This window comes from Sphingomonas sp. PEI4 (assembly GCF_056679955.1).
Window position 1 is genome coordinate 2,526,282 of sequence record NZ_CM155258.1, and the last position, 110,978, is coordinate 2,637,259.

General features: G+C 66.3%; 111 protein-coding genes and 2 tRNA genes (2 of these 113 cut by a window edge). 58 read left to right on the forward strand and 55 right to left on the reverse strand.

The features are described 5' to 3' along the window. The 7 genes from ribD to AC1MLZ_RS11675 all read left to right on the forward strand — a co-directional run. On the forward strand, positions 1–615 hold the 3' portion of the coding sequence (ribD, locus tag AC1MLZ_RS11645) for a bifunctional diaminohydroxyphosphoribosylaminopyrimidine deaminase/5-amino-6-(5-phosphoribosylamino)uracil reductase RibD (protein ID WP_480958601.1). It extends 345 nt beyond the left edge of the window; 615 of the gene's 960 nt are visible here — the last part of the coding sequence; its start codon lies off the left edge, out of view; its stop codon occupies positions 613–615. Then, a complete protein-coding gene (locus AC1MLZ_RS11650; protein ID WP_480958602.1) occupies positions 615–1,226 on the forward strand; it encodes a riboflavin synthase in 612 nt (203 codons plus the stop codon). The genes ribD and AC1MLZ_RS11650 overlap by 1 nt, the downstream gene beginning before the upstream one ends. Continuing rightward, positions 1,210–2,379: a 3,4-dihydroxy-2-butanone-4-phosphate synthase gene (gene ribB, locus AC1MLZ_RS11655; RefSeq protein ID WP_480958603.1), complete on the forward strand. Its 1,170-nt coding sequence runs from the start codon at positions 1,210–1,212 to the stop codon at positions 2,377–2,379. The genes AC1MLZ_RS11650 and ribB overlap by 17 nt, the downstream gene beginning before the upstream one ends. After that, on the forward strand, positions 2,379–2,801 hold the full coding sequence (gene ribH / locus AC1MLZ_RS11660) for a 6,7-dimethyl-8-ribityllumazine synthase (RefSeq protein ID WP_426283299.1): 423 nt from the start codon (positions 2,379–2,381) through the stop codon (positions 2,799–2,801). The genes ribB and ribH overlap by 1 nt, the downstream gene beginning before the upstream one ends. Before the next feature lie 13 nt (positions 2,802–2,814). Next, a complete protein-coding gene (locus AC1MLZ_RS11665; RefSeq protein WP_480958604.1) occupies positions 2,815–3,360 on the forward strand; it encodes a GNAT family N-acetyltransferase in 546 nt (181 codons plus the stop codon). Further along, positions 3,353–3,550 (forward strand): DUF4169 family protein, encoded by a 198-nt coding sequence (locus AC1MLZ_RS11670; protein WP_480958605.1) that lies wholly within the window; start codon positions 3,353–3,355, stop codon positions 3,548–3,550. The genes AC1MLZ_RS11665 and AC1MLZ_RS11670 overlap by 8 nt, the downstream gene beginning before the upstream one ends. A gap of 425 nt (positions 3,551–3,975) precedes the next feature. Further along, on the forward strand, positions 3,976–4,791 hold the full coding sequence (locus tag AC1MLZ_RS11675; protein WP_480958606.1) for a DUF1206 domain-containing protein: 816 nt from the start codon (positions 3,976–3,978) through the stop codon (positions 4,789–4,791). A gap of 268 nt (positions 4,792–5,059) precedes the next feature. On the opposite strand, the gene AC1MLZ_RS11680 is transcribed toward AC1MLZ_RS11675, so the two are convergent. Together AC1MLZ_RS11680 and AC1MLZ_RS11685 are read right to left on the reverse strand one after the other, a co-directional pair. Further along, complete coding sequence (locus AC1MLZ_RS11680; RefSeq protein ID WP_480958607.1) at positions 5,060–5,554, reverse strand: hypothetical protein; 495 nt, start codon at positions 5,552–5,554, stop codon at positions 5,060–5,062. A gap of 244 nt (positions 5,555–5,798) precedes the next feature. After that, complete coding sequence (locus AC1MLZ_RS11685) at positions 5,799–6,887, reverse strand: alkene reductase (protein ID WP_480958608.1); 1,089 nt, start codon at positions 6,885–6,887, stop codon at positions 5,799–5,801. 117 nt (positions 6,888–7,004) lie between these two features. Here AC1MLZ_RS11685 and AC1MLZ_RS11690 point away from each other — a divergent pair, with 117 nt between their 5' ends. From AC1MLZ_RS11690 to AC1MLZ_RS11715, 6 genes are all read left to right on the forward strand, one after another. Continuing rightward, positions 7,005–7,946, forward strand: a complete 942-nt coding sequence (locus tag AC1MLZ_RS11690) for a DMT family transporter (protein ID WP_480958609.1) — start codon at positions 7,005–7,007, stop codon at positions 7,944–7,946. Then, positions 7,943–8,596, forward strand: coding sequence for a COQ9 family protein (locus AC1MLZ_RS11695; protein WP_480958610.1), 654 nt, complete (start codon positions 7,943–7,945; stop codon positions 8,594–8,596). Before AC1MLZ_RS11690 ends, AC1MLZ_RS11695 begins: the two co-directional genes overlap by 4 nt. Positions 8,597–8,778: 182 nt before the next feature. Beyond that, positions 8,779–9,054, forward strand: coding sequence for a FeoA family protein (locus AC1MLZ_RS11700; RefSeq protein ID WP_056053729.1), 276 nt, complete (start codon positions 8,779–8,781; stop codon positions 9,052–9,054). Positions 9,055–9,063: 9 nt separating this feature from the next. Beyond that, complete coding sequence (feoB, locus tag AC1MLZ_RS11705; protein WP_480958611.1) at positions 9,064–10,938, forward strand: ferrous iron transporter B; 1,875 nt, start codon at positions 9,064–9,066, stop codon at positions 10,936–10,938. An 8-nt stretch (positions 10,939–10,946) separates the two neighbouring features. Beyond that, positions 10,947–11,558, forward strand: coding sequence for a single-stranded DNA-binding protein (gene ssb, locus AC1MLZ_RS11710; protein WP_480958612.1), 612 nt, complete (start codon positions 10,947–10,949; stop codon positions 11,556–11,558). A gap of 5 nt (positions 11,559–11,563) precedes the next feature. Beyond that, a complete protein-coding gene (locus AC1MLZ_RS11715; protein WP_480958613.1) occupies positions 11,564–13,096 on the forward strand; it encodes a sensor histidine kinase in 1,533 nt (510 codons plus the stop codon). Here AC1MLZ_RS11715 and AC1MLZ_RS11720 read toward each other — a convergent pair. The 4 genes from AC1MLZ_RS11720 to metX all read right to left on the reverse strand — a co-directional run bounded on the left by AC1MLZ_RS11720 (position 13,086) and on the right by metX (position 15,733). Continuing rightward, on the reverse strand, positions 13,086–13,472 hold the full coding sequence (locus tag AC1MLZ_RS11720; protein ID WP_480958614.1) for a response regulator: 387 nt from the start codon (positions 13,470–13,472) through the stop codon (positions 13,086–13,088). The genes AC1MLZ_RS11715 and AC1MLZ_RS11720 overlap by 11 nt on opposite strands. Positions 13,473–13,566: 94 nt before the next feature. Beyond that, the gene (gene metW, locus AC1MLZ_RS11725) at positions 13,567–14,154 is read right to left on the reverse strand and encodes a methionine biosynthesis protein MetW (protein WP_480958615.1); all 588 of its coding nucleotides are present in this window, start codon (positions 14,152–14,154) and stop codon (positions 13,567–13,569) included. Beyond that, a complete protein-coding gene (locus tag AC1MLZ_RS11730; RefSeq protein WP_480958616.1) occupies positions 14,151–14,585 on the reverse strand; it encodes a GNAT family N-acetyltransferase in 435 nt (144 codons plus the stop codon). Before AC1MLZ_RS11730 ends, metW begins: the two co-directional genes overlap by 4 nt. Continuing rightward, positions 14,582–15,733, reverse strand: a complete 1,152-nt coding sequence (metX, locus tag AC1MLZ_RS11735) for a homoserine O-acetyltransferase MetX (protein ID WP_480958617.1) — start codon at positions 15,731–15,733, stop codon at positions 14,582–14,584. Before metX ends, AC1MLZ_RS11730 begins: the two co-directional genes overlap by 4 nt. 372 nt (positions 15,734–16,105) lie before the next feature. Between metX and hisC the strand changes: the two genes are divergently transcribed. Together hisC and AC1MLZ_RS11745 are read left to right on the forward strand one after the other, a co-directional pair. Continuing rightward, on the forward strand, positions 16,106–17,215 hold the full coding sequence (gene hisC, locus AC1MLZ_RS11740) for a histidinol-phosphate transaminase (protein ID WP_480958618.1): 1,110 nt from the start codon (positions 16,106–16,108) through the stop codon (positions 17,213–17,215). Further along, the gene (locus AC1MLZ_RS11745) at positions 17,215–18,123 is read left to right on the forward strand and encodes a prephenate/arogenate dehydrogenase family protein (protein ID WP_480958619.1); all 909 of its coding nucleotides are present in this window, start codon (positions 17,215–17,217) and stop codon (positions 18,121–18,123) included. Before hisC ends, AC1MLZ_RS11745 begins: the two co-directional genes overlap by 1 nt. 151 nt (positions 18,124–18,274) lie before the next feature. Here the strand turns inward: AC1MLZ_RS11745 and AC1MLZ_RS11750 are convergent, their stop codons facing one another. Genes AC1MLZ_RS11750 through ftsE form a run of 4 tightly spaced genes read right to left on the reverse strand, consistent with a single transcriptional unit; the run spans position 18,275 to position 21,097 of the window. Beyond that, positions 18,275–18,955, reverse strand: a complete 681-nt coding sequence (locus tag AC1MLZ_RS11750; RefSeq protein WP_480958620.1) for a lysophospholipid acyltransferase family protein — start codon at positions 18,953–18,955, stop codon at positions 18,275–18,277. Next, positions 18,952–19,488, reverse strand: a complete 537-nt coding sequence (locus AC1MLZ_RS11755) for a YdcF family protein (RefSeq protein WP_480958621.1) — start codon at positions 19,486–19,488, stop codon at positions 18,952–18,954. The genes AC1MLZ_RS11750 and AC1MLZ_RS11755 overlap by 4 nt, the downstream gene beginning before the upstream one ends. Beyond that, the gene (locus AC1MLZ_RS11760; protein WP_480958622.1) at positions 19,485–20,384 is read right to left on the reverse strand and encodes a cell division protein FtsX; all 900 of its coding nucleotides are present in this window, start codon (positions 20,382–20,384) and stop codon (positions 19,485–19,487) included. Before AC1MLZ_RS11760 ends, AC1MLZ_RS11755 begins: the two co-directional genes overlap by 4 nt. Then, entirely contained in the window at positions 20,381–21,097 is a 717-nt protein-coding gene (gene ftsE / locus AC1MLZ_RS11765) for a cell division ATP-binding protein FtsE (RefSeq protein WP_480961533.1), read from the reverse strand. Before ftsE ends, AC1MLZ_RS11760 begins: the two co-directional genes overlap by 4 nt. 164 nt (positions 21,098–21,261) lie before the next feature. Here ftsE and AC1MLZ_RS11770 point away from each other — a divergent pair, with 164 nt between their 5' ends. Beyond that, complete coding sequence (locus AC1MLZ_RS11770) at positions 21,262–22,065, forward strand: MJ0042-type zinc finger domain-containing protein (protein ID WP_480958623.1); 804 nt, start codon at positions 21,262–21,264, stop codon at positions 22,063–22,065. Between the two features lie 34 nt (positions 22,066–22,099). On the opposite strand, the gene AC1MLZ_RS11775 is transcribed toward AC1MLZ_RS11770, so the two are convergent. Then, positions 22,100–23,473 carry an MATE family efflux transporter gene (locus AC1MLZ_RS11775; RefSeq protein WP_480958624.1) on the reverse strand — a complete coding sequence of 458 codons (1,374 nt, stop codon included), beginning with the start codon at positions 23,471–23,473 and terminating at the stop codon, positions 22,100–22,102. Between the two features lie 112 nt (positions 23,474–23,585). Here AC1MLZ_RS11775 and AC1MLZ_RS11780 point away from each other — a divergent pair. Then, positions 23,586–23,672 (forward strand) — tRNA-Leu (locus AC1MLZ_RS11780). An 86-nt stretch (positions 23,673–23,758) separates the two neighbouring features. Continuing rightward, the gene (locus AC1MLZ_RS11785; RefSeq protein WP_175518116.1) at positions 23,759–23,911 is read left to right on the forward strand and encodes a hypothetical protein; all 153 of its coding nucleotides are present in this window, start codon (positions 23,759–23,761) and stop codon (positions 23,909–23,911) included. A gap of 148 nt (positions 23,912–24,059) precedes the next feature. Here AC1MLZ_RS11785 and AC1MLZ_RS11790 read toward each other — a convergent pair whose 3' ends face one another. The 6 genes from AC1MLZ_RS11790 to AC1MLZ_RS11815 all read right to left on the reverse strand — a co-directional run bounded on the left by AC1MLZ_RS11790 (position 24,060) and on the right by AC1MLZ_RS11815 (position 32,855). Continuing rightward, a complete protein-coding gene (locus AC1MLZ_RS11790) occupies positions 24,060–24,308 on the reverse strand; it encodes a hypothetical protein (protein ID WP_480958625.1) in 249 nt (82 codons plus the stop codon). A gap of 20 nt (positions 24,309–24,328) precedes the next feature. Continuing rightward, positions 24,329–29,377, reverse strand: a complete 5,049-nt coding sequence (locus AC1MLZ_RS11795; protein WP_480958626.1) for a hypothetical protein — start codon at positions 29,375–29,377, stop codon at positions 24,329–24,331. A 68-nt stretch (positions 29,378–29,445) separates the two neighbouring features. Continuing rightward, complete coding sequence (locus AC1MLZ_RS11800; protein ID WP_480958627.1) at positions 29,446–30,576, reverse strand: hypothetical protein; 1,131 nt, start codon at positions 30,574–30,576, stop codon at positions 29,446–29,448. Between the two features lie 63 nt (positions 30,577–30,639). Continuing rightward, entirely contained in the window at positions 30,640–31,113 is a 474-nt protein-coding gene (locus tag AC1MLZ_RS11805; RefSeq protein WP_480958628.1) for a hypothetical protein, read from the reverse strand. A 26-nt stretch (positions 31,114–31,139) separates the two neighbouring features. Next, the gene (locus tag AC1MLZ_RS11810; protein WP_480958629.1) at positions 31,140–32,105 is read right to left on the reverse strand and encodes a hypothetical protein; all 966 of its coding nucleotides are present in this window, start codon (positions 32,103–32,105) and stop codon (positions 31,140–31,142) included. A gap of 288 nt (positions 32,106–32,393) precedes the next feature. Continuing rightward, positions 32,394–32,855: a hypothetical protein gene (locus tag AC1MLZ_RS11815; protein ID WP_480958630.1), complete on the reverse strand. Its 462-nt coding sequence runs from the start codon at positions 32,853–32,855 to the stop codon at positions 32,394–32,396. A gap of 498 nt (positions 32,856–33,353) precedes the next feature. Here AC1MLZ_RS11815 and AC1MLZ_RS11820 point away from each other — a divergent pair, with 498 nt between their 5' ends. The 5 genes from AC1MLZ_RS11820 to AC1MLZ_RS11840 are packed head-to-tail and all read left to right on the forward strand — an operon-like array spanning position 33,354 to position 38,881. Then, complete coding sequence (locus AC1MLZ_RS11820) at positions 33,354–34,433, forward strand: type III polyketide synthase (RefSeq protein ID WP_480958631.1); 1,080 nt, start codon at positions 33,354–33,356, stop codon at positions 34,431–34,433. Next, positions 34,430–35,110, forward strand: a complete 681-nt coding sequence (locus AC1MLZ_RS11825) for a methyltransferase domain-containing protein (RefSeq protein WP_480958632.1) — start codon at positions 34,430–34,432, stop codon at positions 35,108–35,110. The genes AC1MLZ_RS11820 and AC1MLZ_RS11825 overlap by 4 nt, the downstream gene beginning before the upstream one ends. Continuing rightward, the gene (locus AC1MLZ_RS11830; RefSeq protein WP_480958633.1) at positions 35,089–36,177 is read left to right on the forward strand and encodes an NAD(P)/FAD-dependent oxidoreductase; all 1,089 of its coding nucleotides are present in this window, start codon (positions 35,089–35,091) and stop codon (positions 36,175–36,177) included. The genes AC1MLZ_RS11825 and AC1MLZ_RS11830 overlap by 22 nt, the downstream gene beginning before the upstream one ends. Before the next feature lie 56 nt (positions 36,178–36,233). Continuing rightward, positions 36,234–36,644, forward strand: coding sequence for a peptide-methionine (R)-S-oxide reductase MsrB (gene msrB / locus AC1MLZ_RS11835; protein WP_480961534.1), 411 nt, complete (start codon positions 36,234–36,236; stop codon positions 36,642–36,644). A gap of 44 nt (positions 36,645–36,688) precedes the next feature. Then, positions 36,689–38,881 carry a transglycosylase domain-containing protein gene (locus AC1MLZ_RS11840; protein WP_480958634.1) on the forward strand — a complete coding sequence of 731 codons (2,193 nt, stop codon included), beginning with the start codon at positions 36,689–36,691 and terminating at the stop codon, positions 38,879–38,881. Here the strand turns inward: AC1MLZ_RS11840 and AC1MLZ_RS11845 are convergent. Genes AC1MLZ_RS11845 through AC1MLZ_RS11855 form a run of 3 tightly spaced genes read right to left on the reverse strand, consistent with a single transcriptional unit; the run spans position 38,857 to position 40,558 of the window. Then, positions 38,857–39,531: a M48 family metallopeptidase gene (locus AC1MLZ_RS11845; protein WP_480958635.1), complete on the reverse strand. Its 675-nt coding sequence runs from the start codon at positions 39,529–39,531 to the stop codon at positions 38,857–38,859. The genes AC1MLZ_RS11840 and AC1MLZ_RS11845 overlap by 25 nt on opposite strands. A 14-nt stretch (positions 39,532–39,545) precedes the next feature. After that, positions 39,546–39,980: a YcgN family cysteine cluster protein gene (locus AC1MLZ_RS11850; RefSeq protein ID WP_480958636.1), complete on the reverse strand. Its 435-nt coding sequence runs from the start codon at positions 39,978–39,980 to the stop codon at positions 39,546–39,548. Continuing rightward, the gene (locus tag AC1MLZ_RS11855; protein WP_480961535.1) at positions 39,977–40,558 is read right to left on the reverse strand and encodes an SCO family protein; all 582 of its coding nucleotides are present in this window, start codon (positions 40,556–40,558) and stop codon (positions 39,977–39,979) included. Before AC1MLZ_RS11855 ends, AC1MLZ_RS11850 begins: the two co-directional genes overlap by 4 nt. Positions 40,559–40,637: 79 nt before the next feature. Between AC1MLZ_RS11855 and AC1MLZ_RS11860 the strand changes: the two genes are divergently transcribed. Continuing rightward, the gene (locus tag AC1MLZ_RS11860) at positions 40,638–41,246 is read left to right on the forward strand and encodes an ankyrin repeat domain-containing protein (protein ID WP_480958637.1); all 609 of its coding nucleotides are present in this window, start codon (positions 40,638–40,640) and stop codon (positions 41,244–41,246) included. A 143-nt stretch (positions 41,247–41,389) separates the two neighbouring features. On the opposite strand, the gene AC1MLZ_RS11865 is transcribed toward AC1MLZ_RS11860, so the two are convergent. From AC1MLZ_RS11865 to tsaD, 3 genes are read right to left on the reverse strand one after another with little or no spacing between them, the layout of a single operon-like run. After that, positions 41,390–41,899 (reverse strand): MmcB family DNA repair protein, encoded by a 510-nt coding sequence (locus AC1MLZ_RS11865; RefSeq protein WP_480958638.1) that lies wholly within the window; start codon positions 41,897–41,899, stop codon positions 41,390–41,392. 60 nt (positions 41,900–41,959) lie between these two features. Further along, positions 41,960–42,937, reverse strand: a complete 978-nt coding sequence (locus tag AC1MLZ_RS11870) for an NAD(P)H-dependent glycerol-3-phosphate dehydrogenase (RefSeq protein ID WP_480958639.1) — start codon at positions 42,935–42,937, stop codon at positions 41,960–41,962. Next, positions 42,934–43,959 (reverse strand): tRNA (adenosine(37)-N6)-threonylcarbamoyltransferase complex transferase subunit TsaD, encoded by a 1,026-nt coding sequence (gene tsaD / locus AC1MLZ_RS11875; RefSeq protein WP_480958640.1) that lies wholly within the window; start codon positions 43,957–43,959, stop codon positions 42,934–42,936. Before tsaD ends, AC1MLZ_RS11870 begins: the two co-directional genes overlap by 4 nt. A gap of 63 nt (positions 43,960–44,022) precedes the next feature. On the opposite strand from tsaD, the gene hemC reads away from it, so the two are divergent. Together hemC and AC1MLZ_RS11885 are read left to right on the forward strand one after the other, a co-directional pair. Beyond that, a complete protein-coding gene (gene hemC, locus AC1MLZ_RS11880; RefSeq protein WP_480958641.1) occupies positions 44,023–44,931 on the forward strand; it encodes a hydroxymethylbilane synthase in 909 nt (302 codons plus the stop codon). Beyond that, complete coding sequence (locus tag AC1MLZ_RS11885) at positions 44,928–46,589, forward strand: uroporphyrinogen-III synthase (RefSeq protein ID WP_480958642.1); 1,662 nt, start codon at positions 44,928–44,930, stop codon at positions 46,587–46,589. Before hemC ends, AC1MLZ_RS11885 begins: the two co-directional genes overlap by 4 nt. 229 nt (positions 46,590–46,818) lie before the next feature. Here the strand turns inward: AC1MLZ_RS11885 and AC1MLZ_RS11890 are convergent, their stop codons facing one another. Together AC1MLZ_RS11890 and AC1MLZ_RS11895 are read right to left on the reverse strand one after the other, a co-directional pair. Then, complete coding sequence (locus AC1MLZ_RS11890; RefSeq protein ID WP_480958643.1) at positions 46,819–47,610, reverse strand: DUF72 domain-containing protein; 792 nt, start codon at positions 47,608–47,610, stop codon at positions 46,819–46,821. Between the two features lie 41 nt (positions 47,611–47,651). Continuing rightward, positions 47,652–48,317, reverse strand: a complete 666-nt coding sequence (locus tag AC1MLZ_RS11895) for a Crp/Fnr family transcriptional regulator (RefSeq protein ID WP_480958644.1) — start codon at positions 48,315–48,317, stop codon at positions 47,652–47,654. Between the two features lie 95 nt (positions 48,318–48,412). Between AC1MLZ_RS11895 and AC1MLZ_RS11900 the strand changes: the two genes are divergently transcribed. Further along, positions 48,413–49,210, forward strand: coding sequence for a class II aldolase/adducin family protein (locus AC1MLZ_RS11900; protein WP_480958645.1), 798 nt, complete (start codon positions 48,413–48,415; stop codon positions 49,208–49,210). A 26-nt stretch (positions 49,211–49,236) separates the two neighbouring features. Further along, positions 49,237–50,403 (forward strand): alpha-hydroxy-acid oxidizing protein, encoded by a 1,167-nt coding sequence (locus tag AC1MLZ_RS11905; protein ID WP_480958646.1) that lies wholly within the window; start codon positions 49,237–49,239, stop codon positions 50,401–50,403. Between the two features lie 10 nt (positions 50,404–50,413). Here AC1MLZ_RS11905 and AC1MLZ_RS11910 read toward each other — a convergent pair whose 3' ends face one another. The 6 genes from AC1MLZ_RS11910 to AC1MLZ_RS11935 form a co-directional block, all read right to left on the reverse strand. Continuing rightward, on the reverse strand, positions 50,414–50,599 hold the full coding sequence (locus tag AC1MLZ_RS11910) for a Trm112 family protein (RefSeq protein ID WP_480958647.1): 186 nt from the start codon (positions 50,597–50,599) through the stop codon (positions 50,414–50,416). Between the two features lie 112 nt (positions 50,600–50,711). Continuing rightward, complete coding sequence (locus AC1MLZ_RS11915) at positions 50,712–51,368, reverse strand: LON peptidase substrate-binding domain-containing protein (protein ID WP_480958648.1); 657 nt, start codon at positions 51,366–51,368, stop codon at positions 50,712–50,714. Continuing rightward, positions 51,365–52,261 carry a tetratricopeptide repeat protein gene (locus tag AC1MLZ_RS11920; RefSeq protein ID WP_480961536.1) on the reverse strand — a complete coding sequence of 299 codons (897 nt, stop codon included), beginning with the start codon at positions 52,259–52,261 and terminating at the stop codon, positions 51,365–51,367. Before AC1MLZ_RS11920 ends, AC1MLZ_RS11915 begins: the two co-directional genes overlap by 4 nt. A 274-nt stretch (positions 52,262–52,535) precedes the next feature. Continuing rightward, positions 52,536–56,048: an error-prone DNA polymerase gene (locus AC1MLZ_RS11925; protein WP_480958649.1), complete on the reverse strand. Its 3,513-nt coding sequence runs from the start codon at positions 56,046–56,048 to the stop codon at positions 52,536–52,538. 10 nt (positions 56,049–56,058) lie between these two features. Further along, a complete protein-coding gene (locus tag AC1MLZ_RS11930; protein ID WP_480961537.1) occupies positions 56,059–57,528 on the reverse strand; it encodes a Y-family DNA polymerase in 1,470 nt (489 codons plus the stop codon). Next, positions 57,497–58,279 (reverse strand): ImuA family protein, encoded by a 783-nt coding sequence (locus tag AC1MLZ_RS11935; protein WP_480958650.1) that lies wholly within the window; start codon positions 58,277–58,279, stop codon positions 57,497–57,499. The genes AC1MLZ_RS11930 and AC1MLZ_RS11935 overlap by 32 nt, the downstream gene beginning before the upstream one ends. 165 nt (positions 58,280–58,444) lie before the next feature. On the opposite strand from AC1MLZ_RS11935, the gene AC1MLZ_RS11940 reads away from it, so the two are divergent. Then, positions 58,445–58,519 (forward strand) — tRNA-Gly (locus AC1MLZ_RS11940). 139 nt (positions 58,520–58,658) lie between these two features. On the opposite strand, the gene AC1MLZ_RS11945 is transcribed toward AC1MLZ_RS11940, so the two are convergent. Together AC1MLZ_RS11945 and AC1MLZ_RS11950 are read right to left on the reverse strand one after the other, a co-directional pair. Then, on the reverse strand, positions 58,659–60,053 hold the full coding sequence (locus AC1MLZ_RS11945; RefSeq protein WP_480958651.1) for a sensor histidine kinase: 1,395 nt from the start codon (positions 60,051–60,053) through the stop codon (positions 58,659–58,661). Continuing rightward, complete coding sequence (locus AC1MLZ_RS11950; RefSeq protein ID WP_480958652.1) at positions 60,043–60,708, reverse strand: response regulator transcription factor; 666 nt, start codon at positions 60,706–60,708, stop codon at positions 60,043–60,045. Before AC1MLZ_RS11950 ends, AC1MLZ_RS11945 begins: the two co-directional genes overlap by 11 nt. A gap of 109 nt (positions 60,709–60,817) precedes the next feature. Between AC1MLZ_RS11950 and AC1MLZ_RS11955 the strand changes: the two genes are divergently transcribed. From AC1MLZ_RS11955 to AC1MLZ_RS11975, 5 genes are all read left to right on the forward strand, one after another. Next, positions 60,818–61,900 carry an ABC transporter substrate-binding protein gene (locus AC1MLZ_RS11955; protein WP_480958653.1) on the forward strand — a complete coding sequence of 361 codons (1,083 nt, stop codon included), beginning with the start codon at positions 60,818–60,820 and terminating at the stop codon, positions 61,898–61,900. Continuing rightward, positions 61,897–63,378: an OprO/OprP family phosphate-selective porin gene (locus AC1MLZ_RS11960; protein WP_480958654.1), complete on the forward strand. Its 1,482-nt coding sequence runs from the start codon at positions 61,897–61,899 to the stop codon at positions 63,376–63,378. Before AC1MLZ_RS11955 ends, AC1MLZ_RS11960 begins: the two co-directional genes overlap by 4 nt. A gap of 219 nt (positions 63,379–63,597) precedes the next feature. Then, on the forward strand, positions 63,598–64,899 hold the full coding sequence (locus AC1MLZ_RS11965; RefSeq protein ID WP_480958655.1) for a CitMHS family transporter: 1,302 nt from the start codon (positions 63,598–63,600) through the stop codon (positions 64,897–64,899). 40 nt (positions 64,900–64,939) lie between these two features. After that, positions 64,940–65,599: an alpha/beta fold hydrolase gene (locus AC1MLZ_RS11970; protein ID WP_480958656.1), complete on the forward strand. Its 660-nt coding sequence runs from the start codon at positions 64,940–64,942 to the stop codon at positions 65,597–65,599. An 87-nt stretch (positions 65,600–65,686) separates the two neighbouring features. Further along, positions 65,687–66,319 (forward strand): DUF2238 domain-containing protein, encoded by a 633-nt coding sequence (locus AC1MLZ_RS11975; protein WP_480958657.1) that lies wholly within the window; start codon positions 65,687–65,689, stop codon positions 66,317–66,319. On the opposite strand, the gene AC1MLZ_RS11980 is transcribed toward AC1MLZ_RS11975, so the two are convergent. Then, positions 66,291–67,505: a UbiH/UbiF/VisC/COQ6 family ubiquinone biosynthesis hydroxylase gene (locus AC1MLZ_RS11980; RefSeq protein WP_480958658.1), complete on the reverse strand. Its 1,215-nt coding sequence runs from the start codon at positions 67,503–67,505 to the stop codon at positions 66,291–66,293. The genes AC1MLZ_RS11975 and AC1MLZ_RS11980 overlap by 29 nt on opposite strands. Before the next feature lie 144 nt (positions 67,506–67,649). Between AC1MLZ_RS11980 and AC1MLZ_RS11985 the strand changes: the two genes are divergently transcribed. The 6 genes from AC1MLZ_RS11985 (at position 67,650) to AC1MLZ_RS12010 (ending at position 74,989) form a co-directional block, all read left to right on the forward strand. Then, complete coding sequence (locus AC1MLZ_RS11985; RefSeq protein WP_480958659.1) at positions 67,650–69,962, forward strand: DNA translocase FtsK; 2,313 nt, start codon at positions 67,650–67,652, stop codon at positions 69,960–69,962. 247 nt (positions 69,963–70,209) lie between these two features. Beyond that, entirely contained in the window at positions 70,210–71,595 is a 1,386-nt protein-coding gene (locus tag AC1MLZ_RS11990; RefSeq protein WP_480958660.1) for a carbohydrate porin, read from the forward strand. Between the two features lie 81 nt (positions 71,596–71,676). Then, positions 71,677–72,306: a LolA family protein gene (locus tag AC1MLZ_RS11995; RefSeq protein WP_480958661.1), complete on the forward strand. Its 630-nt coding sequence runs from the start codon at positions 71,677–71,679 to the stop codon at positions 72,304–72,306. A 336-nt stretch (positions 72,307–72,642) separates the two neighbouring features. After that, positions 72,643–73,425: an exodeoxyribonuclease III gene (locus AC1MLZ_RS12000; RefSeq protein WP_480958662.1), complete on the forward strand. Its 783-nt coding sequence runs from the start codon at positions 72,643–72,645 to the stop codon at positions 73,423–73,425. Continuing rightward, the gene (ribA, locus tag AC1MLZ_RS12005; protein ID WP_480958663.1) at positions 73,422–74,468 is read left to right on the forward strand and encodes a GTP cyclohydrolase II; all 1,047 of its coding nucleotides are present in this window, start codon (positions 73,422–73,424) and stop codon (positions 74,466–74,468) included. Before AC1MLZ_RS12000 ends, ribA begins: the two co-directional genes overlap by 4 nt. Positions 74,469–74,509: 41 nt before the next feature. Then, the gene (locus AC1MLZ_RS12010) at positions 74,510–74,989 is read left to right on the forward strand and encodes a YdcF family protein (RefSeq protein ID WP_480958664.1); all 480 of its coding nucleotides are present in this window, start codon (positions 74,510–74,512) and stop codon (positions 74,987–74,989) included. 144 nt (positions 74,990–75,133) lie between these two features. Here the strand turns inward: AC1MLZ_RS12010 and AC1MLZ_RS12015 are convergent, their stop codons facing one another. Both AC1MLZ_RS12015 and AC1MLZ_RS12020 read right to left on the reverse strand, forming a co-directional pair. Next, positions 75,134–75,814, reverse strand: coding sequence for an HAD family hydrolase (locus AC1MLZ_RS12015; RefSeq protein WP_480958665.1), 681 nt, complete (start codon positions 75,812–75,814; stop codon positions 75,134–75,136). Beyond that, positions 75,811–76,485, reverse strand: coding sequence for a YggS family pyridoxal phosphate-dependent enzyme (locus AC1MLZ_RS12020; protein ID WP_480958666.1), 675 nt, complete (start codon positions 76,483–76,485; stop codon positions 75,811–75,813). Before AC1MLZ_RS12020 ends, AC1MLZ_RS12015 begins: the two co-directional genes overlap by 4 nt. Before the next feature lie 22 nt (positions 76,486–76,507). Here AC1MLZ_RS12020 and AC1MLZ_RS12025 point away from each other — a divergent pair, with 22 nt between their 5' ends. Beyond that, complete coding sequence (locus AC1MLZ_RS12025; protein WP_480958667.1) at positions 76,508–77,098, forward strand: thiamine phosphate synthase; 591 nt, start codon at positions 76,508–76,510, stop codon at positions 77,096–77,098. Positions 77,099–77,190: 92 nt separating this feature from the next. Here the strand turns inward: AC1MLZ_RS12025 and AC1MLZ_RS12030 are convergent, their stop codons facing one another. Beyond that, positions 77,191–77,898: a hypothetical protein gene (locus AC1MLZ_RS12030; RefSeq protein WP_480958668.1), complete on the reverse strand. Its 708-nt coding sequence runs from the start codon at positions 77,896–77,898 to the stop codon at positions 77,191–77,193. A 288-nt stretch (positions 77,899–78,186) separates the two neighbouring features. Here AC1MLZ_RS12030 and AC1MLZ_RS12035 point away from each other — a divergent pair, with 288 nt between their 5' ends. From AC1MLZ_RS12035 to holA, 4 genes are read left to right on the forward strand one after another with little or no spacing between them, the layout of a single operon-like run. After that, a complete protein-coding gene (locus AC1MLZ_RS12035; protein WP_480958669.1) occupies positions 78,187–78,618 on the forward strand; it encodes a DUF3576 domain-containing protein in 432 nt (143 codons plus the stop codon). A gap of 10 nt (positions 78,619–78,628) precedes the next feature. Further along, positions 78,629–81,310 carry a leucine--tRNA ligase gene (gene leuS / locus AC1MLZ_RS12040; RefSeq protein WP_480958670.1) on the forward strand — a complete coding sequence of 894 codons (2,682 nt, stop codon included), beginning with the start codon at positions 78,629–78,631 and terminating at the stop codon, positions 81,308–81,310. Then, on the forward strand, positions 81,307–81,837 hold the full coding sequence (lptE, locus tag AC1MLZ_RS12045) for an LPS assembly lipoprotein LptE (RefSeq protein ID WP_480958671.1): 531 nt from the start codon (positions 81,307–81,309) through the stop codon (positions 81,835–81,837). The genes leuS and lptE overlap by 4 nt, the downstream gene beginning before the upstream one ends. After that, positions 81,834–82,853: a DNA polymerase III subunit delta gene (gene holA / locus AC1MLZ_RS12050; protein WP_480958672.1), complete on the forward strand. Its 1,020-nt coding sequence runs from the start codon at positions 81,834–81,836 to the stop codon at positions 82,851–82,853. Before lptE ends, holA begins: the two co-directional genes overlap by 4 nt. 196 nt (positions 82,854–83,049) lie before the next feature. On the opposite strand, the gene AC1MLZ_RS12055 is transcribed toward holA, so the two are convergent. From AC1MLZ_RS12055 to AC1MLZ_RS12080, 6 genes are read right to left on the reverse strand one after another with little or no spacing between them, the layout of a single operon-like run. After that, positions 83,050–83,946, reverse strand: a complete 897-nt coding sequence (locus tag AC1MLZ_RS12055; RefSeq protein WP_480958673.1) for a ParB/RepB/Spo0J family partition protein — start codon at positions 83,944–83,946, stop codon at positions 83,050–83,052. Continuing rightward, positions 83,943–84,725, reverse strand: a complete 783-nt coding sequence (locus AC1MLZ_RS12060) for a ParA family protein (RefSeq protein ID WP_055874932.1) — start codon at positions 84,723–84,725, stop codon at positions 83,943–83,945. Before AC1MLZ_RS12060 ends, AC1MLZ_RS12055 begins: the two co-directional genes overlap by 4 nt. Continuing rightward, positions 84,722–85,342 (reverse strand): 16S rRNA (guanine(527)-N(7))-methyltransferase RsmG, encoded by a 621-nt coding sequence (gene rsmG, locus AC1MLZ_RS12065; RefSeq protein WP_480958674.1) that lies wholly within the window; start codon positions 85,340–85,342, stop codon positions 84,722–84,724. The genes AC1MLZ_RS12060 and rsmG overlap by 4 nt, the downstream gene beginning before the upstream one ends. Then, entirely contained in the window at positions 85,339–87,174 is a 1,836-nt protein-coding gene (gene mnmG / locus AC1MLZ_RS12070; RefSeq protein ID WP_480958675.1) for a tRNA uridine-5-carboxymethylaminomethyl(34) synthesis enzyme MnmG, read from the reverse strand. Before mnmG ends, rsmG begins: the two co-directional genes overlap by 4 nt. 54 nt (positions 87,175–87,228) lie before the next feature. Continuing rightward, positions 87,229–88,506, reverse strand: coding sequence for a tRNA uridine-5-carboxymethylaminomethyl(34) synthesis GTPase MnmE (mnmE, locus tag AC1MLZ_RS12075; RefSeq protein ID WP_480958676.1), 1,278 nt, complete (start codon positions 88,504–88,506; stop codon positions 87,229–87,231). Positions 88,507–88,513: 7 nt separating this feature from the next. After that, on the reverse strand, positions 88,514–88,750 hold the full coding sequence (locus AC1MLZ_RS12080) for a DUF6489 family protein (protein ID WP_480958677.1): 237 nt from the start codon (positions 88,748–88,750) through the stop codon (positions 88,514–88,516). A gap of 56 nt (positions 88,751–88,806) precedes the next feature. Between AC1MLZ_RS12080 and AC1MLZ_RS12085 the strand changes: the two genes are divergently transcribed. Next, entirely contained in the window at positions 88,807–89,280 is a 474-nt protein-coding gene (locus AC1MLZ_RS12085; RefSeq protein WP_480958678.1) for a methylated-DNA--[protein]-cysteine S-methyltransferase, read from the forward strand. Then, complete coding sequence (locus tag AC1MLZ_RS12090) at positions 89,277–89,978, forward strand: dienelactone hydrolase family protein (protein WP_480958679.1); 702 nt, start codon at positions 89,277–89,279, stop codon at positions 89,976–89,978. Before AC1MLZ_RS12085 ends, AC1MLZ_RS12090 begins: the two co-directional genes overlap by 4 nt. Positions 89,979–90,181: 203 nt before the next feature. Here AC1MLZ_RS12090 and AC1MLZ_RS12095 read toward each other — a convergent pair whose 3' ends face one another. From AC1MLZ_RS12095 to hemE, 4 genes are all read right to left on the reverse strand, one after another. Then, positions 90,182–90,901 (reverse strand): TerC family protein, encoded by a 720-nt coding sequence (locus tag AC1MLZ_RS12095; protein ID WP_480961538.1) that lies wholly within the window; start codon positions 90,899–90,901, stop codon positions 90,182–90,184. A gap of 202 nt (positions 90,902–91,103) precedes the next feature. After that, complete coding sequence (gene rho / locus AC1MLZ_RS12100; protein WP_031395107.1) at positions 91,104–92,360, reverse strand: transcription termination factor Rho; 1,257 nt, start codon at positions 92,358–92,360, stop codon at positions 91,104–91,106. Positions 92,361–92,665: 305 nt separating this feature from the next. After that, complete coding sequence (locus tag AC1MLZ_RS12105) at positions 92,666–93,127, reverse strand: CopD family protein (protein ID WP_480958680.1); 462 nt, start codon at positions 93,125–93,127, stop codon at positions 92,666–92,668. Then, positions 93,124–94,083, reverse strand: a complete 960-nt coding sequence (hemE, locus tag AC1MLZ_RS12110) for a uroporphyrinogen decarboxylase (RefSeq protein WP_480958681.1) — start codon at positions 94,081–94,083, stop codon at positions 93,124–93,126. Before hemE ends, AC1MLZ_RS12105 begins: the two co-directional genes overlap by 4 nt. Positions 94,084–94,501: 418 nt before the next feature. Here hemE and AC1MLZ_RS12115 point away from each other — a divergent pair, with 418 nt between their 5' ends. The 10 genes from AC1MLZ_RS12115 to AC1MLZ_RS12160 all read left to right on the forward strand — a co-directional run bounded on the left by AC1MLZ_RS12115 (position 94,502) and on the right by AC1MLZ_RS12160 (position 101,104). Further along, a complete protein-coding gene (locus tag AC1MLZ_RS12115) occupies positions 94,502–95,335 on the forward strand; it encodes a pyruvate, water dikinase regulatory protein (RefSeq protein WP_480958682.1) in 834 nt (277 codons plus the stop codon). After that, positions 95,332–95,922, forward strand: a complete 591-nt coding sequence (locus tag AC1MLZ_RS12120; RefSeq protein WP_480958683.1) for a Maf family protein — start codon at positions 95,332–95,334, stop codon at positions 95,920–95,922. Before AC1MLZ_RS12115 ends, AC1MLZ_RS12120 begins: the two co-directional genes overlap by 4 nt. A 230-nt stretch (positions 95,923–96,152) precedes the next feature. Beyond that, positions 96,153–96,965, forward strand: coding sequence for a shikimate dehydrogenase family protein (locus AC1MLZ_RS12125; RefSeq protein WP_480958684.1), 813 nt, complete (start codon positions 96,153–96,155; stop codon positions 96,963–96,965). Continuing rightward, entirely contained in the window at positions 96,962–97,537 is a 576-nt protein-coding gene (gene coaE / locus AC1MLZ_RS12130; protein WP_480958685.1) for a dephospho-CoA kinase, read from the forward strand. Before AC1MLZ_RS12125 ends, coaE begins: the two co-directional genes overlap by 4 nt. Positions 97,538–97,552: 15 nt before the next feature. Next, positions 97,553–98,251 carry a DNA polymerase III subunit epsilon gene (dnaQ, locus tag AC1MLZ_RS12135; RefSeq protein ID WP_480958686.1) on the forward strand — a complete coding sequence of 233 codons (699 nt, stop codon included), beginning with the start codon at positions 97,553–97,555 and terminating at the stop codon, positions 98,249–98,251. Between the two features lie 61 nt (positions 98,252–98,312). After that, complete coding sequence (gene hpf, locus AC1MLZ_RS12140) at positions 98,313–98,912, forward strand: ribosome hibernation-promoting factor, HPF/YfiA family (protein ID WP_480958687.1); 600 nt, start codon at positions 98,313–98,315, stop codon at positions 98,910–98,912. 101 nt (positions 98,913–99,013) lie between these two features. After that, positions 99,014–99,481 carry a PTS sugar transporter subunit IIA gene (locus tag AC1MLZ_RS12145; RefSeq protein ID WP_480958688.1) on the forward strand — a complete coding sequence of 156 codons (468 nt, stop codon included), beginning with the start codon at positions 99,014–99,016 and terminating at the stop codon, positions 99,479–99,481. 44 nt (positions 99,482–99,525) lie between these two features. Beyond that, positions 99,526–99,993, forward strand: coding sequence for a PaaI family thioesterase (locus tag AC1MLZ_RS12150; RefSeq protein ID WP_480958689.1), 468 nt, complete (start codon positions 99,526–99,528; stop codon positions 99,991–99,993). After that, positions 99,990–100,316 carry a DUF1491 family protein gene (locus AC1MLZ_RS12155; protein WP_480958690.1) on the forward strand — a complete coding sequence of 109 codons (327 nt, stop codon included), beginning with the start codon at positions 99,990–99,992 and terminating at the stop codon, positions 100,314–100,316. Before AC1MLZ_RS12150 ends, AC1MLZ_RS12155 begins: the two co-directional genes overlap by 4 nt. A gap of 152 nt (positions 100,317–100,468) precedes the next feature. Next, positions 100,469–101,104: a cell wall hydrolase gene (locus AC1MLZ_RS12160; protein WP_480958691.1), complete on the forward strand. Its 636-nt coding sequence runs from the start codon at positions 100,469–100,471 to the stop codon at positions 101,102–101,104. Between the two features lie 80 nt (positions 101,105–101,184). Here AC1MLZ_RS12160 and AC1MLZ_RS12165 read toward each other — a convergent pair whose 3' ends face one another. From AC1MLZ_RS12165 to AC1MLZ_RS12190, 6 genes are all read right to left on the reverse strand, one after another. Beyond that, the gene (locus AC1MLZ_RS12165) at positions 101,185–103,038 is read right to left on the reverse strand and encodes an AsmA family protein (RefSeq protein WP_480958692.1); all 1,854 of its coding nucleotides are present in this window, start codon (positions 103,036–103,038) and stop codon (positions 101,185–101,187) included. Positions 103,039–103,125: 87 nt separating this feature from the next. After that, positions 103,126–103,524: a hypothetical protein gene (locus AC1MLZ_RS12170; RefSeq protein WP_480958693.1), complete on the reverse strand. Its 399-nt coding sequence runs from the start codon at positions 103,522–103,524 to the stop codon at positions 103,126–103,128. After that, positions 103,521–103,949 carry a protein tyrosine phosphatase family protein gene (locus AC1MLZ_RS12175; RefSeq protein ID WP_480958694.1) on the reverse strand — a complete coding sequence of 143 codons (429 nt, stop codon included), beginning with the start codon at positions 103,947–103,949 and terminating at the stop codon, positions 103,521–103,523. Before AC1MLZ_RS12175 ends, AC1MLZ_RS12170 begins: the two co-directional genes overlap by 4 nt. Continuing rightward, positions 103,946–105,715 carry a DNA helicase RecQ gene (recQ, locus tag AC1MLZ_RS12180; RefSeq protein WP_480958695.1) on the reverse strand — a complete coding sequence of 590 codons (1,770 nt, stop codon included), beginning with the start codon at positions 105,713–105,715 and terminating at the stop codon, positions 103,946–103,948. The genes AC1MLZ_RS12175 and recQ overlap by 4 nt, the downstream gene beginning before the upstream one ends. A 177-nt stretch (positions 105,716–105,892) precedes the next feature. Further along, positions 105,893–107,176: a ParB N-terminal domain-containing protein gene (locus tag AC1MLZ_RS12185; RefSeq protein ID WP_480958696.1), complete on the reverse strand. Its 1,284-nt coding sequence runs from the start codon at positions 107,174–107,176 to the stop codon at positions 105,893–105,895. Positions 107,177–107,272: 96 nt separating this feature from the next. After that, positions 107,273–109,099, reverse strand: coding sequence for an ABCB family ABC transporter ATP-binding protein/permease (locus AC1MLZ_RS12190; RefSeq protein WP_480958697.1), 1,827 nt, complete (start codon positions 109,097–109,099; stop codon positions 107,273–107,275). Between AC1MLZ_RS12190 and AC1MLZ_RS12195 the strand changes: the two genes are divergently transcribed. Continuing rightward, positions 109,098–109,463: a hypothetical protein gene (locus AC1MLZ_RS12195; RefSeq protein ID WP_480958698.1), complete on the forward strand. Its 366-nt coding sequence runs from the start codon at positions 109,098–109,100 to the stop codon at positions 109,461–109,463. The two genes, AC1MLZ_RS12190 and AC1MLZ_RS12195, sit on opposite strands and share 2 nt — an antisense overlap. A 127-nt stretch (positions 109,464–109,590) precedes the next feature. Here the strand turns inward: AC1MLZ_RS12195 and AC1MLZ_RS12200 are convergent, their stop codons facing one another. Both AC1MLZ_RS12200 and AC1MLZ_RS12205 read right to left on the reverse strand, forming a co-directional pair. Continuing rightward, complete coding sequence (locus AC1MLZ_RS12200; protein ID WP_480958699.1) at positions 109,591–110,541, reverse strand: phytoene/squalene synthase family protein; 951 nt, start codon at positions 110,539–110,541, stop codon at positions 109,591–109,593. A 112-nt stretch (positions 110,542–110,653) separates the two neighbouring features. Next, a protein-coding gene (locus AC1MLZ_RS12205; RefSeq protein ID WP_480958700.1) for an LOG family protein crosses the window boundary here: on the reverse strand, positions 110,654–110,978 show its 3' portion. Its footprint extends 257 nt past the window's final position; the window shows 325 of its 582 coding nt (coding positions 258–582); the start codon falls outside the window, past its right edge; its stop codon occupies positions 110,654–110,656.

Below are 110,978 nucleotides of genomic sequence, written 5' to 3' on the forward strand. Positions count from 1 at the left end.
ACGGTGGCGCGTGGCGTCGGCATGAACGAGGCCCGCCGTTCGATGGCTGGCTTTCTCACCCGGCAAGCGCTTGGCCGCCCCCACGTCACCCTGAAGCTTGCGACATCGCTCGACGGCTGCATCGCGATGCCTGACGGATCGAGTCGCTGGATCACCGGTCCACACGCGCGCGCCCACGCGCATCTGGAGCGGAGTCGGCACGAAGCGATCCTCGTCGGTCGCGGGACATATGACGCCGATACGCCGCAACTCGACGGGCGCTTGCCGGGGTTGGAAGCGCGCCAGCCGAAGCGCGTGCTTTTATCCACGACCGTCAAAGACCTACCCGGTTGGACCGTCATCGCTGCGCCGCACGCCATCGCCCCCCTTCCCGGCGTCGACCATATCCTTGTCGAGGGCGGCGCGGCCGTAGCGTCGGCGTTCCTCGCGGCCGATCTGGTCGACCGGCTCCTCCTCTACCGCGCACCGATCCTGATCGGCGGCGGCAAGCACGCACTCCGCGACATCGGCCTCCCGGACCTGGCCGAAGCACATCGTCGCTGGGCACCGGTCGATGCGCGACAACTTGGCAGCGACCGGCTCGAGGTCTACGAGCGCGAACGAAACGAGGCATAATGTTCACCGGAATCGTTACCGACATCGGCACTGTCACCAGCGTAGAATCGCCTGGCGATACGCGTGTGGTCATCAGCACCGCCTATGATACCGCCACCGTCGATCTCGGCGCATCGATCTCCTGCTCGGGCGTCTGCCTGACGGTGGTCGATAAAGGCCCCAACTGGTTCGCGGTCGACGTCTCCGGCGAGACGATCAGCCGCACCGCCAAGGACCAATGGACCGAGGGCCGGAAGTTCAACCTCGAACGCGCGATGAAGCTCGGCGATGAGCTCGGCGGCCATATCGTCACCGGCCATGTCGACGGGCTCGGCACTGTCGTCGCGCTCGCGGAGGAAGGCGGATCGCACCGCGTCACGATCCGCGCCGGCGCAGACATCGCGCCGTTCATCGCGCCCAAGGGTTCGGTCACCGTCGACGGCGTCTCGCTGACCGTCAACACGGTCAGCGACATCGACGGCGGGGTCGAGTTCGGCCTCAACATCATCCCCCATACCTGGGCGGTCACCACGCTCGGGACGATCCAGATGGGACAGTCGGTCAATATCGAGATCGACGTCCTCGCCCGCTATCTCCAACGCATGGAGCATTACCGTGTCAAAGCCAGCTGAACGTACCGCCGAATTGGGGCGCCTGAAGCACGGTTACCTGTCGTCGCCCGAAGAGATCATCGACGAGGCGCGCAATGGCAGGATGTTCATCCTGGTCGACGACGAGGATCGCGAGAACGAGGGCGACCTGGTCATCCCCGCGCAGATGGCGACGCCGGAGAAGATCAACTTCATGGCCAAATACGGTCGCGGCCTGATCTGTCTCGCGCTCACCAGGGATCGCACCGAGGAACTCGGGCTCGAACTGATGAGCCGCAACAACGGCACGCGGCACGAGACCGCCTTCACCGTCTCGATCGAGGCGCTCGAAGGCGTCACCACCGGCATCTCCGCGGCGGATCGCGCGCGCACCATCGCGGTGGCGGTCGATGCGACCAAGGGCAAGCCGGACATCGTCACCCCCGGCCACGTCTTCCCGCTGGTCGCGCGCGACGGCGGCGTACTGATCCGCGCTGGCCACACCGAGGCGGCGGTCGACGTCGCGCGGCTTGCCGGGCTCAACCCCTCGGGCGTGATCTGCGAGATCATGAACGAGGACGGCACGATGGCGCGGATGGACGACCTCGTCACCTTCGCGCAGTTTCACAACGTCAAGATCGGCACGATCCGCGATCTGATCGCCTATCGCCGCCGCTACGACCACCTCGTCGAGAAGCGCGCCGAGGCGAAGTTCACCTCCGAATGGGGAGGCGACTGGACCGCGCTGACGTTCTGGAACAAGGCGACCGGCACCGAGCAGGTCGCGCTGGTCAAGGGCAAGATCGATCCCGACAAGCCGACGCTCGTCCGCATGCACGCGCTGTCGCCGTTTGCCGACATCTTCGGCGAATCGGGCGATCGTGGCCGCATCCTCGCGCGTTCGATGCAGATGATCGCGGACGAAGGCGCCGGCGTGATCGTCGTCATCAGCCGGCCACGCAGCAACACCTTCACGTCCGCGGTGATGAAGAAGGCGGGGGCGGAGATCACGCCCGACATGGAGGAACTGCGCGACTACGGCGTCGGCGCGATGATCCTGACCGAACTCGGCGTGCACGACATGGTGCTGATCACCAACACGCACCATACGCTGATCGGGCTCGACGGTTACGGCCTGTCGATCGTCGGCGAGCGGCGCATCGCATCCCTGGATACAGAAGAAAGCCCGAACTGATGGCGCATCTCCTCATCGTCGAAGCCCGGTTCTACGATCACCTCAACGACCTGCTCGTCGAAGGCGCAAAGGCCGCGATCGAAGCCGCCGGCCACACGCACGAGACGATCACCGTGCCCGGCGCGCTCGAAGTCCCCGGCGCGATCGCGCTGGCGGCCGAGAGCGAGACGTTCGACGCCTATGTCGCGCTCGGCGTCGTGATCCGCGGCGAGACCTATCATTTCGAGATCGTCGCAGGCGAGAGCGCACGCGGGATCATGCAACTGACGATGGACGGCCTGCCGATCGGCAACGGCATCCTGACCACCGAGAACGAAGCGCAGGCACTGACCCGCGCACGTCCGACCGAGGGCGACAAGGGCGGTGGCGCGGCCAACGCGGCGCTGGCGATGCTGGCGCTGAAGGACCGCTTCATCGCATGACCCCGTTCCAGGCATGACCGCTCCGGTGCTCCTGACGGAGCGCCTGTTGCTTCGGCCACTCGGGCCGGAGGATGCCGAAGCGTGGTATGCATTCCACGCCGATCCCGTGACGATGCGCCATCTTGGCGGCGTTCAGGCGCGCAGCGTCGCATGGCGTGGGCTGTGCGCGATGGCCGGCGCGTGGAGCATTCGCGGCTTCTCGATGTTCGCGGTGACGCTGCGCGATACCGGCGAATGGATCGGCCACGTCGGTCCGTGGCAGCCCGAAGGCTGGCCGGGTACGGAGATCGGCTGGGGGCTGGCATCGCAGTTCGCCGGTCGCGGGTTTGCGCGCGAGGCTGCGGCGGCAACTATCGACTATGCGGTGGATGTGCTCGGCTGGACCGACATCACCCACACCATCGCGCCTGACAACGCCGAGTCGATCGCGCTCGCGCAACGGCTCGGATCGAGCAATCGCGGTCGAACGACACTCCCCCCGCCGCTCGAAGCGCTGACGGTGGACGATTGGGGCCAGAGCGCTGCCGACTGGCGGGTACGGAGAGCAGGGCGTGGGTGACGTGATCAACCTGCGCCGCGTTCGGAAGCAGCGGACTCGCGACGAGGCTTCGGCGAAGGCGGATCAGAACCGCAGGCTGTTCGGGCGGACTGCGGTGGAGAAGGCGGCGGACGCTGCTGCGAAGGCGCGGATCGAGAAGACCTTGGACGGCGCCAAGCTCGATTCCACCTCCGACACGTTCGGGGAATAACCTTCTCCTCACCGTTCCGACAGCCGTTACGGGTCCCTCCCTTGCGGGCGCCAGACCGAACCAACGTCCAACCTCCAATGCTCCCCCGCCAGGGGGAGGTGGCGCCATAGGCGACGGACGGGGCGGACACGGAACGGCGGGAGTGGTGATAGCTTTGACTGAACCGGAAGGCATCTCGGCCATCAAACCCCGAGCCCCGCCGCCTTCGATAACCACGCTGCCTGTGCCCTTCGAGCAAGTACGTGTAGGCAGTTGCGCAGCACGATGCCCTTCCTTGTTCTCCCGCGAAGGCCGGAGCCCAGGCTGGATGCCCGCCTTTGCGGGGAAACAAATCTTGATTAGCCGCCCCCAGCCGTCCTCAACCGCCTCACCACAGGAACGTCACGCGCGTTGCGCCGTTATGCCCCCGTAACAAAGGGGCTGTCATGATTTCGGATGCGAATGCGACGTGGCTTGCCAAGCTCGGCTTTGCCGCGCGCGGCGTGGTGTATATCCTCGTCGGCTGGTTCGCGGTCGACGCGGCACTACGGGGTGGCAAGATCGCCGACAACCAGGGCGCGATCGGATCGATCGCCGACGAAGCGTTCGGCCCGGTACTGCTCGCGATCGTTGCCGCCGGGCTGCTAGGTTACGCAGTCTGGCGGCTGACCGAGGCCGCGGCGAACCCGGAGCAGATCGGCCGCGATGCCAAGGGCAGCCTCAGGCGGATCGGCCATGTCGTCAGCGGGATTGCGCATCTGATACTCGCCTGGACGGCCGCCAAGCTCGCCGCGAAGACGGGATCGCGCGACGCCGCCGTCTCGCCCGGCGACGAGAGCGCACGCGACTGGACCGCGTTGCTGCTCGACCAGCCAGCCGGACGACTGCTGGTCGGCGCGGTCGCGATCGGCGTGCTGGTCGCTGCGTTCCAGCAGGCGCAGAAGGCCTGGCGCGGCGATTTCATCCACGACCTGCGCGGCGATGCGCCTGCGCCGGGCTATGTCTGCACGATGGGCCGGATCGGCTACGGCGCGCGCGCGATCGTGTTCCTGATCGTCGCCGGGTTGTTCGGGCTGGCGGCGTGGACCGCACATGCGAGCGACGCGGGCGGGGTGGCCGAGGCGCTGGAGCGGCTGCAATCGCAACCCGGCGGCAAGTGGTTGCTTGTGCTTACCGGGATCGGTCTGGCGCTGTTCGGCGCATACAGCTTGGTCGAGGCACGCTTCCGGCGGATTCATGTCAACCTGCCGGGGACCGATTGACAGTGAGCTGGCAGCCCATCGTCAAGATGCCGATGCTAGTAGACGGCGGCATGTACACGACCAGCCGTTGAAGGTGATCGATGCGTTGGAGGCGATGATGCCCAGGGCGCTCAAGGTAACGTCCGCGCCGATCGCCGCGGCCCTCGCGTCGCATTTGGCCAAGCTCCAGACCGAACGCTATCTGAAGGCGGAAAACTGCCGGACGTTTCTTGAAATCGACGCGGCAAGGCAGTGGCTCGCGGGCGACAACCACGCCGCCAGACGGGCTTCAGTCCTGGGGCGCAGTTTCCAGCAACGCCGCCTCGACTTCTTCGACCGTGATGCCGAACGCGCCGGCGAGCCCCGACAAGGACGCACCGCGATCGGCGAGCGTGCGAATCCGCGCGGTATCGACGATCGTCTTGTAGCTGCGCGTGTCGCGGTCGGTCTTCGATTCCTCCCCGCTGCGCGCGAGAGCGCCCGAGCGGCGGCGTTTGGAGATCTTGAGCGCCTCGACGTCGTTGGTCGGCGGAGCATCGAGCCGCGCCTTGATCCGCTGATCCTCCTCGACACGCCGGCTTTCGCGGGCGCGTTCGCGTTCCTGGGACTGACGGTCACGCTCGGCGGCGCGCGACTCGGATCGCTGTTCGGCGGCGGCCAGCCGCTCCTTGGCGCGCTGTTCGCGGTCCGTGGCCCGCTCCTCCGCCCGCCGCGCGGCGCGGTCGGCGGTGCCCGGCATGAGCGGCCCCGTTCCCCTGCCGCCACTCGGCCAGCCGTCGGTCATTGCATATCCTGTAGTCACCGGTGCGCCCATGCGGCGCGGAAGAGCGCTGCTAAGCGATGGCGGCACCGGTGACTAGGGGCTCCACGCCATCACGCGGCGCCCCCCTCCGTCATCCCAGCGAAAGCTGGGATCTCACCGTGGTGCGAACGTCGCGAGCCACAAGGGATACCCCAGCTTTCGCTGGGGTGACGGTTGGAGTTGTTGCGGGGCCGACCTTTCAAGCCGGCCCCGCAACCGCCACAGCTTACGCGTTCGCAGTCTCGAGCGCGGGGTAGTCGATATAGCCCTCAGGCCCTTGGCTGTACCACGTCTTCGCATCGTCCTTCGCGAGCGGCGCACCGTCGCGCAGGCGCTCGGCGAGGTCGGGGTTGGCGATGAACGGACGGCCGAAGCTGATCGCGTCGGCATCGCCCTTGTCCAGTTCGGCCTGCGCCTTGTCCAGCGTGTAGAAGTCCGAGTTCAGGACCAACACGCCCTTGAAGACCTTGCGGATCGCCGGGCTGAGCTTGGGCACGTCGGTCTTGCCGAACGTGCCGTCGGGGCCGGGCTCGCGCAGTTCGAGGAAGGCGATGCCGAGATCGGAGAGGACCTTGGCAGCGGCGGTGAACAGCGGCTCGGGATTGCTGTCGTCGACACCCTGCGAATCGCCGTTGGGCGACAGGCGGACGCTGACGCGGTCGGCACCGGCAACGGAGATGACGCGCTCTGTGACTTCGCGCAGCAGACGGACGCGATTCTCGATCGAGCCGCCATATTCGTCGGTGCGGCTGTTGGCGTTGTCGCGCAGGAACTGGTCGATGAGATAGCCGTTCGCGGCGTGGATCTGGACGCCGTCAAAGCCTGCCGCCAGCGCGTTCTTCGTCGCCAGCTCGTAATCGTTCAGCAGGCGCGGAATCTCGTTGGTTTCGAGCGGACGCGCGACTTCGAAGTCCTGCTTGCCCTCGAACGTATGCGCTTGGCCTTCGGTCGCGGTTGCCGACGACGAGACCGGCTGCATGCCGATCACCGACGAATGGACCTGGCGACCCATGTGCCACAGCTGCGCGATGATCCGGCCACCGGCGGCGTGGACCGAGTCGGTGACGGGCTTCCAGGCGGCAACCTGCGCATCGGTCCACAGGCCCGGCGCAAACGGCCAGCCAAGGCCTTCGCGGCTGATACCGGTGGCCTCCGAGATGATCAGGCCGGCGCTCGCACGCTGCGTGTAATACTCGACCATCATGTCGGTCGGAACGGCATCCCTGTCGGCACGCCCGCGGGTGAGCGGCGCCATGATGATGCGGTTCGGCGCGGCGACGGCGCCAAGGGTAATGGAATCGAAAAGGCTAGGCATGGAAGCTCCTTATTGGCCTGACGGGCGGAAGATAGGAGGCTACAGGGCGGCATGCATCGCCCCGCCCCGCAAACATTATCTAGCGTGCCCGATACGCCGCACGGTTTGACGGCGGACGTGAAGACTGTCGCAGTGCCGGGCGCCGCGCCGGGCCTGGTCGCGTTCGCCGCGCTGGTGGTGGCGAACGTCGCACTCGCATTCGGGCCGTGGTTCGTGCGCGCGACCGAGGTCGGGCCGGTCGCGGCGGGGTTCTGGCGGCTGACGCTGGCGGTGCCGTTCCTGGTCGTGCTCGCGGTCCAGCAGGGCGCGCGGCCGATGCGGCTCGGGTGGAAGCTGTGGGCCGGGCTGCTCGCGGGCGGGGTGTGCTTCGCGGCCGACCTCGGCACCTGGCACCTCGGAATCCTCCGCACGACGCTCGCCAATGCGACGCTGTTCGGCAATGTCGCGACGCTGATCTTCCCGATCTACGGCTTCCTGATCGTGCGAAGCTGGCCGACGCGGACGCAAGGGTTCGCGCTGGCCCTGGCAGCGGCGGGTGGCGCGCTGCTGCTCGGACGCTCGTACCAGCTCGATGCGAAGAACCTCGCGGGCGATCTGTTCTGCCTCCTCGCAGGGCTGCTCTACACCGTCTATTTCATCCTGATGGCGCGCGCGCGGGCGACACTCGCCCCGGTTTCCGCGCTGACGCTGTCGACGCTCGCCGGCATCGTGCCGCTGCTGGTGTTCGCGCTGGCGATGGGCGAGCGCGTGCTGCCGGCGCACTGGGGTCCGCTGATCGGGCTGGCTTTGTGCAGCCAGGTGCTCGGCCAAGGGCTGATGATCTATGCGCTCGGTCGCTTCACGCCGCTGGTGATCGGGATCGCGTTGCTGATCCAGCCGGTGGTGGCAGGGCTGGTCGGCTGGCTGGTGTACGGCGAACGGCTCGGCACGGCGGACCTGGTCGGCGTCGTGATGGTGGCGGTCGCGCTGGTCCTCGTCCGCCAGGGGCCCGGCCCCGAAGCGTTACCTCTTGAAGACGCGCTTGATACGCCTGATTTTGAACGGCAGGAGACGGTATGACCCAGGACCTTACGCTCGACGAAATCCGCGCTCTGCTGGCGCCCGGCATCGCTTCCAACGCGGCGTTCGACGGCTGGAGCGACGCCGCGCGCGACATGGCCGCGCAGGCCGAGGGGATCGACACCGACGTCGCGGCACTGGCGTTCAAGGACGGCCCGGTCGACATGATCGATGCGTGGTTCGCGCATATCGACGGCGTGATGCTGACCGCAGTGCCGCCCGAGCGGCTCGCACTGATGAAGATCCGCGAGAAGATCACCGCGCTGGTCGAGGCGCGGCTCGATGCAACGGTGATCGATCGCGAATCGCTGCGACGTGCGGTGGCGATCCTCGCGCTTCCGCAGAACCTGGCAAAGGCGACGCGGCTCGGCTGGCGGAGCGTCGACACGATCTGGCGCGCGGCCGGCGACGTCGCGACCGATTATAATTACTACACCAAGCGGACGATCCTGCTCGGCGTGTATGCATCAACGGTCACCGTGTTCCTCGACGACGAAAGCGAAGGCCTCGCAGAAACGCGCGCGTTCCTAGCGCGGCGCATCAACGGGATCATGCAGTTCGAAAAGGCCAAGGCCGGTTTCCTCAAGCGGACCGAGCACGGCTTCAGCCTGTCGCGATTCGTTGGCCGCCTGCGCTATCCGACGGCGTGAAGGTTTGAGCGCGGGACGACTACCAAGATTCGTCATCCTGGGCTCGACCCAGGATCCAGAGCCATAAACGCCTCCGCATGTGGCTCTGGATCCTGACTTTCGTCAGGATGACGGAGTGTTAGAGCTCGTTCGCGCGGCTTAGGGCTTCCCTTTCATCGGCGTTACTGATAATCAGTCGCATCATGGACACTCGCCCCGATCGTTCCGTCAGCCTCGAAACACTGCCGCGCAAGCAGCATGCCACCGTTGCCGCAATCGAATGGGCGCGTCTTGCAGGGCCGGAAGCACGCCGACTGCGCGAACTGGGCTTCGATGAAGGTGTCGATGTCGAGGTCCTGCACCGCGCGACGCTGGGCCAGGGTCCGATCGCCTGCCGGATCGGCCGCATGACCGTCGCGCTCCGCCGCGCCGTCGCGGGCGCCATCCACGTCTCGCCAATGCCTGCGGCCGCCGAATAACCCTATAGCATGAACGCAGCACCGCTGGTTGCGCTGGTCGGCAATCCGAATGCCGGCAAGAGCGCGCTGTTCAACGCGCTGACGGGTGCGCGGCAGAAAGTCGGCAATTACCCCGGCGTCACGGTCGAGCGGAAGGTCGGACGGCTGATGCTCGACGACGGGCGGCCGATCGAACTGGTCGACCTGCCCGGCGCGTACAGCCTCGAACCTTCCTCCCCCGACGAGCGTGTCACGCGCGACGTCGTCACCGGCACGCAGGACGGCGAGCGACTTCCCGACGCGCTGGTCGTGGTCGTCGACGCCGCCAATCTCGACAATCACCTGCGCTTCACGCTCCAGTTGATCGCGCTCGGCCTGCCGGTGGTGGTCGCGCTCAACATGGTCGATCTCGCCGAGCGCGACGGCCTGAAGCTCGATCCCGCGATCCTGGAGCGCGAACTCGGCGTGCCGGTGATCCCCACCGTCGCGGTGCGCAAGCGTGGGTTGGACGAACTCAAGGCCGCCCTCTCGGGCATCGTCGTCAACGGGCCAATGCGCCTGCGGAAATCAGACGGCAGCGTGCAGGACGACATCGTCACGCTCCAGCGCCGCGCGCGTACGATCGCCACTGCGGCGACCGTGTCCGAGACGACCGTCCGCCGCTGGACGCACATGCTCGACGCGGTCGCGCTGCATCCCGTCGCGGGGCCGATCCTGCTGCTCGCGATCATGTTCCTGATGTTCCAGGCGGTGTTCAGCTGGGCACAGCCGTTCATGGACGCGATCGATGCGGGCTTCACCGCGCTCCAGGCGTTCCTCACCGCCGAAGTGCCCGATTCGCTGCTCCGCTCGCTGCTGGTCGATGGCGTGATCAAAGGCGTCGGTGCGGTGATCGTGTTCCTGCCGCAGATCCTGATCCTGTTCCTCTTCATCCTCGTCCTCGAAGCGAGCGGCTACATGGTCCGTGCGGCGTTCCTGATGGACCGGGTGATGGCGAGCGTCGGGCTGTCCGGCCGCGCGTTCATCCCGCTGCTGTCGAGCTTTGCGTGCGCGATCCCCGGCATCATGGCGACGCGGACGATCGACGATGAGAAGGACCGGCTGACCACGATCCTGATCGCGCCGCTGATGACGTGTTCCGCGCGCCTGCCGGTCTACACGCTCATCATCGGTGCCTTCATTCCCAACACGAAGATCCTGCCGTTCGTCGGGCTTCAGGGCATCGTCATGCTCGGACTGTACGTGATGGGCATCGTCGGCGCGTTCGTCGCCGCGCTGGTGCTGCGTCGGACGGTGACCAAGGGTGTGTCGTCGGGCTTCATGATGGAGATGCCGAAATACCAGTGGCCGCAGTGGCGCGACGTCGGCATCGGCCTGTGGAGCCGCGCGCAGATCTTCCTGAAGCGCGCCGGCGGCATCATCCTGACCTCGACGATCATCCTGTGGGTGCTGCTGAGCTTCCCCAAGCCGCCCGAACAGCCCGCAGGGGCACCGAAGATATCGGCGGTCGATTATTCGGTCGCGGGACGCATCGCCAACGGGATCGCGCCGGTGTTCGCGCCGATCGGCTTCAACCGCGATATCGTCCTCGCGCTGATCCCGGCGATGGCCGCGCGTGAGGTGGCCGTGGCGGCAATCGGCACGGTCTATGCGATCGACGATCCCGACAGCAACCAGGGCGGCAAGGCGATGGTCGAGAACCTGCGCGGCCGCTGGAGCCTGCCGACCGCGCTCGCCTTCCTGATGTGGTTTGTGTTCGCGCCGCAGTGCATTTCGACCATCGCCGTCACCCGTCGCGAGACCAATGGGTGGAAATGGCCGGCGTTCATGGTTGGCTATTTGTTCGCCGCCGCCTACATCATGGCCGGAATCACATATTGGCTGGCGGTGTTCGCCGGCCTCTGAGGGGCATCATGGCAGGCAGCGTCAACAAGGTCATCATCGTCGGCAATCTGGGTCGCGACCCGGAGAGCAAGGCGTTCCAGAACGGCGGCAAGGTCGTCAATCTGCGCATCGCGACATCCGAGTCCTGGAAGGACAAGATGTCGGGCGAGCGCAAGGAAAAGACCGAATGGCATTCGGTTGCGATCTTCAACGAAGGTCTCGCGAACGTCGCCGAGAAGTATCTCCGCAAGGGTTCGAAGGTCTATATCGAAGGCGCGCTCCAGACCCGGAAGTGGCAGGACGCGCAGGGCCAGGACAAATATTCGACCGAGATCGTGCTGCAGGGCTTCAACAGCGTGCTGACGATGCTCGACGGCCCGAACGGCGGCGCAGGCGGTGGTGCAGGCGGCGGCGGCGGTAGCCGCGGCGGTGGCGACGACTGGGCCGGCGGTGGTGGCGGCAACGACTTCGGCGGCGGCTCGTCGGGTGGCGGTTACGGTGGCGGCGGCGGTGGCGGTGGCGGTGGCGGTCGTGGTGGCAGCGCGCCTTCGGGTGGCGGTAGCGGTGGCGGCGCACGCGGCGGCAGCTTCGGCCAGACTGGCGGCTTCTCGGACGATCTCGACGACGACGTGCCGTTCTGATCTCCATGACGACGCTGTATTCCGTTCCAAAAACCGCCACGTTCGACGAGGCCGAGCGCTCCCGCGTGATCTCGGCCTACGACGTCGCCGGCGCGCGCGCGAAGGGCCAGCTCGACGACATCGTGGCGTTCGCGGCCGAGCTTTGCGACGCGCCGGTTGCGTTATTGAGCCTGGTCGAGGAGGAATATCAGCGGTTCCTATCGCGCACCGGCACCGATCTCGAACAGACGCCGCGCAGTATGTCGTTCTGCGCACATGCGATGCACCACCATGACGTTATGGAGGTGCCCGACGCGCAGGAAGATCCGCGCTTCGTCGACAATGCGCTCGTGACCGGGCCGCCCTATGTGCGGTTCTATGCGGGTGCGCCTCTGGTCTCCAGCGAAGGCGTGCCCCTGGGCGCACTCTGCGTGCTCGCACCCGATCCGCGCGAGGGGCTGACCCGGTTCCAGCGCGACGGCATGACGTTGCTGGCGAAGGCGGCGATGGGACGCCTCGACGATCGCCGTACCGCGCGCGAGCAGGCAATGGCCGAGGCCGAGGCGCGTCGTACGCTCGAGGCGAGCGACCTGAAGTTCCGCACGCTCGCCGACACCATGCCGCAGATGGTGTGGTCGACGCAGCCCGACGGTTTCCACGATTACTATAACGCGCGCTGGTACGAGTTCACCGGTGCTCCTGCGGGTACGACCGACGGCGAAGGCTGGAACGAGATGTTTCACCCGGAAGATCAGGATCGTGCCTGGGCAACCTGGCGCCACTCGCTCGACACCGGCGAACCCTATAATATCGAATACCGGCTCCGGCATTTCGACGGCACGTACCGCTGGGTGCTCGGCCGTGCGCTGCCGGTCCGCGACGAAAGCGGTGCGATCCAGCGCTGGTTCGGGACGTGCACCGACATCCACGAACAGAAGCTCGCCTATGAAGAGCGCGAGGTCATCAGCCAGGAGCTGAGCCACCGCATCAAGAACATATTCGCAGTGATTGCGGGGCTGATCGCCTTCTCCGCGCGTGGAAAGCCAGAGTTCGCGGGCATTGCGAACGACCTGCGTCACCGGATCAACGCGCTTGGCCGCGCACACGACTTCGTCCGCCCGCACAGCGCCAACTCGCGTCCGACCGCGGCGCAGAACAGCCTGCACGGCCTGTTGCAGGAATTGTTCGAGCCGTATCAGCGGATCGACGGCGCGCGTCTGAGCGTGATGGGTGACGACGTGACGATCGACGATCGCTCGGCCACGCCGCTCGCGTTGCTGTTCCACGAGCTAGCCACCAACGCGACCAAATACGGCGCGCTGGCAACCGAACTCGGAACGGTCCAGATCATCGTGGCGGCAAACGACGACACGGTGACATTGAACTGGTGCGAACAAGGCGGCCCGGTCGTGACGAAACCGACCACGCCGGCAGGCTTTGGCACGCAGTTGATCGAAATGAGCGCCGTGCGTCAGTTGGGCGGCAGTGTGAACCGGACCTGGAACGATGCAGGCCTGATCGTCGACCTGACGATACCGAAAGCTGCGTTCAGCCGCTGACGACGCGAATGACGTCGTCGTGCGTTCCGGCTTCATCGTCGCAGGCCAGAGCAGCAGCGGCGAGAATTGCGGCATCGCTGAATGGCTTGCGGATGTATCCCAGGCACTCCGCATCGCCGATCTGTGCGGGATTGGCAGTCACGAACACAACCTTGACGCCGTAGTCGTTTGCCATCCGCTTGGCGATCTCCGGCCCGGTCGGTCCGTCGCGCAGGTTGATGTCGACGAACGCGAAGTTGCAGCCCGGTGCCGCCGCGATCGCACTGTCGCGATCCGCCGCGATCCCCACGACGCCATAGCCGGCATCCATCAGGATACGCTCGAGGTCGAGCGCGACGAAGATCTCGTCTTCGACAATGAGGGCGGTCTTGGTCATCGCCGTGTTAACCGGTCGCCGACCAATCAGTTCCGCCGCGATACTGATCTCAATCAGTATTCAGCTAAATAGTGTCACTTTTATTGCAGCACCATTACCGCCGCAGCAGGAATACCGCGTGCTCGGCAAGCAGATTGGCGCCCCCTGCGCCGGTGCGCTTGTTGCCCGACAGGAACCAGGCATCCTCGAGGATGATTCCGCGCGCCTTAACGAAGGCACGGAAATCGTCGATCGTGACGTGGTGGATGTTCGGCGTGTCGTACCAGCTCTCGGGCAATTGCCGAGTGACCGGCATCCGCCCGCCCCATAGCAGCGACAACCTCACCCGCCAGTGCGCGAAATTGGGGAAGCTGACGAACGCCCGCCGGCCGATCCGCAGCAGGTGATCGAGCACGAGGTCGGGGGCGCGTGCGGTCTGCAACGTCTGGCTGAGGATTGCGTAGTCGAAGCTCGCGTCGGGATAGCCGGCGAGATCGATATCCGCATCGCCCTGGATCACCGACAGCCCGCGCGCGACCGCCGAGGCCACGTTACGCGCATCGATTTCCAACCCGCGTGCATCGACGTCGCGGGTGTCGCGCAGTGCGGCCATCAACGCCCCGTCTCCGCAGCCGATATCGAGCACGCGACTGCCCTGCGCGACGTTTTCAGCGATGACGGCGAGATCGGTACGGAGAGTCATGGCGCGGCCCGTAATTGCTCAGCGAGACCGGGGGCCAGCCTCTCCATGTAGCGATCGGCGCGGACCAGAGGATGGAAGCCTAGGTCCGCATACACGCCGTGCGCATCGGCGGTGACGAGCCCGACCCTGCGCAACCCGGCAAACGACGGATGCTCCAGGAACCAGCTCACCATCCGCCGCCCGAGCCCCTGCCCTCGCGCAGACTGCTCGACCCACACGTCTGCAAGCCATGCGAAGGTGGCATGATCCGTAATCATCCGCGCGAAACCGACCTGGATGTCGCTCTCGTACGCGCCGAGACAATGCGATCCGGCGATCGCGCGCTCGACCAGACCTCGCTCGATTCCCGGCGACCAGTAGCTGCTCGCCAGCCAACCGTGGATGCGGTCGACCTGCAACCGGCTCGCGTCGTCGGAGAGGATAATCTTCATCGGCCAGCCCTCAGGAAGCCGTCGACGACCCGGTTCATATCCGGCGCCTCCAGCAGGAACGCATCATGGCCGTACGGGCTCGACAGCTCGACGAAGCTGACCGGGGCGCCCGCGGCGTTGAGCGCCTGGACGATCGCGCGCGACTCAGGGGTAGGGTACAGCCAGTCCGTGTCGAAGCTGACGAGGCAGAACCGCGACTTGGTCGCGCGGAAGGCGTTGGCGAGCAGCCCGCCATGCTCCTCGGCCAGGTCGAAATAATCCATCGCGCGCGTGATGTAGAGGTACGAGTTCGCATCGAACCGGTCGGTGAACGCGAGCCCCTGGTGGCGCAGATAGCTTTCGACCTGGAAATCAGCGTCGAACCCGAACGATTTCGCATCGCGTGCCTGGAGGCGACGGCCGAACTTCTCGGTCAGCCCCGCCTCCGACAGATAGGTGATGTGCGCCGCCATCCGCGCGACGGCGAGCCCGGCGGTCGGCGCCGCATCGTCGTGATACTCGCCGCCACGCCAGTTCGGATCGGCCATCACGGCTTGGCGCCCGACCTCGTGGAACGCGATGTTCTGCGCCGTGTGCCGCGCGGTCGAGGCGATCACGACGCACGCCTTCACGCGGTCGGGGAAGGTCGCAGGCCAGCTCAGCGCCTGCATCCCGCCCATCGATCCGCCGACCACCGCGTGGAGTACCTCGACACCGAGATGATCGAGCAACATCGCCTGCGCGCGCACCATGTCGCGGATCGTGATGACCGGGAAGCCCATCGCCCAGGGCCGCCCGGTGGCCGGATTGATCGTCGCGGGGCCGGACGAGCCCATGCAACTGCCGAGCACGTTCGCACAGATGACGAAGTGCCGCGCGGGGTCGATCGGCCTGCCCTCGCCGACCATCCGCGTCCACCAGCCGGGCTTGCCGGTGCGCGGGTGGTTCGACGCGACGTGCTGGTCGCCGGTCAGCGCATGGCAGATCAGGATCGCGTTCGAAGCGTCGGCGTTGAGCGTACCGTAGGTTTCGTAGGCGATATCGACCGGCGACAGCAGCACCCCGCCATCGAGCCTGAGCGGCCCCGGCAACGTGACGCGCCGGGCGAGGCCGAAGCGCTGGTCGGTGCTGTGGTCGGTGCTGGGGTCGATGGCAGGCGTGTCGAGCATGCCGCGCGCTACCATAAGCGCCCGCCGTCATGCCAGCGCGCTGGTCGTCCACCTCCTCGATCCTCCCCCGCAAGGGGGAGGTGGCTGGCCCTTGCCAGACGGAAGGGGAGGAAAGGGTAACCGATGTTGCGTCACCCTCCCCCTCCGTCGCCTAAGGCGCCACCTCCCCCTGACGGGGGAGGATCGTTCGAACCACACCGTCATCCTGACGAAAGTCAGGACCCAGAGCCATGAACGTCACCGCTTGTTACCCTGGGTCCTGACTTTCGTCAGGATGACGGGAGAAGGGGGGCATCGATCTTTGCCGACCTTTTGCCCCCCGACGCACAAAGATTTGCCACCGCGCCACACCGCCCGCTATGTCCCGCGGCCATGACAAACATCACGCCCGCCCCTGCGCCAAAGCCCTGGATCATGGGCATCGCGCCGTACACGCCCGGCCGGTCGACGACCGACGATGGCCGCAAGGTGATCAAGCTGTCGTCGAACGAGAACCCGCTCGGCACCAGCCCTGCCGCAAAGGCGGCGTTCGACGCCGCCGACCGGACGCTGGAACGCTATCCCGACGCGAGCGCGGCGGAACTGCGCGAGGCTCTCGCGGCGCATTACGACCTCGACCCCGCGCGCGTGATCTACGGCACCGGCTCCGACGAAATTTTGCATCTTATCGCCGGCGCCTATGCGGGTCCCGGTGACGAGATCATCCACGTCCGCTACGGTTTCGCGGTCTACGAGATCGCCACGCGCCGCGTCGGTGCCGAGCCCGTCATCGTCGATGACCGCGACTATGCGACCGACGTCGACGCGATCCTCGCCGCGGTCACCGAGCGCACCCGTGTCGTGTTCGTCGCCAATCCGAACAACCCGACCGGCACATTCACCCCGCGTGCGGAAGTCGCGCGGCTGCATGCCGGATTGCCAAAGTCGGTGCTGCTCGTGCTCGACCAGGCCTATGCCGAGTATCTCTCGCCCGAGGAGGACGATGCGGGCTTGGCACTGGCGATGACCGAGGCGAACGTGCTCGTCACGCGGACCTTCTCGAAGATCCACGGGCTGGCCGCCGAGCGGATCGGCTGGGGCTATGCCTGCGCGTCGATCATCGATGCCATGCACCGCATCCGCGCGCCCTTCAACGTGACCACCGCGGGGCAGGCGGCGGCAGTCGCCGCGATCGCCGACACCGGCTTCGTCGACGCAACGCGCGCACATAACGACACGTGGCGCGGCTGGTTCGTCGAGCAGATCGAGCAGATGGGCAATGCAGGTCTGCGCGCGGTGCCGTCGAAGGCGAACTTCGTGCTGGTGCTGTTCGAGGGCAAGCTGACCGCCGACGCCGCCTATCACGGGTTGATGGAGGCGGGCTACATCGTCCGCTGGCTGCCGGGTCAGGGTCTGCCCAATGCGCTGCGCATCACGATCGGCACCGAGGAGGAAACGCGCGGCGTAACCGCGGCGCTGCGCGATCTGGTCGACAACGCCTGATGCTGCCGTTCGCGCGCGTCACGATCATCGGGCTGGGACTGATCGGCTCGTCGGTGGCGCGCGCAGTACGGGAAACGATGCCGACGGTCCGCGTCACCGGCTACGATGCCGATGCGAGCGTCCGCGAGACCGCCGACCGGCTGCAATTCTGCGACGACGTCGCGGATTCGGCGGGGGCGGCGGTGATCGACGCGGACCTCGTGATCCTGTGCGTACCCGTCGGCATCATGGGCGAGGTCGCGCGTGAGTTCGCGGCAGAACTCCCCGCCGATGCGGTCGTCAGCGACGTCGGCAGCTGCAAGGCCGAAATCGTCCGCGCACTCACGGAAGCGCTGCCGAACGCGACCGTGATCCCCGCGCACCCTGTTGCTGGCACCGAGCGCAGCGGCCCCGAAGCCGGCTTCGCGACGCTGTTCCGCCACCGCTGGTGCATCGTCACGCCGCCGGAGGGCGCGGATGCGGTCGCGGTCGAACGCGTCTCCGAATTCTGGCGGCGCCTCGGCGCGCAGGTCGAGACGATGGCGCCCGAGCATCACGACCGCGTCCTCGCCGTCACCAGCCATCTGCCGCATCTGATCGCCTACACGATCGTCGGCACCGCAGGCGACCTGGAGGAAGTGACGCAGTCCGAGGTCATCAAATATTCGGCCGGCGGCTTCCGCGACTTCACGCGGATCGCGGCGTCCGACCCGACGATGTGGCGCGACATATTCCTCAACAACCGGGAGGCGGTACTGGAAATGCTCCAGCGCTTCTCGGAGGATCTGAGTCACCTGCAGCGCGCGATCCGCTGGGGCGACGGCGACGCGCTGTTCGACCTGTTCACGCGGACCCGTGCGATCCGCCGCAGCATCGTCGAGCAGGGGCAGGACGACGACGTCCAGGATTTCGGCCGTACGCACAGTTGAGGGGGTGCTTGCGATTGCGCTTGCTCCAAACGCTACCACCCCGGCGGAGGCCGGGGCCCAATTGGGTAGGCCGGAGTAACGGTTCGCAACGCACATCATTGACGTCCCCCAATTGGGCCCCGGCCTCCGCCGGGGTGGAGGACTGCTGGACCTAATCCAGCGCGTTCATCGCCGCATGAACCCGCTGCTCTGCCTCTTCACGCGGCAAGCCCGGCGGCACCACCTCGCCGAACCGGAACGTGATCACCCCCGGCAGCTTCGGCCCCTTCTTCGGCCACACCAGCCCGCTGTCACATGCGATCGGCACCGTCGGCATCTTCAACGCACGATACAGCCCGGCGAACCCGGGTTTGAGCGGCGGATGTTCGCCCGGCGACACCCGCGTCCCTTCCGGAAAGATGAGGATCGAGCGCCCGGTCGCCTTCGCTGCGGTCGCCTCGCGCATCATGCTGCGCATCGCCTTCGCCGACGCCTCGCGGTCGACGACGATCGCGCCGTAGCGCCGCGCCGCCCAACCCCAGGCCGGGATGTCGGCCAGCTCACGCTTCAGCACGATCGCCGGGCCGTCAAGTAATCCCTGCAACTCCAGCGTCTCGAACATCGCCTGATGCTTGCACGCGTAAAAGGCCGGCTCGGTCGGTCGGGTCCCCTCGATCCGGATATGCACGCCCAGTATCCACCGCGCGCACCAGCGGTGGAACCGCGTCCAGATCGTCGAATGCACGATCACCGCACGCGAGCCGAACAGCGCGGAGATCGGCACGGTCACCACGATCGGCACCGAGATCGTATAGAAAACGAGCATGAACGCCCAGTTACGCACCCAGATCATCCGCCATATCCAATCCACAACGCGATCCGGCGAAGGATCAACTTGTTATATTCGTTGACCAGGGTCCCGAGCCGCGGCGTGCCCGGCACACCATCGCCGAGGATCACGACATTCTTGTCGAGCGCCGCCGCCAGCTCCATTCGGGCGCGTGCGACATGCCAGTCCGACGTCACCAGCCGCACCGACCGGTATTTGTGCACCCGCACCCACTGCGCGGTCTCCTCCGCGTTCGAGCGCGTATCGACCGCGTCCGCGCCGAGATCGATGCAGCACGCGAACAACGTGGGCGAGGTGCGGTACTCGAGGGCGAGATCGATCGGCCGCACCCCCGGCGCGACGCCGGTCACGAGCATACGCTTCGCCTGGTGATCGCGGAGCAGCGCGATGCCGCGATCGATCCGCCCTGCTCCTCCGGTCGGCACGACGATCGCGTCGGACGTGAAACCGTCGAGCGGCTTGGGCAACAGCAGCATGAACAGCGCGAACCCGAACGCCCACGCGAGCCCCATAATGCCGAACAACCGGACGATCACAGGATATGCCTCAGCGCGCGAACGATCGTCACGCGCGCGGCGAGCGTCGCGAGGACGACGAACGCGATCGGGAGCAGCGCGAGGAGCACCCAGTCGACCCCACCGAGCGTCACGCCGCCGAGCAGTTCGGAGCCCAGTCCGTGCAGCCGGACGCCGATGAATGCGACCACCAGCAACGCCGCGATACCGCCACCGACACCGCCGATCGCCGCGTCGAGCGCGATCCGCCGCTGGAACAGCCGGGCGACCTGGAGATCGGTCGAGCCGAGCATGTGCATAACCGCGATCGTCGCGCGGTGCGTCTGGAGCCCCGCGCGCGCGGCCAGCACGACGACCGCGGCGGTCGCGCTCGCCATCAGCAGCACCAGCGCCAGCGCCAGGAGCGTCAGCGAACGCATCACATCGTTGACGGGCGACATCCAGCTTTCGTGGCGGTCGACGCGGACGATCGAGCTCAGGCGCCGCACTGTGGCCGCGACACGCGCGGCCGCCGCCCCGTCATGATCGGAAAGGTTGACGTCGATCATCGCCGGCACGGGCAATTGCGGATCCGCGCCATCGGACCCGAGCCAGGGTTGCAGCAACCGGGTCAGTTCGGCGCGATCGACCGGCGTGGCCGTCGCCACCCCCGGCATGGTCCGCAGCGCAGCCAGTACGCGCGCTGCAACCGCGTCACGGCGGACAGGATCACCATCGACGACCTGCACCGTCAACCGCCCCGCCAACTGCCGATCGAGCAAGCGCGCCGCGCCTGCCGTCGCCAGTCCCAAGGCGGCGGCCAGCATCGTCAGGAACAGCATGATCGCCATCACCCACGTCATCGCGCGCAGGCCGCCCGCTTCATCGAGCACGCGGCGTTCGGCCGAAGACCGCGCTTTGGTGGCGCGACCGATCATTCGGGCCGCGTCGGCGGATAGCGCAGCGACCCCGTAGGATCGAGCAACCGCCCGCGATCCAGCCGCATCATCTGCGCGCCCGGTATCCGCCCGAGCAGGTGAAAGTCGTGCGTCGCGACGACTACCGTCGTACCCAGCTTGTTGAGCGATTCGAACAGGTGCAGCAGCCGCTCGGCCATGTCGGGATCGACGTTGCCGGTCGGCTCGTCCGCCACGAGGATTTCGGGCCGTCCGATCACCGCGCGGGCGATCGCGACGCGCTGTTGCTCGCCGCCGGACAGCGTTGCCGGGCGCGCGTCGGCGCGGTCGCCGAGCCCGACCCAGGCGAGCATCTCGCGCACCGGTTGCTCGATATCCGCCTCGGGCATGCCCGCGACGCGCAACGGCAGCGCGATATTGTCCCAGGTCGACAGGTGCGGGACAAGCCGGAAGTCCTGGAACACCACGCCGATCCGCCGTCGGAACCCCGGCAGGCGATCACGCGACAGCACCACCGCATCCTCGCCGAACAACCGGATGACGCCGCGCGTCGGCCGTTGCGCGAGATACAGCAGCTTGAGCAGCGAGGTCTTGCCCGCGCCGCTCGCGCCGGTCAGGAAATAGAACGCACCCCTTCGCAGCGTGAAGCTGAGGTCCGCCAGCGTCTCCGGCCCGGCGTCCGGACCCGTGCCGTAGCGAAGCCCGACATTTTCGAATTGGACGATATTCGCCATGACGTGGTTGCGCCCGCTCTCGCCCGCTTGATGCCCGTGCCAATGCCCGTATCGGCGCTTTCGCATGAAAGCGCGCGCTGCTTCAAGCTTGCCACATATGCGAGCGGCGTGCTTATTCGACACAAGACCGGTCGCGCTCCAGCGGCCGCTGGTGAAGCGCATCCATGATCCTCCAATGCCCTGAGTGCAGCACGCGCTATCTGGTCCCCGACAGCGCAATCGGAACCGAGGGGCGCACCGTGCGCTGCGCCAATTGCAAGCATAGTTGGTTCCAGGCCGCCGCACCGATGGTCGAAGACGCGCTGGAGATCCCCAAGCCGACGCCGCTCGCGCCCCCGCCGCCACCGCTCGCTCCATTGGCGCGTCCGCCGATCGCGGCGCCGACCGAACGTTTCACACCACCTGTTCCGGCTGTGCATGCTCCGGCTGTGCCCGAGCCCGTATCTACATTGCCCGTGTCTGCAACGCCCGCGCCGGTGTTCGCCGATCCGGTCGTGAAATATGACTCGTTTGCCGAGCGACCGCCGTTCAAGGCCCGTCGCAATACGGCGCGCTGGTGGACGGTCGCGGCCGTGATCGCCGGATTTCTGATGCTGATCGCGGTCGGATCGATCGTCTATCTCGGCGCGCCGGGCGTGGTGGCCAAGCTGGGTCTCGGGCTGGGCACCGACGAGACGCCGCTGCGACTGCGCGACAACCCGATCGAGCGGCGCGAACTCGACAACGGCTCCGAGCTGTTCGCGGTCAGCGGCCAGGTCACCAATCCGTCCAACCAGCGCCAGCGCGTCCCCGACATCCGCGCCGAACTCCGAGATGCGCAGGGGCGCCTCGTTTATAGCTGGACGATCACTCCGCAGCAGCGGACGCTGGCCCCAGGCGGTGCGATCGATTTCAACTCGGCCACGCTCAACGTGCCCGCGAACTCGAAGCGCCTCGAGCTAAGTTTTGCGGGTGAGGCGACGCGCTAACGCTTGATCCTCCCCCGCCAGAGGGAGGATCAAGTCAGCGACGCAACCGGCGGCTGACGATCCAGAATCGCGCGCCGTGCAGCAGCGCAGCGGTCAGCATCCCTAGCCCGGACGCATAGACCAGTGCCATTGGCCCCACACCGGCGCGCACCATCCACCAGCCTGCCCCGCCGGTGACGACGAAATAGGCGACGATGCTGTTCACCCCCGCGACCACCTGATCGCCGAGCGAGCGCAGCGCGTACACCAGCACGACCTGCGCGCCGTCGAACAGGATGAACGGCGCCCAGACCGGCAGCATCGCCAGCGCGACCGCGTGCGTCGCGGCATCGGCCGGAAACGCCGCGACGATCGGGTCGCGCGCGACGATGAGGACGATCCCGCACACGCCCAATGCGAGCATCGACAGCCCGGTCGCGATCAGCGCGCGCGAGATACCCGCCTTCGGATCCCCCTCACCCACCGCATTGCCGACGCGGACACCGCACGCCGACCCAAGCCCGAGCGCCAACCCGAACGTGACGTTGTGGACCGAAAACACGATCTGGAACGCATGCGCGACGTCGTCGCCGAACTGCGTCGACAGCGCGATCAGGATCGAAAAACCGGCAAGCTCCAGCCCGGACGCGACCGCGGGGACGATTCCGAACACCGCGAGCACGCCGATCCCAACCGGCACGCCGCGCCACGCAGCAAGATCGGTTCGTCGAACGCCGCGCTCCTTTGCGCGCGGTAGGGTCAACGCCGCGGTGATCATGCCGACCGCCCCCAGTCCCGACGCGATCGCGGTGGCCGTCGCCGCCCCGACCGCACCCATCGCCGGCAGGCCGAGATGACCGCCCGACATCGCCCAGGCTAGCACTGCGTTCAGGGGCAGGATCGACAAGTTCACCACTGCGACACGGCGTGGTCGGCTGACGCCCTCCAGGAAGAAGCTGGCGGCGACGATCATCAGCTGCGGCGGATAGGTGAACGCCATCACCCGCACGACCCGCCCGGCCGGCTCGATCAGCGCCGGTGCGACGCCGATCCCGGCGAGCATCCCGTCCGCGAACGCGAACATGACGCCGCCGACCACCAGCCCGAGCAGCAGCCCCAGCACCAGCCCTTCGCGGAGCACCTGCCCGGTACGCGGCAGGTCCCCCGCACCATCGGCGCGCGCGGTATGGACGAGCACGCCCGACAACCATGCGAGACCGGTAACGATCGCGATGAAGGTCAGCGATCGGCTCGCGCCGAGCGCCGCCACCTCGTGCGCGCCGACCAGACCGACGACGATGACGTCAGTGACGTGCAGGATCGTCCAGTTGAGGCTGGTCAGCATCACTGGCCACGCCAGCGCGAGAATGCGCCGCGTTTCGGCCCTCGTATCGGCCCTCGCATCGGGGGAAAGAAGTGGCACGGCCATCGTTTCCGGTACCGGACGAACGCTTTTTCGCAAAGGGCGTTGCACGATGCGGAAAGCCTTGCTAGTGGCGCTCGCCTACCAGATGCCGGGTTCGCCCGGTGATGTTTCATGGGCGGCCATGGCGGAACTGGTAGACGCGCAACGTTGAGGTCGTTGTGGGCGAAAGCCCGTGGAAGTTCGAGTCTTCTTGGCCGCACCATTTTTCAAATAAATTCAGAGCATCCCTTTCGAGGGCCACCCGTTTCGTTTCGATAGCCAAGGGTCGATAGCGGGAAAAGGACAGCCATGAGTTCGATCGACGACACGATCATCGAGACCCCCGAAGGCCCGATGACGTTTGCGCAGTGGAAGAAGAAGAACCCGGTCCAGCTGCCATCGCGCCGGACCAAGGGGAAGAAGCTGCCCAACAAGGTCAAGCTGACGACGGACGAGAAATAGGGAGTGCTTCAATCCTCCCCCGCCAGGGGGAGGTGGCTGGCGCTTGCCAGACGGAGGGGGAGGACACGGAGCAGAGGTCGTCGCTGGCCTCCCCCTCCGTCGCCTTCGGCGCCACCTCCCCCTGGTGGGGGAGGATTGCGGTTTTCGTCTAGTGCCGGCCCATCCCTGCCCCCATCTGCGCCCGAATCATCCGCGCCTGAAACTTGACCCGCTGCCAAAAGGTCGCGTCGTCCAGGCGCCATCGTTGGATCGCCTGCGTCGCCAGCGTCTCGATCAGCGCTTCGCTGGTCGCGGCGTCCTGCTTGGCAAATTCGCGCGCGAGTTCTTCGACGCAGGGGCCGTGATCGGTGAAGTCACGCGGCGGCATCATGCGCGCGGTCTGGTTCGGCAATGGCATCGCGTCTCTCTCCCTGTATGTCATCGCCGGCCGAACAGCGCGCGCGTCGCGCCGCCCAGCACCGGGCCGCCCAGCACCGGGCCGATCGTGGTCTGGTCGAACTTGAGCCGCATCGTGACGTACGGCCCCCGCCGGGTGTAGCGGTCGTCCTCGAAATCGCGGTCGCGGTAGCCTGAGACGTTATAACCGGCGGTGATCCACATGTTCTGCGCCGGCGACACGCCCGCGGAGGGCCCGCCGCTCCACGACCACGCACCACGCGACCACGCATGCTGGACCGATCCGGTCACGCCGACGTCGATCCGCGTGCCGATATCCTGGCGCAGTTCGAACCCGGTGACGTCGATATACCCGTCATAGCTATCGTCGGCGAACCGCCCCGCGACGTATTTGGCGCCGTAATAGAGCGTGGCCTCGGTGCCGTGGCCGAGCCCTTCCGGACCGGTGCGATAGTTGACCGCGAGGTTGTTGATCACCCGCGTCGTCACCTGATCGCCGCCGCCATAGGCCGGCACGCCGAGCGCGTTGGAGTCGCTGAACCCGGAATCCGCGCTCTCGTGTCGCAGTTCGAGGCGTTCGAGCAACGACCAGCGGCTGTCGAGCGGACGGAAGGCCAGCGCGACGTCGGCGGTGGCATAGGTCGCGACCGCGCCCGTCTTGTCCTTAATCGTGTAGCCCTTGATGCTCGACGCCAGCGTCTTGCCCTGGCCCAGCGTGCGCAGGAAGTTGGTGGTGATCCCCCAGCGATCGCCGCTGTCGGCGTTGCGATATTCGAGCCGGCCGTTCACCGACCAGCGTGCCTGGCGATACGTCGCTCCCAGCGTGGCGGCCGCGTAGTCGCCGTTGGTCTGGTCCTGCCCGACATAGCCGCCCGAGGTGACCGGCTGGAACGCGTTGACGACCGCGCCGTCGGGGATCTGCCCTTTCAGCGTGTTGCTCGCATCCAGCGTACCGTCGATGGTCCAGTGCTTGCCGAGCGGCACCGACTGGTTGAGGCCGTATTGCGCATAGGTCCGCTGGCCGTTCTCGCCGATCGCCTGCTGGTTGAGCGTGCTCATCAGCTTGGCGCCGGTCCAGGGCGCGACGTCGACGCCGAATTGCTTGGTATGCGCGACATAGCCATCGCCCTTGGCGATCTCGTACCCGCCGATCAGGCGGATACCGGGCGTGATCCGGTACGCGAGCTGGACCTGGTGGCGGACCGGGAAGTCGACGCTGTCGCTGTCGCCACCGGGCGCGAACTGGGTCTGGCCGGTGATCGTCACCGCGTTGCCGAACAACGCCTGGCTGCCGCCGAGGGTGATCAGGCGACTGTCGCGGTTCTTGCCGTCCGTGCCCCGATCGGACGCATATTGGCCGCCGACGAAGATCGTACCGGTGTCGCGGCGATATTCGAGGCGGGCGTCCGCGGCGGTGCGCGTGCCGGCGCTGTCGAGCTGCTGCTGGTGCCAGGCGACGCCGGTGATGCTGAGCCGATCGGTCAGACGAACGCGGCCGTCGAGCCCGAACTTCCGCGTGCCGGCCTCGAAGAGGTTCTGCTGGCCAACGCCGAACGCGGTATCCTGCTGGCGGGCATAAGCGAGCAGGTCGAGCTTCGACCCGTGATGATCGACTTCGGCGAGATAGGCGAGACCCTGCCCAAGCCCCAGGCGTCCGCCCTTGGCGATCTCGCCGCGCAGTTCGGTGTTGGCGGTCACGCGCGCCTTGATGTCGGCGCCGAGGACGGTGGCCTTGCCGACCGTCTCGTCGCGGATCGCGGCGACACCGACTTCGACGCGGCCGTTGGCCAGCTTGGTCGCGACGCGCGCGGCGGCGGCGAGCTTGGCCGACTTGCCCCCCTCGACCTCATAATCGGCGACGATGAAGATCGGGTTCAGGCTCGAATCGCGGCTGAGGATCGGGTTGCGGAAGCGGACCGTGCCCATCGACGTATCGATGTCATAGTCGATGTGGCGCGTCAGTTCGGTGGTCGCGACGATCAGCTCGGAGCGGAAGCGGTCGCGCGTCTCGATCCGCAGCTTGTCGCTGTTCGGGACGATGTTGCGCCCCGACAGCCGGTACGGGCCGGACAGGCCGTTGCCCTGGATTTCGTCGCGGGAATACAGCGTGTCGGTATGCGCCGCGAACCCGGTCGCGCGCACCCGCTTGCCTTCGTAGGCGGCCTTCACGCCGTTGAGCGTGCGGTTGTAGCGGGTCAGCTGCGTATCGGTGAAGCCGGTCTCGAAATCGCCGAACAGCGCGTAGAATTCACGACGCTCGAGCCGCAGATACAGTTTCCGGCGGGTGGCGGCGTCATAGCCCTGGCGCGAGCCGTCGCCGTAGACGGTGTAATAGCGATCGGGGTCGATCGTACCGAGCAGCCCGCGATCGGGATCGTATTTGCGGTCGCTGTCATACGCGATCGTCGCAAGCCACGACCCCTTGACGCGGCCCTTGGCGTAGAAGGCGAGCTGGCCGTCGGTGACGACGCTGTTGCGCTGCGACCTGGGCAGACCCGACTGCCGCTTGCTGAGCATGTCGTAGCCGAGCGAGCCCGCACCGAAGCCGACCACCACCCAGTCCTTCTGAGACGCGGCCAGCCAGGCGCGGACGTCGTTGCTATGGACCAGCTTGTCCTCGGTCAGCGAGACGATCGCATGGACGGCGCCGGCCTGCGTGGTCGGCTGGAGCGTGATGAAGGCGAGGCCGTCGTCGCCGACGACGCGCGCGGTGGTGGCCGAGCGTTCGCGACCTGCAAGCTGTCGGCCCTGTTCGAGCTCAGCCTCGACCGCCGCGGTATAGGGCTGGTCGACGGTGAAGGGCACGAGCGTGCCTGCGCGGACCGGCCGACCGGTCTTGTCGGTCACCCGCACTGCGATCAACGGGCGGGTCAGGCCATCGGCAACCAGGCGGCTGCTGGCGGCATCGAATACCGCGCGGACCGGCGCACCCGAGAAATGCACCACGCGATCGAGGACCTTCACGACGCTGCCGTCCGCCGCGAGGATACGCGCGCCCAGATGATTATCGCCGTCGATCAGCGGAATGCCCGACCAGCGCGATACCGCCACCAAGCTGCCGTCGCGCGCGTCGGTGCCGTCGAACGCGAGCGGCTCGACCTGCTTGCCGTTAATGGTGAGTGCGACCCTCTGGCCGGGCATGTGCTTCACGACCGCGCGGACGATCGGCGCGCGCGGGTTGTGATCCGCCGCCGGGAACAGCCAGTCGATCCCACCCGCTTGGTTCATGGCAGCCTGCCCTGCGCCGAGCCAGTCGCGGTTGCCCGCGGCGGTGGCGTCGTCGGCAATCGCGACCGGAAGCCCAGCGTCGGCAGCAGCGGCCTTTCCGGTCGGTTTCAGCTGGAAGTCGACGCGCTTGAGCAGGCCTCCATCACCCTCGACGAAGCGCGAGATCGGACTGTTGGCTTGCCGGGTGTCGATGTCGCAGGCGACCGGCGCATGCGTCGCGGGGATGCTCGACGTGTCCACCTGGACGACGTGCCGGCCGGCGCGGACGCCTTCGAAATGGTACAGGCCGTCGCGATCGGTCACGACGAAGGTGCCGTCCTCCATCAGCAGGCGGATTCCGGGCACGCCCTTGCGCTTGTCGACCGGATCGCCGCAATTCCCCTCGGTGACGCGGCCGATGATCGTCATCGCGTCGGTGAACAGCAGCGGACGCAGGCGCACCGAGGCGGCGGCCTCGTTGCTCGTCACGGCGCCCTGCCCCGCAACGCGCGCACGGTTGAGCGCCTCGCCGGTCGGCGCGCCCGGCGCGATGCTGACGACGTATTTCAGCTCGGTCGAGGCGCCCGCCGCCAACAGCGGAATCGCGAAGTCCAGATTGCGGCCATCGGTCGAAACCGTCGGCTCCTCGCCGCCGCGCGCGGAATTGCGCTCGTAGCGCAGACCGCGCGGCAAGGTATCGGCGACGTGAAGCCCGCGCGCCGGGACGGCATCACGGTTAGTAATGCGCAGCAGATACTGGACGAAATCTCCCGGTGAGGCTTCACGCACCGACGCCGTCTTGGTCAGCAACAGGCTACCGCTGCCGGGGCTGTCCAGCGGGATGTCGGCATAGAAAGGCTCGGGGGTCGACAGAGTCAGCGAACCGCCGAAACTGGTGTCGTTGAGGATGAAGGGACGGCCGTCCGGGTCCTTCAGCGCCGCGATCGTCGCGCGATCGACGGTCGAGGGCGCGGTATAGGTGCCCGGCGGCGTGAGTTTCAGGACATAGCGTCCAGGCGCGGTATACGGAAAGCGGTAGCGGCCGGTTTCGCCCGGATAGAGCCGTCCGCCCGCATCGGTGACCGGCTGGCCGGTGACGACGGTCGAGGGATAGCGGCTGACGCCGTCGTCGCCGAACACGGTGGCGAGTGCGCCGGTCTCGGCGTCGACCAGCGAAACGGTGGTGCCGTCGATCAGCGCGCCGGTCCGCGAATCGAAGGTGTAGCCGGCGGGATCGATCAGGAGCGATGCGGTCGAGCCGAAGCTGAAGGCGTCCTCGGTAAAGCTCAACGCGATCGATGCGCCGCGCTGATCACGGATCTCGCAAGGCTCGAGATCGGGGTATCGGCCGGTCGTCGTCGAGGGAACGCCGCCCGCGAAGATACCGCTGTTCGCCGCAGTCTCGGTCAGGACCAGCGTGGTGTGGATCGCACCGACATCAGCGTTGATGACCGATGTTTCGCGAACCTGTGGATCACGGTTGCCGCCCTGGTTGTCGAGCACCAGGATCATGTCCTGGTAGATGTCGATAGCGGCGATGCCGGGCGACGCCTCGAACGTCGCGGCGTCGATCGGCGCGGGTAGGAATTTATAGGTCGGGGTGGCCTGGCACGTCGCGCCGGTAAACGCGTAATTGGGCGGTGGCAGGCGGAAACTAAGCGTGGTCGGACGCTTGGCCCGGTTCACATCGAGCGAAACCGTGTTCGATGGCACCGTGCGTACGCCGGAGTCGCTGCCCGTATCGTCGAACGACAGGACCGCGGTATTCTGGATACGGCTCGACTGTGCCACCGCGGGCATGACGCCGCTGGTGAGCCCCAGAAGTATGGCGCCGAAGCGCGCAAGGGTACCGAATTTGGACATAACGGATACTTTCCCGGCACGTGTCGCCACGCGCCGGGATCGGTCGTTCCTTGATCGAGGGGCTGGGTTTAGTTGATCGTCACGCGGAAGCTGGCCGCGACCGACGTGCCGCCGAGTAGCGTCGGGATCGTCGCCGTGACCCGTTTCGTCCCGACATCGTACGAACCGGTGAAGGGCGTGAGCGGGATTGCCGAACCGTCATCGTTTGCCGGGAAGCCGTTCAGCACGCATGCGTTGCCGATGCCGAGCCCGCCGATCGTGATCGAACCGGGTACGTAGGTCGTGTTGGTCGGGACGATGTCGGTCAGGTTGACGTTGTTGGCTGCGACCAGCAGCGTCGCGTTTCTGACGATCAGGCAATATTGCACGACCGCACCCGGGATCGCCTTGGGCAACAGGATGCCCGACACCGGATCGGAGACCACCGCGGACGTCTTGGTCACCGTCAGCGCGACGTTGCGCGTGGTGATCTCATAGCCGAGCGATGCACGCCCCTGACCGTTATTGGACGTATCGAGGCCGAGACCATCCGAATCGATGTCGGCGAAGACGATGTCGATCTCATTGTCGTCGTTGGCGAGGATGCTCGGCGTCAGCGCCGTGCCCTGCGCCGCGGTGTTGCCACCGGCGGCGACCTGCGCGATCAGCGTGATGCCGGCCAGCGCTGCGGTCTGCTGGTTGGGAACGTCGCCGACGATGAACACCGTTGCCGTCTGATCGGCGCCCAGTTCGTTGATGTAGGTCGCGGTATCGACACCCACGTCATAGGTGCCGTTGCCGTTCGAATCGACGAAGATCCGGATATTGCTCACGTCGAAATTGTCGCCGGTGAACAGGTTCTGGATCGGCGTCTGGCTCGCCGACAGCAGGAAGTCCTGCGTGCCGTTGGTGTTGTTGGTCAGCTGGAACGCGACGACGGCACCAGGCTGGCCGACGGAGACCTGCGTGTTGTTCGGGGTCGCCGGGACGACGGTCAGGTTGACCTTGCGATCGACCACGAACGTCGCTGCGTCCGATGCCGCGGTCTGCTGCACGCCGTTGACGGTGTAGCTCGCCTGCGCGGTGTTGCTGATGGTCGTGCCCGCGGTGGTGCCCGCCGGACCTGGCGCCTGCGCGTTCGCGGTGCCGGTCGTCATACCGATCGACACGATGGCGGCCGTACCGGCCAGCAGCGTGCGTATTACCCCTGTTGAATGCATTTCTAGGTCTTCCTTCTTCTTACGTGGTCAGGCTTGGATGGTTGGAAAGAGAGCGGAACAAGATCATTTCAGGACGGCCTGGAACGCGAACTGGCCTTGCGCGCCGGCCGGTATCGGGCTCGGGAGGCGCCACCGGACGCTGGTGACATCGTTGGGGCTCGCGGCGCGCGTGCTGCCGTCGAGACTGCGGACGCGTAAGGAATCGAGCGAACCGAACGTCTTGCCGTCCACCGAAACGTCGGGCGCGGGTGAACCGGGATTGGCCGAGCGGTAGGAAATCTGACGCGGCAACGGGTTGGCCAGCACGACGTTCGCCAGCGGCTGCGCACCGGTGTTGCGATAGGCGAGGACGAAGATCACCTTGTCGCCCGGCGTCACCTTCGACGGCTTGACCAGCGCGATGCGGGTGGTGCCGTCGGCGGCGGCGCTGCGGCTCTCGACCAGGATGCTGCTGGTAACCTGCAACGGTCCCGCCGCAGCGGATGCCACTGCGGCGGTAGCCGCCAGCGCGACGGCAATCATCGGACGCGTAATCATGGACGTGCTCCTCCTGAGAATTCTGGTCATTGAATCTTGGTCTTGAACTGGACGGTGTGGACCGAAGCCGCGGCGACCTGGCCGAGCGCAACGGCGATGCCGCCACCCTGCGCGGATCCCGCTTCGAAGCGCCCGGCATCGTCGTCCGCGCCGTCGGTCAGCGCCGCGCCGTCGAGCGTGAGACTGCCGGGGACAAAGACGGTGCCGTCGGGAATCGGATCGACGATTCGGGCGCCGGTGACGGCATCGCTGAAGCGCGCCTCGAGCGTGTAGGTGATGACCGCGTCGCGCACGGCGTTCTGCGATCCATCCACGGCGCGCACCGATTGGCTCTTGAACAGCGCCGGCCCGGCAAGCGCGGTGCCGAGCGGGACCGTCACGGTGGCGATCGCGCCGGTCAGTCCGACCACCGCATCGCCGCCGCCATCGCCCATGCCGGCATAGGCACTGCCGGCCTGGCCTGAACCCGTCGTCGAGCGCGCGGTAACGGTCAGCGTGGCATTCGCGGCGCCGCCGCCGGCCGTGGCGACGACGATCGCCAGCAGCTTGATCGACTGGCCGGGCGAGAGCAGCGACGTCCTGCCGTCGACCGGCGCGCTATCCTTGGCCGGATCGTAGAGGCCGTCGCCATCGGCATCGATCACCAGCGCCTGCAACACGATCGCGCCCGGCGACACCGTCGCCGCGAGCACGAACGATTCGTTGCCGTTGTCGCGGTTGGTCAGCGTGAAGGGGATCGCAAGTGGGCGCGGCGTGACGACGATCGCGCCCTGCCCATCGCGGACCAGCGCGACGTCCAGCCGCTCGGCGACGATGATCGAGACGGTGTTCGATGCGGTCGATTCCGTCGTCCCGCCAAGATCGTAACGGAGCGCGGCCGTGTTGACGATCGGCGTACCTGCGGGCGTCCCCGTAGCAGCACCCGCAGGAGTCTGCGCCGGGACGGACTGCGACATCGCGGTCCCAACCATGCACGCCAGACGCAAAGCCATGCCAGCACACCGAAGCGCGCCGTTTTTCCCTGCACATCCTGACGTCCGACGAACCAATTTTGTCCCAATCCTGTGATTGAGATCAAATGGTCCACCGCGACTTAAGCAAATCCTACCAAGTCGAAACGGTGTTTTGTGTTCGTATTTTGATACTTAATACAACAACATCCGGTCCGGTATAGTTAGACTACACTAAAGAACCATAACGGATCATGATGCTGCACTGGGCGGGTTCATCGGTGACATTTCCGCTACGACGTAGACGCAGACGTAGCGAAAACCCTTTGGCTATCGCGCGAGCAGCGCGCGCAGGTAGGATTTCATGGCTTGGTCGCCGACATGGCTTAGCGACACCTCGATCCGTCGCCGATCGGCCGGATCGATGACACGGTCGATCAATTTCAACTTGTGAAGATGCTCGATCCAGCGCTGCGACGTGGTTACCGGCGCGTCGGACATGCTGACCAGCGCCTTGATGTTCATCGGCATCCGGTCGTCGCGCGACGCGAACAACGCAAGAAGCATGTCCCAGGCGGGCTCGTGAAACAGCTCTGCGGGGAGGAACTTGCGCCGCATGCGCCGCTCCGCAAGCACCAGCGCGGCGTGTTCGATGAGCGCGTCGTCGCTTGGCTCTTCGCCGACCGGTACTGGCTCCGCGGCTTGCGCGACTCGTCCGTTGAACTCCTCGGCGACCGCCGACAGCTTCGCGGTCAGATCCTTGATCAATTCGACGACGGACTCGTTTTTCACTCAAGGCTCCCCTGCCCCATTGTTACACCCGGGCCGGTCGAAAACGATGCTCGCAGCCTTTGGCCGCTATCGCACGTCGTCAACCGGACGACCGGACGTGCGGACAAACCCGGTCCGACGCACCGTCATTGTCGACTACCGCACCGCAAATTCAACCCAAACCTGCAAAAAATCGGTAATCATTTGAAGATCAAATGCACATCGCCGACTATATTTCCCTTAATCGATCCAATATCGATCGATTAAATTGACCCATTCCGGTTTTGATATTGCGCATTCCAGCGCGAACCTCTTGAAACGCCGGTTCGTATACTTTTCAGATTCGGGGTTCAGCCGGATTGCCGATTTCGGGTGCGCGCCGTTCCGGGACGCCAGCGATGTCGAAACGATGTCATCGTCGGTCCTCATCGTTTACAGACACTCCGTTCGATGCCGGATCGATTTCCCCATGGTCAGGCGCAGGCCGTTTGATCAGGTGGTGCGTTAGGGCTCGATCGCATGCGAAAGGGTATCGTGTCCGCTTATCTGAATGCCGTCGGTTCCGCAGTCCCCGGTCATGATATCCACACGGCCTTCATTGGTTGGGCGCGCGCGCGGGTCGATGCGCGCGCGGAACGCGTGTTCGACCGGATGGCGGCGCGATCGGGCATTGCGCACCGCTGGTCGGTGCTGCCGCCGACCGCGAACGGTGGTTCGCCGATCGACGATGCCGGCTTCTACGCGGTCGAGCCGCATCCGGGCACCGCCGCCCGAATGACGCTGTATGCGGAACATGCCCCGGATCTGGCGATCCGCGCGATCGAGGCGTTGCGCGCAAAGATCGCGGTCGAGGGCATCACGCATCTCGTGGTGGCGAGTTGCACCGGCTTCGTCGCGCCCGGCATCGACCAGATCATCGCGCGGCGGCTCGGCCTCGCGTCAAGCGTCGAGCGGCTGCTGATCGGCTTCATGGGCTGCTATGCCGCGGTCGTAGCGTTGCGCAGCGCGCGCCACATCGTCCGCTCCGAGCCCCGCGCGCGCGTACTGGTCGTGACCGTCGAGCTGTCCACGCTGCACCTGCAACCCGCGAGCGAGCTCGAATCGCTGCTGGCGATGCTCCAGTTCGGCGATGGTGCCGCGGCGGCGCTGGTGACGGCGGATTCAACCGGGTTCGCGCTCGACACGCCGTTTGCGGCGACTCTGGCCGATAGCGAGGCTCTGATCCGCTGGGACGTCACCGATGCGGGGTTCGCCATGCATCTGTCGGGCGAGGTACCCGGACGGATCGCCACCGCGCTGTCCGATGCGACTTTTCGCAATATCGTCAGCGATGGGCGAAAGCCGAACGATATCGACGCTTGGGCGGTGCATGCCGGCGGTCGATCGATCCTCGACGCGGTAGAGCATTCGCTCGATCTGAAACCGGATGCACTCGCCGCGTCGCGTCAGGTGCTTTCGGAGAACGGCAACATGTCGTCGGCGACGTTGATGTTCGTGTTCGAACGGTTGCTCGCCGGGCCGCGGGTCGAGCACGGTGTGGCGCTGGCGTTTGGGCCGGGCCTCGCGGCGGAGGGCTTCGGGTTCCGGAGCGCGGCATGAGCCTCGCGGTCCGCAGCCAGGCCGAAGAACTGATGGACGCCGACGATCTCGACGCGGCGACCTATGCCGACGTCGTTGGCGATCTCGCCACGGTCAACACGGCGACGATGGCCCGCCGCCCGACGCTCGATTTTCTCGCGAGGGCGACGGCGGGGCGGAAAAGCTTCCGGTTGCTCGACGTGGGGTTCGGTGACGGCGACATGCTGCGGCGGATCGCACGTTGGGCGAAGGCGAAAGGCATCGAGGCGGAGTTGGTCGGGGTCGATCTCAACCCGCGCAGCGAACGGGCGGCGCGGGCGCATGGCGGGGCGATCCGCTATGTCACCGGCGACTATGCCGACCTCGCCGACGAGCCCTGGGACGTGATCGTCAGCAGCCTCGTCGCGCATCATATGAGCCACGACCAGCTGATCGCGTTCCTGCGGTTCATGGAGGAGCATGCGAGCGCGGGGTGGTTCGTCAACGACCTCCACCGTCACGGGTTCGCGCGTTGGGGTTTTCCAGTGCTTGCGACGATCGCACGCTGGCACCCGATCGTCCGGCACGACGGGACGCTGTCGATCGCGCGCAGCTATCGCCCCGACGAATGGCCGCCGCTGCTGGCCGAGGCCGGCGTCACCGAGGCGAAGGTCCGCCGCGTCTTTCCGTTCCGGTTATGCGTCGAACGCCTGCGCTGATCGTCGGCGGCGGGCTCGCCGGTGCGGCGACCGCGATCGGCCTCGCACGCGCCGGCCTGCCGCATCTGCTCGTCGAGCGATCGCGCGAGACCGGTGACGCGATCTGCGGCGGGTTCCTCAGTTGGCGAACGCTGGAGACGCTCGCCGGCCTCGGGATCGATCCGGACACGCTCAACCCCGAACGCGTTACGCGGGCGCGCATTTTCGCTGGCAGCCGCCGCGCAGAAGCCGCCCTGCCCTATCCGGCGGCTTCGGTTACGCGCCGCCGGCTCGATACGGTCCTGCTGGCCGAAGCCGAACGACTGGGCACGCCGGTCGAACGCGGCGTCACCGTGCGCGAAATCGATGGGACGAGCGCACGGCTCGCGGACGGTGCGACGATTGCGACCGACGCGCTGTTCCTCGCGAGCGGCAAACACGACGTACGTGGCATGACTCGCCCCGAAGACGCGCGCGGTGCCGACCCGACCCTGGGTATCCGGGTGAGGATCGCCCCCTCGCCTGCGCTGAGCCAATCGCTCGCCGGAGCCATCGAGCTTCATCTGTTCGACCGAGGCTATGCCGGCCTGGCGATGCAGGAGGACGGCACCGCGAACCTGTGCATGGCCGTACACCGCTCGCGGCTTCAGGCAGCCGGCTCCCCCGCGCAACTGCTCGAAGCGCTCGGCCGAGACATGCCCGCGCTCGGCGAATGGGTCGCGCTGATCGAGCCGAACGCCTCGATCGATGCCATCGCCAACGTCCCCTATGGCTGGCGCCAACGCACCGGAGTCGATGCGATGTTCCGCCTCGGCGACCAGGCGGGCGTGATCCCTTCGCTCGCCGGCGAAGGCATGGGCATCGCGCTTGCCAGCGGCGCCGCCGCCGCGCGCGCCTACGAGAACGGTGGTCCCGCCGCCGCCTCGTCATGGCAGGAGGATTTCGCCCGCCGCCTTGCCCGCCCGATCGGTATCGCCGGCATCGTCCGTCACATCGCGGAGAGCGAACGCGCCGCGTGGGCCCTCCCTTTCATGCGCCCCACACTGATCCAGGTCATCGCCAACGCAACCAGATTGGGGCAACCTTGAAATCCGCCCCGCGACACGACCCGCCGACACGCCCCGCCAGCACGAGATGCATGTCCATGGACCAGCTCAATCTTTCCGAGGCCGAGTGGCGCAAGCGGCTCACTCCCGAGCAATATCACGTGCTCCGAGAAGCCGGCACCGAGCGCGCCTTCGCAGGCGTCCTCAACGACACCAAGGCCGACGGCATCTACCGGTGCGCGGCGTGCAGCAACGAACTGTTCGACAGCGCGGACAAATATGACTCCGCCTCGGGCTGGCCTAGCTTCACCCAGCCGATCCGCCCCGACGCGGTCACCGATCACACCGATCGCAGCCACGGCATGACCCGCATCGAAACCCGGTGCGCGCGCTGCGACAGCCATATGGGCCACGTCTTCCCGGACGGCCCGCCACCGACCGGACAGCGCTATTGCATGAATTCGCTATCGCTCGAATTCCGACCGCGCAAACCGAACGTCGCGGCCTGATGTCGCTTGTAGGGCGGAGGCATCGCGCGTAATTCTGCGGCCACATGGCTCGTACGCGTTCTGCTCCCCCGTCTCGCCGGTCCCCAACTCCCCCGGCGTCACGCTGGCGGCGGCGGCTGGTCGTGTTCCTGCAGCTTTGCGTCGGGATCGGCGTTCTCGCGCTCGGTGCGCTGGCGATCGCGGTCTATATCGCGATGTCGCAGCTGCCGAGTTTCGACAGCCTGAAATCGTCGCCCAACGGCCAGATGATCCGCGTCCATGCCGCCGATGGCACGGTGATCGTGTCGATGGGGCCGAGCTTTGGCGAATGGCTGCCCTACGGACAGATCCCCAAGCTGATGCGCGACGCGACCGTCTCGGTCGAGGATCGCCGCTTCCGTTCGCATATCGGCGTCGATCCGGTCGGTGTCGCACGCTCGGTGAAGGTGCGTTACGATCGCGGTCACTGGACGCAAGGGGGCTCGACGATCACGCAGCAGCTTGCGCGTACGGTCTTCCTCAACAACCAGAAGAAGTTCGGCCGAAAATTCCGCGAGGCGATCCTGGCGTTCGCGCTCGAATGGAAGTTCACCAAGGATCAGATCCTCGAACTCTATCTGAACAAGGTCTATTATGGCGGCGGCGCCTACGGGATCGACGCGGCGAGCCGGAAATTCTTCGGCCACGGCGCGGATCATCTGAGCCTCGCCGAGGCCGCCGTCATCGCCGGCTTGGTCAAGGCGCCGTCCAACTACTCGCCGACCGCTGATGCGGAAGCCGCGATGGGCCGCGCCGGCGTCGTGCTGGAGACGATGCAGGAAAACGGTGCGATCACCGCGTCCGAAGCTGCCAATGCAGACGTATCCGGACTGAAACTTGCGCCTGAGCCCAGGCAGAACAGCGTTCGCTACTTCACCGACTGGGCGCTACCGCAGCTCGATACGCTGATCGACGAGACGACCGAGCCACTCGAAGTCTGGACGACGCTCGATCTCAACATGCAGCGGCAGGCCGATGCGGCGATCCGCGCCAATGCCCCGGCCGGAGCCCAGGGCGCGCTGGTCGCGCTCGACCGTGGCGGCGAAGTGCGCGCGATGGTCGGCGGCAAGGATTACGTGTCGTCGATCTACAACCGCGCGACGCAGGCGGTCCGCCAGCCGGGCTCGTCGTTCAAGCTGTTCGTCTACCTCGCCGCGCTGGAGGCGGGTCACAAGCCCGAGGATTCGATCGTCGACGAGCCGGTGACGATCAACGGCTGGAGCCCGCGCAACGATTCGCGCCGCAACTCCGGCGCGGTCAGCTTGCGCACCGCGTTCGCCTATTCGCTCAACACCATCGCCGCGAAACTGGGGCAGGAGGTCGGCTTCACCACGGTCGCCGACATGGCGCGGCGTTTCGGGATCACGACGCCGGTCAACACGCATCCGTCGATGGTGCTGGGCACGTCCGAGGTCCGCGTGATCGACATGACGCGCGCGTTCGCGTCGGTCGCCAGCAAGGGCGTCGCGGTGACGCCGTACGGAATCACGCGCGTCACCGCGAACGGCCAGACGATCTACACGCATGAGGTCGATCGCAGCCACGTGCTCGTCGCACCGTATGTCGCTGCCGAGATGACCGACCTGCTGCAGACCGCGGTCAACACCGGAACCGGTCGCGCGGCCCAGATCGGCCGGCCGGTCGCGGGCAAGACCGGCACGACCAGCTCGTCGAAGGATGGCTGGTTCCTCGGCTTTTCGAGCGGGATCACCACCGGCGTGTGGATGGGCCGCGACGATGCCAAGCCGATCGCCGGCCTGCACGGCGGCACCGCGCCCGCAAAGGCATGGGCCGCGTTCATGAAACCCGCGACCGCCAACCGTCCGATCGAGCAGTTCGATACCAAGGTCACGCTGCCCGAATGGCAGCTCGAGCCGGACGAGGAGAGCTATTTCGGCCAGCCCGACAACGGCCAGATGGCGGTCGACGCGGACGGAAATCCGATCGAGCAGGGCCAGCCGCCCGTGCCGACCGATGCGCAGACGGGCGACACGATTCCGCGGCCCGATGCGGACCAGCCCGAGGCGGTGCCGGCTCCGCCTCCGCAGCAGATGAATCAGGACTGGATCGATCGGGTCACCGGACGTGAGCGGCGCGAGCCGTCACGAGATCCGTCACCGGCAGGGCGCCAGCCGCTGCAGCGCGACGTGCCGCGCGACCAGGTCCAGACGCAACGCTTCCAGAGCGACCGCTATCAGGAAGACCGCCCGAACCAGTGAAGCCCCGCCCCATGCGTCCGTAACCAAACGCGGGCGGGCGTCGGGTCTTCGCCGTAGAGGTGCTCGACCAGCGCGTGGAAGACCGGCGCGTGGTTCATGTGGACACGGTGCGCGACTTCGTGCGCGACGGTGGCGCGGCGGACCCAGCTCGGCGCGAGGATCAGGCGCCAGCTGTAGCGGATGATGCCGCTCGATGCACAGCTGCCCCAACGACCCTTGGCATCGCCGACCGCGACCTGGGTGACGCTGACCTTCGCCTTGGCGGCGTATTCTGCGGTTTCGGTTTCCAGCACGGCGAGCGCGGTGCGCTTGAGCCATGCCTCGACACGACGCGCGATGGTTTCGGAAGGACCGGACAGCGAGAGGACCGAGCCTTCGCGAACTACGGTTCGGCGACTACCGGGCGTCCACTCGATCGTCAGCGGCTCGTCGGCGACGGTGACGACCGCGCCGGGCACGAACGGCCGCGGCCGGGGTAGTAACGCGCGCTGTTCGGCGATCCAGCCCGCCTTGTCCTCCGCCCATGCCAGTGCCTGCTTTAGTGCCGCACGCTTCGGGAGAACCAGCCTCGCCCGGCCGCTCGCGGGATCGATCGACAGACGCGCGCGGCGGGCGCGCGGGTGACGGACGATCTCAAGACCTTCGATCATCGGGCGATCACGGCTTACAGCTCGCGGTCGATCACGTGGTATTCGAGCTCGCCGGCCTCGTCCTCGCTGATCGTCCAGCCGCGCACCGATTGCTTGGCACGGTGGACCGCGTCGCGGTCGCCGCAGACGAGGTAATGCCATTCGGGCAATTGCTCGCCGGCCGCGCGCAGGCGGTAGGCGCAGGTCGAGGGTAGCCAGTCGATCCCGCGGACGTTGCCGGTCGTCAGCCTTACGCACTCAGGCACATAGGCGTGACGGTGGCGATAATCGGAGCATTGCCCGCTGCGCCGGTCGAGCAGGCGGCACGACACGTTGGTCGCGACGAGCTCGCCGGTATCCTCGTCCTCGAGCTTGTGGATGCAGCATTTGCCGCACCCGTCGCACAAGGCTTCCCACTGGCCGCGGTCGAGCTGGTCGATCGGCGTATCTTCCCAGAAGCGCGCGCTCACCGGACCCAGCGCTTTATCTCTGTAGCCACCGCATCGGGCCCTTGTTCCTGCGGCAGCAAAGCGATGGGCTTGCCGTCCGGGTCCATCAGATAGGCTTGGCGGCTGTGGTTTACGAGGTAGCCACCGCCCGGCGATGCATCGCCCTTGCTCGAATACACTGCATATTCGGTCTTGATCTTGGCGATCTGCGCGTCGGTGCCGGTGAGACCGATCATGCGCGGGTGGAAGGCGGAGACGAACTGCTTGAGCACCGCGGGCGTATCGCGCGCCGGGTCGACCGTCACGAACACCGGCACGATCTTCGCGGCGATCGCAGGGTCGCTCGATTCCAGTTGTTTCACCGCAGCGCCGATCGCCTGGACATCCGTCGGACACACATCGGGACAGAAGGTGTAGCCGAAATACATGATCCGGTATTTGCCATTAAAGTTGCGCTCAGCAACAGTCCCCCCATTCTGGTCCGTCAGCGTGAAGGCGCCGCCGATCCGGGCACCTTCGAGCGGCGGCTTGGCGGGGGGGGCGGACGCAGTGCAGGCCGACAGGGCGAGCGCCGGTATGAGAAGGAAACGGAGGGTCATGATGCCGCCAGCCTTGATCTGTTCGCTACTGCGGCGCAAGCGTCACCCCATATCCAGGACGAACCAAGGAAGTCTCTCGATGCGTATCCGCCTGATGCTCGCCGCTACCCTCCTGACGCCTGCGCTCGCCTGCGTCGCGGCGCCCGCGTTCGCGCAAGGCCAGTCTGAGGGGTACAAGTTCCTGTCCGCGGTGCGCGATGCGAAGAACAACGAGGTGCTGGAGATGCTCGGCAAGCCCGGCAGCAACATCATCAACACGCGCGACGTGACCAGCGGCGAAGGCGCGCTCCACATCGTCATCAAGCGCGGCGACGAGGTCTATCTGCGCTTCCTGCTGCAGAAGGGTGCGGACGCGAATTTGCGCGACGGCAAGGGCAACACGCCGCTGCTCCTCGCCGTGACGCTGGGCCAAACGGGCATGATCCCGATCCTGACCGCGGCGGGCGCGAACCCGAATCTGGCCAATTCGGCGGGCGAGACGCCGCTGATCCGCGCCGTGCAGCGCCGCGACGTGGGAATGATACGGGTGCTGCTGAACGAGAACGCCGACCCCGATCAGGCGGATATCATGGCGGGCATGTCCGCGCGCGCCTATGCCAAGCAAGACGGACGCAATCCGATCGTGAGCAAACTACTGGAAGACGCGCCGAAAAAAGTGCGGAAAGCGGTGTCGGGACCTAAGTTCTGAAGTTTGAATAGCGGTCGCTATCGACCCGCTAAGTGAAACGCACTTGGCCCCACCCCCGTCATCCTGACGAAAGTCAGGATCCAGAGCCATCAAGGATAGCGTTCCGTTACTCTGGATCCTAACTTTCGTCAGGATGACGGATGTCAGAACGCCAATCCGTCGGCCTCCGGGTCCATCTGAGCTATCAACCGCCGCGCCGCGCGTCGCGCGAACGCCAGCGTACACCGTTTCCGCACATGCGCCGGCAACGGCACGGTATGCGCTTCCCGCACGATCGCCGCGTCGTAGCGGTCCGCGACGATGATCCCGGTCCGTTCGGGCAGAAACGCAGGTCCGTTCAAAGGCCCCACATCGAACCCCGCCGGGACCGCCCAAAAATACCGGTCGCAATGCCCGAGATAATCCGGCCACTTCCCGTCGCCGAGCAGGTCGGCGCGCGACACCTTGATCTCGACGATGACGATCTGCCCACGCGCATCCACCGCCATCAGGTCGGCGCGGCGGCCGCCATCTAGTGGCACTTCGGTCATCGCGGTGAGGTCATGGCGCAGCAACATCCGGATCACGCCGCGCGCCACGTCGGCGGCGCACATTGCCGAATCGGGGGGCGATCCAAGTTCGTCGATGCAGGAGTCCGGCGGCATATCGAGCATGCCCCGGAAATAGAACAATCCGCGAACGAGGCAAGCTCATTCGCGGATTGCTCGGCGCGGTCAGCCCGCCTCGCCCTTCAGCGGCCGGGCGAGCAGATCGCCAATGACGTCGCTCACCGGAGCGCCCTCCAGCAGACGGCAGACGGCTTCGGTGATCGGCATGTCGACGCCGGCATCGCGTGCGGCTTCGCGAAGGACGGGCGCGGTGAAAGCGCCTTCCGCGACGGTCCGGCGATCTGCCAGCAAGGTCGCCGCCGAATCACCGCGCCCCAAGCCGACACCCAGCGAGAAGTTGCGCGAACTGGTCGAGGAACAGGTGAGCACGAGATCGCCCAGCCCCGAAAGACCCGCCAGCGTCTCCGCGCGCGCACCACGTGCCTGGCCGAACCGGGTCATCTCGGCGAACCCGCGCGCGATCAATGCCGCCCGCGCGTTCTGGCCAAGCCCCGCCCCCTCGACCACGCCGCAACCTATTGCGAGCACGTTCTTCACCGCGCCACCGATCTCCGCACCCGCGACGTCGGTCGAGGCGTAAGTCCGAAAATGCCGAGCCGCGAGGCGTGTCGCAAGGCGTTCGCCAAGCTCTGCATCTTCGCAGGCGAGCGTCACTGCCGTCGGCAACCCGGCGGCGACCTCATGCGCGAAGGTCGGTCCCGAGAGCACCGCGATCGGCGCGGCAGGATGCACCGCGCGCGCGACCTCACCGACGAGCCGCTTGCTGCCCGCCTCGATCCCCTTCGCGCAAAGCACGAGCGGGATGCTGCCGATCGGGGCAGCCGCGAGTACGTTGCCGACGTGCTGGGCCGGCGCAACGACGAGGATCGCATCCATGTCCGCCAGCGCGGCGAGGTCGTCGGTCGCGCGAATCGTCGGCGACAGCGCGACGCCGCCGAGGAATAGCGTATTCTCATGGGCGGCGTTGATCGACTCGACCACCGCCCCCTCGCGCGCCCACAGGATCACCTCGCGACCGCCATATGCTGCAACCTGCGCGAGTGCAGTGCCCCAGGCACCGCCACCGATGACGCCGATCTTCATGCCTTCACTCCGGCGCCGCGTACCGCTTCGGCATTCGGATCGAGCGGCCAGCGCGGACGCGCGGCAACGTCGAGCGGGTCGGTAAGGCCGGCAGCGAACCGCTCGGCGCCCGCCCACCCGATCATCGCCGCGTTGTCGGTGCAAAGCCACAAGGGCGGCGCGACGAAGCGGAGACCATGCGCGCTCGCGAGACCCTGCAACGCGGTACGAACCGCGGTGTTGGCCGCGACCCCGCCCGCGACGACGAGTGCGGTGGCACCGTGCGAGGTCCGCAGCGCCTTGGTCGTGCGGTCGATAAGGCAGTCCACTACCGCCGCCTGGAACGAGGCGGCGATATCTTCGGGCGAATACTGGCCGACGACACGCGCGACCGCGCTCTTCAGTCCCGCGAACGAGAAATGCGGTTCGGCCGAACCTTTCAGCGGGCGCGGCAAAGGAACCGCCTTCGGGTTACCCAACGCCGCGGCCCGTTCCAAGGCGGGGCCGCCGGGGAAGCCCAGTCCCAAGAGCTTGGCGGTCTTGTCGAACGCTTCGCCCGCCGCATCGTCGATCGTCGTGGCGAGACGCCGATACGCACCGACACCCTCGACTAGCAGCAACTGGCAATGCCCGCCCGATACGAGCAGCAGCAGATACGGAAACTCCAGGTCCGGGTCCGACAGCCGCGGCGACAAGGCGTGACCTTCAAGATGATTGACCGCGATCAACGGCTTACCCGCGGCGTGCGCGAGCGCCTTGCCGGTGACGAGCCCGACCATCACCCCGCCGATCAGCCCCGGCCCCGCGGTTGCGGCGATCGCATCGACATCCGCCAGCGTCAGCTTCGCGTCCGCCAGGGCGGCGACGATCAGCGGCTCCAGCGCCTCGACATGCGCGCGCGCGGCGATCTCCGGTACGACGCCGCCGAACGGGGCGTGCGCCGCTTCCTGCCCCAGCAGGCGGTGTGCGAGGACCTGCCGGTCGCCGGTGACGAGCGCGGCGGCGGTTTCGTCGCAGGAGGATTCGATGCCGAGAATGATCATCGCGTGTCTGTATATGCCTGCGTGAAGCTTGTCGAAGCCCCGGCGTTTATGCATGGCGCATCGATGACTCGTTTTCGGCTCGGTACGCGGGGATCGCCGCTCGCTCTTACTCAGGCAGGCCTGGTCCGCGATGCCTTGTGCGCGGCACATGGCTGGTCGGCGGACAGCGTCAAGACGGTCGTGATCCGCACTACCGGCGACCGCGTGCAGGATCGCGCGCTCGCCGAGATCGGCGGCAAGGCGCTGTGGACCAAGGAACTCGACCGCGCGCTGCACGACGGCGACATCGACTGCGCGGTGCATTCGATGAAGGACGTCGAGACCATCCGGCCGCACACGCTGAAGATCGCGGCGATGCTGCCGCGTGCCGACGTACGCGATCGACTGATCGGCGCGGAGACCTTCGCCGACCTGCGACCCGGGGCCGTCGTCGGCACGAGTTCGCCGCGACGCCGCGCGCAGATGCTGAGGCTGCGGCCAGACCTGGAGATCGTGCTGATCCGCGGCAACGTCGACACGCGGCTCAGCCGGGTGGCGAGCGGCGAGATGGACGCCACGCTGCTGGCGGCCGCGGGGCTGGATCGACTGGGTCGCGACGATTGCGGCCACGCGATCCCCACCGACGTGATGCTGCCCGCGCCCGCACAGGGTGCGGTCGGCGTCGAAGTCCTCGCCGGCAGCGCGGCACACGCGATCGTTGCCGCGATCGATCATGCCGACACCAGCCTGTGCGTGCTCACGGAACGCGCCCTGCTCGCGCGGCTCGGCGCGGATTGCCACTCGCCGGTCGCCGCCCTCGCGTCGCTGGCAGGCGAGACGCTGACGTTGCGCGCCGAGCTGATCGCCGAGGACGGGACCTGCGACGTTGCCGGATCGATCGAGGGCGGCGCGGGCGAAGACCTCGGCACGATGCTGGCGATTGACCTCCTCACGCGGGCGCCGGCCAGCGTTCGCCGGTTGTTCGCGGCATGACGGCCGCCCACGCCGTCGTCGTCGTGCGGCCGGAGCCCGGCAATTCGCGGACTGCGGCGGCGCTGCGGGCGCTCGGGCTCGACGTACGGCAGGTTCCGCTGTTCGCCGTAACGGCGGTCGACTGGGGCATACCCGATCCGGCGGGGTTCGACGGACTGTTGCTGACCAGCGCAAACGCGGTGCGGCATGGTGGAGCGGGACTGGACGCGCTGAAGCGCCTGCCGGTCGTCGCGGTCGGGGCAGCAACGGCGGCAGCGGCGACCGAAGCCGGCTTCGCGGTTGCAGTGACGGGGTCGAGCGATGCCCGCGATGCCGTTTCCGAAGCGCGAGATCGCGGCTTTGCGCGCCTCCTGCATCTGGCCGGGCGCGATCGTGCCCCGACCGACGAGGACATCAAGGCGGTCACCGTCTACGCCAGCGATGCCGTACCGATCGACGCGGACACCGCGCGATCGTTCGCCGACACCGTCGTTCTGCTGCATTCCGAACGCGCCACGACCCGGCTGAAAGACATGCTCGATACGGCGGGCGTGGACCGATCAACGATCGAGATCGTCGCGATCAGCGCGGCCGTCGGCGAAGCTGCGGGAACCGGCTGGGCCACCGTCTCGATCGCGCCGCAACCGAGCGATCCGGCGCTCGTCGCGCTCGCTGCTGCACGTGCGAACATACGCGCGATTGACCATCCGGTGCGCGGCGGGGATAAGCACGCCATGAGCGACCATGTGCCGACCGATCGCCCACGGGCACGCGGACCCAGAATGGGCGTCATCATCGCCTTGACCGCGCTTGCGTTCATCGCCGGGCTGGCGCTGATGGCCTATGCCGCACGGCGGTTGCCGTGGTTCGGCGCGACGCGTTCGGCCACCGTGGGTGCACAAGTCGCAGGACAGAAAGCGGGCGCCGGCAACGCGGGCTATATTCCTTCGCAACCGCTCGGCCCGGACGGCCAGCCCCAGGCTCCTGCCCCCGTCGACACCGCCGTACTGGCAACGCGGGAGGCGACGCTGGCCGGCCAGTTGACCGCGCTCGAGGCACGCACCGCGACAATCACCACCGATGCCGCCGCCGCCGGCGCGCAGGCGACGCGCGCGGAAGGCTTGTTGGTCGCGTTCGCTGCGCGTCGTTCGCTCGATCGCGGGGTCGGTCTCGGGTACCTGGAGGAACAGTTGCGTCTGCGGTTCGGTCAAGCCCAGCCGCGCGCGACGATGCTGCTGATACAGGCCGCACGCCAGCCGGTGACGCTCGAGGACCTTCGCCAGGGGCTCGACGCAATCGCGCCGGACATCACGAGTTCGACGGGCGAGAACTGGCTCGACACGATCCAGCATCAGATCGATTCGTTGATCGTGTTGCGCAAGGCCGGAACGCCCTCACCAATGCCGGCCGACCGCCTGGCACGTGCGCGACGCCTCCTGGGCGCGGGGCAGGTCGAGGCGGCACGGGCCGAAGTCGCCCGCCTGCCCGGTGCGGCCCAGGCCGGCAACTGGATGGATGCGGCACGCCGCTACGTCGTCGCTCGCCAGGCGCTGGACGTGATCGAGAACACGGCGCTGATCGGCCAGGCAGGACAGCCACAGCCCGCGCCGGTGGTGATCCCTACGCCCGAAGCGGCACCGCCCGTGATAGACACCGCGCCGGACCCGTCGGGCATCTGAACCAAGACACGCCTGCGTCCTTGAGTCGTCCAAGGCGGTCAAACCCGGCTGCAACTTGGCCCATGGCAGTGCCGGGACCCAGGCGTGTTGTGCAGCGCGAGCGCCGGTACGCAGGACCCTGTACGATAGCCGAGCACTCCATCGGCGACGTCTATAGGCTTTGTTCGCGCAGCGCATGACGGACCCGAGCAAGCCGTTTGGCGGGACGTTCGGATGGCTCCCGCGTGACTTACCCCTGCACTCTCTCGATCAATGCCATCGCCGCGTGAGGCGCGCGAACCTTGGCACCGTTGATGAAGAACACGAACGTCTCCCGCGTCTTCTTCGTCGGCGCTGCGTCCTCGACATAGGGTAAGCCCTCGGGCCGTCCGCCGGCGGCCCAGATCTTCGCCTTGTCCGCCCATTCGTCCAGCGCGGTCGGCGCGTAGCCTGCGACGAAGCGCTCCTCGGCATTCTCCAGTCGCGCATAGACGAAGTCGCCGGTCACATCGGCGATCGCGGGATATTCCGCCGATTGCGCGAAGACGATCACGACGCCAGCATCGCGGCACATCGCGACGAATTCCGGCACCGCGAAACTCTCGTGCCGGACATGGATCGCATGGCGCAGCGCGAGCCCGTCCTGCTTGGCCGGCAACAGTTTCAGGAACGCGGCGAAATCGTCGGCGTCGAATTTCTTGGTCGCCATGAACTGCCACAGGATCGGCCCGAGCCGGTCGCCGAGTTCGACGATCCCCTGCCCCGTGAACTTCGCGATCGACTCCCCCGCCTCGGCCAGCACCTTCCGGTTGGTGCAATAGCGCGAGGCCTTGAGCGAAAACACGAACCCGTCGGGCACCGCCTTCGCCCATGACGCGAACGTCGCCGGCTTCTGGCTGCCGTAATAGGTGCCGTTGATCTCGATCGCGGTAACGTGCTCGGCGGCATAATCGAGCTCGCGCTTCTGCGCCCATTTCTCCGGATAGAAGGTCCCGCGCCACGGCTCGTAGGTCCAGCCGCCAATACCGATTCTGATGGTCATGGTCGCAAGTGTAGCGCGCTGGAGAAGGGCTTGGCGATGCCCTATTCGGTGGTGACGCCGCGCAGCCCCGGCAGGTCGAGGATACGCACCTGCGCATAGGCGATCGCGACCAGGCCATCGCGCTCGAACCGCTTCAGATGCCGGTTGAGTGTCTGGCGAGCGATGCCGACCACGCCGGCTAGCTCCTCCTGCCGTATCGTGATCCGACCGTCTCCCGCCTGCGATGCCCGCATCAGCGCCTGCGCCAGCCGAACCCGGATCGACTGCCCGACACTCTGCGCGATGAACCGCAATGCGGTGCGTTGGTGCGCACACACGAGCAGGCCAAGATCGCGATAAAGCTCCGGATCCGCTGCCGCCGCTCGCGCGAACGCCGCCACCGGCACATGCAGCAGTCGCGCCGCGCCGAACGCAGTCGCGTCATGCGGCCTCGGATGACCGTCCAGCGTGGACAATTCGCCGAACCACGTCCCCGGTCGCACGATCAGCGCGAGCAGTTCCGCACCATTGGCGGACAGCCCCTTCAACCGGACCTGCCCGTCCAGAACCGCCCACAACCCGTTCGGCGGATCGCCGGAGCCGTAGATTCGCGCGCCGTTCTCCAGCACCTCGACGCGTGCCTCCTGCAACAGGCGCTCGCGACGGCTTACGGGTATCGCTCCGAACCAGGTGTCGGTCGCCAGTATGTCGTGATCCGCATCATGCATCTCCCGAAGCTAGGCAAAATTTCGAGATTGTCACCATCGAGACACTCTTCTTGGCAGCCTGCTCGTACAAGGCGGCAACGATAAGGAGGCGGATGATGGCAACGGCACTGAAAGCGATGGAACCGACTGCGGCAACGACGACGATCAAGGAACAGGTATCGGCCGAGGAATGGGCGCTGCGCGTCGATCTCGCCGCCGCGTACCGGCTGGTCGCGCTGTACGGCTGGGACGATCTGATCTTCACGCATCTGTCGGCGCGTGTCCCCGGACCCGAGCATCATTTCCTGATCAATCCGTACACGCACATGTTCGAGGAGATCACGGCGTCGTCGCTGGTCAAGATCGACGTCGACGGCAACAAGGTCATGGACACCCCCGCCCCGGTCAACCGCGCGGGTTTCGTGATCCACTCGGCGGTCCACGCGGCGCGCCACGACGCAGTCGCGGTGCTGCATCTCCACACGCCGCACGGCCAGGCGGTGTCGGCGATGGCCGAAGGGTTGCTCCCGCATACGCAGACCGCGATGATCGCCGGGCACGATGTCGCCTATCACGACTTCGAGGGCATCGCGACGGAGCTGGAGGAGCGCGAGCGGCTGGTTCAGGATCTCGGCACGAAGAACGCGATGATCCTGCGCAACCACGGCACGCTGACGGTGGGCGAGTCGGTACCGCAGGCGTTCCTGCGGATGTATTTCCTGGAGCGTGCTTGCGAGGCGCAGGTCCTGATGCTCAGCGCCGGCCGCGAGAATTTGAACACCCCGAACCAGGGCGTTGCCGAAAAGGTCGAGGGACAGTCGAGCGGTGCGGGCATCCGCATGCTTGCCGACGGGCTCGCCTGGCCGGCGCTGTTGCGGAAACTCGACCGGGTCAATCCGGGCTATCGGGACTGACCGCGACCGGTTTGGGAGGGCAGCGCATGCCGCATTACGGCGATTACCAGAACGAGATCTATTTCGCCGGCCTCGCCGGCGTCGTCCCGAAGGTCCCGGTCGATTTCGCGTCGCTCGAGGCGCGCGCGACAGCGGCGCTACCGCCGTCGGTGCTCGGCTATCTGCAGGGCGGGTGCGGCGACGAGTTTACGCAGCGCCAGAATGCCGACGCGTTCCGGCATTGGGGCATGACGCCGCGGATGATGGTGGATGCCACGCGTCGCGACCTGTCGATCGACCTGTTCGGCATGATGCTGCCCAGCCCGATCTTCATGAGTCCGGTCGGAATCAACGGAATCTGCACGCAGGACGGGCACGGCGATCTTGCCGCCGCGCAGGCGGCCGCGCTCACCGGCGTTCCCCTGATTCAGTCGACGCTCTCGAACGATCCGCTCGAAGCCGTCGCCGCGGCGATGGGCGACACGCCCGGCTTCTTCCAGCTCTACACGCCCAAGGACAAACCGCTCGCCGAAAGCCTCGTCCACCGTGCCGAAGCGGCCGGGTACAAGGCGATCGTGGTCACGCTCGACACCTGGGTGACCGGCTGGCGCCCGCGCGACCTGAACGTCGCGAACTTCCCGCAACTGCGCGGCCATGTGCTGGAGAATTACTTCAGCGACCCGGTCTTCCGCGCGATGCTGGCCAAGCCACCGCGCGAGGATCTGCCGGCGGCTGTTCGGCAATGGGCCGGGACGTTCGGCAAGGTGCTGACATGGGACGACATGCCCTGGCTGCGATCGATGACCAAGCTGCCGATCGTCCTGAAGGGGATCTGCCATCCCGACGACACCCGGCGCGCGATCGATCTGGGTGCGGACGCGATCTACTGCTCGAACCACGGCGGCCGGCAGGCGAATGGTGGGATCGCGGCGATCGACATGCTGCCCGCGGTGGTCGAGGCGAGCGGGACCGTACCGGTTCTGTTCGATTCGGGCATCCGGTCGGGCAGCGACGTCGTCAAAGCGCTCGCGCTCGGCGCCACCGCGGTCGGAATCGGCCGGCCCTACACGTACGGCCTAGCGCTCGACGGGGCGACCGGCGCCGCGCACGTGCTGAAATGCATCCTCGCCGAAGCAGACTTGCTGATGGCGGTGAACGGCTACCCGACGCTCGCCGCCGTCCGGGAGGCCGGAGCGACGCGGACGGGCCGCTAAAGCAAGACGATCAGGCGGCCGTTTCGTCGAGCCGGCGTGCCTCTTCGACCAGCATCACGGGCACGCCATCGCGGATCGAATAAGCGAGCCCAGCAGCGTCCGAAATCAGTTCCTGCGCGGCCTCGTCATAGCGAAGCGGCGTACGCGTCATCGGGCAGACGAGGCGTTCGAGCAGCCACGGATCCAACGGCTTCATCGTCAAACTCCTTCGCCCCGTGAAGGCGACGCCGCGGCAGCCCGGACAATGCGACCGGACTCGCTGCCGATCGTCATCACGGCACCGTGCGCGCGACCCTTGCTGGGCGACGTCACTGCAACGTCACCGATTCGTCGCCGTCGTGGCGTCCGAAGAACTGCATCAGCTGGATGATCAGTTCGGCGCGCTGCTCGATATTCGGCGCCTCCAGCAAAGCCTGCTTCGCGGCCGCATCGAACGGCGCGATCTGGGCGATGCCGTTGACTAGGCTTTCGTCGTCGAGCCGTCCGACCGCATCCCAATCGACCGCATAGCCCTGCATGTCCGCGAACCGACGCGATTCCATCTCCAGCGAAGACCGCCGCCCGAGCGACAGCGCATCGTCCTCGATCAACGGCAGCAACTCCGCCTCGACTTGGCGGAACGCAGTCGTCACATCGAGTTCGCGGACGATCCGGAACAGCGCGATGCCTTCCAGGACGACGTTGTAGCGCCCGTCGTCGAGCGCCTCGACCTCGGCGATCTTGCCGACGCAGCCGATGTCGTAAAGCGCGCTCTCGTCATCATGCGGTCCGCCCCGCGGCTGGATCATGCCGATCCGCCGGTCGCGCGCCATCGCATCGCTGATCATCGCCCGATAGCGCGGCTCAAACATATGCAGCGGCAGGTGCATGCCGGGGAACAGGAGCGCCCCCGGCAGCGGGAAGATCGACAGTCGCGTCGTCGTGCGCGGGGGGGTGGCGCGCGGGGGGGCGGACTCGGTGGTCATCCGAACAGGATCGCAGACAGGCGGCGTCGCTGTCCAGACACCCAAGGGTCTTCGAGCCCAACGGCTTCGAACAGTTTCAGCAACTGCGTCCGTGCCGCGCCCTCGTTCCAGTCGCGCTCCGTGGCGATGATGCCAAGGAACGTGTCGGCCGCCGCATCGCGATCGTTCGCCGCCATCTGGCCGTTGGCGAGCGCGAACCGGGCGTGCAGGTCGTCGGGGTTCGCCTCGACCGCAGCCAGCAGCGGCGACAGGTCCTCGACAGGGGGCGCGGACTGCGCGAGCGCGAGTGCGGCCTGCGCACGGTGGATCGCCGGATCCTTGGCGATCGCCGGGTCGAGGTTCGCCAGCCAGTCGGTCGCCTCGTCGAGCTGCCCGGTCGCGACCAATGCGCGGACGAAGCCGGCATGGACCTGTGGATGCTCGGGCGCGATCTCGGCGATCTCACGGAAGATTCCGAGCGCGCGCTCGCCGTCGCCCTCGGCCAGCGCCTCTTCGCCCACCGCGATAAGCGGCTCGACGTCGGGCGCCGCGTCCGTGCCGCCAGCTTCGATCGGCAGCTGCTTGAGCAGCTGGTCCAGGATCACGCGCAGCTGCGATTCGGTGCGCGCGCTGGTCATGTCGGCGACCAGCTGGCCCTGGAACATCGCATAGACGGTCGGGATCGACTTGATCTGGAATTGCGCGGCGATGAACTGGTTCTTGTCGGTATCGACCTTCGCCAGCACGACGCCCTTGTCGGCATAATCCGCAGCGACCTTCTCCAGCGTCGGCGTCAGCGCCTTGCAAGGCCCGCACCATTCCGCCCAGAAATCGATGATCACGAGCTTCGTCATGGACGGTTCGACGACATCGCAACGGAACGCCTCGACGGCGTCCTTCTCCGCGGGGGACATTCCAAGCGTGGCCAAGTTCAACTCCCGTGTAATTCTAGCGCTATTTGGGGGGCGCCCGTGTCGAATGCCACCTCTAGAGCATGGAGGCTGAATTTCCACGTATCGTCGACGCGTTGCCTGTCTTCGGTCCGTCTCCCTGGGTCCGTCTCACTGACCTGTCACTCCGGACCGTCACCCCAGCGAACGCTGGGGTGACGAGTCTAAGTTAGAGCGCTTAGGGACGAGATCGAACACTCTCGCGTCATTTCCCCCTCAATGCCCGTCATATTCCCCCTCAATGAAAGTCGCGCGACTTGGGCAGGACGCGGACGTCGCGTGGATGCTGGCCACGGGGTGTCCGTCCGTCAGGGCCGCGTGGGAGGACGGGTCGGATCACCTCGTCGACTCGCGCGAGCGGCGGCTCCAGCGTTTGATCTTCCGACAACAGCCGCAGCATGTCGGTGCGGTCCTGCACGCGCGACGTCATCAAATGCGTCACCCCTTCCTCGCTGCGCTGGATCACGCCCTCCAGCACCATCAGTCGCGATGCCATCACCGCGCGGCGGTTCGCCTCGAAATCGCGTGCCCACATCAGCCCGTTGGTGACTCCGGTCTCGTCCTCGATCGTCACGAAGATCGCATTGCCCTTGCCCGGCCGCTGGCGGACCAGGACGACGCCGGCGACCTTCGCGCGCCGCCCGTCCTTGACCGCGTTGGCCTGCGCGCTCGACAAAACCCCCTCGGCGGCGAAGCGGGCTCGGAGGAATTGCATCGGGTGCGCCTTCAACGACAGCCGCGTCGTCTGGTAATCTGCCGCCACCTGTTCGGAGAGCGGCATCGGCGGCAAATGCGCGTCGGGTTCCGCGCCAAGCTCGGGCACCTCTGCCGCCGCAAACAACGCAAGCTGCTTGGGAGGCGTCCGGCGCACATCCCACAAAGCCTCGCGCCGGTCCTTCGCCACCGATCGAAACGCATCCGCATCGGCAAGCAGGTTCATCGCCCGTTGCGGCAGGTTGGCGCGACGGGCGAGGTCCTCGATACTGGCGAACGGCCCGCCCGCCCGCGCCTCGACGATCGCCTCCGCCCAGTCCTTCCGAAACCCATCCACCTGCCGAAACCCGAGCCGCAAATCCTCCCCGGCACGGGGGAGGGAACCGTCCGCAGGAGGGTGGAGGGGGGGCGCCGCAAACGTCCCGCCTGGAAGAGTGATGGGCCTATCCGCGCCGCCAGTAACACGCCCAGTCGCCAGCGATACGTCTGTGGAAGTTCCCCTCCACCTCACTTCGCGCGGTCCCCCTCCCCGTGCCGAGGCGGATAAGCTGTTATCCCACTCACTCGCATTCACATCGACCGGCAGCACGGTAACCCCATGCTCGACCGCATCGCGCACCAATTGCGCCGGCGCATAAAACCCCATCGGCTGCGAATTGAGCAACGCACAGCAAAACACCGCCGGATGGAAGCATTTGATCCAGGACGACACATACACCAGCCGCGCGAACGACAGCGCATGGCTCTCCGGAAATCCGTACGATCCAAACCCCTCGATCTGCTTGAAACAGCGCTCAGCAAACTCCGCCTCATATCCACGCGCAACCATCCCGCCGATGAGCTTCGCTTGGAAATTGTTCATCCCCCCCACCTTGCGGAAAGTCGCCATAGACTTGCGCAGCTCATTGGCCTCGTCAGGCGTGAACTTCGCCGCGACGATCGCCAGCTTCATGGCCTGTTCTTGGAACAGCGGCACGCCGTACGTCTCGCCGAGCAGCACTTCGAGTTCATCGTGGGGCCCATGCTCAGGCGATGGCGAAGGATAGACCACGACCTCCTTTTTCGCCCGCCGCCGCAGATACGGATGCACCATGTCGCCTTCGATCGGCCCGGGCCGAACGATCGCCACCTGGACCACCAGATCGTACAGTTTCCGCGGTCGCAGACGGGGCAGCATGTTGATCTGGGCGCGGCTTTCGACCTGGAACACGCCGATGCTGTCGCCGTCGCACAGCATGTCGTAGACCTTGGAATTCTCATCGTTGGCGATCGTCTTCAGTTCGTGATCGCCGAGCCCGTGCTGCCGCATCAAGTCGAAGCTCTTGCGGATGCAGGTCAGCATGCCGAGCGCGAGGATGTCGACCTTCATCAGGCCGAGGCAATCGATATCGTCCTTGTCCCATTCGATGAACGTGCGGTCCTCCATCGCGCCATTGTGGATCGGCACGATCTCGTCGAGCCGCCCCTGCGTGAGCACAAATCCGCCGACATGCTGCGACAGATGGCGGGGGAATTCGAGCAGCCGTTCGACCATGTCCTGCAACCGGGCGATTTCCGGATTGGCCACGTCGAACCCCGTTTCGGCGAAGCGCCGTTCAGGAAAACGGTTCGAAAAGCTGCCCCAAACCGTACTGGTCAGGCGTTGCGTCACATCCTCGGTGAAGCCCAGCGCCTTGCCGACCTCGCGCACGGTGCTGCGCGATCGGAAATGGATGACGGTCGCCGCGATCGCCGCGCGCTCCCGACCATAGCGGCGGTAGATATACTGCATCACCTCCTCGCGCCGTTCGTGCTCGAAATCGACGTCGATATCGGGCGGCTCGCTGCGTTCGGCGGAAACGAAGCGCGAGAAGAGCAGGTCGTGCTTCATCGGGTCGACCGAGGTGACGCCGAGCACATAGCATACCACCGAGTTGGCAGCGGATCCGCGCCCTTGGCACAGGATCGGGGGAATGACGCTGCGTGCGAACCGGACGATGTCGTGGACGGTGAGGAAGTAATGGGCGTATTTGCACTGCTCGATCAGCGCGAACTCCTCGCGCAAAGCTGGGATCAGCTTGTCGGGCACATAGCCGTCATAATGGTCGATCGCCGATTGCCAGGCGAGATGTTCCAGCCAGCCCTGCGGACTCCAGCCTGCGGGGACGGGCTCATGCGGATATTCGTATTTAAGCTCGTCGAGCGTGAAATCGATCCGCGCGAGCAGCTTGGCCGTCTCGTCGATCGCGTGTGGTCGGTCGCGATAGAGGTGCGCGATCTCGTCCGCATCCTTCAAATGCCGCTCGCCATTGGCGCCAAGCCGCCGTCCGGCACGCTGGATCGTCGTGCCCTCGCGGATGCAGGTGACGATGTCGTGTAGCGGCCGATCGTCCGCCATCGCATAGCGCACGTCGTTGGTCGCGAGGATCGGCACGCGTGCCTCCGCAGCGATACGGGCAAGCCGTGTCTGGCGCCGCCGATCGCGACCGCCATGCGGCATCGTCACCCCGAGCCACACCGATCGCCGCGCCAGTGGACGGAGCGCGGCGAGGGTTGATGCGAGGCCGGGATCGTCACGCTTGGGAAGCATGAAATCCTTGAGCGGCACGACAGGTTGCGCACTGGTCCCCGGCATGACGATCAGCAGGATCTCGCCAAGATGCGCGAGCAGGTCATCGAAGCCGAGGATGCAGCCGCCCTTCTCGGCACGGCGGTTGCCGAGCGTCAACAGCCGCGTGAGCCGTCCCCAGCCGGCGCGCGTCGCAGGGTAGGCGACGATGTCGGGCGTACCGTCGGAGAACACGAGGCGCGCCCCGACCACCAGCTTGAAGCCGAAGGGAGCAAGATTCGCACCAAGCTGACCTTTTTTCGCCCGTTCGTGAGCATCATACGCGCGCACCACACCGGCAACGGTGTTGCGGTCGGCGATACCGATCCCCGCCAGCTTCAATTCTATTGCGCGACCGACGATGTCGCTGGGATGGCTGGCGCCGTCGAGGAACGAGTAATTGGTTGCCGCGACAAGTTCCGCGAACGCCGGCCCGGCCGGCCCGTTCATGCCAACACACTCACGCGAAGACGCCGTGGAGGTACCAGCGGGGCGCCTCCATCTCCGAATACAGGCCGTGACGGAAGATCCAGAAGCGGCGGCCGCGGCGGTCTTCGATGCGGTAGTAATCGCGCGTCGGGATGTCCTGGCGTCGCCACCATTCGCCGGCGATCCGCTCCGGCCCTTCGCTATGCGCCACGTCGTGCACGGTGCGGCGCCAGCGGAAGCGGTGCGGCGGGCCGTCGGGGACCTCGGCCATCATCGATTCGATCGGTTGCGGTGGGTCGAACAGATAGATCGGGCGGAGCGGCGGTTCGCCCGTTTCCTGCGCGAACCACGGCGTCGGGGCGGGCGCTTCGGCCGCCGGCAACATCAGCTCGGCCTGTTCGGGGATATGACTGTCGCGCGCCGAGAACCGGCGGACGCGCGCCCGGCCCAGCCGCGTGCCGAGCTGGTCGACGAGCTGTGCGACCTCCCCCTTCTGCGCCTCGCCGCCCTCCAGCTTCAGTTGCGACGCATCGAGCCGCTCGGCGAGCGCCACGTCCAACCGGACCAGATCATAGCCGAACCCCGGATCGAGCGGATCGGCGAGGCTGTCGATCCGCTCGCGGAACAGGCGCATCAACAACGCGACGTCGCGTATCGGCTGACCGGTCTCGATCCTGAGGCGCTGGACCAGCCCGTCGGCACGGAACAGCCGTACTTCCCAGCGGCGGCCGCCTTCGTGCCGTTGGGCCAGTTGCTCGGCGGCTTCGGCGGCAAGCTCTGCGATCACTTCCAGCGCATATTCGGTGCGTGCGATGGGTTCGGCAAAGCGGCGCTCGACGCCGACCTTGGGCACCATCCGCCGCGCGACGATCGGTCCCTTCACCGAACCGTCGAGCCGGCGGATCATCATCGCCGCCTCCTCGCCGAACCGTGCGGCGATCGTCGCGAGGGGCCGCGCCATCACGTCGCCGACCGTCTTCAGCCCGGCGCGCGACAGCGCCGTCGTCGCATCCTCGTCGAGCCCCAGCGCCGCCACCGGCAACCGCTTCACCGCACGCTTTTCATCCGGAGCCGGTGCCCCCGCATACCGCGCCAGCGCGCGCGCCGTGTCCGGCGTGTCACCGAACGCGTGGCGTACCAGCACCCCGCGGCGCGCAAGGCGCTCCTCCAGATCGGCAGCGAGGCGGCGCTCGCCCTCGAACTCGTGCACGCACCCGGCGATGTCGAGGATCAGGCCATCGGGCTCGTCGAGCGCGACCGATGGCGTGTACCGCTGGCAGCCATCCGCCAGTCGCTCGAGCCATTCGTGATCGGCATGCGCGTCATGCTCGTACACCTCCAGCTCCGGCACGCACGCCCGCGCATCGGCGAGCGTCAGCCCGGGCTGGAGCCCTGCCCGTACCGCCTCGCGATCGAGCGCCTTCAGCCGGACCCCGCCCGACACCGTCTCGACGAACGCGATCGGCGTCTCAGCCCGTCCGACGAACAGATGCGGCCGCATCGTCCGCAGCCGCTCGATCGGCAGCCACGGGAATACCAGCGCCAGGTAGCGCCGCGGAATCACCAGAGGCGAAGGCGTTTTGGTCGAAGATGTGCGCGTCACGGTTCCACTCCACACGCCAGCGAAGCCCGGCCTGGCCTCCGCGTCGGCGCAGCAATTCGATGTCGAAGGCAGGTTTGCCAGGTGCGTCGGCTTCCAAAGGTCGGGAGCAACATGCCGCCACCCTCCAGCGCGACGCGGCCGCACTCGGCACCGGTTCGGCGCCAATACGCAGGCTGAGGATAGTCACGCCCGAGGCTTCGGCCGCCAGCATCAGCCGCCGCGTCGCGGTCAGGTCGATCCCGGGCGCCCTGCCCCACGACTCCATCAACAACGTGCCGAGCCCGTGGCATCTTGCGGCATCGGCAGCGGCGCGTAGCAAGCTGGCCTCGTCGTCGACCAGGCCCAGCACCAGCGACGACACGTCGAGCCCCATCTCGACCAGCCCGGTTGCATGCAACCTGCCCCCCTGGCGCTCGCCAGCCTCGGTCCGCAGCCACATCACCGGCGCCGCCTTTGCCGCCAATATCGAGGCGACCGCGAACCCCGCGCCACTTGCCGAATCATCGACCGTCGCAAAAACCTCATGGAGTTGCGCCTTCGCCATTCCCTGCGTCAGCCACGCATCGTCCGCGCGATCATCGCCCTGGGTCGGCATCCCCATCGTGGCAATCCGCTTCAGGCGGGCTATCAAGGCAAGCGACTCGTTCACAATTGTTCTTGTAATGTTCTAGTACCGGAGTCGCCAAGCGGAATCGTGTTTGCATCGAATTTCACACGAAAGTTGAAAAGGCGCTTGCCGTCCCGGAAACACCGGGCTAACAGCGCGCCTCACCCAGTCACCGTGTCGCTTCAGACCGGAGACATAGGCGCCAGAGCGGGCGTAGCTCAGGGGTAGAGCACAACCTTGCCAAGGTTGGGGTCGAGGGTTCGAATCCCTTCGCCCGCTCCAGTTTTCCCAATCGTTGGGATACTGACAAACCGTCGAAACGACGGCCAAGCGTCATCGTGATCCATCACCGATCGCCTGCAAGTCCTTCATGGCAAATCCTTCATGCCAGCGTTTGCGCCGTATCTACATGGCGCGATCGTCATCCCTTAGCGCGCGCGAATCTCAGGATTATCGTGGTGCCGGTATCCGCATTGCCGAATGCGACGCTCGCGTTGAGGCGCGTCGCCGCCGAGCGTACGATCGCCAAGCCGAGACCGCTCCCCTCCGGACTGCCGGAAGCGTCCAGCCGGACGAACCGATCGAACGCGGCTTCACGGTGTTCGGGCGCGATGCCCGGACCATCGTCGACGACCGCGATCGACGTTTCCGATGGCGTCGTCTGGAGCCTGACCGACACGGTGCCGCCGCGCCGGTTGTAGCGGATGCCGTTGTCGATCAGGTTCGACACTATCTCGAAGATCAGCGTCCGGTGGCCGGGGACGATGTGGCCGACGTCCGGGTCGCCCTCGATCGTCAGGTCGATGCCCGCGTCGATCGCGCGGTTGATCTGTCGCGTGATGACCGCCGCCGCCACTTCGCGCAGGTCGACCGCCTCCAGCGGCGCGGACACGCCGGCCTCCTCCGCACGCGCCAACGCCAGCAACTGCGTCACCAGGCGTTCGAGGCGCACCACCGCGTCGGCGATCTCGTCGAGCGCGACGCTGCGTTCCGGCCCCGAGCCGCGACGGGCGAGCGCGACCTGGACTTTCAGTACCGACAAGGGCGTGCGCATCTGGTGCGAGGCGTCGGCGGTGAAGCGGCGGACGCCGACGGTGGCGGTGTCGAGCTGTGCCAGGAGACGGTCGAACGCGCCGGCGAGCGGGCGGAGTTCACTGGGGAGCGGGCCGGTGTCGAGCGGCGAGAAATCGGGGCGGGCGCGTTCGTCGCGCGCTTCGACCGCGCCGCGAAGACGGGCGAGCGGGCGCAAGGACCAACCTAGCGCGGGGCGGAGGAGCAGTGCTGCCGCACCGACCAGCACACATTCGCCGATCAGGAGCGCGAGCATGAGGCGGCGGGTCAATGCGCCGCGGTTGTCGAGCGTCTCGGCGATCTGGACGATCACGGGTTTGTCGATCCGGGGGAGCGAGCGGCGGACTTCGGCGATGCGGATCTGCTGGCCTCGGTAGCGGGCAAAGCGGTAGCGCGGCACGTCGATGTCGAGCGTCGCGGGATCGGGGGCTGGCAGGTCGGCATAACCGGTGAGCAGGTCTGGGCCGACTGCGACGCGGTAATAGACGTTGTCGCGCTCGGTATTCTCCAGCATTCCGAACGCGGCGGACGGCAAGTCGAGCGTCACCTCGCCGCGTTCGACCTGCACGGTCTCGGCGATCGCGCCGAGGGCACCGCCGAGCACGCGATCGTTGGTGCGGCGGACGACGTCGGCGATCAGCGTCGCACCGACCACCCCGATCAGGATCGCCGCGGCCAGCAATGGCCCGAGCACTGCGACCAGCAGGCGGGTGCGTAGTGCTGGGGTACGCGACTCAACCGGCATCGAGCATGTAGCCGACGCCGCGCACGGTGCGGATACCAGGGCCATCAGGCGCGAGCTTGGTCCTCAGGCGCGTGACATGGACCTCGATCGCGTTGTCCCCGACCGGTTCGTCGAACCCGAACACCTCGCCGATCAGCAGCGCGCGAGGGACGACCCGGCCGGCTCGGGTTGCAAGCGCCTCCAACACCGCGCGCTCACGCCGACGCAGGTCGAGCGCACGGCCAGCGATGTCCGCGTCGCCGGTCGAGCGGTTGATCGTGAGCGTACCGACGACGAGTACCGGCAGCGGATCGCCGCCACGCCGCCGGCCCAGCGCCCGGACACGCGCCTCCAGTTCCTCGGGCTCGAACGGCTTCCGCAGATAATCGTCGGCGCCCAGATCGAGTCCGCGCACGCGGTCGTCGAGCGCATCGCGTGCGGTTAGCATCAGCACCGGCACCCGCTCGCCGCGACGGCGCAGCGTTTCGAGCACCGAGAAGCCGTCGATACCGGGCAGCCCGACGTCGAGGATGACGAGCGCATAGGGTTCTCCGGCGACCACCGACAGCGCGTCCTCGCCGGTCGCGACGTGATCGACCGCGTTGCCGCCAGCGCGCAACAGCGCCGCGATACTGCGCGCGAGGGCCGCGTCGTCTTCGATCAGCAGTATGCGCACAACGGCTCGTCCTGCGCCCGATCGGCGTGAAAGGTTGGTGACAGGTTCGCTTCGTACTCCACCGTTGCAGTCTATCCGAACACAGAGACGGAAGGCGAGGAGAGTGATGATGGCCCGAATTTTAGTGAAGATCGCGATACTGACCGGGCTGTCGACGCTTGCCGCGACGGCCGTGGCGCAGCGCCCTGCCAACTATCCGCGCTCCTATGACCAGCTCATATCCGACGCGCGCGCCGAGCGGCAGGTTCGGATCTACGGCAATGCCGATCGCGCAGAATTGCTGCCGGTCGTCGCTGCGTTCCGGAAGCGCTATCCGGGGATCACGGTGCTGTACGCGGACCTCGGATCGACCGAGATGTACCGCCGCTTCGTCACCGAAACGCGCTCCAGGAAACTGTCCGCCGATCTCGTCTGGTCGTCGGCGATGGACCTTCAGGTGAAGCTGATCAACGACGGCTTCGCGCAAGGCTATGCGAGCCCCGAAAAGCCCGCGCTGCCGCCGGTGTCGGTGTGGAAGAACATGGGTTTCGGCGTCACCGCGGAGCCGATCGGGATTGTCTACAACAAGCGCCTCGTGCCGCCTGCGCAGGTGCCGCGTACGCACGCCGCGCTGGAGACTTGGCTGCGGCGGAACGCAGCGGCGCTAACCGGGCGCGTCACGACGTTCGATCCGGCGCGCTCCAATGTCGGCTATCTGTATCTGTCGGAAGACCTCGCCATCACCCGCGATACGCGGTCGCTGCTGGAGGCGATCGCGGCGACGAAACCCGTCTTGTCGCGGACCAGCGAGCCGATGCTGCGCGGCGTCGCCGAGGGGCGGCAGGCGATCGCGTACAACGTCATTGGCTCCTACGCACTGGAACGCGCGCGGACCGACCGCCGCATCGGTGTCGCGTTCCTCCAGGATTACACGATCGTCACCTCGCGGATCGCGTTCATCGCGCGCGAGGCCGCGCACCCGGCGGCGGCGAAGCTGTTCCTCGATTTCCTGCTGTCGCGCGAGGGCCAGTCGCTGCTCGCCAAGCGCAGCCTGTGGCCGGTCCGCACCGACGTTTCCGCCCGCCGGCTTCCCGCCGCGCAGGCCCGGCCGATCCGCGTTGGGCCGCAACTTCTCGTCAACCTCGACCGCGTCAAGCGCCAGCGTTTCCTCCGCGACTGGACCGCGATCCTCGCCACCGGAGCCCAACAATGACTCTCTTCCGTACCGGGTGCGCCGCCCTCGCGCTGATCGCCGCGACCCCGACGCTGGCCCAGACTCCGAGTGACGCCGACCTTGCCGCGCTGGTGCGTGCGCAGGCGGCAGAGATCGCGGCGCTGAAATCGCGGCTCGACCGGCTGGAGAATGCCACCGCCGTCGCGCAGGCGTCCGCTCCGGTAGCGCCGGTGCAGATCGCCCCGCAGGCGGTCGCGCAGAACAACGAACCACGCCGCACCTTGCCGTTCGCGCCGCAGCTCGCGCCCCCCGGCCCTGCCGACCGGAGCGTTACGCAGGCGATCGCTGCGCGCGACAATCCGTCGGGCGTGACCAGCGAATGGGGCGCGGGGCTGCCCGTCTTCCATTCGGCGGACGGCGTCTACACGTTCAAGCCGCGCGGTCGCATCCTGACCGACGTCAGCTCCAGCTTCGGCTCCAAATATAACGGCCGCAACATCACGACGACCGGTATGCGCGCGCTGCGCCTCGGTCTCGAAGGCGGCGTCGGCACGCATTTCTTCTATCAGTTCGAGAGCGACTTCTCGGAGAACGAGGTCGACGTCGTCACCGCGTTCGTCGGCTGGCGCAACCGGATCACGCCGGGGCTCGATTACGATGTCCGCGTCGGTCATCTGTTCAACGACCGCAGCTTCGAGGGCTCTACGGGATCGGATTCGACGCCGTTCCTGGAGCGCAGCACGGTCTCGACCGCGATCATCCCGCAGCGCGGCTTCTACGGCATCGGCGTGATGCCGCGCGTGTTCTGGAAGACCGGCCACGCCTCAGTAACGGTCACCGGCGACCGGATCGACGGCACGCAGACGGTCGGGGACAGCCGCACACTGCTGGGCCGTGCGCACTGGAACCCGATCAAGTCCGACACCGGCGTGCTGCACATCGGCGCGTGGGGCTTCGACGAATCGCTGTCGTCGGTCGCGGGTACGCTGACCCGCAACACGGTGATCGGCGGCCGCTTCAACGGTGCGCTGCGCGTGTCCAGCGGGCCGTTGATCGGCGGCACCGGCACGACCGGCTACGGGTTCGAACTCGGCGGCTATCGCGGGCCGTTGTGGGTGATGGGCGAAGCGGGCCGCCGCAACGCGCGGCTCGACGGCGGGCGTCCCGATTTCGTCAGCAAGGCGTGGAGCGTCTCGGGCGGACTGTTCCTGACCGGCGATCTGCCGCCGTACAATCCGCGGCTCGGCAGCTTCGGTCAGCCCAAGGTGCTGAAGCCGACGTTCGACGGCGGGGTCGGCGCGATCGAGCTCACCGCGCGCTACGAAAGCCTCGATTTCGACAATCTGCTGACCGGCGGCGATGGCTGGGCGGCGACCGTCGGGGTCAACTGGTACCTCAACTCCTTCACCCGTTTCCAGGTGAACGCGATCCAGTGGAACACCGACAACCGGGCCGGCGACTATGTCGGCAACGACACCGGTCAGACGCTGAGCGCCCGCGTCGGAGTGACGTTCTGATGCTGGCAGTCCCGACACCACTCCGTCACCCCGGACTGGTTCCGGGGTCCACCGTTCCGCACACCAAGCTCTCTCGGTTCTGCGGCACCGTGGATGCCGGAACGAGCCCGGCATGACGGAGAAAATAGCGGGTTCGTCGGCTCGGGCCGATCAACGTTCGGCGCGCGTATTCGACACAAGCCCCACTCCCCAATTCACGCCCTTTCCTAGGACGATGCGATGAACCTTGCCCTGCTCGGCTTCCTGATGGTCGCCACGTTCATGACGTTGATCATGACCAAGAAGATGACGCCGCTCGTCGCGCTCATCGTGATCCCGTCGATCTTCGGCGTGTTCGCGGGGGAGGCCGCGGGTCTCGGCCCGATGATGATCGACGGCATCAAGAACCTCGCGCCGACCGGCGTCATGCTGCTGTTCGCGATCCTGTTCTTCTCGACGATGACCGACACCGGACTCTTCGATCCCTTGGTCGGACGGCTGATCCGGATGGTCCACGGCGATCCGATGCGGATCCTGATCGGGACGGTCGTGCTGTGCGCGCTCGTCAGCCTCGATGGCGACGGGTCGACCACCTACATCATCACGATCGCTGCGCTGCTGCCGCTCTACAAGCGTTTCAACATGAACCGGTTGTACCTCGTCTGCCTGTTGATGACGACGAGCGGGATCATGAACCTGACGCCGTGGGGCGGGCCGACCGCGCGCGCCGCGAGTGCGCTGAAGCTCGATCCCGCGACGCTGTTCCTGCCGCTGATTCCCGGCATGATCGCCGGGCTCGCCTTCCTGATCGGTCTCGCCGTGTATTTCGGGCGGAAAGAACGCGTCCGGATGGGTGAAGCGGGAATCACCGCGGACACCGAGTTCACCGGCATGGCCGTCTCGCAATATCCCGAGGCGCGCCGGCCCAAGCTCATTTGGTTCAACGCCGCGCTCGTCGTCACGCTGCTGACGTTGCTGGTGTGGGGCATCCTGCCGCTGTCGGTGCTGATGATGCTGGCGTTCGCGATCGCGATGATCGTCAATTACCCCGGCGTCGCCGACCAGAAGGAGCGCATCTCCGCGCATGCCGGCAACGTGCTGGCGGTGGTGTCGCTGATCTTCGCGGCGGGTATCTTCACCGGCATTCTTGGCGGCACCGGCATGGTCGAGGCGATGAGCAAGGCGGTGGTCGGTGTGATCCCGCCCGTGCTCGGGCCGTACATGGCGCCGATCACCGCTGTGCTGAGCATGCCGGCCACCTTCTTCATTTCGAACGACGCGTTCTATTTCGGGATGCTGCCGATCCTGGCCGAGGCCGGCGCGCATTACGGCGTCGCGCCCGAGGCGATTGCCCGCGCCTCGCTGATGGGCCAGCCGGTCCACCTGCTCAGCCCGCTGGTGCCGTCGACCTATCTGCTGGTCAGCCTAGTCGGGATCGACCTCGCCGATCACCAGCGCTTCACGCTCGTCCCCGCGATCTCCGTCTGCACGGTGATGACGCTGGTCGGGATGATCGCGCTCGCCTTCCCGTTCGTTGCCTGAGGTGAGCATCCCCGCAACCCGCCGCTACCGGAGATTTCGCATGGTCCGACCGCGTACACCGTTGATGCTGCTCCCCGCGATGGGCTGCGACGGGCAGCTCTGGGCGCGCCAGATCGTCGACCTCGCCGCCGTCGCACAGGTCGAGTTCGGTGACCTGTCGCAGGACGATACGCTGTCCGAAATGGCCGCGAGGGTGCTCGCCAGCGCACCGCCACGGTTCTCGGTCGCCGGTGTCAGCCTCGGCGGCTACGTCGCGATGGAGATGGTCCGGCAGGCCCCCGACCGGATCGAGCGGATCGCGCTGTTCGGCACGCGCGCGTCGATGGAGGTGCGCCCCCGCACCGTGGTCGGCCAGGGCCTGCTCGCCACCGCGCCGCACGCCGACCCGCGCCTGACCGCGATCGTCGCCGGCCCCGCGCAGGCGATGGCGGAGCGCGTCGGCCAGGCCGTCTTCGAACGCCAGCAACGCGCACTGCTCGCACGTCCCGACATCAGCGAGGCGATCGCCGCGATCCACGTGCCGACGCTGGTAGCCGTCGGCGACCGCGACCTGATCTGCACGCCCGACGACGCGCGCGCGCTGAGTGCGCGGATCGAGGGGTCGCGGTTTCACATGCTGCGCTCCTGCGGTCACCTCGCACCGATGGAGCGTCCCGGCGAAGTCACCGCGCTGCTCCGTCAGTGGCTGAAGACCGGCTGATCGATTAGGAGGGCTCCCTGCCAGGACCGTGCAGGCGCCGTTCGCTCAGCGGCCGGCACGGACCATGCCCTTCGATGAAAGCGCATCATGACCTCGACCGACCACCGGCTTTCCGTATTGGCAATCCTGTGGTCGATCGGGCTCGTAGCATCCGGTTGGGCACCGGCCGACCGCGCGACGTGGTGGATGGAGATCGCGCCGGTCCTGATCGCCTTCCCCATATTGGTCGCCCTGCGACGCAGCTTCGCCTTCACGACCCTCGCCCTCGTGCTGATTGCGCTCCACGGCCTGGTGCTGATGCTGGGTGGCGCCTACACCTATGCCCGCGTACCGATCGGTTTCGCAGTGCAGGACTGGCTGCATCTCGCGCGCAATCCGTATGATCGGTTCGGCCACCTGATGCAGGGGTTCGTACCCGCGATCGTCCTGCGCGAGATACTCGTCCGGACCGGCAGCATCGCGTCGCGCCGGCTGCTGTTAGTCACCGTCCTTGCCTACTGCCTGTCCGTCAGCGCCTTGTACGAGCTGATCGAGTTCGGCGCCGCCGTTGCGCTCGGCCAGGGCGCGGACGCGTTTCTCGGGACGCAGGGCGATCCGTGGGATACGCAGTGGGATATGCTGATGTGCCTGGTCGGCGCCATGCTCGCGTTGCTCCTGCTATCCCGCGCTCACGACGGGCAAATCGCTCGCCTCAGACCGTCATCCCCTGCAGCAACTTAGGCAAGTCGCCGCTCTCACCCCGTGCCTCGGCCATGAAGCGGTCCTTCAGCGGCGGGATCGCGTTGACCGCGCTGATGCCGAACCGGCGGACGGCGCTGGCGGTCTTGCCGGGCAGGCCGAACAGGCGGGTGAGCGTGTCGGTCGCAGCCGCAGTCATGAACGTGTCGAGCCCGCGCCAGCGCTGGTAGCGCGCGAGCAGTGCCGCGTCGCCGAGATCGAGGCCGAGGCGCTTGCCCTCGACCAGCACTTCGGCGAGCGTCGCGACGTCGCGGAAGCCGAGGTTGAGCCCCTGCCCCGCGATCGGATGGATGCCGTGCGCAGCATCGCCGACCAAGGCGAGGCGCTGGTCGGTGATCCGGGCGGCGTGCTGGAACCCCAGGGGATAGGATGAGCGCGGGGTGGCGTTCGACAATTCGCCCAAAAACCCGCCCATGCGCTTCGAAGCTTCGGCAAGGAAAGCGCGGTCGCCCAGCTTCAGCATGCCGACACCCTCCTTGGTACCGACCGTCCAGACGATCGCCGAGCGATGGCCATCGGCATCGTCGGGCAGCGGCAGCAGCGCAAATGGGCCGGCCGCGTAGAAGATCTCGTAGGCGACGTCCTCGTGCGAGCGCTCGTGATGGAATGCGGCAATGATCGCGGTATGTTCATAGGACCAATGCGCCATCGATATCCCGGCCGCCTCGCGGGTCGGCGACTTGCGGCCCTCGGCGGCGATCAGGAGCGGCGCGCGGATCACGTCACCCGAGTCGAGCGTCACGGTGACGCCCGACTCGGCGCGATCCACGCTCGTCGCACGCGTCTTCATGCGGAGATCGACATGGCGGGCGGCGCTCGCGGCATCGAACAGCGTCTGGCGGATCAGCTTGTTTTCGTACATCGTGCCGAGTGCGCCATCGTCCGGCCTGGGCTTGAAATCCAATGCGCCGGGTTCGAGGCCATCGCTGACGCGGATCTGGCGGATCGCACACCCCCGCCCCGCCAGCGTCGCGCCGACCCCGATCGCGTCGAGCATCCGGTGGCTCGCGCTGGCCACTGCCGAGGCGCGCCCATCGAAGCCCGGCGCCAGCGTCACCGCGGGGTCTGCGGGGTCGATCACGATCGTCGAAATGCCGTGCACGTCGAGCGCCACGGCGAGCGTCGCACCGACCAGCCCGCCACCGAGGATGATTACATCTGTGTCCATTGCGCCGCTGTATCCCGCCAGCCGGTCGCTGCCAACGACGATCCGGGCGCGGTTTAACCCGTGTTGTCGCGTGCTCAGCTTGACGTCGGACCCGCCCGGCGCGATGAATTCTCACATACTTAGTGACATTGGAGAATACGGGTCATGGCCAGCCGCGCGCAGCCAGCCTTGTGGCGTGAGACGGTGAAGGCGGGTGCCGTCCGCAGCGGCGCGCTGATCGCGGCGATCGCGTTGTTCGTCGGCACGCTGCTGATGGCGCTGGCGCTGGCGAGCTATCATCCGAGCGATGCAGCCTTGAACACCGCGTCGGGCGGGTATCCGGCCAATCTGGTCGGGCCGCCGGGTGCGTGGTTCGCGGACATCGCGCTCACCCTGTTCGGGCCGGCGGTCGCGCTGATGCTGCCGATCGGACCGATCCTCGGGATGCGGCTGTGGCGTGACGCGCCGCTCGGGCATTGGGTGCGGATGGTGCGCGGTGCGGCGATCGGCATCGCGCTGATGGCGAGCGCGCTGGCGTTCGTGTCGGGCAGTTCGGTGCTGGCACTCCCCGCCGGCTGGGGCGGCGTGATCGGCCTGTCAGTCTCCAGCGCCGTTCACTGGGCATTGAGCTTCATCGGCCAGCCGGTCGCCGAGCTCTGGTCCGCCCGCGCGGTCGGGCTGATCGCGGCGATCGCGGGTGCGATCGTCTGGGGCAAGAGCATCGAGATCGATCTCGGCGAGCGCAAATGGCGCCTTCCCCGCCGCAATCGCACGGAGGCGCTCGGCTATGACGGCTTTGCGGAGATCGACGAGGACGACGACGAGCCACTGACCCTCACGCGCAAGCCGGTCGAGCCACGCGCGGTCGCCGAGCCGGACCCGCGCCCTGCCCCCGTCATCGCCGACCGCCAGAACGCGCCGTCGCAGGCGAAACCCAAGGAGCGCCAGTCGTCGCTAGACCTGCGCGACAACTTCACGCTGCCGAGCCTCGACCTGCTGACGCCGTCGCCGCCGAGCCAGGGCAATGTGATCGACAAGGCGGGGCTCGAACGCAACGCGCGGCTGCTGGAGAACGTGCTCGACGATTTCCACGTGAAGGGGTCGATCATCGAGGTACGGCCGGGCCCGGTCGTGACGATGTACGAGTTGGAGCCAGCGCCGGGCATCAAGGCGAGCCGCGTGATTGCGCTCGCCGATGATATCGCGCGCAACATGTCGGCGATATCCGCACGCGTTGCGGTGATTCCGGGGCGCAACGTGATCGGTATCGAGCTGCCGAATGCGCGGCGCGAAGCGGTGAGCTTGCACGAACTCGTCGGCAGCCAGACGTTCGAGGACCAGTCGGCGCAGTTGCCGATCATCCTCGGCAAGAACATCGCGGGCGATTCGGTGATCGCCGATCTGGCGCCGATGCCGCATCTGCTGGTCGCAGGCACGACCGGCTCGGGCAAGTCGGTCGGGCTGAACAGCATGATCCTATCGCTGCTGTACAAGCTGACGCCGAACCAGTGCCGGATGATCATGATCGACCCGAAGATGCTCGAGCTGAGCATGTACGACGACATTCCGCATCTGTTGTCGCCGGTCGTGACCGACCCCGCCAAGGCCGTGCGCGCGCTGAAGTGGGCGGTCGAGACGATGGAGGATCGCTATCGCCAGATGTCCTCCGTCGGTGTGCGCAGTCTCGCCGGCTTCAACGACAAGGTGCGCGGCGCGAAGGCCAAGGGGCAACCGCTCGGGCGGAAGGTCCAGACCGGATATCACCCTGATACCGGCGCGCCGATGTACGAGGAGGAGAAGCTCGAATACGACGTGCTGCCGCAGATCGTGGTGATCGTCGACGAGCTCGCCGACCTGATGATGACCGCGGGCAAGGAGGTCGAATTTCTCATCCAGCGGCTTGCGCAGAAGGCTCGCGCGGCGGGTATACACCTGATCATGGCGACGCAGCGGCCGTCGGTCGACGTCATCACCGGCGTCATCAAGGCCAATCTGCCGACGCGAATCAGCTTCCACGTCACCTCGAAGATCGATTCGCGGACCATTCTAGGCGAGCAGGGTGCGGAGCAGCTGCTCGGCAAGGGCGACATGCTCTACATGCCCGGCGGCAAGGGCATCGTCCGCGTCCACGGGCCGTTCGTCACCGATGACGAAGTGCGGCTGGTGGCGGATCACTGGCGCTCGCAAGGGCTGCCGGATTACATCTCCTCCGTTACCGAGGAGCCCGAGGAGAGCTTCGCATTGGAGGGCTCGCCGACTGGAGAAGACTCCGCGGAAGACCAGCAATATCGTCAGGCTATCCAGCTGGTCTGCGAGTCGCAGAAGGCGTCGACCTCGTGGCTCCAGCGCCAGTTGCGGATCGGTTATAATTCCGCCGCACGGTTGATCGAGCGGATGGAGAAGGACGGCATCGTCGGCCGCCCGGATCACGTCGGCCGCCGCGAAGTGCTCCGCGATACCGAAGGGCATGCGATCTGAGCTAAGCGCCCTTCGTCATGCCGGGCTCGTTCCGGCATCCACGGTGCCGCAAAATCGATGGATTTGGTTTGCGGAACGGTGGACCCCGGAACCAGTCCGGGGTGACGGAGCTATTGAGTCCGTCGCGGCCCCCAAGACGCTGCAAGGGCGGCCGGCTTCAGTCGAAAGATCGACCATGACGAAGGGTTTCGAACAACCGACACCCGATCTACGGGTTGATGCAGGTTATGAAAAACAGGTGGGCGTAATGCGGTATCGACGGTTCTGTGCGGCAGCGGTGGCGCTCGCCATACCCGGTCAGGTCTCCGCGCAAGACACCGCCAAGCAGACCCCCGGCAGCAGCACGACCGACACGCAGCACCGCCCCCGCGCGGGTGTCCGCCGCGACAGCGATCTCTCCCCGTCCGCGCTGACCGCGGATACGCAGCGCACCCCGCCACCCGGCTTGTTCGCGGACTGGTTCGACATCCGCAAACGCCTGGCGGACCGCGGTATTGGGGTCAGCGCGCGCTATGCCTCGGAAAGCGGCTATAATGTCTCGGGCGGCGACCGGAAGCTGCTGCGTGAGACCGGCCAGTTCGACGTCGGCGTGCTGCTCGATCTCGACAAGGTCGTCGGGCTGCAGGGCGGCGCGTTCCAGGCGACCGTCACCTACCGCCGTGGCCACGATCTCGGCGCCGACGCCAATCTCGGCGTGCTGCAACAGGTGCAGGAAGTGTACGGTCGCGGCCAGACCGTCCGCCTCACGCAATTCTGGTACGAGCAAAAGCTGGGCGAAAAACTCGAACTGAAGATCGGCCGCACGAACCCCGGCGAGGATTTCGCGGTGTTCTCCTGCTATTTCCAGAACCTAAGCTTCTGCGGCGCGCAGCCCGGCAATCTGGTCGGCGATTACTGGTATAACTGGCCGGTCGGGCAATGGGGCGCGCGACTGCGCTACGACGTCAACGACCATCTCACGCTGAAGACCGCCGCCTACGAAGTGAACCCGCGCAATCTCGAAAAGGCCTTCGTGATCGGCCGGTTCCACGGCGCGACCGGCGCGCTGATCCCGGTCGAAGCCGAATGGCATCGCGGCGACAATGATGGCCGAGTCGGCGCGTACAAGATCGGCGGCTGGGTCAACACCTCGAACGGCGACGACGTGTTCTACGATGTGAACCGCAGGCCGATCGCGATCACCGGGCTCGATCCGCTCCGCCGCAGCGCGCGCTACGGGGTGTATTTCAACATTCAGCAACAGGTCACCGGGACGTCGAAGGACGGCAAGTCGGTGACCGGGCTCAGCGTGTTCCTCAACGCGACGCAGGCTGATCGCGCGACCTCGACCACCGATAATCAGATCGCCGCGGGGCTGTTCTACAAGGGGCTGGTGCCGTGGCGACCGGGCGACGTCCTCGGTTTCGGCGCGGCGCGGACCAATGTGAACGGGCGCGTCGCCAAGGGCCAGGAACTCGATCCAACGCGGCCCGCCGTGCAGGATGCGGAATATGCCTCGGAGATTTACTACAGCGTCCACCCGACGCGGTGGCTCGAACTGCGCCCGAACGTGCAGTTCATCCACAACCCCGGCGGCGTGCATAATGCGGACGACGTCGCCGTGCTCGGGTTGAAGGGCGCGATCACGCTGTAGCCGCACGCTCTGACGGAACCCGCCGAATTCAGTGGCGGTTCAAGCGCGGGCGGGCAACGGTCGCGCCTTGAGGAGATTTCGATGTTCAATACCCGCCCTGCGGTGATCGCGACGATCGCCGCTTTGTCCGTCGCCGCCGTGCCCTCGCCGATCGCCGCGCAAGCGACCGGTGACCTGGCTGCCGTGCAGAAACACCTCCAGTCGGTCGAGACGATGACCGCGAATTTCTCGCAGGCGGACCGCAACGGCAAGGTGCTGACCGGCGTGCTGACGCTGAAGAAGCCGGGCAAGCTGCGCTTCCAGTACGAAAAGGGCGTGCCGATCCTGATCGTCGCGGAGGGCGGCGCGCTGACCTTCATCGATTATTCGGTGAAGCAGGTGCAGCGCTGGCCGATCAAGAACTCGCCGCTGGGCGTGCTGCTCGATCCGACCCGCGATATTACGCGCTATGCGAAACTCGTGCCCGGCTACGACCAGCGGATCGTGTCGGTTGAGGCAAACGATCCCAAGCATCCGGAATATGGCCGGATCACCCTGGTGTTCGTGCGCAACGCGACCGCGCCGGGCGGGCTGATGCTGCAAGGCTGGGTCGCGCTCGACAGCCAGAACAACCGCACGACGATCCGCCTGACCAACCAGAAGTTCGGCGAGGCGGTGAGCGACAACACTTTCCGCTGGAACGATCCACGCCGCACGGGTGTAAGAAAGTAACATAAACTTCGCGTCATTCATGCAAGCGACAGGTTCCGCCCACTAGAGAGTGGCTCGCGGATGTGGGGCATTCGGGATTTTTCCCCCTGTTGCCCGGATGGTTTCCCCACAGTCTGCCTGCGTGACGAACGCTGAGTTGGCCCTCGCTCCATGCCCCCGGAGCGAGGGTCTTTCGCGTAGAGCGGCAGGCAAAAAGATTTGCCCGACTCGCTCAAGCGCGGCCGGCGGGCAAAGCCCGTCCGACGACAGTGGCTTTGCCGATGGCGCCTTCTACCTTCTTCCGAAGCCCAAACCCCCTTCCTTGTCGCCACCCCCACGCAACGCTACATCGCGCTCGTGAAGATCGTCTCCTGGAACATCAACTCGGTCCGTTTCCGGATCGCCATCGTCGAACAGTTTCTGCGCGACGAGCAGCCCGACATCCTGTGCCTCCAGGAGACCAAGGTCATCGACGGGGACTTCCCGTTGGAGGCGTTCCGCGCGCTCGGCTACGAACACATCGTCCTGCACGGCCAGCGCATGCACCACGGCGTCGCGATCCTGAGCCGCATACCAATCGTCGAGGACGACCGATTCGACTGGCAGGCGAACAGCGAGGCGCGCCATGTCGGCGTCCGGCTCGAGAACGGCGTGCGGCTCGAGAACGTTTATGTCCCGGCCGGCGGCGACGTCCCCGACCGCGAGGTGAACCCGAAGTTCGGCCAGAAGCTCGACTTTATCGACCGCATGACGACCTGGTCGGAGACGCTCCCCGGCCCGACGATCCTGGTCGGCGACTTCAACATCGCCCCACTCGAATCCGACGTCTGGAGCCACAAGCAGTTGCTCGACGTCGTCAGCCATACGCCCGTCGAGGTCGAAGCCCTCGGCAAGCTGCAGGCGGCGGGCGACTGGGTCGATCTCGGCCGCCGCTTCCATCCCGCCCCCGCCCGCCTGTTCACCTGGTGGAGCTACCGCGCCAAGGACTGGGCAGCATCGGACCGCGGCCGCCGGCTCGATCACATGTGGGCGACGGGTGCGGCCGCCGAAGCCGCGGTGTCGCATCACGTCTACGAACGCTGCCGAAGCTGGCTGAAGCCGTCCGATCACGTCCCAATCATGACCGAGTTCGCGTTTTGACCAATCCCCGCGCCGCCGCCCGCGCGGTCGATGCGTTGCGACGTGGCTGGCCGATCGCGATCGACGGGCTGGTACTGCTCGCAGTCGAGACGGCCGATGCGGAGCGGTTGGCGGCGTTCGATCCCGAAGCGAATGGCGGCGTGCTGATCTCGTCGGGGCGCGCGGCAACCTTGAAGCTGGCGAACCAGCTCGCAGCCGCGGATCCGACCGAGCCCGTGCTCGTCGATCGTGCCCCCTGGATCGATTTCGCCGCCGCGACCGCACTGGCCGATCCGCAGTTCGACTTGGCGACTCCCCTCAAGGGTCCGTTCCGCACGCTCCCGGTGGCTGATCCCCAAGCTGCGGCCGCCGCATTGCGCCTCGCGAGGATCGCCGGACTGCTGCCGGCCTTCTTCCTTGGCACCGGCGAACCCGAAGTGGGAATAACCGCCGCCGACATCGACGCGCACGAGGACGCGACGCGCCTAACGCTCGCGGCACGCGCGCGCCTCCCCGTCGAGGGCGCCGAAGATGCGGAGATCGTCGCATTCCGCAGCCCCGAAAGCGCGGACGAGCACATCGCGCTACTGATCGGCCAGCCCAACGGCCAGCCGCCGCTGGTCCGCCTGCATAGCGAGTGCCTGACGGGCGACGTGCTCGGCAGCCTGAAATGCGACTGCGGGCCGCAGTTGCACGCTGCGATCCACGCGATCCAGGATAGCGGCTGGGGTATCCTGCTCTATCTGCGGCAGGAGGGGCGCGGGATCGGCTTGGTCAACAAACTGCGCGCGTACGCGTTGCAGGACCAGGGGTTCGATACGGTCGATGCGAACACCCGGCTCGGCTTTGCAGTCGATGCGCGCGATTTCGGCGTGGCGGCGCGGATGCTGACGCTGCTCGGCCAGCGCGAGGTGCGATTGCTGACCAACAATCCCGCCAAGGTCGCCGGGCTCGAAGCGGCGGGCGTGACGGTGATCGAGCGCGTGCCGCATTTCCTGCCCTCGAACCCGCACAACGCGCAGTATCTCGCGACCAAGCGCGATCGCACGGGGCATCAGTTCTGACCGACATTCCCCCCTCACCCCCACCCTCACGGCGCCTGATCGTGGTGTTCGGCGCGGCCGTTCGTCCCGATGGCAGCCCGAGCCCGACTCTCGCCCGTCGCATCGCGTTCGCCGCCGCGGCGGCGGCGCGCTACGTCGATGCGGACCTGTTCTGCTCGGGCGCGAAGGGCACGCATGGACCTTCGGAAGCGTCGGTGATGGCCGAAGTGCTGGCGGAAACGGTCGATCGGTCGCGAATCCATCTCGACGAGGTCAGCGTGGATACGTTGCAAAGCGTCGTCGCCGCGACCGCGTTCGCGCGCGCGGGCCAGTATGCGCAGTGCATGATCTGCACCGATGGCTATCATCAACCGCGCATCCGCATGCTGTTCGCGATGCTCGGCATGCCCGCGAGCGCGATCCACGTGCCGCACGGCGGGAGCCGGCGGTACCAGCTCAAGATGCGGATGCGCGAGGCAGCGGCGATCCCGTATGATCTGGTCGCGGGGGTTGGTGCGATCTGGCGGCGGAAGCGGGGCTAGCTGAGATATGACCCGTCCGGGTGATCCGCTCTCAACACGCGATTAGAATGTTTCCCCGCGAAGGCGGGGATCCAGACTGGGCTCCCGCCTTCGCGGGAGAACAAAGGTTTAAGGGATACCTTCCGGTTCTGTCCAAAGCTCCCGTCAGTTCGTCCCAATCAACCGCGCGACGTCCTCGAAACTCTCCGCCAACGCATCCACACCGATAGCCTTCAGCCGGGCACCGTGCTCGGCGTTGCAATGCGACCCCGCGGACAGGCCAATGACGTAGCCCCCCGAAGCCACAGCCCCAGTCGCCCCTACAGGCGAATCCTCCAAAATCGCCGTCCGCGCGATATCGACCCCAAGTTGCCGCGCACCAAACAGATACAGATCCGGCGCAGGCTTGCCGTTCGTCACGTGCTCGCGCCCACTATAGAGGTGGTCGCCGAACGCATCGCGCAGGCCGATATGCTCCAGGTGGCGGGCGATCCAGCGCACCGGGCTGGACGAGACGATCGCCTTGGGCAAATCGGCGGGGAGCGAGCGGACGAACGCCACCGCGCCCTCGATCGCGTCGACGCCGGCCGCCATCACGCGCTCGTCCTCGGCTTTCCGCGCTACGTAGAAGTCGTCCGTGAGTGGCCGATCGATCCAGCGTTCGACCGCGTCGATGAACTGCGGCCCGGCGAGCCCCATGAAGTTCGCCATCGAGTCTTCGGCGCTCGTCGGGTGACCAGCCGCCGTCAGCCATTCGGCGATGTGGCGGTTGCCGACGGCTTCGCTGTCGATGAGCACGCCGTCGAAATCGAACAATAGAGCGTCAAATCTAACGGGGAACTTCATGCGCCCGTCCCCCGCGCGCCGAACAACGCGCTGCCGATCCGAACGTGAGTCGCGCCGATCGTCACCGCGGTCTCGAAATCGTCGGACATACCCATGCTGAGCCCGGTCAGCCCATGATCACGCGCGAGCTTGGCAAGGAGTGCGAAATACGGTGCCGGCTCGATGTCCGCGGGCGGCAGGCACATGAGCCCGGCGATTGGCAAGCCGACGGCACGCGCCTGTTCCACCAGCGCGGGCAGGTCGGCGATCGCGCAGCCGCCTTTTTGCGGTTCGTCGCCGATGTTGACCTGGAGGAAGCAGTCGGGCCGGCGATCGCTCGCCTCCATCGCCTTCCCCAGCGCGGTGACCAGCGAGGGGCGGTCGACCGCGTGGATGCAGTCGAACAACGCCACCGCTTCGGCCGCCTTGTTCGACTGGAGCTGGCCGATCAGGTGGAGTTCGACGTCGGGATATTTCTCGCGCAACGCCGGCCATTTCTCGGACGCTTCCTGAACGCGGTTTTCGCCGAATACGCGCTGGCCTTCGACTAGCAGCGGCTCGATCGCCTCGATCGGATGCGTCTTGGAGACCGCGATCAGCGTCACATCGGTAACGCGGCGATCGGCGATCTCGGCGGCCTTGGCGATCCGGCTGCGGATGGCCTGCAATTTGGTGGTGTCGTCAGCAATCATGCGGCGCGCTATAGGCAGCGGCGTGGCTCGTCGTAACCCCATTCCCGCCCGCTGGCTGATGACGGACGAGCGGATGGGCGAGGCCTTGTGGCGTGCGCTCAGGCGATTGCCCCCGGGATCTGGGGTGGTGTTTCGGCACTATGCCACGCCCGAGCGGGAACGGCGGGCGTTGCTGCGGCGGGTTATCCGAGTCGCACGGTCGCGGCGGCTGGTCGTCGTCGTGGCCGGAGAATCGATGATCGCAGCCGACGGCGTGCATGGTCGGGCACAGACACAAGGGATCAGGACTTGGCCGACACATTCGCGCGGCGAGGCGCTGGCTGGAAAGCGCGCTGGAGCCGACGCCCTATTCGTATCGCCGATCCACGCTACCCGGTCGCACGAGGGCGCGGTTGGAATCGGTGCGGCGTGGGGGATGCGGATCGGATTGGGGCTCGGGATACCGGTGATCGCGCTCGGCGGAATGGACGAGAGACGGTGGCGACAGATTCAGCGGTTCGGCTTCCACGGATGGGCCGCGATCGATGCCTGGCTGCCCGCAACGCACCGTCATCGTGACGAAAGTCAGGATCCAGGGCCACGAGACGCAGCGATCAGTTACTCTGGGTCCTGACTTTCGTCAGGATGACGGCGCGTTGAATACCAGTTGGACAAGCTAGCCGCGATCAGCCTGGATCTTCGAAGAGCGTCGCTTCCGTCGAACGCCTAGAAGCGGAAGGCTGTGCCCAGATATACAGCTTGGCTGTCGCGGCGGTTGTCGTCGACCTTCACGAAGCGCTCGCGGTCCGACCGGTAGCGCACACCAGCGGTGACCGCGAGGCTGCGCGTCAAGGCGTAGGAGCCGCCAAGGTCGACCGAATAGCTCGGCGCATCCTCGACCAGGTGCGGTACGTTCGACAGCGGACGATCCGCCGCAGCCTTCACCGTGCCGCTGAACCGCTTGGCGCTATACCTTACCGCGATATCGGCCGCTTCACGGCTGCCCGGCATCGCGCCGAGATCGAGCTTGTTCACGTCGCCCGAGATCGCAAACCGCTTCCAGCCGACCGACATGCCGAGGTTATACGCGATCGGCGCGATGCCGACGGTCGACGTGGTCGAAGCAAGGCTGGCCGTGTTCGCAACACCGCGGTTGGTCTGCGCACGGACCGCGACGGTCACCGCGCGGTTGTCTTGGCGGGTTTCGGCGGGCGTGAAGCGGAAGCTGCCGGCGTCGAAGCCTCCGCGCGCGAACATCGCGGCAAGGCGGGGGTCGGCGGCGGCGGGCGTGAACGATCCGATCCCGCGAACCGCAGCGACGTTATGCTTGGCGATCCGTGCGGGCTGTTCGCTGGCGCCGAAGGCAGGCGCGACGATTGCGGCAGTGGCGACAAGCGCCCCGGCAATCACCCCGAATATTCCCCCACGCGTCATCACAGCGAATCTGTCCTTCGAATCCCGTACTCGGATCCTGTTAAACAGCATCTAACATGAATTGATCCCCAGCAAAGGCCGCAGACCGGCCCATTCCCACCTTTCATCGCCGAATTGTCTGACAGTGTTGCAATCAGCACACAGATCGCCGCGATAGCGCTACCGAATCGCCCGCCTATGGGACAAACACCCCCCGCGCAGACGCTCCTCGGGCACGCCCGCGTCTGCTTGCGGGCGCGCGGGCTCGCCTGTAGAGCAAGGACTGATTTTCTTGCCAGGATGATGCCCATGTTCCGCCGCTCGCGTATCGCAGTCGTGCTATTTGCCCTGCCTCTCGTCGCATGCGGCGGCGGTTCCGCTCGTCCCAAGGCGGATATTGCCGCGTCGAAGATCACGACGATCGGCGTGAACAGCTATCTGTGGCGCGCGAGCCTCGACACGCTCGGCTTCATGCCGCTGCTCCAGACCGATTCCAATGGTGGCGTGATCGTCACCGACTGGTACATCAACCCGCAGACCCCGACCGAACGCATGAAGGTGACCGTGTCGATTCTAGACCAGGATCTGCGCGCCGATGCCTTGCGCGTCGCCGCGCTTCGCGAAGTCAATCGTGGCGGTCAGTGGGTGTCGTCGCCGGTCCAGGCCGCGACCACGCAGAAGCTGGAAGACATCATCCTGACCAAGGCCCGCGACCTGCGCCGCGCCTCGATCGCGGGCTGAGGACAGTAGAATGGCGTCGCGTTTCAATGCGTTGAAGGCGGACGCGGCGTGGCAGAAGGTTTGGGACGAGCGCAAGACGTTCGCCGCGGACGACCTGTCGACCAAGCCGCGTTCGTACGTGCTCGAGATGTTCCCCTATCCGTCGGGGCGCATCCACATGGGGCATGTCCGGAACTACACGATGGGCGACGTGCTCGCGCGGTTCCGTCGGATGAAGGGCATGGAAGTGCTCCATCCGATGGGCTGGGACGCGTTCGGCATGCCGGCCGAGAACGCCGCGATGGAAAAGGGCGTCCATCCGGGCACCTGGACGCGCGCCAACATCGCGACGATGAAGGCACAGCTGAAGCGTCTGGGCTTCGCGCTGGACTGGACGCGCGAGCTGGCGACGTGCGAGCCCGAATATTACGGCCACGAGCAGGCGCTGTTCCTCGACCTGTTCGCGGCGGGGCTCGTGTACCGCAAGGAATCCGCGGTAAACTGGGATCCAGTCGACATGACCGTGCTCGCCAACGAACAGGTGATCGACGGTCGCGGCTGGCGTTCCGGCGCGCTGGTCGAGCGGCGGAAGCTGTCGCAGTGGTTCCTGAAGATCACCGATTTTGCCGATGAACTCGTCGACGGCCTCGGCGCGCTCGAGCATTGGCCCGACAAGGTCAAGCTGATGCAGGAGAACTGGATCGGCCGCAGCCAGGGCTTGCAGTTCAAGTTCGCGCTTTCTGCTCCCTTCCCGCTTGCGGGAGGGGTCGGGGGAGGGCCTGACACGAACGCGACGGCGGTGATTGGGGAGACCTCCCCTCCCCTGACCCCTCCCGCAAGCGGAAGGGGAATAGAGAGTGTCGAGGTGTTCACTACCCGCCCCGACACGATGTTCGGCTCCAGCTTCGTCGCCGTCGCTGCGGATCATCCGATCGCACGCGCTATCGCCGAGACGAACCCGGATGCGGCCGCGTTCATCGAGCTGTGCAAGCGCGGTGGCACTACTGCGGCTGAGCTGGACACGCAGGAAAAGCTCGGCTTCGACACCGGCATCCGCGCGGTGCATCCGCTTGACAAGACTTGGGAACTCCCTGTCTACATCGCGAACTTCGTGCTGATGGAATACGGCACCGGCGCGGTGTTCGGCGTGCCGGCGCATGACCAGCGCGATCTCGATTTCGCGCGCAAATACGACCTGCCCGTCAAGCGCGTCGTCAGCGAAGGCGATGACGAGGCCCCCGTGTTCGTCGGCGACACTGCCTGGACCGGCGCCGGGACCATCGTGAACTCGCACTTCCTCGACGGCATGGACATCGAGGACGCCAAGCGCACCGTGATCGAGCGTGCCGAGGGCGAAGGCTGGGGCAAGGGCACGACCGTGTTCCGCCTGCGCGACTGGGGCGTCAGCCGCCAGCGTTACTGGGGCACGCCGATCCCGATTATCCACTGCGACGCGTGCGGCGCGGTGCCAGTGCCGAAGGACCAGCTACCGATCGTGCTGCCCGAGGACGTGTCGTTCGACATCCCCGGCAACCCGCTCGATCGCCATCCGACCTGGAAGCACGTCCCCTGCCCGTCCTGCGGCGGCGCGGCGCGACGCGAAACCGATACGCTAGACACGTTCGTCGATTCGTCGTGGTATTTCATCCGCTTCGCCAGTCAGCCGGACGCCAAGCCGTTCGACCGGACAGGCGCGGAGAAGTGGCTGCCGGTCAACCAGTATATCGGCGGCGTAGAGCATGCGATCCTGCACCTGCTCTATGCGCGGTTCTGGACGCGGGCGCTGAAGCATATCGGCATGCTCGACATCGCCGAGCCGTTCGCCGGGCTGTTCACGCAGGGCATGGTGACGCACGAGACGTATAGTCGAGGCGACGCCGACGACGCGCAGACGGAGGCCGACACCGACGACGACGATTCGAGTGACGCGCCGGCTAAGACGAAGTGGCTGTCTCCCGACGAGGTCCGCAAGACCGATGCAGGATATATCGAGATCGCGACCGGAGGCCCCGTGACGGTCGGTCGCGTGACGAAAATGTCGAAGTCGAAGAAGAACACCGTCGATCCCGAGCCGATCGTCGACCAATATGGCGCCGACGCGGTGCGCTGGTTCGTGCTCTCCGACTCGCCCCCTGAGCGCGATCTCCCCTGGAGCGAGTCCGGCATCGAAGGCGCGTGGCGGTTCGTCCAGCGTCTCTGGCGCCTGATCGAGTCCGACGATGCCGCCAAGGCCGAGGGCGACGACATCGGCTTACGCAAACTCTGCCACCGGACGACCGTCGGTATCGAGAGCGATATCAACGCCTTGCAGTTCAACAAGGCGGTCGCACGGCTTTACAGCCTGTGCAGCGCGATCGAGAAGGCACCGCCCTCCGCAGACCGCGAACAGGCCGTCCGCACGCTGCTGCTGCTCGTCAGCCCGATGGTCCCGCACGTCGCCGAGGAAGCCTGGGCGACCGCTGGCAACGACGGCCTGATCGCCGACGCCGCCTGGCCGATCGTCGATCCGGCGATGCTGGTCGACGACGAGGTCACGATCGCGGTGCAGGTCAACGGCAAGCTACGAGACACGCTCGTCTTCCCCAAGGGCGCGCCGAAGGACGAGGTCGAAGCCGCCGCGCTCGCCTCCGAAAAGATCGTCCGCCTGCTTGAGGGCAAGCCGCCCCGGAAAGTGATCGTCGTGCCCGACCGTCTCGTGAACATCGTCGCATGAAGCGCCTAGCGATCCTCGGCGCGCTGATGCTGACCCCCGCGCTGTCCGGCTGCGGCCTGCACCCGCTCTATGCGGGCGGCAGCAGCGGTCCGGTCGCGGGCGCGCTCGGCCAGGTCGAGATCGCGCCGATCGCCGGCAAGAACGGCTGGCTGATGGCCACCGCGCTGCGCGATCGCCTGCCCTCGAACGGCGCGCCGGCGCTCTACCGGATCGACATCCGCCTCGACGACCAGATCAGCGGCCTCGGCGTCCGCACCGACGATAGCGTCTCGCGCGAACGCCGGACTCTGCGCGCGCGCTATCAGCTCGTGCGGATCGGCGACAACTCGGTGCTGCTCGACGCGACCGCTGGCTCCGACGCCGGCATCGACGTCGTCCGCTCCGAATATGCGACGATCGCGGCCGAGAACACCGCGCTCGAACGCCTGTCGCAGATCGTCGCCGACCAGATCGTCGCGCGCGTCGCGCTGTATGCGCGCAACACGCCTGCGGTCGCAGCGGCACAGAGCGCTACGCCCGCCAAGTGAAGGCCAGCGCCGGCCAGATCCGCGGTGCGCTGGCCAAACCGGGCGGCGACATCCGCCTGTACCTGCTTCACGGCCCCGACGAGGCAGGCGCAAGCGATCTCGCGCGCGTGCTCGCCAAGGCCATGGGCGCGGACGCCGAACGCGTCGATCTCGATGGCTCGACGCTCAAGAGCGACCCTGGCCGGCTGACCGACGAGGCCGCGTCGCTGTCCCTGTTCGCGGGTGCCCGGTTCGTCCGCGTCGCCTCGGCGGGCGAAGAAAGCCTCGAAGCATTCACCAACCTGTTGGCGGCCGAGCGCGTCGGCAATCCGGTCGTCGCGATCGCCCCGACCGTCAAATCCACCGCCAAGATCGTAAAGCTCGCGATCGACTCCCCGCGCGCGATGGCGTTCGCCTGCTACGCCCCGACCGCGCAGGACGCAGAACGCCTCGCGACGACGATCGCGGGCGAGAATGGCCTCCGCCCCGCCCCCGGTGTCGCGCGTCGCCTGGTAGATACGACCGGCGGCGATCGCGCCGTCATTTCGCGAGAGATCGAGAAGCTGGCACTATACCTCGACGCGGCACCCGATCGCCCCGCGGACCTCGATCATCACGCGCTTGATGCTGTCGGCGCGGACCTCGGCGATGCGGAAATGAGCCGCGCGATCGATGCGGTGATCGAAGGCCGGGTCGACGATCTCGGCGCCGAACTCGCCGTGCTCGAAGAAGCCGGAACCTCGCCGATCCCGTGGCTCCGCCAACTCGTCCGCCGTCTGATAGCCCTCGCCGACATGCGCGGCGAGATCGACCGGGGCGAAGCGGTCGACGCGGTGATGAAACGCCACCGCGTATTCTTCAAGGAAGAGGCCAGCACCGCGCGGTCTTTGCGGCGCTGGTCGCCGGTAATGCTGGCCACCGCAATCCAGCGCGTGCGGACGGCGGAGCGGGCGATCATGGCGTCGGGGAACGCCGGCGGGGTTGTGGCGGAGGCAGCGGTGGTGGCGCTATCGCAGGCGATCGCCCGGCGAAACTAATCTATTTCCGCGCCTCTCCCCCATCCGTCATCCCGGCGCACGCCGGGACCCATGGACGCGGAACCTTTGTTCATGAAGCGCACCGTAACCGTGGGTCCCGGCTTCCGCCGGGATGACGGAGATTAGTGCGCTTCCCTTCTCCGTTCGTCCTTCAGTATCCGTCCTGAGCGCGCTCGAAGGACAGTACGCCGCATCGCTAGATCGCCCCACCCGTCAGCCGCTGACAGACCATATCGAGCTGGTCCAACGTCGAATAACTGAGCGTCAACGTCCCCCCAGTCTCGGTATGCGCAACCCGGACCTGCAGCCCGAGCAGATCCGCCAGTTGCCGCTCCAGCGCCGCAATATCCGCGTCCGGAATCCGAGGCTCGGCTCGCTTGCCGCTCCGGCTCCGCCCGGGCTTGGCATCCCGCGCCAGCTTCTCGGTCTCGCGCACCGACAGCCCGCGCGACACGACCTGATCAGCCAGCGTTTCGACGTCCGGCGATCCCAGCAAAGCCCGCGCATGCCCCATCGAGAGCGATCCATCGATGACCTGCGACTGCACCTGCGCCGGCAGTTCCAGCAGCCGCAGCAGGTTCGCGACATGACTGCGCGACTTGTGGACGATCTTGGCGAGCACCTCCTGCGTATGCCCGTACTCGCCGGCCAGCCGCTGATACGCTTGGGCCTCTTCGATCGCGTTGAGGTCCTCGCGCTGGATGTTCTCGATCAGCGCGATCTCGAGCGTCTCGGCATCGTCGAAGTCGCGGACGACGACCGGCACCTCATGCAACCGCGCACGCTGCGCCGCCCGCCAGCGGCGCTCGCCCGCGACGATCTGGTAGTCATGCCCATGCGGCCGAACGACGATTGGCTGGATCAGCCCACGTGACGCGATCGAGGCGGCCAGCTCGTCGAGCATCGCCTCGTCGAAGTGCCGCCGCGGCTGATCGGGATGCGGCGACAGCGAACTGACCGGCAGCATCCGCACGCCCGACGATTGCTGCGCCGCACCATCGGCCGATACCGGCGTCTCGCGCGCCATCTCGCCGAGTAGCGCATTGAGACCCCTGCCCAGCCCCGGACGACCGCGTTTGTTACCTTCGCTCATGCCGCCGCCTGCGCTGTTGCGGGAAGCCGGCCGATCAACTCACGCGCCAGTGCGATATACGCCTGCGAGCCCGAGCAGCGGTGGTCGTAGATCAGCGCGGGCAGCCCGTGGCTCGGTGCTTCGGAAAGCCGCACGTTGCGCGGGATCACCGTCTCGAACACGACCTTTCCCAGCACCGCGCGAACGTCCGCCGATACCTGGTCGGTCAGCCGGTTCCGCCGATCGAACATCGTCAGCGCCACCCCCAGGATCGACAGACCCGGATTGAATCGCTGGCGAATCCGCTCGACCGTACTCAACAATTGCGACAACCCTTCAAGCGCGAAAAACTCGCATTGCAGCGGCACGAGCAGCGAGTCCGCCGCGACCATCGCGTTGATCGTCAGCAGCCCGAGCGACGGCGGGCAATCGATCAGCGCGATATCCCACGGCCCTTGCGCCGCCTTCACCGCGCGATCGAGCCGGTGCGTGCGCGCATCGAAGTCGACCAGCTCGATCTCGGCCCCCGACAGATCGACCGTCGCGGGAACGATGTCGAGCCGCGGCACGCGCGTATGCACCACCGCCTCCTCGATCGACGTCTCCCCGACCAGCACGTCGTAGCTTGATCGCTCGCGTTGCGAATGACCGATGCCGAGACCTGTCGATGCGTTGCCCTGCGGATCGAGATCGACCAGCAGCACGCGCATGCCCGTCGCTGCCAGCGCGGTCGCGAGATTGATGGCGCTGGTGGTCTTGCCCACCCCACCCTTTTGATTGGCGACCGCGATGGTGATCATCGCGTGCTTACCCGATCCAGAACTACGATTGACGACTCCGGGTTCGTGACGCTTTGTTCCACGTGGAACATAAACCGCCAATGCTGCTTGAGCGCGGTCAGATCTTCCTCGTCGAAACGCCCCCGAGGAAGCAACCACCGCGTCTCCGTTGTGGCGCAGTGCGCCGCGCCACGCAAAAGGTTTTGCAACGATGCGACCGCGCGGGCGGAAATAATCGACGCATCCGCGGTCGCATTCTCGACTTTCGAGGCATGGACGCGCACCTGATCGCCAAGACCAAGCCGAGCAACGCAAAGCTGGAGGAAATCCGCACGCCGTCGCCTGGGCTCGACGAGATCAACCGGCCCCTCGCGCACCAACGCTACGACCATACCGGGAAAGCCTCCGCCGGTGCCGATATCGAGCCAGCGCTTCGCCGAACTGTCTGCGCCCGCAAGTGCAACCAGTTGGAGCGAGTCTACCACATGCCGGTCCCAGATCGTCGGGATCGTCGACGGCGCGATCAGGTTCTGATGCGCCGCTTCCTCGACGACCATCGCCACGAACGCGGCGAGCCGCTCGGTAGCCTCCGCGCCGAACCGCTCCGTAGTCCAGTTTAGCGCTTCGTCTTCGGTCATGCTGGCACTCGTTTCGTATGTAATAATACCGCCGACAACGCGGCCGGCGTGATCCCCCGCACCCGCGCCGCCGCCGCCAACGAGGTCGGCCGAGCGGCGCTGAGGCGGTCGATCATCTCGTTCGACAGGCCCGGCACGCGGTCATAGGCAAGGTCTTCCGGCAAGCGGATCGCCTCGTCGGCCCGCAGCCGCGCGACCTCTTGCGCCTGCCGCTCGATATAGGGAGCGTAGCGCGCGTCCTCTAACACTTCGTCAACGACCGTTGCTGGAATACCCGCCGCAGCATCCGGCGCGACATGCGCGAGCGTCACGCCTTCGAACCGGAGCCAATCGAACGCTGTTCGTCGCGCACCGTCCCGACCGATCGCGACGCCCTGATCGGCCACTTCGGTCGCGGTCCGCTCGCAGTTGAGCGCCGATCGGAAACGAGTCCGATACTCGGCAAGCGTGCGCTGGTGCGCGAGCCGCTCAGGTCCAAGACACCCGGCCGCCTTAGCGGTCCCACCTAACCGCGTCTCGGCATTGTCCGCACGCAACGACAGGCGAAACTCCGCGCGTGCCGTCAGCATCCGATAGGGTTCGGTCACGCCTTGCAGTGTCAGATCATCGATCATGACGCCAAGGTAGCTCGAGGCACGATCGAGAATCACCGGCGCCAAATCGCGCGCATACGCCGCAGCGTTGAGCCCAGCGACGAGCCCCTGCCCCGCCGCTTCCTCATAGCCGGTCGTGCCATTGATCTGCCCCGCGCAGAATACGCCCTCGATCGCGCCGAGTGCCAGTCGCGTATCGAGCGCACGCGGGTCGATATAATCATACTCGACCGCATAGCCGGGCATCGTCATTGCAACGCGTTCAAGGCCGGGAATGCTGGCGAGCATCTCGGCCTGGACCTCGACCGGAAGCGATGTCGACAGGCCGTTCGGATAGACCGTCGCGTCGTCGAGCCCCTCCGGTTCGAGAAAGACCTGATGGCCATCGCGGTCTCCAAACCGATGCACCTTGTCCTCGATCGACGGACAATAGCGCGGCCCCGCCGCTTCGATTGCGCCGGTGAACAGCGGCGACCGGTGGAACGCCTCGCGGATGATCATATGCGTCCGGTCAGTCGTGCGGGTGATTGCACACGCAATCTGGGGGAGCGGACGCGTGCGGGTCATCGGCGACATCGTCCACGGATCGAGGTCCGATGGCTGCTCCGCGAGCGCCCCCCAGTCGATCGTCCGGCCGTCGAGCCGAGGTGGCGTCCCCGTCTTCAGTCGCGCCATCGGCAGGTTTCGCGCGCGCAACTGGTCGGCGAGTGGCTTGGCGGCACGCTCGCCGATTCTTCCCCCTTCCTCGCGATCGTCACCCCGGAAGATACGTCCGCCAAGGAACGTGCCGGTCGCCAGCACGACGGCCCGTGCCGCCACGATCGAGCCATCCGCTAGCACGACGCCCGCCACGCGATCGCCGTCGAAGTGCAGCGCCGTCGCCTCGCCCTCGATGATCGAGAGCCCTTCCGTGGCCGCAAGCATCGCCTGGATCGCACCGGAATAGAGTCGGCGGTCCGCCTGGACCCGAGGCCCCTGCACCGCCGATCCCTTGCTGCGGTTGAGCATCCGGTAGTGGATTGCGGCAGCATCGGCGGCGCGTCCGATCAGGCCGTCGAAGGCGTCTACCTCGCGCACCATGTGACCCTTGCCGAGTCCACCAATCGCCGGATTGCACGACATCGCACCAATATGCGTCGCGTCGAACGACACGAGCGCAGTACGCGCGCCCCTGCGCGCCGCCGCGGCTGCGGCCTCGGTTCCGGCATGGCCACCGCCAACCACCACTACATCGAACATGCCATCGCCCTAGAGCGACAGAGCGAATGCGTCAAAGATGTTCCACGTGGAACATCACTTGCCGATACAGAACCGCCCAAACAGCGCATCCAGCATCTCGCCGGTAGCGTCGAGCCCAAGGACGCTGGCGAGGATCGCGCGGGCCTGGCGCAGATGCTCGGCGATGAGCAACGGGTCTGAACTACGGTATCGAAGGGCTTCGACCGCGAGCGAACATTGACGACGCTGATGCTGCTTGAGCGCAATGCCGTCGCCGCGGGGTAGCATGGCGGTGGCCCGCTGATGGAGCTCGAACCAGAGCCGATCGAGCGAACCGCGATCTCTCTGCGCGATGGCTAGCGTCCGACCAGCCGGCAATCCTCCCCTGCCCGGCAAGTCGGCGCGCGCGTGCACCCAGATCGCGTCGGCGCGCGGTGGTGCGGTGTCTGCCAGCCAAAGCACGATGTCCGCGCCGGCGAGCGCTCCCTCGGCGCGCGTGACGCCGATCGCTTCGATCGGGTCGAGCGTGTCGGTCAGTCCGGCGGTGTCGGTCAAAACATAGGCGACGCCATCGCGCATCACCGGCACGTCGATCCGGTCGCGCGTCGTTCCCGAGATCGACGAGACGATCGCCGCGTCGCGTTCGCCGAGCAGGTTGAGCAGAGTCGACTTGCCGCTGTTGGGCGGACCGCCGATGACGACGCGAAGACCGTCCTTCAGGCGCTCGACCGGCGGGGCCTCGACGACGCCCTCGATCTCCGCGGCGATCATACCGATCTCCACGACGATCGCGTCGAACGCCGCAATATCGCTCGCCACGTCGTCTTCGTCGGCGAAGTCGAGCATCGCCTCGATCCGCGCGGACAGCACCGCAACCGAGTCCATCCAGCCGCGGACCGCCTGACTTACGCGACCTTCCGCCGCGGTCATAGCAGCGACACGCTGGCTCTCGGTCTCCGCTTCGAGAAGATCGGCAAGCCCCTCGGCCTCGGTCAAATCTATGCGGCCGTTGGTCAGTGCACGGCGGGTGAACTCGCCCGGCTCGGCATGCCGCAGATCGGGCCTGGCCGACAGCACACGCTCGACCGCAGCGATCACCGCGCGACCACCGTGACAGTGGAACTCGACCAAGTCTTCGCCGGTCGCCGTCGTTGGTCCCGGAAACACGATGACCAGCGCACGATCGAGCAACGCCCCATCGGCGTCGCGCAGACCCCGGAGACTAGCATGGCGCGGCGCCGGCAAGGGGCCCGCCAGCGCTTCGGCCGCCGCGAACGCGTGCGGGCCGCTCACCCGAACGACGGCGATCGCCGCGGGCGGACGCCCGCTCGATACCGCGAAGATGGTCTTCACGTGGAACTCAGCCGCCCGTCTTCGTCGCGGTGTCGAACATCCGCTTCCACATCGCCATCCCCGCCTCGCCCATCGGCTGCCACCCGCGCATCATCGATTCGAGCATCTCCGGCTTCATCTGGCCATCCGGGATCGCCTCCATCATCATCGCAACATAGCGATCGTGGATCGGCGTCAGGTCCGGCAGCCCGACCGCGCGGCGGGCTTCCTCCGGGGTGCATTCGATCTCGATATTCATCTTCATGTACCGCGTCCCAGATGGCGCTTGAGCCGCCCATCCGCGCGCTGCATAGCTTGGTGATGTATGCGCGCGATGCAGCCTCGATCGCAACGCCAATCGGACTGGTCCGCGTGACCGGCTCCGCGGACTGCATCGACGCGATCGAGATTCTCGCAACGGGCGATGTGGCGGCAAGCGATGTGCCGGCGATCCGGGAGGCGCTTCGACAGATCGAAGCGTATTTCGCCGGGCGACTGAAGGCGTTCGACCTACCGCTGGCCCCCTCGCCTACCGAACGCGGCGCAGTCCTGCGGCAGGGGATCGTCGACATCGCGTACGGCGAGACCGCGAGTTACGGGGCGCTCGCGAAAGCGATCGGGTCCAGCCCGCGCGCGATCGGCCAGGCGTGCGCGCGCAATCCGTTTCCGATCGTCGTCCCCTGCCACCGAATCCTTGGAGCCGGCGGGGCGCTTGGTGCGTATTCCGCGGGCAACGGCCCCATCACCAAATCCAGGCTGCTCGATCACGAGCGGCCGCCAGGAGGATTGTTATGACCAACACGACCACCATCGCGACGCTCGATGGCGCCGGCGATTTTCATGCCTATCGCGCGATTCCGGCGGGGACGCCCAAGGCCTCGATCGTCGTGATCCAGGAAATCTTCGGCGTGAATGCGGGCATCCGTCGCAAGTGCGATACGCTCGCCGAGGCCGGCTATCTGGCGATCGCGCCCGACTTGTTCTGGCGTCTCGAGCGCGGCATCGAGCTCGATCCGGACATCAAGCCGGAGTTCGATCGCGCGCTCGAACTGATGGGCCAGTTCGACCAGGACAAGGGCATCGCCGATATCGAGGCCACGATCCGCGCCGCGCGTGCCGAGCTCGGCGATAGCGGTAAGGTCGGCGTGGTCGGCTACTGCCTCGGCGGACGGCTCGCATTCATGACCGCGGCGCGGACCGACGTCGATGCGAGCGTCGGCTATTACGGCGTGGGGATCGACGGTCTGCTGGGCGAGAAGCACGCGATCGCGCATCCGGTGCTGTTGCATGTGCCGGAGGAGGATCACTTCGTCGACAAGGCTGCGCAGGCGGCGATGCATGCCGGGCTCGACGATCATCCGAAGGTGACGATCTACGATTACGCGGGCGAGGATCACGGCTTCGCGACCGAGTTCGGGGAGCGACGTTCGGATGCCGCAGCCAAGCTGGCGGACGAGCGGACCGCCAAGTTCTTTGCTGAGAACCTGGGCTAACCTCTCATCGTCACCCCGGACCCTTCGGCACGCTCAGGAGAGCCTTGTTCCGGGTCCAGGGTTCCGCGAATTCACGACTATCGAGCGTGCGGAGCGGTGGATGCCGGAACGAGCCCGGCATGCGGGAGTGCTCACGGCGGACATGAAAAAGGCCTCGCCGGACGATACCGGCGAGGCCTTTTTCCTATCTCAGCGCAACGCGATCAGCGCAGCAGGGTGATGATCCCCAGCGTGTCGCCGGTGCCGACCCAGCCTTCGTAGATCATCTTCACCGCGACCACGAGGATCACTGCAAGGCCGATATACGCGATCCAGCGATAGCGGTTGATGACGCGCGCGATATAGTTCGCGGCGAGGCCCATCATCGCGACCGACAGCAGCAGGCCGATGACCAGGATGCCGGGATGCTCGCGTGCCGCGCCTGCGACCGCCAGGACGTTGTCGAGGCTCATCGAGACGTCGGCGACGGCAACCGCCCAGGCCGCGCTGGCAAAGCCCTTCGACGACCGGAGACCCGAGCGCTCGTCGCCCTCGATTTCCTCGGATCCTGCGTTCTGCGCGCCCTCGCGGATTTCGCGCCAGAATTTCCAGCAGACCCACAGCAGCAGCAGGCCGCCCGCAAAGATCAGCCCGACGATGCCCATCAGCCACGTCACGATCAATGCGAAGAAGATGCGCAGGACGAGCGCCGCGCCGATGCCGATCAGGATGACCTTCTTGCGCTGGTCTGCCGGAAGCCCGGCGGCGAGAGCACCGACGACGATCGCGTTGTCGCCCGCGAGGACGAGGTCGATCATCAGGACCGATCCGAACGCGGCCAAGGCCTTCGGATCGCCGAGGTTCGAGAAGTCGGCGACGATGTGCTGCCAGATCTCCAGCGGCGAGCCGGGTCCGGCGACTCCCGATGCGGCGGTGGCCAGCATGGCGATGATACTCAAGATGTCAGCTCCCGGTGACGGATTATGCCGTGATTAATAGCGAAACGGCACGCGAAAGCCATGCTCTCGCGTGCCGTTTTGGGTCTTCTTGGCGGACATGGGCAAAGCCCATGTCGTCGGTCGGGGCCCTGCCCCGCCGGCCGAACCGGTACGAGTCCTGCGCCAGCTTGGCGCAGGCCGCATCCGGTTATTGATTCATGCTGTCGAAGAAATTCTCGTTGGTCTTCGAATCCTTCATCTTGTCGAGCAGGAACTCCATCGCGTCGATCGTGCCCATCTGCATCAGGATGCGGCGCAGGACCCACATCTTGGAGAGCTTGGCCTTGTCGACCAGCAGCTCTTCCTTGCGGGTACCCGACTTGCCGACGTCGAGCGCCGGGAAGATGCGCTTGTCCGCGACCTTGCGATCGAGCACGATTTCCGAGTTGCCGGTGCCCTTGAACTCCTCGAAGATCACCTCGTCCATGCGGCTGCCCGTGTCGATCAGCGCGGTGGCGATGATCGAGAGCGAACCGCCCTCCTCGATGTTGCGCGCGGCACCGAAGAAGCGCTTCGGACGCTGCAACGCGTTCGCGTCGACACCACCGGTCAGGACCTTGCCCGACGACGGCACGACGGTGTTGTAGGCACGGCCGAGACGCGTGATCGAATCGAGCAGGATCACCACGTCCTTCTTGTGCTCGACCAGGCGCTTGGCCTTTTCGATCACCATTTCGGCGACCTGCACGTGGCGCTGCGCGGGTTCGTCGAAGGTCGAGCTGACCACCTCGCCCTTCACGCTGCGCTGCATGTCGGTGACTTCCTCGGGACGCTCGTCGATCAGCAGGACGATCAGGAACACCTCGGGGTGGTTGTCGGTGATCGCCTTGGCCATGTTCTGCAACATGACGGTCTTGCCGACGCGCGGCGGCGCGACGATCAGCGTGCGCTGACCCTTGCCCTGCGGCGAGACAATATCGATCACGCGCGCCGACTTGTCCTTGACGGTCGGGTCGGCGGGATCGAGCGTCAGCTTGCTCTCGGGATAGAGCGGCGTGAGGTTGTCGAAATTGACGCGGTGGCGGACGACGTCGGGGTCGTCGAAATTGACGGCCGTGAGCTTCACCAGCGAGAAATAGCGCTCGCCATCCTTCGGTCCGCGGATTTCGCCCTCGACCGTGTCGCCAGTGCGCAGACCGAACTTCCGCACTTGGTTCGGCGAGATGTAGATGTCGTCGGGGCCGGCGAGATAATTCGACTCCGGGCTGCGCAGGAAGCCGAAGCCGTCGGGCAGGACTTCGATCGTGCCGAGGCCCATGATCTGATCGCCATTGTCCGCTTGGACCTTCAGGATCGCGAACAGCAGGTCCTGCTTGCGCAGCGTCGAGGCGCTCTCGACCCCCAGTTCCTCGGCCAGCTGGACCAACTCGGCGGGTTTCTTCTTCTTCAGGTCTTTGAGATGCATGGGGATTTCCGGATAGCAATCAACGGGCAATAGCTTGGTCGGCGGGTACGCTTGGGAAGCGAAACTGGGCGAGACGAAGCTGGCAGGACACGACCGGGCAGGACGCCAGGAGGCCGCGTTGGGAAAGAGGTAGAATTGGGGGCGCGGTTAGTCAAGCGGGGACGCTCGTCACGTTAAGGTTCGCACCTCGACCCACCTGCTCCGTCACCCCGGACTTGTTCCGGGGTCCACGGTCCCGCATTCTCAAGACTATCGAGTACGCCGAACGGTGGATGCCGGAACAAGTCCGGCATGACGGACGTGCCTTAGAACGGCTTCACGATCACGAGCACCACGATCAGCGTCACCGTCACCGCAGGCACCTCGTTGAGCATCCGCAACTGCTTGCCGGTCAGCGTCGGCTTCCCTGCGGCGAGCTTCTTCGCATAGCCGACCGCCCAGCCGTGATAACCCGACAGCAACACCACCAGCAGAAGCTTCGCATGTAGCCACCCAAGTCCCGGCGCACCGTCCGCAAGCCCGAGGTTCAACGCCAGCGCGATCCCCAGCACCCAGACGACGATCATTGCCGGCGTCAGGATGATGTGGCGGATCTTGCCCTCGCGCTCGACCCAGTTCGCCGCCTCGCCCGCATTGCCGGCGGCCAACGCCTCCTGGTGATACACGAGGTAGCGCGGCAGCATGAACAGCCCCGCCATCCAGAAGATCACGAAGATCAGATGCGCCGCCTTCACCCAGTCATACGTGCTCCCAAGAAAACCGCTCATGTCGTGCTCCTTACGCGGGCAATCAGCTGCTCGACATGCGCGATCGGCGTGTCGGGCAGGATGCCGTGGCCGAGGTTGAAGACGTGCGGACGCTCGACGAACGCCGCCAGTATCCGGTCGATCGCGACATCGAGATCCGCCCCGCCCGCGATCAACGCCAGCGGATCGAGATTACCCTGCACCGGCATAGCCGCAGGCAAGGACGCGTGTGCCCAGACCGGATCGACGGTCTCATCCAGCCCGACCGCATCGACACCCGTCTCCCGCGCGTAAGCCGGCAGCTTGCCCCCTGCCCCCTTCGGAAAGCCGATGATCGGTACGCCGGGGCAGCGCGCATGCAGGCGCTCGACGATCGACGCGGTCGGCGCGATCACCCATCGCTCGAACTGTGCAGGCGAGAGCGACCCCGACCAGCTGTCGAACAACTGCACGACGTCGACGCCGGCCTCGATCTGCCGCGCGAGATACTCCACGGTATTGTCGGCGATCGCATCGATGATCGCGCCGAACGCCGCTGGGTCGGCATAGGCAAATCGCCGCGTCTCGGACTGATCCTTGCTCCCCTTCCCCGCCACCATATAGGTCGCAACCGTCCAGGGAGAGCCTGCAAAGCCCAGGAACGTCGTCTCGGGCGGCAAGGCTGCGGCAACCTTTGCGACGGTGCCGTAGACCGGCTCCAGTCGCCCCATGACCGGCTGCAACCGATCTAGCGCATGGTCGACCAGCGCCGGCTCAAGCCGAGGCCCCTCACCGATCCCGAAGCTCAAATCCTGGCCTAGCGCCCACGGGATCATCAGGATGTCCGAGAACAGGATCGAGCCGTCGAATCCGAACCGGCGGATCGGTTGGAGCGTCACCTTGGCCGCCGCGTCGGGATCGGTCGCGAGCGCGAGGAAGCCACCCTTTTCGGCACGAAGCTCGCGGTATTCGGGAAGGTACCGCCCCGCCTGCCGCATAAGCCACAGCGGCGGGATCGCCTGCCGCTCACCGCGAAGGGTCGCCAGAAGAGGCTTTAGGGGAGGCGAGTTGGAGGTCGGATCGGTCAGCGGAGCACCCTTCTTCTACTATAAGAAGATTCTAGAAATAGGTTGTTGCAGTGGTTGGGCGGTTGAACCCGGGACTTATGCGGTGATCACGGAAATGCCAACAGCTTGACCCCTCGGCACGCCCACAAACGCGCTGATTCGATTCAAGGCTCCCCGTTACCCACAGCCTGTGGATAAAATTCGCCCCTGTGCGCGGGGGTGTGGATAGAATCGGTGTTATCCACGGCACACCCGTCGCTTGGCGAGGGGGACGAGTTACGCTAGCCCTTCTCCCCATGTTATCCACAGATCCACGCTCAGGGGCCCACTTCCTGGGGACAAAACGCCGATGATGCGGCTCCACCTTCATCTGTTGTCGGATTCGACCGGCGAGACGCTGGAGAACATCGCGAAGGCGGCGCTGGCGCAATATGATGACGTCGAGACGGTGCGTCATTTCTGGCCGATGGTGCGGACCGAAGCGCATCTCGAACGCATCCTCCAGGAGATCGCGCAGAACCCTGGGCTGGTGGTGTTCACGCTGGTGAACCCCGCGACACGGCGTATCCTGGAGCAGCGTTGCCTCGCGCTTGGACTGCCCGCAGTAGCGCCGCTCGACCCCGTCAACGATGCGCTTTCCGGCTTGCTCGGACAGCAGGCAAAGGCGCGGCCGGGCCGCCAGCACGTCCTCGATGCGGCGTATTTCGCACGCGTCGATGCGATCCAGTGGACGATCGCGCATGACGACGGGATCGCGTGGGAGGAATGGGAGGAGGCCGATATCGTCCTCGCGGGCGTGTCGCGTTCGTCGAAGACGCCGACCTCAATCTATCTCGCCAACCGCGGCTACAAGGCTGCGAACATCCCGATCGTCGTCGAGAGCCCGCCGCCAAAGATCCTGTATGGCCTGAAGAACCCGCTGATCGTCGGCCTGACGACCAGCGCCGATCGACTGATCCAAGTCCGCCGCAACCGTCTGCTGTCGCTCAACCAGCAGCCCGACACCTCCTATGTCGAGGAGGAAGCGGTGATGCGCGAACTGGCCTTTGCGCGGCGGATGTTCGCTGACAATGGCTGGCCGGTGATCGACGTCACGCGTCGTTCGATCGAGGAAACCGCGGCCGCGATCATCGCCTTGTGCAACCAGCGCCGCAGCGACGATGCCGCGAAGGTCGAGGCATGAGCCTGATCCTCGCCTCGCAAAGCGCGTCGCGTCGGGCGATGCTGACGGCGGCGGGCGTGCCGTTCGAGGCGACTTTCGCCGGTGTCGACGAGGATGCGGCGAAGGCGGCATTGCGCGACCTGTCGCCGCGCGATCTCGCCGATGCGCTGGCGGAATTGAAGGCCCTGAAGGTGTCGGCGCGGATGCCAGGCTATCTCGTCCTCGGCAGCGACTCGCTGGTCGCGTTGGAAGACGGCAGTATTCTCGACAAGCCGATCGATCGAGCCGACGCGGCAGCGCATCTTCGGCTGATGTCGGGGAAGCGTCACGACCTGTGGAGCGCTGCGGTGATCGCCGAGAACGGCCAGGCGGTCTGGCGTCATGTCGAACGGGCCAAGATGCACGTCCGCCCGCTGTCGGACGCGTTCATCGAGACGTATCTCGATGCGGAATGGCCTGCGATCTCCGGATGCGTCGGCTGCTACCGGATCGAAGGCCCTGGCGCGCAGCTGTTCGCCAAGATCGAGGGGAGTCAGTTCACGGTACTCGGCATGCCACTGCTCAACGTTCTCGATTTCCTCCGCGTGCGGGGCGAGTTGCTGGCCTAGCTCTCGCCCCGTCCGTCGCCCTCGCCTTTTTCGGTCACCCGCCCCAAAGTCCGTCACCCCAGCGAAAGCTGGGGTATCCCACAGGGCAGATGAAGTCCGCCAAACGGGGAGATCCCAGCTTTCGCTGGGATGACGAGAAGTTGGCGATGCCATTGCGCGCGCGTTGGACTAAACCGAGTTCGGGTGCCCAGACTGGATTCCCAACTTCACGGGGAAACATGGAGCTTCGAATGACCCGCCCTTATGCAGAAGTGATCGGCGATCCGATCGCACAGTCGAAATCGCCGCTGATCCACGGCTTGTGGCTCGACGCGCTCGGGATCGACGCGGAATACCGCCACAAGCTCGTGACCTTCGACGAACTCCCCGCCTATTTCGCCGAGCGGAAAGCCGACCCCGCCTGGCGCGGGTGCAACATCACGATGCCGCATAAGCTCGCCGCGCTCGATCACGTCTCCGATCCCGGCGACGTGCGTGGTTCGATCGGCGCGATCAACACGGTGTTCCGCAACCAGGCGGGCGACTGCATCGGCACCAACACCGACGCCGCCGGATTCTGGGCGCCGATCGACGACCTCGATATTGCCGGCCAGCCCGTGACGGTGATCGGCGCTGGCGGCGCAGCACGCGCGATCCTGTTTGCATTGTCGCGCATGGGAGTCGGTCCGGTGACGGTCCTCAACCGCAATCCGCTCAAGGGCGCGGCGTTGCTGTCGACCTTTGGGCTCAAGGGCCAGGCGCTCCCGATCGGCCCCGCCGCCCCGCCTTCGCGATTGCTCGTCAACGCCAGCGTGCTCGGCATGGCGGGTCAGCCGCCGCTCGACATCGACCTCGGTGCACTCGACCCCGACTCGCTGGTCTACGACATCGTCTACTCTCCGCTTGAGACCGGTTTGCTCAAGGCTGCTCAAGCGAGAGACCTCGAAACCGTAGACGGCCTGGAAATGCTGATCGCCCAAGCCGCCGTCGCGTTCGAGATATTGTTCCACGTGGAACCACCGCGCGACCGTGACGAAGAACTTCGCGCATTGCTGACCAAATGATCATCGGCCTCACCGGCTCGATCGGAATGGGCAAATCCGCCGTCGCCGCGATGTTCGCCGACGAAGCCGTGCCCGTGTTCGATGCCGACGCTACCGTCCACCGGCTGCAAGGCGTCGGCGGCCGGCTGGTCCCCGCGATCGAGGCCGCCTTCCCCGGCACCACCATCGCCGGCGCAGTCGACCGTGCCAAACTCGGCGCAGCAGTGTTCGGGGACGACGCGGCAATCAAGCGACTCGAAGCTATCGTCCACCCGGCGGTCGGCGAAGAGCGTGCCGCTTTCCTCGCCCGGCACACTGGCAAGCGAGTCGTGTTCGACGTCCCCCTGCTGTTCGAGACCGGCGGCGACCACAACGTCGACCTCATCGTGGTCGTCTCCGCCGCCCCCGACGTCCAGCGCGCCCGCGTCCTCGCTCGCCTCGGCATGACTGCGGAGAAGTTCGCCGCGATCCTCGCTCGCCAGACTCCCGACGCGGAAAAACGCGCCCGCGCGGATCACGTCATCCGCACCGACACGAGCTTCGACGAAACACGTGCGCAAGTCCGGGCGGTGCTTGCGTCATTGGAAATCTGAGCCGATACCATCAGGATGCGTGAGATCGTCTTCGATACCGAAACCACCGGCCTCAGTTTTTCCGGTGGCGACCGCATGGTCGAAATCGGCTGCGTCGAGATGTTCAACCGGGTCGAGACCGGCCGCACCTTCCACGCTTATTATCATCCCGAACGCGACATGCCGGTCGAGGCGTTCAACGTTCACGGGCTCAGCCAGGCGTTCCTGTCCGACAAGCCCAAGTTCGCAGACGCGGTCGAGGACCTGCTCGAATTCGTCGGCGACGCACCGATGATCGCGCACAATGCCGGCTTCGACTTCTCGTTCCTCAACGGCGAGCTGACCAAGTGTGGGCGCCAGATCATCCACATGAAGCGGATGGTCGATACGCTGCAGATCGCGCGCAGCCGCCATCCGGGCGCCAAGCATTCGCTCGACGCGCTCTGCTCGAGGTTCGGGATCGATCGCAGCCACCGCGTGCTGCACGGCGCGCTGCTCGACGCGCAGTTGCTCGCACAAGTCTATGTCGAGCTGATGGGCGGTCGCCAGATCGGCCTCGGTCTCGGCCTGCTCAGCGACACCGGCAGCAGCGCCTCGACTCCGATCGTCGCACAGGCGCCTCGGGTCGTTCGCCCACCACGGATTTTCGCGGTGAGCGAGGGAGACCTTGCGGCGCATGCGGCGTTTATGAAGGGGATCAAGGATCCGATTTGGGGGGCCGTGGCGTCCGGATGACGCTGGCAGGGTGGAGCCAACAGGACCGCCCGAAGACTGTAACGTCGACAAGGAGACGAACATGGATATCCGGATTTCTGGTCATCAGGTTGACACTGGCGAAGCACTGAACAGCCATGTGGAAGACCGACTCCAGGGTATCGCCGACAAATATTTCTCGCGCGCCATTTCCGCAGAGGTCACGTTCGGCAAGGGGCCGCACGACGCCGGCTTCCAGTGTGATATCATCGCGCACGTGATGAAGGGTCTCGTGCTCAAGGGGCATGGCGACGCCTATGACGCCCGCGCCGCCTTTGACGGTGCCGCCGCCAGGATCGAAACCCAACTCCGCCGTTACATGCGCCGCCTGAAGGATCGCCACGCCGGCGAAGCGGTCGCGATCGCCGAGAGCAACGGCTACGATAACGCCGGCTATACGCTGTTCCAGGAAAGCGTCGAGGAGGACGACGTTGCCGACGCACCGCTGATCATCGCCGAAACGCGCGTCGACATCCCCGAGGCCACCGTATCCGATGCGGTGATGATGCTCGATCTGCGCAACACCGCCGCGTTGCTGTTCATGAATGCAGGCACCGGCGCGCACAACATGGTCTATCGCCGCGGCGACGGCACGATCGGCTGGGTCGAGCCACAGCGGGCAGCGGCCTCCCCTCCTCAGTAATAAGGGTCCATAAAGGCGCAGGTCTCACGGCCGCGCCTTTACGCCCCCGCGCAACCCGCTAAGGCGGACGCGCGCGGGGGCGCTTGAGACACATGAAGACCATGACCGATTTTAGCGATTTGTTGCGTCCCGACGCAGTGCAGACGGACGTCATCGCCACCAACAAGAAGGCGGTGTTCCAGCATCTCGCCACGGTCGCGTCGGATCTGACCGAGGCCGACCCCAAGATGATCGCAGACCGCCTGGCCGCGCGTGAGAAGCTCGGCTCGACCGGGTTCGGCGGCGGCGTCGCGATTCCCCATGCCAAGCTCGAAGGCCTTGCTCAGGTAACGGGTGTCTTCGCGCGGCTGGCGCAGCCGGTGGATTTCCAGGCGGTCGACGACCTGCCCGTCGATCTGGTCTTCATGCTGCTATCCCCTACCGATGCCGGCGCGGTGCATTTGAAGGCCCTCGCCCGCGTCTCGCGCCGACTGCGCGACAAGGCGTTCCTGGAGAAACTGCGCGGCGGCGGATCGCCCGACGCGATCTACGCGTTGTTCACCGCCGACGAGGTCCGCGATGCTGCGTGATTCCCACGCCGTCCCCGCCCGCGCGGGCTTCAGGCGGCGCCTGCATGTCTGACATCCCAAACACAGCAGGCGCAGACGCACATTTCCGCGCGCTGGAATCCCTCTACGCCCAAGCCCCGATCAACCGCTTCTTCGACTCCGCGCTGGAAATCCCCGAAGCCGGGGTCGCGCGTATCCATTTCACGATCGACGAACGCCATTATCATGCCGGCGGCGCGGCGCATGGCACGAGCTACTTCAAGATGCTCGACGATGCCGCCTTCTACGCCTGCAACAGCCTGGTGACCGATCGTTTCCTGCTCACCACCGCGTTCAACCTGTTGCTCACGCGCCCGCTGAAGGTCGGCCCCGTCATCGCCGAGGGACGCTGGATCAGCGGCAAGCGACGCGTGTTCGTTGCGGATGCGCGCCTGATCGACGCCGATGGCGAAGAGGCCGCACGCGGCACCGGCACCTTCATGCGCTCGCGGATCGCACTCGCGGGCCTTCCCGGATACCGCAGCGCAGCATGAGCGGCCGCCTGCCCAGTGGAGTCCTCGTGAGCGCCCTGTTGCGGCGCGTCAACGATGCCGGGGGTTTCGGTGCGGTGATGGCGAAAGGCGACCCGCAAGGCGGTGCGATCCTGGTCATCGCGATCGATAAAGGCGCCCCCCCCCGCCTGCTGGAACGCGGAATCGGACCCAACGGACGGACCGCGCTGATCGGTTCCACCCCGCCCGAAGACCTCGACGGATATTGGCGTCGCCGTCGTGCACGCGACCCGGATCTATGGGTGATCGAGGTGGACATCGCAGCGGCGGAACGGTTCGCCGCTGAAACGATCCTCGACGATTGACTCGAAAGCCCCCCCAATAGAGGGGAATTGCATCATTGATTGGCGTTGTGTCGATGCGGGTGCGATCCGGATCGATTACGCAGTCGGGGGGATGCTCGGGCGATCGTCTTTGACGAACGAACCGCGGTCCAACCGCACCTGAATAAGTTTGAATGACGATTCTTCAGCGGGCTGCGACGATCGCGGTCATGACGTTTTCCCTCGCCGGCCTGCTCGGCAACAGCGCTCCCGGTCAGGCCACTGGCATCGATCGCTCGACAACCAATCTCACTGCTCTCGCAAATCTAAACGCGCTTTCCCCGCAGAATGTTCCGCAGGTCGCTCCCGCCGCAACCATTGTTGCAGCCGTCGAGCCGATCGCTCCTGCCGAGGAAGAAGAATTCGACACGCTCGCCCAGGCCGTTGCTGCGCAGGATAGCGCCGCCGCCGACGACGCGCTCCAGTGCCTTGCCGGTGCGATCTATTTCGAGTCCAAGGGTGAGCCGCTGACCGGCCAGCTCGCGGTCGCCGAAGTCATCATCAATCGCGCCAAGTCAGGTCGTTTCCCCGCCGACGTCTGCGCCGTCGTCAAGCAGCGCGGCCAGTTCAGCTTCGTCCGCGGTGGCCGCATCCCCACCATCAACGCCGGTACCGCCTATCGCACCGCGATCGCGGTTGCCAAGGTCGCACTCGCCGATGCGTGGAACAGCCCTGCCGACAAGGCGCTGTACTTCAACACCCCCGATCGCCGCCCCAGTGTCCGCGCGATCAAGGTCGCCTCGATCGGCAACCACGTCTTCTACCGCTGATATCCCTGAGGTATTGCTGAAGTCCGACCCCGTCCCGCAATCCGCGGGGCGGGGTTTTTCGTATCCGGCGACGTCTCAGCCTATCGCAGGACCCGCGCCGCCAACCCCGCACAATCCGCATCGCTAGCCGTCGGACCCTGCTTGCCGGTGATCGCCCGCCCGATCGCCTTGAAGACATTCCCCACCGATTTCACCTCTGGCGGGATCGTCACATGCGGCTGCTGGATCGTGCCTGTCATGTACGCCGACCCCGGCAGTTGCAGCAGCGCGTGCTGCTTAGGCGCGCCGCTCAGCCGGATGTCGATCGCTTCGGCCGGGAACACGACGCTCCCCTGCCCGTGCAACTGGCTGGCGGTGGTATCGACGATCATCGGATCGACCCGCCCCCGCCCCTGCGTCACGTCGAGTTTCACCACCACGCAGCGCAGCCCTGCGCGGTCGCTGTCCTTTGCCAGCAACGCGCGCGCCGCATCGAACCCCAGTGCGGCGGCGATCCCCTGCGGCAATTGCCCGTCCTGCGCGACGAACCCGATGCTGCCATCGGCATTCCCGACGGCGGCCCGGATCGTCTCGCCCGGTCCCTTCAACCGTACTCGCGCGCTCACATTCCCGCTGAAGTCGCCGTGCCCGCCCGCCAGCGCCTGCACGCTGCTGCCGCGTAACCGCAGGTCGATCGCCATGGTCGGCGTCTTACGATCGCCCCGCTGGTCGACGGTGATCTTGCCGGAAACGGTCCCCTGCGGCAGTCTCGCAATCAGCCGGTCGAGCGTCAGCAACTGGTGATCGATCGCGATCCGTCCCTCGGCGGACACGATCGGCGACTTGCCCTTCGCGGCGACGATATGCTGGATGCGGAATCCGAATGCCGCGTCGGTGGTGTCGATCTTGCCGATATCGATCCGCGTATTCGGCACCAGCCTCGGCCCGATCGCACGCTCCAACGCCGCGCCCTTCGCCTGCGCCTCGTCCGACGACAGGTCCGCGAAATCGAACTGGCGCGACACGATGTCGCCGTTCACCTTGCTGCGGCCATCCCGCTTGTCGACCGTGACATATCCGGCAAAATCGGACCGCCCGACGACGCCCTCCAGCTGCGTGATCGCCCATCTCGGGGAATCATGGCGGACGTGCGCGTTGAACGACACCGGCTGCGTCCGGAACAGCCCTGCCTCGATCACCGCATCGATCAGCTTCAGGTCGGTCGCGCGTGCCGTCACGTCGAGCGTCATCGCGTCGGTATCGAGCGGCCGGTCCATCACGCCCTTCGCCGAGATCGACAGCGCATCGCCGTCGATCGACGCGGTGAACGGCCACGGCTTGTCCAGCGATCGCTCGATCGACGGCCCCGCAACCGCTATCCGCACCGCCGCCCCCCGCACGGTCCCGGTGCCGTTTGCGCGGATGCCCGAAACCGGATCGGACGAGAACCGTGCGATTACCTGCCGCCCCTGCTTGGCATCGCGGTACGAGATCACACTGTCGCGAATGACGAGCCCCTGCAGGTCGTTCGAACTGCCGCCGCCCTTGGCCTCGCCCGGACGCTCCCAGTTGGTCCGTCCCTGCTTGTCACGTACCAGCGCCAAGTACAGCCCGGACGCCTTCACGTCGCGCGGCCCGAACCCGCCCTTCAACAGCGACAGCGCGGAGAAGGTCGCCTCTGCCTCGCGCAACCGGACGAAATCGCCGCTTCCGGCCCATGTCGCCTGAGGAATGCGGACCTGCGTGATACGGATCGTCGGCGAGAAGCCGAACCCGTCGACCCGCTCGATCCCTCCGATCGTCACGGGGCGGCCGAAGCGTGCGGTCAGCTGGCGTTCGATCACGCCTTTCAGCGATCCCCAGGGAAATACTGCAAGCCCGATTATCACCGTAGCCATCACGGCCACAACGACGATGCCGGTGACTTTCACCCAGCGCTTAGCGGCCCATGTCATCATCCAGTGCGGCGACGCGTCGAAGCGCCAAACGTTCCGCAAGCGTCAGGACCGCTGCCGCAGAATTACCGCGGCGCGTATGGATCGCTAGACCCGCACGCTCTTCGGCGCCAACCTGCGGATATCGAGGACATCGACCTTTGCCAGCATAACCGCACCCAGCGTCTTGTCCCCGGTCTCCACCAGGATGCCGTCCTGCGTAGCGCGCACCGTCCTCCACGACACCTCGCGCACCGCCAGAGTCTTGCCGATCCGCTTGACCGCAGCGACTCGACCATCATCCGCGATCGCCAGCGCGCCCTGGCCATCCGCACCGACCACGGCCCCTGCCACCGCAAATCCGCGAAGCTGCGCCTGCGCCGCGTCCGCGACCTCTTCCGGCGTATCGATCTTCACGACCCGCCGCATCCGCACGACGACCCAACCCAGACTGCCGAGTATCACCACAACGACGGCCACGATGCCGCCGACGATCGCAGGTGTCATCGCGGCCCTGCGAGCGCGTCCAGCATCGGTCGAATTCCGCGCAGATCATACCCGGCGTCCTCGGCCTGCGCGAGCAACAGGTTCGGGTTCCGCCCGGCCTTCGCCGCCGCCAGCGCCCACAAATTGCAGCTCCGCGTCCCCGATCGGCAATACGCCAGCACCGGTCCTTCCGCATCGACCAGCGCCTGCGTCATCGCGTCGATCTGCGGATGCGAGAACCCCGCATGCGTCACGGGAATCGCGACGTAATTGAGGCCCGCCGCCTCCGCCGCAACCCGGATCGTATCACCCGAAGGCTGTCCCGCATCCTCGTCGTCGGGCCGGTTGTTGACGATCGTCTTGAAGCCCGCCGCGGCGATCTCCGCGACGTGCTCGACCGCGATCTGTGGCGCGACCGAAATACTTTCGTTGATGTGCCGTATCATGCGGACTCGCGGATAACCTGGAGGAAGGCATCCCCATAGGCGTCGAGTTTGCGCGCGCCAATGCCCGAAAGCACCGCGAGCGCTGCCCGCGAAGCCGGCCGCTGCGCCGCCATGTCACGCAGCACCGAATCGTGGAAGATCACATACGGTGGAACGCCCGCCTCCTTCGCCAGATCGCGCCGCCGCACGCGCAACGCCTCGAACAGCGGATCGTCTACGGGGTTAGGAGTCGCGCCTGCGACAGCCTTGCGCCGCCGTTCTCGCTTGGGCGGCACGACGATCGAAACCGTCGCCTCGCCCTTGAGGATAGCCTTCGCCGCCGGCCCGAACTCGAGGCCCCCATGCGGATTGGTGCGCAATGCATCCTTCAGCATCAACGCCCGCGACACAGGCTTCAGCAACGCCACCTCGTCGCCATCGACGATCCCGTACACCGACAGCGCCTCATGCCCGTTCATCAGGCTCCGCTCCGACGACACCCCCGTCAGGATGCCCTCGATATACCCGACGCCGAACATCTGCCCGGTCCGGAATACCGCCGACAGGAATTTCCGCGCCGTCTCGGTCGCGTCCACCGCATCGACATTACCGAGGCAATTGTCGCAATTCCCGCAATCCTCGAGCCGCTCCTCGCCGAAATGCTTGAGCAGGATCCGCCGCCGGCACCCGGCCGTCTCGACCAGTCCGCCCATCGCCGTCAGCCGCTGCCGTTCGCCCGCCTGCCGCTCGGGCTCGACCTCGCCGATCCGCTGCCGAGCGCGCGCGAAATCCTCCGCGCCCCAGAACAGGTGCGCGATCGCCGGATCGCCGTCACGCCCCGCGCGCCCGGTTTCCTGATAATAGGCCTCGATCGATTTCGGCAGCCCGGCGTGGGCTACGAAGCGGACGTCGGGCTTGTCGATCCCCATCCCGAACGCGACCGTCGCGCAGATCACCATGTCCTCGCTCGCGACGAAATCCGCCTGGTTCTTCGCCCGCACCTGCGGATCGAGCCCCGCATGATACGCTCGCGTAGGCCGGCCGCTCCGCCCCAGCGCCTCTGCCAGCTTCTCGGTCGCCGCGCGCGTCTGGGCGTAGACGATCCCCGGCCCCGGTATCTTCTCGAGGATGTCCGCGATCTGCCGATTGACGTTGTCGCGCCCGGAAATCGCATAACGGATGTTCGGCCGGTCGAACCCCGACACGATCAGCCCCTCGCGCGAAATCCCCAACTGCTCCAGGATATCCGCCCGCGTATGCGCGTCCGCAGTCGCCGTCAGCGCGAGCCGAGGCACGTCAGGAAAACTGTCGAGTAACGGTCGCAGCAACCGGTAGTCCGGCCGGAAATCATGCCCCCATTCGCTGACGCAATGCGCCTCGTCGATCGCGAACAGGCTGATCCGAGCCTGGCTGAGCAGGTTGCGGAAACTCTCGTTCGAAGCGCGTTCAGGCGCGACGTACAGCAGGTCGAGATCCCCCGCGCGGAACCGTGCGATCGTCTCCTCGCGATTGGTATCGACCGACGTCAAAGTCGCCGCCTTGATCCCAACCGCGGTCGCGGCGCGCAACTGGTCATGCATCAACGCGATCAAGGGCGACACGACCACGCACGTCCCCTCCAGCATCGTCGCCGGCAACTGGTAACAGAGCGACTTCCCCGCCCCGGTCGGCATGACCGCCAGCGTCCGCTGCCCCGCGAGCACCCGATCAACGACATCGCGCTGCACGCCACGAAAATCAGGAAAGCCAAAGATGCGCTGGAGATCGGGAAGGGGGTCGAGAGCCATTGCCGTCTAGGTAGCGATCCTCCACGCGATGTCGAGGCGGAGGGGGCTGTTCGTGGCGACGTATCTAAGAGGGCGGGTTAGGAAAAGCTCACATTACGCTAAGCGACGCTGATTGGTTGAGTCCGCCTCGAGACAATTTATAGTCGCAACAAGCGATTGGGTGTCCCGGAGGTGCCGTTATCGGTTGAGTGTCGCTACGAAGAAACGTCCCAACCTCACCCAGTACGTTCTAAGCTCGTTTTCCATCGGCGCGAAATCAGGGGAATGGATATAGCGCTGCATGCTTGCGACGGAGATCAGTTGATCGTTGAGCCTGATCCGTTCCAGCTCATCAAAATAGGCGCGGTCGATGATCTGCCGCTGGAGCAGATCGGCGGCGACCGCGCCAACTTTGCGCGACAGATTGTCTGGCACATTCAATCCATGCTCGGCGATGTAGCTCTCGACGGAAAGCTCAAGCAGGATGCGCATCAGCGCCGATGTCGCGTTCGGGTGCTCTCTCAGCGTTAGCGATTGTAACTCTTCCCAGATCGCTCTGGCCCGCTGTTGCGCAGCGATCCACTGTATATGCGGGGCGTTCGCCGGAATGAATGTCGTCTGGGGCGGCCGAGGCGGCGGATTTCTTCGCGGATTGCGAGCGGCACCTCCAGCATCAACCGGATCTGGCAGCCTCTCGTTTTCAACCGGAAGGACGCCCTTTTGTTGCAACCGATTGAGGTAGGCGCGCTTACCCTCGTTGTTCCAGAGGTCGCCGAGCGTAACGACCTGATTGGCAAGATCGCTGGCGATCCGATCCAGAGCGTCAACGACCGCTCCGTGGTCATGCGTGATACGAAAGCGCCGCCCGGCGGTGCTGATGCCGGCTCGATTGCGGAACTCCTCGGAGGAGAGCAGTCGCGTCAACGTGGACCACGGAATGTTTCCCTCCGGAAGGCGATTGACCTCGGCCAGCAGGCGTTCGACCTCCGCCGCGACGTTTATTCCACTTTCCTGTCCGGTGCGCTCCACGAAGTTCAGCTTAGCCCGATCATTCCAATCGAGTTGCCCTACCCCTTTCTGCGAACCGGTGTGTCGGCGAAAGAGAATGCTGTCGATCAGATTGCGATCACCTTCAATCTGGCAGATCAGGCTTACCGGGATTTCTCCGTTTGCCCCATCGCGCAGGGTGGAAAAGTGCGTTTGCAAATCCGCTGTGGGAGCGCGCGTGGGGTCGAGCAGTAACTTGAGGCAGGTGACGCGGCGGTTTCCGTCGAAGACAACAAAGCCATCGTCGGTCGGCATCGCGAGGGGCGGGTCGTACACCGCGCCAACGGCGGCTATGTCGGCTGCAAGGTTCCGCATTGGTGCATCGTGTAATCGGAACAACTCAGCGATAGCGAGATCTTCGCTGCCGACCTCCCCGTGCCGATCATTTGCCGGATTTACTCGTAGATCGCCAACATTTAGCTCTTCGTAGGCCAATTTAGATCTCCCCGCTGGCACGGAGTTAGCAGACCTAGATGTCAGCGGAAACGTAGATAGCTTCAACACGGCGGAGGGCGGATGTTTTAAGCGACCCTACTCCGCCGCCAACGCCCCATCATCCTCCCCGGCCCGCTCCTGAGCCTGCCGGTTCCACATCTCCGCATACACGCCGCCCTGCCGAAGCAGGTCCGCATGCGTCCCCTTCTCGACGATCCGCCCCGCCTCCAGCACGACGATCTGGTCCGCATGCACGACCGTGGAAAGCCGGTGCGCGATCACGATCGTCGTCCGCCCGCGCTCGATCGCCTCCAGCGTACCCAGGATCTCCGCCTCGGTGCGACTATCGAGCGCCGACGTAGCCTCGTCCAAAATCAAGATCGGCGGGTTCTTGAGCAGCGTCCGCGCGATCGCCACGCGTTGCTTTTCGCCGCCCGACAGCTTCAATCCGCGCTCGCCCACGCGCGTCTCATACCCCAAAGGCTGGCGCTCGATGAACCCAGCGATCGCCGCGCCCTTGGCCGCCATCTCGACCTCAGGCATCTCCGCCCCTTCGCGGCCATAAGCGATATTGTACCCGATCGTGTCGTTGAACAGCACGGTATCCTGCGGCACGATCCCGATCGCCGCCCGCAACGAAGCCTGCGCGACCCGGGCGATATCCTGCCCATCGACGGTAATCCGCCCGCCCGTCAGATCATAAAACCGGTACAGCAACCGCGCGAGCGTCGATTTGCCCGCGCCCGACGGCCCGACCACCGCCAGCGTCGACCCCGCCGGCACGTCCAGCTCCAGATCGCGCAAGATCGGCCGCCCCGCGTCATAGCCGAACGACACCCCCTCGAACCGCACATGCCCCGCACTCACCGCCAGCGCAGGCGCACCCGGCGCATCCACCACGGTCGCCGGCGTATCGATCAGGTCGAACATCGCCGCCATGTCGAGCGCGCCCTGCCGGATCGTGCGATACACCATCCCCAGCAGGTCGAGCGGCCGGAACAGCTGCGCCAGCAACGTCGACACGAACACCACGTCGCCGGCGGACGCGAGCCCACGGCTCCACCGCCACACGACGAAGCCCATGCCGCCCGCCAGCATCAGGTTGGTGATGAGCGCCTGGCCAAGGTTCAACCACGCGAGCGAATTCTCGCTCTTCACCGCGGCCTCGGAATAGGCCGTGATCGCGCTGTCGTAGCGCTTCGCCTCACGCTCCTCCGCGCCGAAATACTTCACCGTTTCGAAGTTCAGCAGCGAATCCACCGCATGCGCGACCGCCCCGGTATCGAGGTCGTTCATACGCGCGCGCAGGGCATTGCGCCAGTCGGTCACCATTCGCGTGAACGCGATATAGCCGACCACCATCACCACCGTCGCGACGACCAGCGGCCAGCCGAACTTGGTCCAGAAGAGTCCCAGCACCAGCACCAGTTCGAACACCGTGGGAGCGATGTTGAACAGCAGGAAATACAGCATCGTATCGATGCTCTTGGTCCCGCGCTCGACCACCTTGGTGACCGCGCCGGTCCGCCGCGACAGATGGAAATCGAGGCTCAGTGCATGCAGATGGCGAAACACCTGCGCCGCCAGCCGCCGCGACGCGTCCTGCCCGACGCGCTCGAACACCGCGTTGCGCAGGTTGTCGAACAAGGTCGTCCCGAACCGCGACGCGGCGTACCCGACGACCAGCAGCACGACGAGCGTCAGCGCCCCGCGATCGTTCCCCGCCATCCGATCGACCGCGTATTTCAGCGTAAACGCCGCGCCAAAGACCTGGATCAGCTTCGACGCGATCACCAGCAGCATCGCGAGGACGATCCGCGCCTTCAGCTTCGGCTGCCCCGCCGGCCACAGGAACGGCAGGAAGCGGCGGAGCGTCGGGAGCAGCGGTTGATCCGCGCGGGAGGTGTACGTGTCAGGTGGCATGGATCGAAGCGATGTAGGCGCAGTCAAGCCCCGGCGAAAGCAGTTGGGGGAACAATCCCGCCACTTCGTCGCTTTAATTACCGTGTCCGACCTCGGGCCCAACGCCTGCCACCGCGATCCACTGGAGAATGAAATGGAACCGCTGTTCTACGTCATGGCCATCATGGGCTGCAGTGACGGCAACGTGAATTGCACCGAGGCGCGCGTGATCCCGGCGCGTTACGAGACAATGGCCCAGTGCCGCGCGGCGCTGCCCAACCAGTTGGCTCAGAACACCGACGTTCCGTATCCCATGATCGGCGCGAACTGCCGTGCGAGCGGTCAGCTCATGGCGAAGGTGGGCAAGGCTAAGCCGCAAGGCTGACTGGTATTTTCGTCATGCCGGGCTTGTTCCGGCATCCACCCATCCCCGAGCTCGATGCGTGAGACTGTGTGGAACGGTGGATCCCGGAACAAGTCCGGGATGACGGAGTAGTCGGGGCCAGTGAGGGTCAGACCCTAGGCCGAGTCCATAACCGTGTATCTCGCGCAGTCCGCGGATACAGCGTATCCCGCCGAGCCGCCTCTCGTGCTGCCGTCACGATGAACCCCAGCTTCTGCATCCCCGACGTCGTCACCCGGTGGTCCCATGCATGCTCGCCCCGAGCCGCTACGGTCCGCCCGATCGCGCCATAGATCCCCGCTGCCGACAGCACGGCCCAGGCCGAACGGAACGACAGCGCCGGGGTCCCTTGCCGGGCGCTGGCCTCGAACGCCGCCGCCCGATCCGCCATCCGCTTCGTCAACACCGCGAGCCGCGAGCGGAACGGCGGCTTCATGTGCTGCCCCGGCGGAAAGTCCATCTCGACCAGCCAGTCCTCCGGCAGGTAGCACCGCCCCACACGGTCATCCTCCTCGACGTCGCGCACGATATTGGCGAGCTGGAACGCCATACCCAAGTCGCACGCGCGGTCGAGCGTGTCCTCGTCCTCGGGATCGACGCCCATCGCAATCGCCATCATGCACCCGACGACACCCGCGACATGGTAGCAATATTTGTAGAGGTCGTTCTCCGACCGCGGCCGCCACTCGCGCGCATCCAGCGCGAACCCCTCGACCAGATCACGCGCAAACCGCTTCGGCAGCCGAGTCTCGGCCGCAAATATCCGCAGCGCATCGAACGCCGGTTCGCCGACGACTTCGCCCGCCAGCGCCTGCTCGGTCATCGCCGACAGAGCGACGAGCCGCGCGGGCGCATCCTCGACGACGGTCATGCCGTGGCCATGATCCTGCCCGTCCGCGATATCGTCGCACCGCCGGCACCATGCGTAGAGCAGCCAAGCCCGCTCGCGCGTCGGCTTGTCGAACAACAGGCTGGCCGCGGCGAAACTCTTCGATCCACGCGAGATCGATTCATGCGCGGTAGCAACGATCGCCTCGCGGCTCGGAAGCGACTGACTCATTCTTGTTCCCCCGCGAAGGCGGGGGCCCAGGACCACAAACGCTGCGCCAGCGACTCCTGGGCTCCCGCTTTCGCGGGAGAACTAGAAGGGACGAAGTTCACTGTCGCAGAACTCACAAATCCGACGCGTTCATCCGCACGATCGGCTGCGTCGGCACGTGGCGCGCCATCCGGTCGAGCAGCACATCCAGCGTATCCGCAATAATCAGCAGATCCCGGTGCTGCGGCCGCAAAAAGCCAACCTCGCCCATCTTCTCCCAGAACGCGATCAGGTGATCGTAATAGCCGGCCGTATTCAGCAACCCGACCGGGTCGGCATGATAGCCAAGCTGCGCCCAGCTCAGCGCCTCCCACAACTCGTCCATCGTGCCCGTCCCACCCGGAATCGTCACGAACCCGTCGGAGAGATCGGTGAACATCTGCTTCCGCTGATGCATC

What these genes read in the sequence shown, in the direction of transcription:
- AC1MLZ_RS11650 (WP_480958602.1), top strand. Translation starts at nt 615, where the DNA reads ATGTTCACCGGAATCGTTACCGACATCGGCACTGTCACCAGCGTAGAA.
- ribH (WP_426283299.1), top strand. Translation starts at nt 2,379, where the DNA reads ATGGCGCATCTCCTCATCGTCGAAGCCCGGTTCTACGATCACCTCAAC.
- AC1MLZ_RS11665 (WP_480958604.1), top strand. Translation starts at nt 2,815, where the DNA reads ATGACCGCTCCGGTGCTCCTGACGGAGCGCCTGTTGCTTCGGCCACTC.
- AC1MLZ_RS11675 (WP_480958606.1), top strand. Translation starts at nt 3,976, where the DNA reads ATGATTTCGGATGCGAATGCGACGTGGCTTGCCAAGCTCGGCTTTGCC.
- AC1MLZ_RS11680 (WP_480958607.1), bottom strand. Translation starts at nt 5,554, where the DNA reads ATGACCGACGGCTGGCCGAGTGGCGGCAGGGGAACGGGGCCGCTCATG.
- AC1MLZ_RS11685 (WP_480958608.1), bottom strand. Translation starts at nt 6,887, where the DNA reads ATGCCTAGCCTTTTCGATTCCATTACCCTTGGCGCCGTCGCCGCGCCG.
- AC1MLZ_RS11695 (WP_480958610.1), top strand. Translation starts at nt 7,943, where the DNA reads ATGACCCAGGACCTTACGCTCGACGAAATCCGCGCTCTGCTGGCGCCC.
- AC1MLZ_RS11700 (WP_056053729.1), top strand. Translation starts at nt 8,779, where the DNA reads ATGGACACTCGCCCCGATCGTTCCGTCAGCCTCGAAACACTGCCGCGC.
- feoB (WP_480958611.1), top strand. Translation starts at nt 9,064, where the DNA reads ATGAACGCAGCACCGCTGGTTGCGCTGGTCGGCAATCCGAATGCCGGC.
- ssb (WP_480958612.1), top strand. Translation starts at nt 10,947, where the DNA reads ATGGCAGGCAGCGTCAACAAGGTCATCATCGTCGGCAATCTGGGTCGC.
- AC1MLZ_RS11715 (WP_480958613.1), top strand. Translation starts at nt 11,564, where the DNA reads ATGACGACGCTGTATTCCGTTCCAAAAACCGCCACGTTCGACGAGGCC.
- AC1MLZ_RS11720 (WP_480958614.1), bottom strand. Translation starts at nt 13,472, where the DNA reads ATGACCAAGACCGCCCTCATTGTCGAAGACGAGATCTTCGTCGCGCTC.
- metW (WP_480958615.1), bottom strand. Translation starts at nt 14,154, where the DNA reads ATGACTCTCCGTACCGATCTCGCCGTCATCGCTGAAAACGTCGCGCAG.
- AC1MLZ_RS11730 (WP_480958616.1), bottom strand. Translation starts at nt 14,585, where the DNA reads ATGAAGATTATCCTCTCCGACGACGCGAGCCGGTTGCAGGTCGACCGC.
- metX (WP_480958617.1), bottom strand. Translation starts at nt 15,733, where the DNA reads ATGCTCGACACGCCTGCCATCGACCCCAGCACCGACCACAGCACCGAC.
- hisC (WP_480958618.1), top strand. Translation starts at nt 16,106, where the DNA reads ATGACAAACATCACGCCCGCCCCTGCGCCAAAGCCCTGGATCATGGGC.
- AC1MLZ_RS11745 (WP_480958619.1), top strand. Translation starts at nt 17,215, where the DNA reads ATGCTGCCGTTCGCGCGCGTCACGATCATCGGGCTGGGACTGATCGGC.
- AC1MLZ_RS11750 (WP_480958620.1), bottom strand. Translation starts at nt 18,955, where the DNA reads ATGATCTGGGTGCGTAACTGGGCGTTCATGCTCGTTTTCTATACGATC.
- AC1MLZ_RS11760 (WP_480958622.1), bottom strand. Translation starts at nt 20,384, where the DNA reads ATGATCGGTCGCGCCACCAAAGCGCGGTCTTCGGCCGAACGCCGCGTG.
- ftsE (WP_480961533.1), bottom strand. Translation starts at nt 21,097, where the DNA reads ATGGCGAATATCGTCCAATTCGAAAATGTCGGGCTTCGCTACGGCACG.
- AC1MLZ_RS11770 (WP_480958623.1), top strand. Translation starts at nt 21,262, where the DNA reads ATGATCCTCCAATGCCCTGAGTGCAGCACGCGCTATCTGGTCCCCGAC.
- AC1MLZ_RS11775 (WP_480958624.1), bottom strand. Translation starts at nt 23,473, where the DNA reads ATGGCCGTGCCACTTCTTTCCCCCGATGCGAGGGCCGATACGAGGGCC.
- AC1MLZ_RS11785 (WP_175518116.1), top strand. Translation starts at nt 23,759, where the DNA reads ATGAGTTCGATCGACGACACGATCATCGAGACCCCCGAAGGCCCGATG.
- AC1MLZ_RS11790 (WP_480958625.1), bottom strand. Translation starts at nt 24,308, where the DNA reads ATGCCATTGCCGAACCAGACCGCGCGCATGATGCCGCCGCGTGACTTC.
- AC1MLZ_RS11795 (WP_480958626.1), bottom strand. Translation starts at nt 29,377, where the DNA reads ATGTCCAAATTCGGTACCCTTGCGCGCTTCGGCGCCATACTTCTGGGG.
- AC1MLZ_RS11800 (WP_480958627.1), bottom strand. Translation starts at nt 30,576, where the DNA reads ATGCATTCAACAGGGGTAATACGCACGCTGCTGGCCGGTACGGCCGCC.
- AC1MLZ_RS11805 (WP_480958628.1), bottom strand. Translation starts at nt 31,113, where the DNA reads ATGATTACGCGTCCGATGATTGCCGTCGCGCTGGCGGCTACCGCCGCA.
- AC1MLZ_RS11810 (WP_480958629.1), bottom strand. Translation starts at nt 32,105, where the DNA reads ATGGCTTTGCGTCTGGCGTGCATGGTTGGGACCGCGATGTCGCAGTCC.
- AC1MLZ_RS11820 (WP_480958631.1), top strand. Translation starts at nt 33,354, where the DNA reads ATGCGAAAGGGTATCGTGTCCGCTTATCTGAATGCCGTCGGTTCCGCA.
- AC1MLZ_RS11825 (WP_480958632.1), top strand. Translation starts at nt 34,430, where the DNA reads ATGAGCCTCGCGGTCCGCAGCCAGGCCGAAGAACTGATGGACGCCGAC.
- AC1MLZ_RS11830 (WP_480958633.1), top strand. Translation starts at nt 35,089, where the DNA reads ATGCGTCGAACGCCTGCGCTGATCGTCGGCGGCGGGCTCGCCGGTGCG.
- msrB (WP_480961534.1), top strand. Translation starts at nt 36,234, where the DNA reads ATGGACCAGCTCAATCTTTCCGAGGCCGAGTGGCGCAAGCGGCTCACT.
- AC1MLZ_RS11840 (WP_480958634.1), top strand. Translation starts at nt 36,689, where the DNA reads ATGGCTCGTACGCGTTCTGCTCCCCCGTCTCGCCGGTCCCCAACTCCC.
- AC1MLZ_RS11845 (WP_480958635.1), bottom strand. Translation starts at nt 39,531, where the DNA reads ATGATCGAAGGTCTTGAGATCGTCCGTCACCCGCGCGCCCGCCGCGCG.
- AC1MLZ_RS11855 (WP_480961535.1), bottom strand. Translation starts at nt 40,558, where the DNA reads ATGACCCTCCGTTTCCTTCTCATACCGGCGCTCGCCCTGTCGGCCTGC.
- AC1MLZ_RS11860 (WP_480958637.1), top strand. Translation starts at nt 40,638, where the DNA reads ATGCGTATCCGCCTGATGCTCGCCGCTACCCTCCTGACGCCTGCGCTC.
- AC1MLZ_RS11865 (WP_480958638.1), bottom strand. Translation starts at nt 41,899, where the DNA reads ATGCTCGATATGCCGCCGGACTCCTGCATCGACGAACTTGGATCGCCC.
- AC1MLZ_RS11870 (WP_480958639.1), bottom strand. Translation starts at nt 42,937, where the DNA reads ATGAAGATCGGCGTCATCGGTGGCGGTGCCTGGGGCACTGCACTCGCG.
- tsaD (WP_480958640.1), bottom strand. Translation starts at nt 43,959, where the DNA reads ATGATCATTCTCGGCATCGAATCCTCCTGCGACGAAACCGCCGCCGCG.
- hemC (WP_480958641.1), top strand. Translation starts at nt 44,023, where the DNA reads ATGACTCGTTTTCGGCTCGGTACGCGGGGATCGCCGCTCGCTCTTACT.
- AC1MLZ_RS11885 (WP_480958642.1), top strand. Translation starts at nt 44,928, where the DNA reads ATGACGGCCGCCCACGCCGTCGTCGTCGTGCGGCCGGAGCCCGGCAAT.
- AC1MLZ_RS11890 (WP_480958643.1), bottom strand. Translation starts at nt 47,610, where the DNA reads ATGACCATCAGAATCGGTATTGGCGGCTGGACCTACGAGCCGTGGCGC.
- AC1MLZ_RS11895 (WP_480958644.1), bottom strand. Translation starts at nt 48,317, where the DNA reads ATGCATGATGCGGATCACGACATACTGGCGACCGACACCTGGTTCGGA.
- AC1MLZ_RS11900 (WP_480958645.1), top strand. Translation starts at nt 48,413, where the DNA reads ATGGCAACGGCACTGAAAGCGATGGAACCGACTGCGGCAACGACGACG.
- AC1MLZ_RS11905 (WP_480958646.1), top strand. Translation starts at nt 49,237, where the DNA reads ATGCCGCATTACGGCGATTACCAGAACGAGATCTATTTCGCCGGCCTC.
- AC1MLZ_RS11910 (WP_480958647.1), bottom strand. Translation starts at nt 50,599, where the DNA reads ATGAAGCCGTTGGATCCGTGGCTGCTCGAACGCCTCGTCTGCCCGATG.
- AC1MLZ_RS11915 (WP_480958648.1), bottom strand. Translation starts at nt 51,368, where the DNA reads ATGACCACCGAGTCCGCCCCCCCGCGCGCCACCCCCCCGCGCACGACG.
- AC1MLZ_RS11920 (WP_480961536.1), bottom strand. Translation starts at nt 52,261, where the DNA reads ATGTCCCCCGCGGAGAAGGACGCCGTCGAGGCGTTCCGTTGCGATGTC.
- AC1MLZ_RS11925 (WP_480958649.1), bottom strand. Translation starts at nt 56,048, where the DNA reads ATGAACGGGCCGGCCGGGCCGGCGTTCGCGGAACTTGTCGCGGCAACC.
- AC1MLZ_RS11930 (WP_480961537.1), bottom strand. Translation starts at nt 57,528, where the DNA reads ATGCGGCCGCATCTGTTCGTCGGACGGGCTGAGACGCCGATCGCGTTC.
- AC1MLZ_RS11945 (WP_480958651.1), bottom strand. Translation starts at nt 60,053, where the DNA reads ATGCCGGTTGAGTCGCGTACCCCAGCACTACGCACCCGCCTGCTGGTC.
- AC1MLZ_RS11955 (WP_480958653.1), top strand. Translation starts at nt 60,818, where the DNA reads ATGGCCCGAATTTTAGTGAAGATCGCGATACTGACCGGGCTGTCGACG.
- AC1MLZ_RS11960 (WP_480958654.1), top strand. Translation starts at nt 61,897, where the DNA reads ATGACTCTCTTCCGTACCGGGTGCGCCGCCCTCGCGCTGATCGCCGCG.
- AC1MLZ_RS11965 (WP_480958655.1), top strand. Translation starts at nt 63,598, where the DNA reads ATGAACCTTGCCCTGCTCGGCTTCCTGATGGTCGCCACGTTCATGACG.
- AC1MLZ_RS11970 (WP_480958656.1), top strand. Translation starts at nt 64,940, where the DNA reads ATGGTCCGACCGCGTACACCGTTGATGCTGCTCCCCGCGATGGGCTGC.
- AC1MLZ_RS11975 (WP_480958657.1), top strand. Translation starts at nt 65,687, where the DNA reads ATGACCTCGACCGACCACCGGCTTTCCGTATTGGCAATCCTGTGGTCG.
- AC1MLZ_RS11980 (WP_480958658.1), bottom strand. Translation starts at nt 67,505, where the DNA reads ATGGACACAGATGTAATCATCCTCGGTGGCGGGCTGGTCGGTGCGACG.
- AC1MLZ_RS11985 (WP_480958659.1), top strand. Translation starts at nt 67,650, where the DNA reads ATGGCCAGCCGCGCGCAGCCAGCCTTGTGGCGTGAGACGGTGAAGGCG.
- AC1MLZ_RS11990 (WP_480958660.1), top strand. Translation starts at nt 70,210, where the DNA reads ATGCGGTATCGACGGTTCTGTGCGGCAGCGGTGGCGCTCGCCATACCC.
- AC1MLZ_RS11995 (WP_480958661.1), top strand. Translation starts at nt 71,677, where the DNA reads ATGTTCAATACCCGCCCTGCGGTGATCGCGACGATCGCCGCTTTGTCC.
- AC1MLZ_RS12015 (WP_480958665.1), bottom strand. Translation starts at nt 75,814, where the DNA reads ATGAAGTTCCCCGTTAGATTTGACGCTCTATTGTTCGATTTCGACGGC.
- AC1MLZ_RS12020 (WP_480958666.1), bottom strand. Translation starts at nt 76,485, where the DNA reads ATGATTGCTGACGACACCACCAAATTGCAGGCCATCCGCAGCCGGATC.
- AC1MLZ_RS12030 (WP_480958668.1), bottom strand. Translation starts at nt 77,898, where the DNA reads ATGACGCGTGGGGGAATATTCGGGGTGATTGCCGGGGCGCTTGTCGCC.
- AC1MLZ_RS12035 (WP_480958669.1), top strand. Translation starts at nt 78,187, where the DNA reads ATGTTCCGCCGCTCGCGTATCGCAGTCGTGCTATTTGCCCTGCCTCTC.
- leuS (WP_480958670.1), top strand. Translation starts at nt 78,629, where the DNA reads ATGGCGTCGCGTTTCAATGCGTTGAAGGCGGACGCGGCGTGGCAGAAG.
- lptE (WP_480958671.1), top strand. Translation starts at nt 81,307, where the DNA reads ATGAAGCGCCTAGCGATCCTCGGCGCGCTGATGCTGACCCCCGCGCTG.
- AC1MLZ_RS12055 (WP_480958673.1), bottom strand. Translation starts at nt 83,946, where the DNA reads ATGAGCGAAGGTAACAAACGCGGTCGTCCGGGGCTGGGCAGGGGTCTC.
- AC1MLZ_RS12060 (WP_055874932.1), bottom strand. Translation starts at nt 84,725, where the DNA reads ATGATCACCATCGCGGTCGCCAATCAAAAGGGTGGGGTGGGCAAGACC.
- rsmG (WP_480958674.1), bottom strand. Translation starts at nt 85,342, where the DNA reads ATGACCGAAGACGAAGCGCTAAACTGGACTACGGAGCGGTTCGGCGCG.
- mnmG (WP_480958675.1), bottom strand. Translation starts at nt 87,174, where the DNA reads ATGTTCGATGTAGTGGTGGTTGGCGGTGGCCATGCCGGAACCGAGGCC.
- AC1MLZ_RS12080 (WP_480958677.1), bottom strand. Translation starts at nt 88,750, where the DNA reads ATGAAGATGAATATCGAGATCGAATGCACCCCGGAGGAAGCCCGCCGC.
- AC1MLZ_RS12085 (WP_480958678.1), top strand. Translation starts at nt 88,807, where the DNA reads ATGTATGCGCGCGATGCAGCCTCGATCGCAACGCCAATCGGACTGGTC.
- AC1MLZ_RS12090 (WP_480958679.1), top strand. Translation starts at nt 89,277, where the DNA reads ATGACCAACACGACCACCATCGCGACGCTCGATGGCGCCGGCGATTTT.
- AC1MLZ_RS12095 (WP_480961538.1), bottom strand. Translation starts at nt 90,901, where the DNA reads ATGCTGGCCACCGCCGCATCGGGAGTCGCCGGACCCGGCTCGCCGCTG.
- rho (WP_031395107.1), bottom strand. Translation starts at nt 92,360, where the DNA reads ATGCATCTCAAAGACCTGAAGAAGAAGAAACCCGCCGAGTTGGTCCAG.
- AC1MLZ_RS12105 (WP_480958680.1), bottom strand. Translation starts at nt 93,127, where the DNA reads ATGAGCGGTTTTCTTGGGAGCACGTATGACTGGGTGAAGGCGGCGCAT.
- hemE (WP_480958681.1), bottom strand. Translation starts at nt 94,083, where the DNA reads ATGCGGCAGGCGGGGCGGTACCTTCCCGAATACCGCGAGCTTCGTGCC.
- AC1MLZ_RS12115 (WP_480958682.1), top strand. Translation starts at nt 94,502, where the DNA reads ATGATGCGGCTCCACCTTCATCTGTTGTCGGATTCGACCGGCGAGACG.
- AC1MLZ_RS12120 (WP_480958683.1), top strand. Translation starts at nt 95,332, where the DNA reads ATGAGCCTGATCCTCGCCTCGCAAAGCGCGTCGCGTCGGGCGATGCTG.
- AC1MLZ_RS12125 (WP_480958684.1), top strand. Translation starts at nt 96,153, where the DNA reads ATGACCCGCCCTTATGCAGAAGTGATCGGCGATCCGATCGCACAGTCG.
- coaE (WP_480958685.1), top strand. Translation starts at nt 96,962, where the DNA reads ATGATCATCGGCCTCACCGGCTCGATCGGAATGGGCAAATCCGCCGTC.
- dnaQ (WP_480958686.1), top strand. Translation starts at nt 97,553, where the DNA reads ATGCGTGAGATCGTCTTCGATACCGAAACCACCGGCCTCAGTTTTTCC.
- hpf (WP_480958687.1), top strand. Translation starts at nt 98,313, where the DNA reads ATGGATATCCGGATTTCTGGTCATCAGGTTGACACTGGCGAAGCACTG.
- AC1MLZ_RS12145 (WP_480958688.1), top strand. Translation starts at nt 99,014, where the DNA reads ATGACCGATTTTAGCGATTTGTTGCGTCCCGACGCAGTGCAGACGGAC.
- AC1MLZ_RS12150 (WP_480958689.1), top strand. Translation starts at nt 99,526, where the DNA reads ATGTCTGACATCCCAAACACAGCAGGCGCAGACGCACATTTCCGCGCG.
- AC1MLZ_RS12155 (WP_480958690.1), top strand. Translation starts at nt 99,990, where the DNA reads ATGAGCGGCCGCCTGCCCAGTGGAGTCCTCGTGAGCGCCCTGTTGCGG.
- AC1MLZ_RS12160 (WP_480958691.1), top strand. Translation starts at nt 100,469, where the DNA reads ATGACGATTCTTCAGCGGGCTGCGACGATCGCGGTCATGACGTTTTCC.
- AC1MLZ_RS12165 (WP_480958692.1), bottom strand. Translation starts at nt 103,038, where the DNA reads ATGACATGGGCCGCTAAGCGCTGGGTGAAAGTCACCGGCATCGTCGTT.
- AC1MLZ_RS12170 (WP_480958693.1), bottom strand. Translation starts at nt 103,524, where the DNA reads ATGACACCTGCGATCGTCGGCGGCATCGTGGCCGTCGTTGTGGTGATA.
- AC1MLZ_RS12175 (WP_480958694.1), bottom strand. Translation starts at nt 103,949, where the DNA reads ATGATACGGCACATCAACGAAAGTATTTCGGTCGCGCCACAGATCGCG.
- recQ (WP_480958695.1), bottom strand. Translation starts at nt 105,715, where the DNA reads ATGGCTCTCGACCCCCTTCCCGATCTCCAGCGCATCTTTGGCTTTCCT.
- AC1MLZ_RS12195 (WP_480958698.1), top strand. Translation starts at nt 109,098, where the DNA reads ATGGATCGAAGCGATGTAGGCGCAGTCAAGCCCCGGCGAAAGCAGTTG.
- AC1MLZ_RS12190 (WP_480958697.1), bottom strand. Translation starts at nt 109,099, where the DNA reads ATGCCACCTGACACGTACACCTCCCGCGCGGATCAACCGCTGCTCCCG.
- AC1MLZ_RS12200 (WP_480958699.1), bottom strand. Translation starts at nt 110,541, where the DNA reads ATGAGTCAGTCGCTTCCGAGCCGCGAGGCGATCGTTGCTACCGCGCAT.